Below are 82404 nucleotides of genomic sequence, written 5' to 3' on the forward strand. Positions count from 1 at the left end.
AACGAAAGCGGCGGCTGCGGTTCATGATCAAAGCCGAGATGGCGGAGGTGAAAGCGGTCAACTACGTGATCAAGCACATCCAGCTGATCCCGGTGGACCGTTCCCAGGGGGCCGAGGCGTACTCGGTGGCGGTGCAACGCCTGCGCGAGGGCGAACTCGTCGGGGTGCACCCCGAGGCGACCATCAGCCGCAGTTTCGAATTGCGGCCCTTCAAGACCGGGGCGGCGCGAATGGCGATGGAGGCCAACGTGCCCATCATCCCGATGATTGTCTGGGGCGCACACCGCATCTGGCCGAAGGACCACCCGAAAAAGCTGGTGCGCAGCAAGGTTCCGATCACCGCGGCAATCGGTCCGCCGTTGTGGCCGACGGGCACCGTCGACGAATACAACGCCACGCTGCGCCAGGCGATGGAGTCGATGCTCTATTGGGTGCAGGAGGAGTACCCGCACCCTGAAGGCGAGTACTGGGTGCCGCGCCGGCTGGGCGGCAGTGCGCCAACCCCGGACGAGTCCAAGGAGTTCCGGGTCGCCGAACTGGCCGAGCGAGCGCAAAAGCGTGCGCAACAGGGTGTGGACGCGAAGAAACGAAAGAAGGCGGACCGCGCTGACGACTCCGGCCGACCGTAACAACGCGTCCCCGCAACCGAATTCGCAACGGATTTCTTCGTCGACACCTCCCGCACTCATCGGATGCGACGTCGACGGCACGCTGTTCGACGAGGACGAGACCCTCACCCCGCGTACCCGCGCCGCCGTGCTGGCCGCCGTCGCCGGCGGCGCCCGCTTCGTGCTGGCCACCGGCCGCCCGCCGCGCTGGGTCAGGCCGGTCGTCGACGCCCTGGGCTTCGCACCGATGGCGGTCTGCGCCAACGGCGCCGTCATCTACGATCCCGAACACGACCGGGTCGTGTCGGCGCGCACGCTGTCGGTGGATGCGTTGGCCGCGCTGGCCGACATCACCCGACGGGTCCTGCCGGGGGCGGGACTGGCCGTCGAGCGGATCGGGGAACGCGCGCATGACACGGCCACCCCGCAGTTCGTCAGCTCACCGGGCTACGAGCATGCGTGGCTCAACCCCGACAACACCGAGGTGTCCATCGAGGATCTGCTGAGCGCGCCTGCGATCAAGCTGTTGATCCGCAAGGCCGGCGCACGCAGCGCGGACATGGCTGCGGCGCTCGCCGGGCAGATCGGCGACGAGGGCGACCTGACGTATTCGACCAACAACGGTCTGCTCGAGGTGGTGCCGCGCGGCATCAGCAAGGCCACCGGACTGCGCGAGGTCGCCGAACCGCTGGGAATCGACGTCGCGGACGCCGTCGCCTTCGGTGACATGCCCAACGACATCCCGATGCTGGTACGGGCCGGCCTGGGGGTCGCGATGGGTAACGCGCACCCGGAAGCGCTTGCCGCCGCCGACGAGGTCACGGCCCGCAACAGCGACGACGGCGTCGCCCGCGTGCTGGAGCGTTGGTGGTCTTGAGGATTATTTCCGGTCCGGTGTGGGAGACTGCCCGCGTGTTCGCGTTTCCGGGACCGGAGGGCAGCTAGTGGGGTCAGAACCAGACCCGCCGGACGGCGGTGAGCCCGAGGGCCGTGGGTCCGGAACCGGCGGGACCGACCAGCCCAAGCCGGAGACGCCTCCCAAGCTGCTACCGCACGGGAAGATCGAGTCGCGGGACCCGGCCAAACCTCCGATACCACCCAAGCTGTTGCCGAACACCCCACCGACTCCGCCGGTCCCGCCGAGCGGACCCCGCAAGAGCACGTTCGGAGCGAACCGTCCCGAACCGGGTAGGCCGCCGTCGCCCCGTCCGCCGGATGCCCCGTCCAAGCCGAAACCGTTGGGCAGCATCCAGTTTCAGGACGCCGCCACCACGAAGCCCCGCCCTCCGACCCCGGCCGAGTTGCGTGCCCGGCAGAAGTACGAGGACCAGCAACGCGAAGCCGAAGAGGCGCGGCTGGCGGCCGAAGCCAAGCGCAAGCGGCAGAAACGCATCCTGATGGGCTCCGCCGCCGCGGTCGGCGTGGTGGGGCTGGTGGCGGGAGTCGGGTACTGGTTGCTGACGCCGAGCCACGTGACCGCCCAGTGCGTTCGGGATGACCCGAACGGTCAGCCGGTGATCGTCCCCGACAGCTACTGCACGGGTCACACACCGGGCTTGAACGGCTTCTTCATCTGGGGCGGGCACTCCTACCGCTACTACTACGGCAGTTCGGGATCGGTCGGTCAACGGCCGTCCGGCGGCACCACCACCATCCCCAAGGGCGCGACGGTGACCACCAAGTCGGGCAGCACTATTCAGCGCGGCGGCATCGGCGGCAGCGGCGGCAAGGGCGGGAGCGGCGGCTCGTGAAACGCGGCAGGACACAGCCGCGGCCCAATTGGCAGTCGATCGTCGAATCGCAAGGACTCGTGTACGGCACACCGGCGCGTGACGCCAGCGGCGCCGACCGGCCCTACTGGGACGAGTCGGTGTACTACGAGTTCGAGATGGACGAGATCCTGGCGCTGGAAGCCGACGTCGAGTTGCTGCATTCGATGTGCCTGAACGCCGTCGAGCAGGTGGTGCTCATGGAGCGGTACGCCGATTTCGGTCTGCCGGAATGGAGTTGGCCGCACATCGCCGAGTCCTGGCGCCGCTCCGATCCACATGTCTACGGGCGCTTCGACTTACGCTACGACGGGCGACGGCCCGCGGTGTTGCTGGAGTACAACGCCGATACGCCGACCACCCTGCTGGAAGCCGCGATCGTGCAGTGGTATTGGCTGAAAGACAAGTTCGCGGAAGACGATCAGTGGAACTCACTGCACGAACAACTGGTGGACCGCTGGAAGGTGGTCCGTGACCTGTTGCCCAGCAACGAATTACACTTCGCGTGGTCCGGGGTCGAAGCGACTGGCGAGGATCAGATCACTACTACTTACATGCAGGAGACGGCGGCCGAGGCGGGATTTCACACCGTCGGGCTACTGATCGAGGACGTGGGCTGGGACTCCGCGCTGGAACGGTTCGTCGATCTGGAAGAGGACCCGATCCGGGCGATGTTCAAACTGCATCCGTGGGAATGGGTGCTCGAGGACCAGTTCGGCAAGCACGTGGCGGCCGGCCTGCCGCAGACGATGTGGATCGAACCGCTGTGGAAGACACTGCTGTCGAACAAGGCGATCCTGGCCGTGCTCTGGGAGATGTACCCCGGGCATCCGAACTTGCTGCCCGCCTACCTCGACGATCCGCATGAACTGACCGAATACGTGCGCAAGCCCAAGCTGGGCCGGGAGGGCGCCAACGTCACGATCGTCGGCGCCGGGATGGAAACCGCCACCGGCGGTTTCTACGGCGAAGAGGGCTTCGTCTACCAATTGTTGGACCCGCTACCGGAATTCGACGACATGCGGCCCGCTTTGGGCGCGTGGATAGTGGGCGACACGTCGGCGGGTCTTGGTATCCGGGAGACCGCCGGACTCATCACCGACGACGGCGCCGCCTTCGTCCCGCATCGCATCCCGCTGAAGTGAACGGAGAGAACCGATGACGAAAACCGTTGTGGCGCTGCCGCATTCGGACTATTGGAGCTGGCTGGGCAGTGGCGCTGCGGCAATCATCCTCTACTCGATCCTCGGCTTGGTGCTGATGGTCGTCGGGTTCTACGCCATCGACCTGACCACCCCGGGCCCGCTGCGCAAGATGGTCAACGCCGGCAAGCCGAACGCGATCATCGTGTCGGCGGCCGGCATGGTCAGCATGGCCTTCATCGTGGTGGTGGCCATCTACTCGTCGTCGGGGAATCTGGCGGGAGGGCTGCTGGCCTCGGCGGTCTTCGGGCTGATCGGTATCACGGCGCAGGTGGTGATGATGCGGATCGCCGCGCTGGTGATCGGCATCGACATGCATGCGTTGTTTTACGCCGACGAGTTCAGCTACGAGGCGCTCATGGTGGCCGCGGCGCAGTTCGCGCTGGGCATCGTGGTGTCGGTGGCGATTCTCTAGGTGGGCCTGATGGCCGCGGCGAGTTGCTGCGGTGCGTAGTTCACCAGGAGCGGGATCAGGCCGGAGAACGGCGTGCCCAGGATGGTGACGGGAATCGACTGTGGCGGAATCACCACGATGGCCGGCACATTGATGGCCGGCACATTGATGGTCGCGGTGACCGGATGCGGAGGAACGAGGAGCCCGTCGGACGGCAAGTGCAGCACGAGTCCGACATCGCCAACTACCGGCACCGGAAGGTTGATCGTCGTATCGATGGGGACATTGCCGTTGAGGAAGCCGTTCAACGCTACGGCGGGCGCATCGAACAGCGTGGCCGCCGCACCGAGATAGTTCCCCGTCGCCAGCGCTTGCCCGAAAGTCTCCGCGCTCTCGGCTATCGCATTGAGCGTTGCTAATGGAGCGCCCGCTGCCGCGTAGGTTGCGACCAAGGGCAGCCCGAAGAAGGTGCTCAGTGACGCGCTAACCGCAGGGGTAGGCAGAAGATGTGCGTCCAGTGTGGCGAATGCCGAAATGCTCGGAACAGTCAAGGTATCGATAACATTGGTGAAGTTCTGCGCAATCTGCCGGGGGATCGACGGCGGTATCAGATTGGTGAAGTACTGCGCCTCCTGTCCTGGAATGTTCATGATGGCGAAGAGGTCACCCAACGGACCTAACACCCTGGGATTCAAAGTGGCGGTCACGTTAATCGAAGGCGGCAAAGGAGTTACCCCAGTACCACCGAAGATCACAGTGCCGGGATCGATCCCAGTGACCAACAGCCCTAGGCCTGCCCGCCCGAAATCAGAGACCGCGCCGGTGTAGTTGCCGGTCAGCAAAGTCTGGAAAGCCGTCTGCAGACCCGTCGCGAAGGTCGGCAGCCCGGTCATCAACCCGACGGTTCCGTTGATCGCCGACGTCACAAACGTCTGGGCGAAGCCGGTCTGGACGGTGATGAACTGCTGCGCGAAGGCCGCGGGGTTGAAGGACAAGAACTGCTGAACGGCCGCTTCTATGGCGGCCGGCAACTGCGGCAGTGTGGCAGGGAAGTTGGCAACAGCCGTGGCGATCTGCAGCGCGTAACCCTGCTGGTTGGCAAGGAACTGCCGGGCGAACGGGAACGGATCAGCGGCCCATGCGCCGCCGAGGGCCTGCAAATTGGTGGCCGTATTGACCACCAGCTCGCCGTAGGCGCCGCCCGGAACGGCCGGGGCAGCGCTGGGGAGAGCGCTTGCCAAAGCCTGTCCGGCATTGGCGATCTCGGCGCTCACGTATGCCGCCGAACCGGCGCCGAGGAGGCGCACGAACTCGGCGTGGAATGCCGCGGCCTGGCTATTGACGCCTTGGAATTCTCGCCCGAAGACCCCGAACAGCTCCGAGATCGCGGCCGACACCTCGTCCGCGGCCGCCGCCGCGACTGTGGTGGTGGGGACGGCGGCGACGGCCGCCGCATCCTGCAGCGTCGAGCCGAGATTCGCCAGACTTCCGGCCGCCGTCGTTACCCAGTCCGGCGTGGTGACCACAAATGACACGGCGCTGACCTCCCCGCGACAAACTATGAATTCAATCTGAGCGTAAGTCGCGAGGCCCGCGCTCGTGGGAAATTCGGTGATTCAGTGCGTCGACGATGTGCGGACGGTGACCGAACGTCCGGCGCTATTGCGGGATGTCGACCGGTCGGGATCCGCATCAGCCCTTATCCACAGTTGAATGTTTGTGCACAGCTTGGTCTTTGGCTTCGCGTGCTTGTCGGTGCCGGTTCGTAAAATCAGCGGTATGCCAGCCAGCACGGACGCGGAGATCGAGGAGGTTCTCGGCGGGCTGGAGGCATTCGCCGATAGGGCGTGTGGGTTGAGTTTCGACCGGCTGGATACGGCCGGGTCGTTGGCGGTGCGGGAACGCCTGCAGCGGGTGGTGCGCAAATTGCGGGTGCCTGGTCATGTGATCGTCAATCAGCTCGTGGAGACCGCGACCAATGAGGAGTTGGGCGGCACGGTGGCAGTGGCGTTGGCCAACCGGTTGCGGATCAGTAAGTCCGAAGCTGACCGCTGTGTGGCCGAGGCCGCCGATCTGGGTCCGCGCCGCGCGTTGACCGGTGAGCCGCTGGAGCCGGTGCTGGCCCACACCGCCGCCGCTGAGCGCCAAGGGTTGATCGGCAGCGAACAGGTTTCGGTGATTCGCAAGTTCTTCAAGAAATTGCCCGAGGCCGTTGATGTGGCCACCCGCGCTGATGCCGAAGCCAAGCTGGTGTTGGTGGCCACCGGGTTTCGCCCCGATGAACTGGCCGAATATGCCCAGGTGCTCAAGGACTGTCTCAAGCCCGACGGCGACTTCGTGCCCGACGAAGCCGACGAGGCCGAGCGGGCCCGCAGCAGACGCGGCATCACCATCGGGCGCCAGCAGTCCGATGGCACGTCCAAGCTCACCGGTCTGATCTCCCCGCAGCTGCGGGCCACCCTGGAGCCGGTGCTGGCCAAACTGGGCGCCCCGGGCATGTGTAACCCCGCAGACGAACACCCGACCGTCGACGGACGCGCCCCGCAGGAAGCGGTGCAGCGCGATGCCCGCAGCGCCGAACAGCGCAACCACGACGGGCTGCTGGCCGCGCTGCGCGCGTTGTTGATGTCGAAGAAGCTGGGTCGCCATCACGGGTTGCCGACCTGCATCGTGATCACCACCACCCTGGCCGAACTCGAAGCCGGCGCCGGGCACGGGCTGACCGCGGGAGGCACCTTGTTGCCGATGGCCGATGTGATCGCCCAAGCCTCGCATGCCTACCAATATTTGGCGGTGTTCGACAAGGACAAAACCAAAGCTCTCTATCACGGCAAACGGATCGCTTCCCCCGAGCAGCGGCTGGTGCTGCTGTCCAAGGAGCGGGGTTGCACCTGCCCGGGTTGCACCGTCAAGGGCTACTGGACCCAGGTCCATCACGTGGAGTCTTGGCTGAAAACACGGCGCACCGTCATCGACGAACTCACTCTGGCCTGCGCACCGCACAACCGGATGGTCGAACGACGCAAATACACCACCCGCAAGACCCGCGGCCGCACCGAATGGATTCCACCCAAAAACCTCGACTATGGCCAACCCCGCATCAACTGCATGCACCACCCCGAAAAACCCGTCCAACCCGACGACGACGAAGAACCCTAGTGGCGCAACGACATCGGCGGAACGCTGCTAGCCGTCAGTGCGGCGGCATCGATGGTGCGGGGACGGTAGGCCAGCCCCGGGAGCCGTGCCGACATGAGCGCTACCGGGTCCTGCCCAACTGGTTGCGACAAGCCGGACAGAAACGCCCACTCGTGCTCGTCGCTACCGAAATACACTACGGTGTCGAACGTTTCGCCGAAGCGCCGCCACGAGGAGCGCAAGGTGTCGTTGCGCCACAGCGTCGGGCAACCCGCCTGACCGACCGCAACGCCGGCGATCTCACGGCACCGCTGCAGGAAGCCGATGTCGTACAGCCGGTTGTGCTGCGCCGGCGCGGTTCGTTCGTCGGGAAGGTCGACTACGACGATGTCGTACAGGTCGGAGGCCTGCTCTACGAAGTCCCAGCCGTCACCGTAGTGCATGGTGACCGCACCGAGTCCCCTTTCCGCTCTATGTAATTCGTCCATCGTGTAGCCGTACGGCAAGTGTTCGGCGCACAGCCGCACCGCTGTGCGGTCGATGTCGACGTGGTCGACGCGGGTGGCCCCGGCGGCCACGGCCAGTTGGCTCACCACGCCCTCACCGGAGCCGATGATCAGTACCCGCTCGACCTTGTCGGCCAGTAGCAACGCCGGGACCAGAAGCGCCTCGTGGTAGACCAGCTGGCTCAGCTCCGTGCTTTGCCGGTCACCGTCGCTGAATAGTGTTATGCCCTGGGCAGTTCGGCCGATAACGAGGTGCTGATAGTCGGTTCGGACGTCGCAGAGCACGTCGGACAATTCCCAATGCCGAGTCAGGCCAGGGCCTAGCGGCTCGACGATCGTCCGTCCGGTCTCCCCGCCCGGCGCGAAATACGTTGGCAGCGGATCGAACCCGTTGAAGCTCACCGACGCGTAGCTGGTCGTGTATGCGCCGGCGTCCTCGATGCGGACGGAATCACCGGGACGCAGCGTGACCGGCAGCGGATAATTTTGATAGAGCACGTCGTCGCCGTCGCAGGTCGGGCCGGCGAGCACGGCGTCCGCCACCGGGTCGCTGTCACGAGGCGTCCGCAGCCGGTAGCGGATGTATTCGTTCTCGGTTTCGGCGAGACCGCCGTAGCGACCGATGTCCAGATAAACCCAACGCCGTCCGTCGGTTCCGGTGCGCACCGACACCACTTCGCACGAGATGGTCCCAGCCGATCCCACGATCACCCGGCCCGGCTCCAGCACGAGATGTGGTGTGCGCGAGCCGAAATAGCTTCGGATGGCCACCGTGATGACATCTGCAATCTCAGAAAGTTCCGGTGCCGTCGCCGCGTACCCAATAGGAAACCCGCCACCCACGTTGATCGTCGTCAGTACGCCGACCGCATCGAAAATGGTTGCCGCACAGCGAATGCCCAACTCCCAGGCAGAAGGCTGGGGCTGCTGCGAACCGACGTGGAAACACACCCCCGCCGCTGTCAGCCCGAGCTCACCCGCACGACGCAGCAGACCGGGAGCCGCCTGTGGCGCACACCCGAACTTGTGGCCGAACGGTGTCACCGATGACGGAAACGCAGGCGCTATCCGGCATTCCACCTCTGCCCCGGGGGCGTGCTCGGCGATGACGGCCAGATCGTGTTCGGAGTCGAAGGCGAAACGCCGCACCCCGCCGGCATATGCGGAGGCCACCGTCGCCGGTTTCTTGACGGTGTTCCCGAACGCCAGCCGCGTGCCGTCGATACCGGCCGCAACACAGGCGTCGACCTCACCGACGGAGGCGACGTCGAACGCCGCGCCCTCGTCGGCCAGCACACGCAGGATGGGCCGAGCCGGGTTCGCCTTGACGGCATAGCGGATCTGGGCGGCGGGCAGTACGTTGCGCAGCGCGCAGAAGTTGCCCCGTACCCGGTCCAGATCGATCGTGAGGTACGGGGTTTCGGGCACCCGGCCAGACTAGTTGGGTGGATGCGCGGGCAGCGAGAAGTGTTCGTCCGGTACGTTCGGACCGCTCGGCGGTTGTGTCGACAGGGGCGTGGTGATCCCGTCGACGACTTCGGTGATGTCGCCGGTGAGCCGCTCGAAGTTGAGCGTTCCGTGCTGGAAGTTCTGGGTGATGCGCAGCGGTTCCTGAATCTCTGCGCTGGTGGGCAACCCGAGCTGGCCGCGTTCGTAACTCTGGGCCGCCCAGGCGTCGTAGATGGCGCCGGTGACCGGCTGCACGCCGGTCGCCTCGGACCAATACATCGCGCCCTTGGCGAACGTGACGAACCGCGATCCGGCGGCACCGTCGTCCTCTGGTGACGTCGGGGCACCCAGCACACTGTTCATGCCACCCATCGCCTGCCAGCGCTGATAGATCGCGCCGCCTTCCAGCGCCTTGATCAGCTCCTCCGGCGGATCGTTGAAATGCGCTGCGAGGTCGCGGATCTCGTCCATCAAGGCATACGCCGCGTTGCCCGGGCAATCGGTGTTGCCGACGTCGCGATGGGTGAAGATGGCCGGCAGCTTGGCCACCGCACCGGCCGGAAACACCGTGTAGGAACCGCCCTCTGACTCCAGTTCCACCGCGCCCTTCGGGTCGACGTCGGCCATCCCCAGCCGCCAGCCCAGCAGGCGGCCCGTGGTGCGCAACTGGATGGGGGTGGGCGCCACGTCGTCGAAGTTGCCGATCATCGCCACACCCCAGGTTTCGCGATTGAATCCGCCGGTGTGGAACCCTTCCACCGGCTTGGTCAGCCCGCCGGCGCTGCCTTCGAATACCTGCCCGTACTTGTCGACCAACGCGTTGTAGGCGATGTCGCACCAGCCCAAGGTCTTGGAGTGGTAGGTGTAGATCGCCTTGACGATGCCGGCCGATTCCAGTGGCGAGTAGTCGTTGCTGCCCGCGGTGTGGTGGACGACGCCGGCCCGGACCGCCCGGTCGTACTGCGGGCTGCCGCAACGCAACGATTCATCGGCGCCCCACTGTGCGCGGCTGATGATGGGCGGGGCCTGCCCCGGCATCGTCACCCCAGCCGGTGGGGTCGGGTGGATTTCGGCCGGGGCCTGCGGTGGCGAGATGAGGATCGCCGAGATGTTCTGCCCGAACGGTTGTTCCCTGCTGGCCGGTCGATAGCCCAATCCGCCCCGGTCGGCGGGTGCGGGCGGCGCCTGTGTCACCGGCGCATCCGTCGGTCTGGTGACCGCGATCTGCACGGCGGTCGTGGTGCCGACGAACACAGGATCGGTACTGCGCGGATCGTCGGGCGCCGCCGGGCCGTTCGGCGCCGCCGTTTGGTACTCCGTCTGATACCACGGTCCCCACGACCCGTCGGACCGCCGGGCGCGGACCCGGGTCGAGGTCCCGGCCAGGTCACCAGTGAAGGCGACCAGCGAGAACGGCGTGGTCTGGGAGAGTTCCCGGACGGTCACACCTCCCCCGAGACCCACCAGGGGCTGCTCGGCGAGCTGGGTGTCGCCGGTCGCCGGCGCCGGACGGGTGTCGTGCGGCTGGCCGATCAACAGCCACGACGCGATGACGACCGTCGCCGCGAACGCGGTGAGCAGCATCGTCGGAGCCCGACCGTGAGGCATCAGCCGATGTTACGTGTGTGTCTGGTGTTTCTTATGAGGCGACACGGCAGTTACGGCAGAAACATGTCGACGACACCGCAGAGGGGACTCTGCGGTGTCGTCAGGTGACAGGTTCTGCGGCGTGCTAGACGGGTGGCGCCTCGGGTACGGCGGCCGTGGCTGCCGCCGGGATGGCTGCGGCCGCGCCGGGTATTGCGGCTACCGCCCCAGGAACCGCGGCCGCCGCCCCGGGCAATGCGGCCGCCGCGCCGGGCAGGGCGGACACGGCACCCGGGACCGCCGCGGCTGCGGCGCCGGGCACGGTGGCAGCTGCGGCGGGGATGCCGGGAACCGCCGGCAGTGCCGGTGTGGCGCCGGCGCCCGCAGCTGCCGGTGCACCCGCGCCACCCTGGACGCCCTGCATGAGCGCCGGCATGATCAGGCCTTTGAGCAGGTCGATGGCCTGGCTGGCGCCCAGCTGGTTGGCCGCCTGCATCAGGTCACTGACCAGGCCGCCGCCTCCGCCGCTGCTTCCCGAGGCCACGGGACTGACCGGCGCCAGCCCGGTGCCGGCTCCGCCCAGGCCAGAGGTGTCACCCAGGATCGGATAGGTGCCGTCGGCGCCCGGGTCCAGACCGACCGGCGCCGAGATCGGAACTTCACCGGTGGCGGCACCGGCGGCCGGGCTCAGGCCGGTGGCCGGGCTGAGACCCGGCGCGACCCCGGTCGGGCTGGTCAGACCCGGGTTGCTCAGAGCCGGGTTGACGCCCGCGCCCCCGGTCGTCGGCGACACGGTGGTGCCAGGCAGTGCCAGCGACCCCGGCGTGCTCGGCGACAGGCCCGGCGTCAGGCTGGTCCCGCCGAGACCAGGACTGGCCAGGCCGGGACTGGTGCCCAGCCCGGCGGTGCCCAGGCCGGTGCTGGGGGAGCTGCTGCCGCCCAGCGCGGGCACCGGCGGCAAGTTGACACCGAACTGCGAAAGCCCCTGCGAGAGCGCGGATATCAGCTCGCCCGGCAGGTCGGCAACGTTAGCTGCCTGCTTGAACTCGTGGTGTTCCACCGGCTTGGTGTCGGCTGTCGATTCGTAGACCAGGAAGTACGCGCACGGACTTGCGACTGCCAGGGCGGCGACCGCGCTCATGGCTGTCGAGAACTTGCGTCGGCGACGGTTCGGCACGGAAGTCTCCTCAATATGTCTTGGCTGCAGGCAGTAAACCCGCACCACCGATGGTACGAGTGGGATTGGTGTGACTGGTGTGGCGATACCGAATCGTGAGGCGAGTGGTTCACAGGTGTGACGTTCGTCGGGCGGCCCGCCGCTTCGTGCTCGCGTACCTGGGAAAACCCGGCCCCGCGCGACCCGCCTAGTCGGGTTTCGGCGCGCAGGTCCGATACCCTAGGCAACCGATGTCCACGCGCTTCGACTCTTCCCCTCGCTATGACCTCTTCGTCGTCGGCTCCGGATTTTTCGGCCTGACGATCGCCGAGCGCGTGGCGACCCAACTCGACAAGCGGGTTCTCGTCGTCGAGCGCCGCCCGCACATCGGCGGCAACGCCTATTCCGAGCCCGAGCCGCAGACCGGGATCGAAGTGCACAAGTACGGGGCGCACCTGTTCCACACCTCGAACAAGAAGGTGTGGGACTACGTGCGGCAGTTCACCGACTTCACGAACTACCAGCACCGGGTGTTCGCGATGCACAACGGGCAGGCCTACCAGTTCCCGATGGGTCTGGGTCTGGTGTCGCAGTTCTTCGGCCGCTATTTCAGCCCGGAGGAAGCGCGGCAGCTGATCGCCGAGCAGGCATCGGAAATCGAGACCGCCGACGCGCAGAACCTGGAAGAGAAGGCCATCTCGCTGATCGGCCGTCCCCTCTACGAGGCCTTCGTGAAGGGCTACACCGCCAAGCAGTGGCAGACCGACCCCAAAGAACTGCCCGCGGCCAACATCACCCGGCTGCCGGTGCGCTACACCTTCGACAACCGCTACTTCAGCGACACCTACGAAGGCCTGCCCGTCGACGGTTACACCGCCTGGCTGCAGAACATGGCCGCCGACGACCGCATCGAGGTCCGGCTGGACACCGACTGGTTCGACGTCCGCGACGCACTACGCCGGGACAATCCCGAGGCGCCGGTGGTGTACACCGGTCCGCTGGACCGCTACTTCGACTACGCCGAGGGCCGACTGGGCTGGCGCACACTGGATTTCGAACTCGAAGTGCTGCCGATCGGGGATTTCCAGGGCACCCCGGTGATGAACTACAACGACCCCGACGTCCCCTACACCCGCATCCACGAGTTCCGCCATTTCCACACCGAGCGCACTTACCCGACGGACAAGACGGTGATCATGCGCGAGTACTCGAGGTTCGCCGAAGACGACGACGAGCCCTACTACCCGATCAACACCGAGGCCGACCGCGCCCTGTTGGCCGCCTATCGGGCCCGGGCGAAGTCGGAGACCGCGACATCGAAGGTGCTGTTCGGCGGGCGATTGGGCACCTACCAATATCTGGATATGCACATGGCCATAGCCAGCGCTCTGAGCATGTACGACAACGTCGTCGCGCCGCACCTTCGCGACGGCGCGCCGCTAATCGAGGAAACATCTGTATGACCGCCGTCAGTCTGCTGTCCCGCATCCTCCTGCCGCGTCCCGGTGAGCCCCTCGACGTGCGCAAGCTGTATCTGGAGGAATCGACCACCAACGCACGTCGCGCCCACGCCACCAGCCGCACGTCGTTGCAGATCGGCGCGGAGTCCGAGGTGTCGTTCGCGACCTATTTCAACGCGTTCCCGGCCAGCTACTGGCGGCGCTGGTCCATCTGTACCTCGGTGGTGCTGCGGGTCGAGCTGACCGGAGCCGGACGCGTCGACGTCTACCGGACCAAGGCCACCGGCGCACGCATCTACATCGAGGGCCACCCCTTCGGCGGCACCGAGGACGCCCCCGCGGTTTTGGAGATCGAGGTCGCGCTCAAGCCGTTCGAGGACGGCGGCTGGATCTGGTTCGACATCACCACCGACACCGCGGTCACGCTGCGCAGCGGTGGCTGGTACGCGGCCGTGCCCGCGCCGGGAACCGCCAACGTCGCGGTCGGGATCCCGACCTTCAACCGGCCCGCCGACTGCGCCAACGCGCTGCGCGACCTCACCGCCGACCCGTTGGTCGACGAGGTGATCGGCGCGGTGATCGTGCCCGACCAGGGCACCCGCAAGGTGCGTGACCACCCGGACTTCCCGGCCGCGGCCGAGCGGCTGGGCAACCGGCTGTCGATTCACGACCAGCCCAACCTCGGTGGCTCCGGCGGCTACAGCCGGGTGATGTACGAGGCGCTGAAAAACACCGACTGCCAACAGATCCTGTTCATGGACGACGACATCCGCATCGAGCCGGACTCGATCCTGCGGGTGCTGGCGATGAGCCGGTTCGCCAAGACCCCGATGCTGGTCGGCGGGCAGATGCTGAACTTGCAGGAGCCGTCGCACCTGCACATCATGGGCGAGGTCGTCGACCAGTCGAATTTCATGTGGACCGCCGCCCCGCACGCCGAATACGACCACGACTTCGCCGAGTACCCGCTCAACGACAGCGAGGACAAGAGCAAGCTGCTGCACCGGCGCATCGACGTCAACTACAACGGCTGGTGGACGTGCATGATCCCGCGCCAGGTCGCCGAGGACCTGGGCCAGCCGCTGCCGCTGTTCATCAAGTGGGACGACGCGGACTACGGGCTGCGTGCCGCCGAGCACGGCTACCCGACCGTCACGCTGCCCGGCGCGGCGATCTGGCACATGGCGTGGAGCGACAAGGACGACGCCATCGACTGGCAGGCCTACTTCCACCTGCGCAACCGGCTGGTGGTGGCGGCCATGCACTGGGACGGTGACGTCTCCGGCCTTGTCCGCAGCCACCTCAAGGCGACGCTCAAACACCTTGCCTGCCTTGAATATTCGACGGTGGCGATTCAGAACCGGGCGATCGACGACTTCCTGGCCGGCCCGGAGCACATCTTCTCCATCCTGGAATCCGCCCTGCCGGAGGTCCATCGGCTGCGCAAGGAGTACCCGGACGCGGTGGTGCTGCCGGCCGCCAGCGAGCTGCCCCCACCGGCACACCAGAGCAAAGCCATGAAGCCGCCGGTGAATCCGGTGACGATCAGCTACCGGCTGGCGCGCGGAATCCTGCACAACCTCAAGGCCGCCGATCCCGCGGCCCATCAGCGGCCCGAGTACAACGTGCCGACCCAGGACGCGCGCTGGTTCCGGTTGTGCACGGTCGACGGCGTCACGGTCACCACCGCCGACGGCTGTGGTGTGGTCTACCGGCAGCGCGACCGGGCCAAGATGTTCGCGCTGCTGGCGCAGTCGTTGCGCCGCCAGCGCCAGCTGGCACGCCGGTTCGACGAGATGCGCCGGCTGTACCGCGAGTCGCTGCCGGTGCTGTCCAGCAAGCAGAAGTGGGAGTCGGTGCTGCTACCGGCCGACGCGGCAGCGCGTCATGGCTGAAGCCGTCCCGTCGGGGGAGCCGCCGTCGGGGGAGATCGCGGCGATGGTGGCCGTCCAGTCCGCGCTGGCAGATCGGCCGGGTGCGCTGAGCGCGGCGCGTGCGCTGTCGCACTTCGGCGAGCACAGCATCGGCTGGCTGATCGTGTCGCTGGTGGGCGCGATCCTGTCGCCGGCCCGCCGCCGCGACTGGGTCGTGGCCGGGGCCGGCGCGTTCGCGGCGCACGCCGCGGCGGTCGTGGTCAAGCGGGTGGTGCGACGCACCCGTCCCAAACATCCCGCCGTCGCGGTCAACGTCGGCACCCCCAGCCGGCTCAGTTTCCCCTCCGCGCACGCCACGTCGACGACGGCCGCGGCGCTGCTGCTGCGCCGCGCTACCGGGCTGCCGCTGCCGGCGGCACTGATTCCGCCCATGGCGCTGTCCCGGATACTGCTGGGCGTGCACTATCCCAGCGACGTGGTGGCCGGTGTGGCTCTGGGCGCCGGGGTCGCCGCGGCAACCGTGCGGGTGGACAGCACGGTTCGACAAAGGTGGCTGCGATGAGCGAAGACCTGGCCGAGAAGACCGGACCGCCCGGCAACCTGGTCACCGGTGTGATCAAGGCGATCCGGCCGCGGCAGTGGGTGAAGAACGTATTGGTGCTGGCCGCGCCGTTGGCCGCCGCGGGCCGGGGTCAGCGTTACGACTGGCTGGACATGGCGACCAAGGTCGGCGTGGCCTTCGCGGTGTTCAGCCTGGCGGCCTCGGCGGTCTATCTGGTCAACGACGCGCGCGACGTCGAGGCCGACCGCGAACACCCGACCAAGCGGTTCCGGCCGATCGCGGCCGGGGTGGTGCCCGAATGGCTGGCCTACACCCTGGCGGTGGTCCTGGGTGTCGTCTCGCTCGGTATTTCGTACTGGCTGACGCCGAACCTGGCGGTCGTCATGGCGGTCTACCTCGTCATGCAGATGGGGTATTGCTTCGGCCTCAAGCACCAAGCGGTGATCGACGTCTGCATCGTGTCGTCGGCGTATCTGATCCGCGCCATCGCCGGCGGCGCGGCCACCGACACCCACCTGTCCCAATGGTTCCTGCTGACGGCCGCCTTCGGATCGCTGTTCATGGTGGCCGGCAAGCGCTACGCCGAGCTGCAGCTGGCCGAACGCACCGGGGCTCAGATCCGCAAGTCGCTGGAAAGCTACACCAGCACCTACCTGCGATTCGTCTGGACAATGTCGGCCACCGCGGTGGTGCTGTGCTACGGGCTGTGGGCGTTCGAGCGCGACGGCGCCAAAGGGTCGTGGTACGCGGTGTCGATGATCCCGTTCACCATCGCGATCCTGCGTTACGCCGTGGACGTCGACGGCGGGCTGGCCGGAGAGCCCGAGGACATCGCGCTGCGCGACCGGGTGCTGCAACTGCTGGCGCTGGCGTGGATCGCAACAGTGGGTGCTGCTGTTGCTTTCGGCTAGCGAACGGTTCCGCGCGCTCCAGCAGGCTGCGCTGGCTCGCCGGCCGGCGGTCCGGCGCGTCAAGTGGCCCGCCTTTCCCTACACCGTCATGGTCCGGGTCAGCCTGTGGATCAGCGTGGCGGTGGTCGCGGTGCTGTTCGGCTGGGGGGCCTGGCAACGACGCTGGATCGCCGACGACGGACTGATCGTGCTGCGCACGGTGCGGAATCTGTTGGCCGGCAACGGGCCGGTGTTCAACATGGGCGAACGCGTCGAGGCCAACACCTCGACGGTCTGGACCTATCTGCTGTACGTCATCAGCTGGCTGGGCGAGCCGGTCCGCCTGGAGTACGTCGCGCTGGCCGCGGCGCTGACGCTGTCGGTGCTCGGCGTCGTCCTGCTGATGTTGGGCACGGCGCGGTTGTATGCACCGAGCCTGCGGGGCCGGCGGGCGATCATGCTGCCCGCCGGGGCGCTCGTCTACATCGCGCTGCCGCCGGCCCGCGACTTCGCCACCTCGGGTCTGGAGAACGGGCTGGTACTGGCCTATCTGGGTTTGCTGTGGTGGATGATGGTCTGCTGGGCGCAGCCGCTGCGGGTCCGCCCCCAGGCCTGGGCCTTCATCCTCGCGCTGGCCTTCGTCGCCGGATGCAGCGTGCTGGTCCGGCCGGAATTGGCGCTGATCGGCGGGGTGGCGCTGATCATGTTGCTGATCGCGGCGCGCAATTGGCGCGACCGGGCGCTGATCGTGGCGGCGGGTGGTCTGCTGCCGGTCGGCTACCAGATCTTTCGGATGGGCTACTACGGATTGCTGGTGCCCAGTACCGCCCTGGCCAAGGACGCCGCCGGCGACAAGTTGTCCCAGGGCTTGATCTACCTGGCCAACTTCAACCAGCCCTATCTGCTCTGGCTTCCGCTGGTGCTGCTGGTCCCGCTGGGAGTCATCCTGATGCTGGCGCGGCGGCGGCGGTCGTTCATCCGGCCCGCGCTGGCGCCCGACTACGGCCGGATAGCCAGGTCGGTGCAGAGTCCGGCGGCCGTGGTGATCTTCATGGTCGTCAGCGGCCTGCTGCAGGGGTTCTACTGGATCCGCCAAGGCGGTGACTTCATGCACGCCCGGGTACTGCTGACACCGGTGTTCTGTTTGCTGGCACCCGTAGCGGTGATCCCGGTGATGATCCCCGACGGCAAGGATTTCAGCCGGGAGACCGGTTACTGGCTGGCCGGCGCGGTCAGCGCGCTGTGGCTGGGGGTGGCCGGATGGTCGCTGTGGGCGGCGAACTCCCCCGGAATGGGTGACGACGCCACCCACGTCACGTACTCCGGAATCGTCGACGAGCGGCGCTTCTACGCCCAGGCAACCGGGCGCGCGCATCCGCTGACCGCGGCCGACTACCTGGATTACCCGCGGATGGCCGCCGTGCTGGTCGCGCTCGACAACACCCCGGGAGGCGCGTTGCTGTTGCCGTCGGGCAACTACACCCGATGGGATCTGGTGCCGATGATCCCGCCGGGCAGCGCCCCTGGCATCCCGGCAGACCAAAAGCCGCAGCACGCGGTGTTTTTCACCAACCTCGGGATGCTGGGCATGAACGTCGGCCTGGACGTCCGGGTGATCGACCAGATCGGGCTGGCGAACCCGTTGGCCGCGCACACCGAACGGCTCAAGCACGGCCGGATCGGCCACGACAAGAATCTGTTCCCCGACTGGGTGGTGGCCGACGGGCCGTGGGTGAAGTGGCCGCCGGGCATCCCGGGCTACCTCGACCCCCAGTGGGTGGCTGAAGCCGAAGCGGCGCTGCGCTGCCCGGAGACCCAGGCTGTGCTGAACTCGGTACGTGCCCCGATGAGCGTGCGCCGCTTCGTGTCCAACGTGCTGCACGCCTACGAGTTCACCCAGTACCGCATCGACCGGATCCCGCGCAACGCGCTGATCAAGTGCGGACTCGAGGTGCCGCACGTACCGGCCGCGCCTCCTCGTGAGTGACGCGATCGCCAAGATTTTTTTCCCGATTTCCGTGCCGCGGGGCCCACGACCGCGGTTCCGACTCTGATAGCAAACTGTCATTTCAGCCGTCACCAGCGGCCACCCGATGACGGGCACATGCGGAAACGCCGATCTCGGATGCGTTTTCAACGTTGTCGATCACACCGAAACCGCGCCGATGGAGGCGCCCAGCGACTCCCTGGAGGAGAGCCGGTGCCGGAAGATGTGGTTGACTACAGAAGCACTGCAGCGCCGCGTGCGTGCAGTCTGACCCAATTCGGGACGCGCCCCCAAGCAAGACGATGCATTAAGGACGCGCACAAGGATGAGGATGAGGAAGCAAGGAATGAAGCTTGTTGACAGGTTTCGTGGCGCCGTGACGGGTATGCCGCGCCGACTCGCTGTGGGAGCCGTGGGTGCGGCCCTGCTCGCGAGCCTGGTCGGTTTCGTCGGCGGCTCGGCGACCGCGAGTGCGTTCTCGCGTCCGGGCCTCCCGGTGGAGTACCTGCAGGTGCCTTCGGCGGCAATGGGCCGCGAGATCAAGGTCCAGTTCCAGAGCGGTGGCGCCAACGCGCCGGCCCTGTACCTGCTCGACGGCATGCGCGCTCAGGAGGACTTCAACGGCTGGGACATCAACACCCCGGCATTCGAGTGGTACCTGCAGTCGGGTCTGGCTGTGGTCATGCCGGTCGGCGGGCAGTCCAGCTTTTACAGCGACTGGTACAAGCCGGCCTGCGGTAAGGCGGGCTGCACCACCTACAAGTGGGAGACCTTCCTGACCAACGAGCTGCCCGCGTACCTGGCCGCCAACAAGTCGGTCAAGCCGACCGGTAGCGCCGCGGTGGGTCTGTCGATGGCCGGCTCGTCCGCGCTGATCCTGGCCGCTTACCACCCCAGCCAGTTCATCTACGCCGGCTCGCTGTCGGCGCTGCTGGACCCGTCGCAGGGGATGGGCCCGTCGCTGATCGGTCTGGCCATGGGCGACGCCGGTGGCTACAAGAAGGACGACATGTGGGGTCCGACGAGCGACCCGGCGTGGGCCCGCAACGACCCGACGCTGCAGGTCGGCCAGCTGGTCGCCAACAACACCCGCATCTGGATCTACTGCGGTAACGGCAAGCCGTCCGAGCTGGGTGGCGACAACCTGCCCGCCAAGTTCCTCGAGGGCTTCGTTCGGGACAGCAACATCAAGTTCCAGAACGCCTACAACGCGGCCGGTGGCCACAACGCGGTGTTCAACTTCGACGCCAACGGCACGCACGACTGGCCGTACTGGGGTGCGCAGCTGAACGCGATGAAGGGTGACATCCAGTCCACGCTGGGTGCGACCCCCGGCGCCGGCCCGGCCACCGCGGCCACGGCTCCGACCGCGGGCACCTAAACCCGCGCCAGGCAACACGCAACTGACGGCGGCGACCTATGGGTCGCCGCCGTTGGTTGTTAGCGCCCCTTTATCCCGTCGATACCGGTGTGGTTAGCTACCTTCCGGTAGGTGGACACGGTGGAGGTGGACATGAGGGGTCTGTCGTTGCTGCTACGGCTGCTCGGCGTCGCGGTGCTGTCGATCACGTTCGGTGTGGTGGCGGGGACGTGTCCGGGTGCAGCGAAGGCAGCCCCGTACGAGACCCTGATGGTGCCGTCGGCGGCAATGGGCCGAGACATCCCGGTGGCCTTCCTGGCGGGTGGACCGCACGCGGTGTACCTGCTGGACGCGGCCGACGCCAACCCCGATGTCAGCAACTGGGTCACCGCCGGCAACGCGTTCAACACCCTGGCCGGCAAGGGCATCTCGGTGGCCGCCCCGGCCGGGGGCGCCTTCAGCATGTACACCAACTGGGAGCAGGACGGCAGCAAGCAGTGGGACACATTCCTTTCCAGTGAGCTGCCGGATTGGCTGGCCGCCAACAAAGGTCTGGCGCCGGGCGGACACGGCGTAGTCGGCGCCTCTCAGGGCGGGTACGGCGCGATGGCGCTGGCGACCTTCCATCCCGACAGGTTCGGTTTCGCCGGCTCGCTGTCCGGGTTCCTCTACCCGTCGGAAACCTTCAGCAACGGCGCAATTCTGGCCGGTTTGCAGCAGTTCGGCGGCGTGGACGGCAACGGCATGTGGGGAGCCCCACAGCTGGGTCGCTGGAAGTGGCATGACCCGTGGGTGCACGAGGCGCTGCTCGCCGCGAACAACACCCGCGTCTGGGTGTGGAGCCCGACCAGCGGCGGTGCCAGCAACCCCGCTGCGATGCTCGGCACTCCGGACACCGCAATGGGCAACAGCCGCTCGTTCTACCAGCACTACCGCGAAGTCGGCGGGCACAACGGGCACTTCGACTTCCCGGGCGGCGGCGACAACGGCTGGGGTTCGTGGGCGGCGCAGCTGGGCGCGATGTCCGGCGACATCGTCGGCGCGATTCGCTAGTAGCCGGGTGCAGCGGGTCGCCACGCTGGTGTGAGCGGCGTGGCCGGGTGCAGCGGGTCGCCACGATCTGACTGAGCCTGCGGGCCGGTACCGTGTAAAGGCGGGTGCGGGTAGGGCGCGACGGTGCGCATGCCCCGGACAGCACTCGCCCTCCCGTACCGGACTCTGTTAGCAGGAGAACATGGCCAACACTGCCCGCCAGCGCCGACACAAGCGCCTCGCCTGGTTGGCGGCCGCCTCCATGGCCCTGGTCGTGGCCATGGTCATCGCCGCCGGGGTGATGATGCTGCGCCATCGCGACGTGCCGCCCAGCGCGGTGCCCCCGGGCGTGCTGCCGACCGGGCCGACGACCTCGTCGCAGCACAAGAAGCCGCGTCCGGCTAGCCAGGACGCCTCCTGTCCCGACGTGCAGTTGGTGTCCGTGCCGGGCACCTGGGAGTCCTCGCCGACCGAGGACCCGTTCAACCCCACGTTGCACCCGCTGGCGTTGCTGCTCAAGGTGACCGGGCCGATCAGCCAGCAGTTCCCCGCGAGCCGGGTTCAGACCTACACCGTTCCGTACACGGCGGAGTTTCAACGACCGCTGTCCGGCGACACCCAGATGAAGTACGACGACAGCCGCGCCGAAGGCACCCGCGCCACGGTCAAGGCGATCACCGACATGAACAACCGGTGCCCGCTGACCAGCTACGTGATCATCGGCTTCTCGCAGGGCGCGGTGATCGCCGGTGACATCGCCAACAACATCGGCAACGGTCAGGGTCCCGTCGACGAGGACCTGGTTCTCGGTGTGACGTTGATCGCCGACGGTCGCCGACAAGGTGAGGTTGGTAACAACATTCCGCCCACGCCGCCGGGGGTGGGTGCTGAGGTCACCCTGCACGAGGTGCCGGTGCTGGCCACTCTGGGCTTGACGATGACCGGCCCACGGCCGGGCGGGTTCGGCGCGCTCAACGGTCGCACCAACGAGATCTGCGCCGAGGGCGACCTGATCTGCGCCGCGCCGAAGGAAGCGTTCAGCCCGGCCAACCTTCCGACCACGCTGAATACGCTGGCCGGGGGGGCGGGGCACCCCATCCACGCGCTGTACGCGACGACCGATTTCTGGAGTTCGGACGGGCAGTCGGCCACCCAGTGGACGTTGAACTGGGCGCAGGGCGTACTGGACAAGGCGCCGCATCCCAAGCACGGGTGAGCGGTGTGCCGACAAGGCAGTTAGACACACTCCGTAGCGCGGCGGTAGCGAGCGGGATCAGGCGTACCTTGTGATTTGGTGCGCCGCTACGCGCCCCTTAACATTAAGAGAAAACTAAGAGCATGTGGTTGACCCGGTTGGGTCGAGGTTGGCAGCGACAGACCCCGGCGGGGTGCGGGTCGCGGTCATATCGCGCGCAGATTTTCGACGTCGGCGCCCGCTAGCCCGTATTGGAGTACCCGCCGCAAAGCCGGTGACACAGAGAGTTCGTGACAGGAGAGCTTGAGAAAATGGCTTACCACAACCCGTTCGTCGTGAACGGCAAGATCAGGTTCCCGGCTAACACCAATCTGGTCAAACACGTCGAGAAGTGGGCGAAGGTGCGCGGCGACAAACTCGCGTACCGGTTCCTGGACTACTCCACCGAACGCGACGGTGTCGAACGCGACATCCTCTGGTCGGAGTTCAGCGCCCGCAACCGCGCCGTCGGTGCCCGGCTGCAACAGGTCACCCAACCCGGTGACCGCATCGCCATCCTGTGCCCGCAGAACTTGGACTACCTCGTTTCGTTCTTCGGTGCGCTGTACTCCGGGCGGATCGCGGTGCCGCTGTTCGACCCGGCCGAGCCCGGTCACGTCGGCCGGTTGCACGCCGTGCTCGACGACTGCACTCCGTCGACGATCCTGACCACCACCGAATCGGCCGAGGGGGTGCGCAAGTTCATCCGCGCCCGCGCGGCCAAGGAACGGCCACGTGTCATCGCCGTGGATGCGGTGCCGACCGAAGTCGGCGCGACCTGGCAGGAAACCGATGCCAACGAGGACACCATCGCCTATCTGCAGTACACCTCCGGCTCCACCCGCACCCCGACCGGTGTGCAGATCACCCACCTGAACCTGCCCACCAACGTGCTGCAGACGCTGGTTGCGCTGCAGGGCGAGGAAGGCGACCGCGGCCTGAGCTGGCTGCCGTTCTTCCACGACATGGGCCTGATCACCGCACTGTGCGCGCCGGTGCTGGGCCAGAGCTTCACGTTCATGACGCCGGCCGCGTTCGTGCGCCGTCCCGGGCGCTGGATCCGTGAGCTGGCCCGCAAACCCGGCGAGACCGGCGGGGTGTTCTCGGCCGCACCGAACTTCGCGTTCGAGCATGCCGCGGTGCGGGGAGTGCCCAAGGAGGGCGAGCCGCCGCTGGATCTGAGCAACGTCAAGGCAATTCTGAACGGCAGCGAACCGGTTTCACCGGCGTCGATGCGCAAGTTCTACGACGCGTTCCGTCCCTACGGTTTCCCGGAGACGGCGGTCAAACCCTCCTACGGGCTGGCCGAGGCGACCCTGTTCGTCTCTACCACCCCCCACGACGAGCCGCCGAGGATCATCCACGTCGACCGTGAGGAACTGAACAACCAGCGCTTCGTGGAGGTGGCCCCGGACGCGCCGAACGCCGTCGCCCAGGTCTCGGCGGGCAAGATCGGCGTCGACGAGTGGGCGGTCATCGTCGACGTGGACACGGCCAGCGAGCTGCCCGACGGGCAGGTCGGCGAGATCTGGTTGCACGGTCAGAACCTGGGCGTCGGCTACTGGAACAAGGAAGCCGAGACCACGGAGACCTTCAAGAACATCTTGAAGTCCCGCGTGCCCCAGTCGCACGCCGAGGGTGCCGCGGACGACGGGCTCTGGGTACGCACCGGCGACTACGGCACCTACCACGACGGGCATCTCTATATCGCGGGCCGGATCAAGGACCTGGTCATCATCGACGGCCGCAACCACTACCCGCAGGACCTCGAGTACTCGGCGCAGGAAGCCAGCAAGGCGTTACGGACCGGATATGTGGCGGCCTTCTCCGTCCCGGCCAACCAGTTGCCGCAGCAGGTTTTCGACGACCCGCACACCGGTCTGAGCGCCGACCCCGACGACACCTCCGAGCAACTGGTGATCGTCGCCGAGCGCGCAGCCGGTACGCACAAGCTCGAGTACCAACCGATCGCCGACGACATCCGGGCGGCCATCGCCGTGCGGCACGGCGTGACCGTGCGCGACCTGTTGCTGGTGTCGGCGGGGACGATTCCGCGTACTTCGAGTGGCAAGATCGGGCGCCGCGCGTGCCGGACGGCCTACCTGGACGGCAGCCTGCGCAGCGGCGTCGGGTCTCCGACGGCCTTCGCCACCAACGACTGAAACGAACCGAACAAGGTAAGCAATGTCTGACATCACCGAGTCTCCGTCGACCGGGGGCAAGACCGACCTGACCGTCCCCGAGATGCGCCGCTGGCTACGCGAATGGGTGGGCAATGCCGTCGGCAAGTCACCCGACGACATCGACGAGTCGGTGCCGATGGTCGAGTTGGGGCTGGCCTCGCGGGACGCGGTGGCCATGGCCGCCGACATCGAGGACCTCACCGGTGTCACGTTGTCGGTGGCGGTGGCGTTCCAGCACCCGACGATCGAGTCGCTGGCCACCCGCATCATCGAGGGCGAGCCGGAGCGGGAAGACGACGGCGCCGACAACTCCGACTGGACCCGCAACGGACCCGCCGAGCGGGTCGACATCGCGATCGTGGGCCTGTCCACCCGATTGCCCGGCGAGATGAACTCCCCGGACGAGACCTGGCAGGCGCTGCTGGAAGGCCGCGACGCCATCACGGACCTCCCGGAGGACCGCTGGACGGAGTTCCTGGCCGAGCCGCGGCTGGCCGAGCGGGTCGCCAAGGCCCGCACCCGCGGCGGCTACCTCAAAGACATCAAGGGCTTCGACTCCGAATTCTTCGCGGTGGCCAAGACCGAGGCCGACAACATCGACCCGCAGCAGCGGATGGCGCTGGAGTTGACCTGGGAGGCGCTCGAGCACGCCCGCATCCCGGCGTCCAGCCTGCGCGGCGAGGCGGTCGGCGTGTACGTCGGCGCCTCCACCAACGACTACAGCTTCCTGGCCGTGTCCGACCCGACCGTCGCCCACCCGTATGCGATCACCGGCACCGCCAGCTCGATCATCGCCAACCGGGTGTCCTACTTCTACGACTTCCGCGGTCCGTCGGTCACGCTGGACACCGCGTGCTCCAGTTCGCTGGTGGCGATCCACCAGGGCGTGCAGGCGCTGCGCAACGGCGAAGCGGACGTCGTCGTCGCCGGCGGGGTGAACGCGCTGATCACCCCGATGGTGACGCTGGGATTCGACGAGATCGGCGCGGTGCTGTCGCCGGACGGCCGGATCAAGTCCTTCTCGTCGGACGCCGACGGCTACACCCGCTCGGAGGGCGCCGGCATGTTGGTGCTCAAGCGGGTCGACGACGCCCGCCGCGACGGCGACCAGATCCTGGCGGTCATCGCCGGCAGCGCGGTCAACCATGACGGCCGGTCCAACGGTCTGATCGCCCCGAACCAGGACGCGCAGGCCGAGGTGCTGCGCCGGGCCTACAAGGACGCCGGCATCGACCCGCGCACCGTCGACTACATCGAGGCGCACGGCACCGGCACCATCCTGGGCGACCCGATCGAGGCCGAGGCGCTGGGCCGCGTCGTCGGCAAGGGACGCCCGGCGGACCGGCCGGCCCTGCTGGGCGCGGTGAAAACCAATGTGGGACACCTGGAGTCGGCCGCCGGCGCGGCCAGCATGGCCAAGGTGGTGCTGGCGTTGCAGCACGACAAGCTACCGCCGTCGATCAACTTCGCCGGTCCCAGCCCCTACATCGACTTCGACGCGATGCGGCTGAAAGTGGTCACCGAGCCGACCGACTGGCCGCGCTACAGCGGCTTCGCGCTGGCCGGGGTGTCCAGCTTCGGCTTCGGCGGCGCCAACGCGCACCTGGTGGTGCGCGAAGTCCTGCCCCGCGACGTGATCGAGCGGGAGCCCGAACCGGAGACCGCGCCGCAGGCCGCGGTGGTCTCGGCCGGCGGCGACCTGGCCGACGGGCAGGGTCATTCGCTGCGGTTCGACGAATACGGCGAGATCATCAGTGACGGGCCGGCGGCGGCCGAGGACGACGAACCGGAGCTGCCCGGCGTCACCGAAGAGGCGTTGGCGCTCAAGGCCGCCGCTCTGGAAGAGCTTGCGACACAAGAACTTCCACCGCCGGCGATCCCGCTGGTGGTGTCGGCGTTCCTGACCTCCCGCAAGAAGGTGGCCGCAGCCGAACTCGCCGACTGGATGGAAAGCCCCGAAGGTCAGGCGTCGTCGCTGGAGTCGATCGGGCGTTCGCTGTCCCGGCGCAACCACGGCCGGTCCCGCGCTGTGGTGCTGGCCCACGACCACGAAGAAGCCGTCAAGGGGCTGCGCGCGATCGCCGAGGGCAAGCAACGACCCAACGTGTTCAGCGTCGACGGCCCGGTCACCAACGGCCCGGTCTGGGTGCTGGCCGGCTTCGGTGCGCAGCACCGCAAGATGGGCAAGAGCCTGTATCTGCGCAACGAGGTCTTCGCGCAGTGGATCGAGAAGGTCGACGCGCTGGTCCAGGACGAGCTGGGCTACTCGGTGCTGGAGCTGATCCTGGATGACTCCCAGGACTACGGCATCGAGACCACTCAGGTCACCATCTTCGCGATCCAGATCGCGCTGGGCGAGTTGCTCAAGCACCACGGCGCCAAGCCGGCGGCGGTGGTCGGGCAGTCGCTGGGCGAGGCGGCGTCGGCGTACTTCGCCGGCGGTCTGTCGCTGCGCGACGCCACCCGCACCATCTGCTCGCGCTCGCACCTGATGGGCGAGGGCGAGGCGATGCTGTTCGGCGAGTACATCCGGCTGATGGCGCTGGTCGAGTACTCCGCCGACGAGATCAAGACGGTGTTCTCCGACTTCCCGGACCTGGAGGTGTGCGTCTACGCCGCGCCGACCCAGACCGTGATCGGCGGCCCGCCCGAGCAGGTCGACGCGATCATCGCGCGCGCCGAATCGGAGGGCAAGTTCGCCCGCAAGTTCCAGACCAAGGGCGCCAGCCACACCCAGCAGATGGACCCGCTGCTGGGCGAGCTGGCCGCCGAACTGCAGGGCATCAACGCGACGAGCCCGACGGCCGGGATCTACTCGACCGTGCACGAGGGCCGCTACATCAAGCCGGGCAGCGAGCCGATCCACGACGTGGACTACTGGAAGAAGGGCCTGCGGCACAGCGTCTACTTCACCCACGGCATCCGCAACGCCGTGGACAGCGGGCACACCACGTTCCTGGAGCTCGCCCCCAACCCGGTGGCTCTGATGCAGGTCGGGCTGACCACCGCGGACGCGGGTCTGCACGACGCGCAGCTGATCCCGACGCTGGCCCGCAAGCAGGACGAGGTCGAGTCGATCATCTCGACCATGGCGCAGCTCTTCGTACACGGCCACGACCTGGACGTGCGGACTCTGTTCACCCGGGCGGGCGGCCCCGAAGATTACGCGAACATCCCGCCGACCCGGTTCAAGCGCAAAGAGCACTGGCTCGACGCGCACTTCGCCGGCGACAGCTCGGTGCTGATGCCGGGCAACCACGTCGCGCTGCCGGACGGGCGGCACGTGTGGGAGTACGCGCCCCGGGACAAGACAGACCTGGCCGCGCTGGTCAAAGCCGCGGCGGGCGCGGTGCTGCCGGACGCGCAGCTGACCGCCGCGGAGCAACGCGCGGTGCCCGGTGAGGGCGCCCGGCTGGTGACTACGCTGACCAGGCACCCCAACGGCGCCTCGGTGCAGGTGCACGCCCGCATCGACGAGTCCTTCACGCTGGTCTACGACGCGCTGCTGACCCGCGGCGGCGCCGAATCCGTGCTGCCCGCCGCCGTCGGCGCCGGCACTTCGATCGCGAGTCCCGTCGCGGTCGAGGCGGCGCCCGTCGAAGAAGACGACGCCGAGACCCTCTCCGACAGCCTGACCAACCGCTACCTGCGGTCGGACGTCGGCCGATGGTCCCCGGAGTCCGGGGAGACCATCGCCGAGCGGTTGGGCACCATCGTCGGCGCGGCCATGGGCTACGAGCCCGAGGACCTGCCGTGGGAGGTGCCGCTGATCGAACTCGGCCTGGACTCGCTGATGGCGGTGCGGATCAAGAACCGCGTCGAGTACGACTTCGACCTGCCGCCGATCCAGTTGACCGCGGTGCGCGACGCCAACCTGTACAACGTCGAGAAGCTGATCGAGTACGCCGTCGAGCACCGCGACGAGGTCGAGGCGCTGCACGAGCAGCAGAAAACGCAGACCTCCGAGGAGATCGCCCGCGCGCAGGCCGAGTTGCTCAGCGGCGCAACGCCCGCCACGGCGGCGGCGCCGGCGCCCGACCCGCAGGCCGAGCCCGAGACCCAGCCCCCGCCGTCGGACGTGACCATTCCGCCGCCCCCGACCGACCCCTCGGGACCCGCGGGGACCAACCTCGCGGCGGCGGCCGACGCGCTCAGCCAGGAGGCTGTGGCCAAGGCGCTGAACTCCGACGTGCCGCCGCGCGACGCGGCCGAGCGCGTCGTCTTCGCCACCTGGGCGATCGTCACCGGCAAGTCCGCGGGCGGCATCTTCAACCCGCTGCCCAAGCTAGACGAGGACAAGGCCGCCAAGCTGGCCCAGCGGCTGTCCGAGCGCGCCGAAGGGCCGATCACCGTCGAGGACGTGCTGAGCTCGGAGAACATCGAGGCGCTGGCCGACAAGGTGCGCGAGTACCTGGAGGCCGGCGTGATCGACGGCTTCGTGCGCACCCTGCGGCCTCGTCCCGAGGGCAGCAACGCCGCGCCGGTGTTCGTGTTCCACCCGGCCGGCGGATCCACGGTGGTCTACGAGCCGCTGCTGAACCGGCTGCCGGCGGACACACCGATGTACGGCTTCGAACGGGTCGAGGGGTCGATCGAGGAGCGGGCCGCGCAGTACGTCCCGAAGCTGATCGAGATGCAGGGCGACGGGCCCTACATCCTGGTCGGCTGGTCGCTGGGCGGGGTGCTGGCCTACGCGTGTGCGATCGGGCTGAAGCAGCAGGGCAAGGATGTCCGGTTCGTGGGTCTGATCGACGCGGTACGCGCCGGCGAGGAGATCCCGCAGACCAAGGAGGAGATCCGCAAGCGCTGGGACCGGTACGCCAAGTTCGCCGAGAAGACGTTCAACGTCACCGTCCCGGCGATCCCGTACGAGCACCTCGAGCAGCTCGACGACGAGGGCCAGGTGCGGTTCGTGCTCGACGCGATCAGCCAGAGCGGCGTGCAGATCCCGGCCGGGATCATCGAGCACCAGCGCACGTCCTACCTGGACAACCGGGCGATCGACACCGCCGAGATCCAGCCGTTCGACGGCCACGTCACGCTCTACATGGCCGATCGATACCATGACGACGCGATCATGTTCGAGCCGCGGTATGCCGTCCGCCAGCCGGACGGCGGCTGGGGCGAGTATGTGTCCGACCTCGAAGTCGTGCAGATCGGTGGCGAGCACATCCAGGCCATCGACGAGCCGATCATCGCCAAGGTCGGCGAGCACATGAGCCGCGCCCTGAAAGAGATCTAGAGCTCCGACGACCGAGGCAGGCACGCAGTGACGGGAACAGAGCAGACACCGGTACTTCACACCACCGCCGAGAAGCTCGCCGAGCTGCGGGAACGTCTGGAACAGGCCAAAGAGCCCGGTGGGGAGAAGGCCGCGGCCAAGCGGGACAAGAAGGGCATCCCGAGTGCCCGCGCCCGCGTGCACGCGCTGGTCGACCCCGGCACCTTCTTCGAGATCGGGGCGCTGTGCAAGACGCCGGGTGATCCCAACGCCCTGTACGGCGACGGCGTCGTCACCGGGCACGCGCTGATCGACGGCCGCCCGGTCGGGGTGTTCTCCCACGACCAGACGGTGTTCCAGGGCACCGTCGGGGAGATGTTCGGCCGCAAGGTCGCCCGGCTGATGGAGTGGTGCGCGATGGTCGGCTGCCCGATCGTCGGTATCCAGGACTCCGGCGGCGCCCGCATCCAGGACGCGGTGACCTCGCTGGCCTGGTACGCCGAACTGGGCCAGCGTCACGAGGCGCTGTCCGGGGTGGTGCCGCAGATCTCGCTGATCTTCGGCAAGTGCGCCGGCGGTGCGGTCTATTCGCCGATCCAGGACGACCTGCTGGTCTCGGTGCGCGACCAGGGCTACTTCTTCGTCACCGGTCCCGACGTGATCCGCGAGGTCACCGGCGAGGACGTCACCCTCGACGAACTCGGCGGGTCCGACGCACAGGCCCGCTACGGCAACATCCACCAGGTCGTCAACTCCGAGGCCGAGGCCTTCCAGTACGTGCGGGAGTTCCTGTCGTTCCTGCCGTCGAACTGCTTCGGCAAGCCGCCGGTCATCAATCCCGGACTGGAACCGGAGGTCACCCCGACGGACCTCGAGCTGGACTCGATCGTCCCGGACTCCGACAACGCGGCCTACGACATGCACGAGATCCTGCTGCGCATCTTCGACGACGGCGACTTCCTGGACGTCGCCGCGCAGCACGGACCGGCCATCATCACCGGGTTCGCCCGCATCGACGGGCGCCCGGTCGGCGTCATCGCCAACCAGCCCATGTACCTGTCCGGGGCCATCGACAACGAAGCCTCGGACAAGGCGGCGCGGTTCATCAGGTTCTGCGATTCCTTCCAGCTGCCGCTGGTGTTCGTGGTGGACACCCCCGGGTTCCTGCCGGGCGCCGAGGAGGAGAAGCGCGGCATCATCAAGCGCGGCGGCCGGTTCCTGTACTCCGTCGTGGAGGCGGACGTGCCGAAGGTGACGATCACCATCCGCAAGTCCTACGGCGGCGCGTATGCGGTAATGGGTTCGCGGCAGCTGACCGCGGACTTCAACTTCGCCTGGCCCACCGCGCGGATCGCCGTGATCGGCGCCGAAGGGGCCGCGCAGCTGCTGATGAAGCGCTTCCCGGACCCGACCACGCCCGAGGCCCAGCAGATCAAGAAGGACTTCATCGAGGGCTACAACCTCAACATGGCGATCCCGTGGATCGCCGCCGAACGCGGGTTCATCGACGCGGTGGTCGACCCGCACGAGACCCGGTTGCTGCTGCGCAGGTCGATGCACCTGTTGCGGGACAAGCAGAACTGGGCCCGGCTGGCCCGCAAGCACGGCCTGATCCCGGTCTAGCCCAAGGTTGCGCGAGCAGACGTAAAAGCCCCTAATTCGTGCCGAATTTGGGGGCTTTTACGTCTGCTCGCGGGGGAGTCGCAACGTCCCGTCGGCGAGTTCGTCGAAGCGGTCCAGCGCCTCGTCGGAATCGGCGTCGATCCCGCGCAGCGGCCCGCGATCGGCGAGGTAGCGCCGCACATACAACCGCGCTACCAGCGCCTTGCGGCCGCCGCCACGCGCCTCCCGCTCCCACGCCGCCTGCTCGGTGAGCAACGCACCGGCGTACACGTCGCCGATGAACTGGGCCAGCGGGAACAGGCGCGCTTCGGCCAGGTCGCCGTCCAGCTTCTCCCACGCGGTGATCGCCGCGTCGAGGTCGTCGATCCGGTCGGCCACCAGCGCGGTCGTCGGGTCGTCGTCGGACACCGACACCGCATCGCGCATCCTGGTCAGCAGCGACTCGTGCGCGCGGGTCTGCACGATGCCGCGCCGCACGTCCAGGCACAGGATGTTGTCCGGGCCCTCCCAGATGGTGTTCACCTGCGCGTCGCGTAAAAGCCTTGCCACCGGCCAGGTTTCGATGTAGCCGTTGCCGCCGTGGATCTCGATCGCGTCGGAGGCGGCGGTGATGCCCAGCCGGCACACCTTGAGTTTGGTGACCGGCACCGCGATGCGCTGCCGGATGCGGCGCGGCTGACGGTGGTTGGCTGCGCCCAGGCCGTCGAACACCAGCGCCTGCGCGGCTTCCACGTCGACGATCATCTCGGCCAATTTGCGCCGCATCAACGGCTTGTCGATCAGCGCCGCGCCGAACGCCCGCCGCTGCCGCGCATAACACAGCGATTCGACCAGCGCGCGGCGCGCGTTACCGAGTGCGAACAACGCAATGCCCAGCCGCGCCGCGTTGGTCAGCTCCATCATCCGGCCCAGGCCCTTGCCGTCGGACGGCCCGGCTTCACCCGACGGCTCACCCGAGAGCAGGAAAGCCTCGGCGTCGACGAACTCCACCTCGCCCGAGGCCACCGAACGGGTGCCGAGCTTGTCCTTGAGTCGCCGTACCCGGACCCCGTTACGGGAACCGTCGCGGCGGGTGCGCAGCACCAGGAAGTTGGCCACCCCGCGGCTGGAGTCGGGCGCATCTTCGGGCTTGGCGAGCACCACGAACGCCTCGCCGGCGCAGTTCGACGCGAACCATTTGAAGCCGTTGAGCAGCCACGCGTCACCGGAGCGTCGCGCCGTGGTCTCCAGCGCGCCCAGATCCGAACCGCCGGTGCGCTCGGTGAGCAGCTGCGCGGTCTCCCCGGCCCACTCCCCGGAGTCGAACTTGGCCAGCACGTGGTCGCGCACGTCGGGCGGGGCGTAGGCCGCCACCAACGACTGCACCATCCCGCCGCCGGTGCCCAGCGCGCAACCCATGCCGATGTCGGCCTGGTCGAGCAGGTAGTTCGCCGTGAACATCGGCAGCGACGAACTGAATCCGGCGCCGCGGGCGGCCTGGCGCAACGCCTGCTGGCCTTCCAGGACAACACGTTTGGACTGGATGAACGATTCGGGCATCACGACCCGGCTGATGTCGTGACCCCACCGGTCGTAGCGTTCCAAGCGCGGCGGGTTGCGGTCGGTCTCGTCGGCCCAGCGCGTCACCGGCCCACCCATCAGGGCGCCGATGTCTACCAGGTGGGGCTCGACGACGGCGAGCTCGTCGGGGGTGAGGTAGTAGGCCGTGATGAACTGCAGCGTGGGGTCGGTCAGATACCAGTTGAGACCGGTCGCCCCGCCGTATCGCTCGGTTTGATACCGCTGCGATTTCTCCGGTGTCGAGAACGGCAGCCGATCCACGGCCTCCGACCCGTATGGCGAGTCGTACTGGGTCATGCCGCGACGGTATTACAGATCGGAACTAGACGGGCGCGAGAAATTCCGTGGTGTAGAACTCGCCCGGAATCTGGCTGTTCGGGTTCGGCGACTCGACGATCACCCACACCCCCGTGGTGCCCTGCCGCAGCGGCGCGGTAATGGTCACGTGCCCGACCCCGGCGGCGTCGGTGTCCAAGCCGGCGAACGTGGTGCCCGGATCCCCGGGCCCGCAGGTAGCCGACGACGGCCGGGGCACCTGGATCACCCCGACGTCGTAGTGTCCGCCCCCGTTGTTGGCGATCACCATGTCGACGTCGGCGACGACCGTCGACCCGGAGACACGGAAGTCGGCCGTGCCGCGCCCGAGGATCGTCTTCGGCCGGATCAGCGCGGTCTTGACAAGGCTGTAGTCGCAGTTGCGCAGGTCTGGATTCATCGGCACCCGTGAGGTTGCGGACGCCGCTCCGGTCCCGAGCGTCATCCCGGAGGCGGCCATGACCGTCAGTGTCACTACGGACGTTGCCAACCGTTTCAACGAGCGCATTTGCCTACCATTTCGTGTTGAATGAGCCCGATCCCGAACTGTCTATTGACCGGATTTGCGTTTTTCAACCATCGAGATTCGAAGGCAGACTTGAGGCGGTGGCGATGTTAATCGCCATTCTTGTAAACCAAATGTCTAAGCGCTTCGAAACCAGCTGTTCTGGCCGTTGACCAGCGGATTGTGACACCTCGGCGCGAGGTTGCTTTACCAAACTAACAAAAACCCGGCGACCAATTGGCCGCGCCGTCAATTATTGGTTTTCGGTCAAGACCAGATAGTCGGTAAGCGCATTTCCGACCGCAACGGCGCCCAGCGCGGTGGGGTGCAACGGCACCGCCCGATTGCGCGTCACATACCCCTCGACATAGCGGTCGGCGGGCGGGGCGCACATGTCGTGGCCCCGCGACAGCGGACGGGTGTCGAAGTACTCGATGCCCTTGGCGGCGGCGAGTTGTCGCTGCCGGTCGCCAAGTTCGTCGATCTTGGCCTGCAGATAGTTCGCATCGTGGGGCAGGATGGGCTGCTCGGGATAGCAGCCGCCCGGGCGTATCAGCAACCCGTATCCCACGAAGATGATCCGGGCGCGCGGCGCCCTGGCCCGGACCTCGTCGACCATCGTCGACCACACCGGCACCTGCGCGTCGATCAGGCCGGAAATCCGGTCGACGTCACCCACGACGAACTTGCCGGTGCACGGACGCGGATTCGACGCCTCGACTTCGCAGGATTCGGCGTCACCGGCGAGTCCGACGTCGTTGGCGCCGATGGTGATGGTGATCAGTTCGGTGGTCGTGCTGAGCGCCTCGAGTTGGCGCGGCATCAGGCCGTCCCCGGTCTGCTGGGCCCGGCTGTAGATGTCGTCGGTCGTCGCGCCACTACAGGTGACGTCGCGGAAAGACGCAGCGTCGAGTCGTCGGGCCAGCACGGTGGGATAGTTGTTGGTCGACTTGTGACAGCCCTGGGGTTCGGCCGGTTCCGGCACGCCCGGCGCGGCTGCGAAGGAGTCGCCCAGCGCGACGTAGTGGGACCGCGCGGCCGAACCGGGACCGCCTGGTTGCGGCGCCGCACAGCCGACGCCCAGGCACCCCACCAGCGTGGCGATGCCCAGACGCGTCCACCACCACATGCATCCCAGTGTTTCATCCGGATCCGATGTGCACCCCTGGTGTAATAACCGGGTGCCGGCCGGGATGACGAGGCGACAGTTCGGCGCCGCGGCTGGCGTGGTGGTAGCCGGCGGCGCGGCGGCGTGCGCTACGCAAAACGACCGGTTGGCCGCTGCGCCGTCGGCACCCCCGCCGCCTCCGCCGGGAGGGATCGAGGTCTCGGCGAGGTCCTTGGGCTACACCGTCAACGTCGACAACCCCGGTGGTTCCCCCGGCCACATTTTCTTCGTCTCCGGCACCACTGCCGCCAACCCGGGCAGCGGTGCCCCACACACTTCGATACTCGTCGTCGCCGACCGGCGCGGGAGAGTGGTTTGGCACAGCGAACTGCCGCCCGGGCAGACCGGCGGCAACCTGCGGGTGCAAACTCTGCAGGGCCGGCCCGTGCTGACCTGGTGGCAAGGATTGAAGGTGGGCAGCCACGGCGTCGGCGTCGCTTGTATCGCCGACGAGCATTACAACCTGATCGCCACCGTCACCCCCGGTGGCGATCTGTCGTCGGACATCCATGAATTCCGGCTCACGCCGGACGGGCACGCGTTGATCACCGCCTATCAAGAGGTGACGACGGACCTCACGGCTATCGGCGGACCCAGAGACGGCCGCATCTACAACTGCATCGCCACGGTGGTCGACGTCGCGGCGAAGAAGACGTTGTTCCGATGGGACGCGCTCAGCCATGTGCCGGTCGCCGACTCCCCGGCCAGGTACACCGCGGGGCAGGTGCTCGACCCGTACCACATGAACTCGATCGCGCTGGATCCCGCCGGCAACCTGCTGATCAGCATGCGCGCGCTGTCCACCGTGCTCAATGTGGATGCGCGCAGCGGTGCGATCAACTGGCAACTCGGTGGCAGACACTCGACCTTCGAGTTGGGCGACGGTGTCGAGTTCGCCTTCCAGCACGACGCCGCGATGCCGGCCGCCGACACGCTGACATTGTTCGACAACCACTTCGAAGGCAGCCGCGCCCAGCCCGGCGGCGGAACGGTGCCCAGCAGCCTGAAATGGATCCACCTGGACTTCGCCGCGCGCAGAGCCACTCTCGTCCGCGCGCAGCCACACCCCGGCAACCTCAGCGCCGGCGCCATGGGGAACCTGCAACCGCTTCCCGGCGGGCACACGTTCGTTGGCTGGGGCACCGCGGGTCGCATTTCTGAGTTCGGCGCCGACGGCGAACTGGTCTACGACGCGACGTTGGCCGACGGCACCTACCGCGCGTTTCTCGACGTCTGGACCGGCGATCCCGTCGTGCCCCCGCAACTGGTGCTGACCGGCGACACCGCCCGCGCGATCTGGAACGGTGCCACCGCCGTGCGCCGCTGGCGGTTGCTGCACGGCCCGGACAGCACCACCATGACGCCGTTGACCACGGTTGACTGGGCGGGTTACGACACCCCGATACCACTGCAGGGCAGCGGCGGCGGCTACTACCAGCTGCAGGCGCTGGACGCGGGCGGTGCCGTCATCAACCAGTCGCCGCCGCTGCCCCGCTAAGGCTTGTACCGGATGTGTCCCGGCGACCACAACCCGCTGCGGGTGGCCTCGCCCAGGTCCAGCCGCGCGGGCGGCGCGTCTACCAGCGTGTCGAACTTGCGCAGCGACCCCCAGTCGCGAGCCCAGTCCCGGGACAGATACGTCGCCATCACGTGCGCACGCAGCAGCAGGTCGGTGATGCCCAGCAGGCCGCCGTTGACGCCGTCCTCCCAGGTGTCGGTGTCCAGCTTCTTGGCCGAATAGTCCGGGGTGATGCGGAACCGCGGAATCTCGGTGACGCCGTTGGTGTGCAGCATCGGCTGCTGGCAGGGGAAAGCCAACCCGACCGCCCAGTCCAGCAGCACCGGCTGCGTGGACCCGACATACTCCTGCAGCGACCGCAGCTCGGGCACCCGCGGCGGGGTCACCGCGAGCCAGTCCTCCGGCGTCAGCGACAGGTCCTCGGCAACCACGCGCACGGCGACCGCGTCGGCCGGCATCTTCTCCCGCGCGAACCGCAGGTTGCGCCACGCCTTGGGCTGCTCGCCGTACAGGTCGTCGGGCACCATCCGCCCGGCCGGCACCAACGGCCCGGCGCCTTGGCGGGCGTATTCCAGCACCACGGTCTGCCCGGTCGTGTAGTGATGCAGCACGGAGTTGCCGGTGATCTTGCCCGCGGCGGTGATCACCACCAGCGGATGAGCGTCGTCGAGCTTAGGCAACTGATACCACGCCGAAGTCAGCCTGCTCTGTTGCTGCGCGCCGGTGGTGTAGGTGCCCGCCAGCGGCACCCGGGCGGGGTCGAGCTGGTAGGGCAACGGCACCGTCGAGCCGTTGACGCCGGGCGTCTTCAGCTTGGTCGGGGCGTCCCAGTCGTAGTCGGTGCCGGGCTGGTTGGGCTTCATCACCACCGCCTCGGCGACGGTGTGTTCGGGCACCCCGTTCGGGGAGAAGCCGATGGGACCGGAGCCGCCCAACGGACCCAGCGGACCGTATTCGCCGGGTAGCGGCGTCATGAACCCGTTGTTGGGGTCAGGCTCGACGAGCACGTCGTCGGCCAACCCGCAGCCGCCGGCGAAGGCACGCACGTTCGACCATCCGTTGGAGTAGGTGGGGTACTGGCGCACGATCCCGATGCCCATCGAGGCCACGAACGTCAGCACCATGAAGCCGGCCGCCAGCGCCACCGGGGCGCTGGTCAGCGACCGGGCCAGCCTGCCCTCCCCGCTGCCGCGCGGCGCGAAGTGCAGCCAGGCCGCGTACACCGCGGCAAGCACGAACAGAACGAAAAACATTGTGCTGACCGTGATTCCGGCGATTTTCGGCATCGAGCTGTTGAACGGCACACCGTAGCTGGACACGTACCACCAGCCGTTGGTGGTGGCGAAACACAACGCCAGCAGGAAGAACACCGCCGCCAGGAACGCCATCCGGTTGCGCGACCAGCGCAACACTGCCGGCGACACCAGCACCGTCGTCAGCGCGGCCATCGCCGCGCCCACCGCCGCGAACAACCCGAAGTGGTGCACCCACTTGGTCGGGGTGAACATCAGGAAGAACATGGTGCCGAAGATGACGCCCATCAGCCGCCACGCCGGCCCGCGCGCCACGCCGGGAACCCGCTTGCGGCGCAACATGATGAACACGGCGGTGAACAGGCACAGCGCGGTGATCAGGAAACCGAAGCGGCGCGAGAGCGAGCCATCGACGGTCGGCAGGATCAGGTAGTAGTAGCGCAGGTTCTCGGTGTACCAGGCCTGGCTGGGCCCGATCTTGCCGCGGACCCGGGTGGCCTCCCACACCGTCGACAACGTCTGGTCGGCGAACACCACGGTCAGGATGATGGTGCCGGCGGCCAGCATCGGCGCGAGCAACGGCAACGTCCCGCCGACCATGCGGCGGCGTTTGGCCAGGATCCGCAGGATCGGGCGGCCGCCGGCCACCAGCGCGGCCACCGCGATCAGCCCGGTCGGCTGCACGCCGAGGGTGAACGCCGCGGTGATGACGGCCAGCGCCGCGGGCGTCAGGCGGCTGTAGCGCATCGACCGTTCGATCAGCACATAGGTGACCAGCGAGCCGAGCGCGATGATGCCCTCGGGGCGCAGGCCGTTGTTGAACGGCATCCAGGCGGTCAGCAGCACCATCGCCGCGGCCCAGTTGGCGGGTTTGCTGGCGGCCACCGCCGGGCCGAGTCGGGGCAGCACCTCCCGGGACAGCAGCAGCCAGCACACCAGGCCGGCGAACAGGTCGGGCAGCCGCATCCAGATGCTGGCGTCGCTGACGTGGGTCATCAGGGCCAGCAGGTTGTAGTACCAGCCGAACGGGTCCTCCGGGCTGCCGAACCAGCGGAAATAGTTCGACATGTAGCCGGCTTGGTCGGCGACCCGTGCCATGCCCAGGATGTAGCCGTCGTCGGACGAGTTGGCCCCGATCACGTGCCAGAGCAGGAACGCGAAGATCACCACGCCGTCGAGCAGGGTGAACTTGCGCCAGTTCGCCGGTATCCAGCGGCGCATCCGGTGCCCGTCGAGTTGGTCGAGGCGCCACAACGCGAGGAGCGCGACCAGGGTGGCCACGATCGCGCCGACGATGGCCAGCAGTTTCAGGGTGGTCGGGGTGGTGGAGAAGCGGGTGTCGACGGTGGCCGAGAGCTTCAGCTGCGGCGGCGCCGGTCCGCTGAGGTCGGTGAACACCCCGACGATCTGCGGACGCAGGTTCGGGTCGGGGAAGCCGCTGCGCAGCGGTGCGCCGCCGGGGTCTTTGAGCCCGACGAAATGGGCGAAGGTGCCGGCGTGCGTCGAGGAGATGTCGATGCGCTCGCAGTCCGGTGAGCGCATCAGGTCGCGCGGCACGGACAGGATCACCACGTTGCGGTCGGTGACGTCGACGCGTTTGGCGCTGACGACGACGAACAGCGCCTGCAGGTTGGCGTCCTTGCCCTGCTTGGGTGCCGTGCCCAGGATGACGCCGCCGTCGGCGGGCATGTCGCGTTCAATGCTGCACGGCACCGAGGCTTTGAAGTCGACCGGCGTCAGCGAGATCAGCGGCGACGTCACGCTGTTCAGTTGGCCGTTCTGTGGCCAGTTCAGCATCGCGGTGGTCTGCACGACCGGCAGCAGCGGCGTGGCGACCGACAGCACGAAGCCGATCAGTCCGGCGACGGTGGCCACCCACTTCGTTGCGCGAGCTGGGGGCACCTCCCGCTTCGTTGCGCGAGCAGACGCAAAAGCCCCCGAATCCGCCCGATTTTGGGGGCTTTTGCGTCTGCTCGCGCCAGGCCCGCTCGCGCCGAGGGTCATGGCAGCGCCCTGATCGGTCCGCGCCGGCTCCAGCCCGACACCGTGATCACGCCCTGCTCGACGGCAGCGTCCGGCGCCTCATCGGACGGCACCAGCCGGTGATACTGCTCCACCGAGCCCCAGTCGCGATACCAGTCACCGTCGAGATACGTCGAGATCGTCGACGTCCACAGCAGTGCCTGAGTGAACATGAACGGTCCGCCGGTCGAGGCTGACTGCCACAGGTTCGACGACACCGCGGTCTGCTTGTGGTCGGGCAGGATGCGGTACTCGGGCAGTTCGGCGATGCCCAGATGCTCGGAGAACGGCCGCTGGCACGGGAAGTTAGCGGCGGTGGCGATGTCCATCAGCACCGGGTCCTGCGATCCGATCAGCCGCTGCAATGGCTCCAGCTCCGGCACCCGGGGCGGGGTGAATGCGAACCACTGCTCGGAGCTCAGGTTCGGGTCGTAGGCGACGATGCGGGCGGTGTTGGCTTCCGGCGGTGCCCAGGCGAACGGGAAGCGCAGGTTGCGCCACGCCGGTTGTGGCCCGAGGTCGATCGGGAACACCTCACCGAGCGGCGTGGTGCTGCCATCGGGCTTGGTCACGCCCCACTGCAGCTTCAGGGACTGCCCGTACATGAAGTCGCCGTCCTCCTTGTAGGACCAGATGGCGCCGGCGGCCGAGACCACCACCAGCGGCCGGTCCGGGCGGCGGGCGGGCAGCTGGTACCAGGCCGAGGTGGCGCGGGCGGCCAGGTTGTTCTCGCCGTAGCTGCCCATCACCGGGGTGCGCGCAGGGTCCAGCCCGAACGGCAGCGCCGCGTGCGAGCCGTTGACGCCGACGGGACCCTTGCCGCCGGCGGTGCCCGCCGAGTCGGTGATGGCGGCGTTGGGTTTGTTGGGGGAGGCGTCGGAATTGACCACCCCGGGTTTGCTGACCACCGGGTCGGACTTCAGGTCCTCGCCCACCCCCTCGGGCTTGAAACCGACCGGATTGACCCCGCCCAACGGTCCGTCCGGCCCGAACTGCTGACCCGGAACCGGTTGCAGCATCCCGGCATTGGAGTCGGGCTCGGCCAGCACGTCGTCGGCCATGGCGCAACTGTCGGGCTTGGTGAGCGCGGCCAGGTTCGCCTTGGCGGTGGTGTAGAGCGGATAGCGGAACACCGCGCCCTTGGCCATCGACCCGACCTCGCCCAGCACCATGATCACCGCCACCACCAGCAGCGGAGTGGACGCCAGCACCCGGTTGCGCCGGTTGTTCTTGACCTCGGTGTGACCCGCGTAATCCATCCGGAAGTGGTACCAAGCAGCCAGCAGTCCGGTGCCGATCGACAAGAACAAGAAGATGTACGTCACCGGGAAACTGGCCACCACGGGCTGGATGTCGTACCACGGGACGCCGTAGTTGCCGACGTAGAACCAGCCGTTGATACCCGAGGTCGCCCAGGCCAGCACGAACAGCAGCGCGGTGACGTACAACGCCAGGTTGCGTCGGCTGTGCAGCCCGATCCGCGCCACGCTGAACGCGGTGACCGCGCCCAACGCCCCGGTGAGCCCGGCGAAGACGCCGAACTGAATCGCCCACTTGGTGGGGGTGAACGTGAGCAGCAGCAAACCGATGGCCGTGGTGCCGAGTAAGCGCCAAGCCGGGCCGGTGGCCAGCCCGGGCACCCGGCCGCGGCGCAGCAGCACGAACAGCATCCCGAACAGGCACAGCAGCAGGATCAACCCGGCGAACCGGCGTGCCATCGAGCCGTCGGCGTTGCTTTCCACGGTCAGGAAGTAGTAGCGCAGAAAGTCCTGATACCAGGCGATGGTCGGCCCGACGGTGTACTTGATGCGGGCGGACTCGGCGACCGTGGCCAGCGTCTGGCTGCGGAACACCACGACGGTAATCAGCGACAACGTCGCCGCCAGCACGATCAGCGGGGCCAGCAGTCCGTCGGTGTCGCGCCGGCGCCTGATGGTCTGCGCGACGGCACGGGCACCGGTCAGCAACGCGGCGACCGCAATCAGCCCTTGCGGTGCCAGCGTCGCGGTGAGCGCGGCGATGATGATCGCGACGGCGGCGGCCGCCAGGCGTGCCAGCGCGATCGAACGTTCCACCATCATCCAGGTGGCCAGTACGCCCAGCGCGATTATCGGCTCGGGTCGCAGCGCGTTGTTGAACGGCAGCCAGGCGGCGATGAACACCGCGCCGGCGGTCCACACCGCGACCGGGTTGGCGGCCAGTCCGTTGCTGCCCGGTCCCAGTCGGCGCAGCACACAGCGGCTGATGATCAGCCAGCACGCGATGCCGGCCAGGGTGGCGGGTAGCCGCATCCACACGCCGGCCGTGCTGACAGTGGCCATCTTCGAGAGCAGGCTCAGATACCAGTCGAACGGCGCATCTGTAGTGCCGAAGTAGCGGTAGTAGTTGGCGACGTAACCGGCCTTCGGCGCGACCCGGGCGATGGTGAGGTTGTAGCCGTCGTCGGAGGAGATGGCGCCGATGACGTGCCATCCCAGCAGCGTTCCGATGACCCCGGCGTCGGCCAGCCAGGTCGCCAGGCCGACCCGCCAGATCCGGGACCGGTGCAACCGGGGACGGTACCGGCTCAACCATGCGATGGACGAACGCCAGTGGCGCACCGTGTCGCCGCGGCTGAGCCGGTCCAGCGCTCCCAGCGCACCGATGGCGATCAGCACGGCCAGCACACCCGCAGCCATCGCGAGGGCCTTCAGCGTGGTGGGCGCGAGGATGAACCGGGTGTCGACGTCCACCCGCGCCGACAGGCCGGGCTGCGCGGGCACTTTGAGGTCCGTGAATATCCCGCCGACCTGCGGTTTCTTCTCCGGAGGGAGCTTTCCGGCCGCGCCGGGGATGCCGACGAAGTCCGCCCCGGCGCCGCCTGCGTCGGCCCAGATGTGCAGTATCGAGCACCCGCCGGCGGCGATCGCCGCGCGGGGGGCGACGGTGGCCACCGTGTCCCGGAACGCGACGACGACGGTGTCCTTGTTGGCCCGCACGAACAACCCGTGCTTGCCGGTCTGGAAGCCGTCGGCCGGCAGCGTGGACAGGACCAGGCCGCCGTCGGCCGGCAGGGTGGCGATCGCCGAGCACGGGACGGAGATGTCGATCGCCCGCGGTGCACCCGACACCAGCGGTGCCGTGATCTGGCTGACATCGCCTGTTGCCCGACCGTCCGTGGTGCCTTGCGGCCACAGGATTGTCGTGGTGGTTTGCCGCACCGGCAGCAGCGGAACCAGCAGGCACAACAGCAGGCCGGCGAACCCGGCGACGACGGCTGTCAAACGGGCGATCCGGTGAGATCGCTCAGTACCGTCGGGGGACACGAGGCTCGATCGTAGGCGACGCTGCTGAGCGCTTTTCGGATGCAGGGCCGCGCACGAGTCACTCTCCAGGCCGCGAAGGTGCGCAGATGTTCACCGACACGCCGGTCGGGCCGTACATTTGTGCACGCTCGTGCGCAGTCGCATCGGTCGCCGGCGTCGCATAATTCGTCACAACAGGTATGACCGGAAGGCTGGCAGCGCGATGACGAACTCGGCACTCGGGTTTGGGGCACTGGGTCCGCTGCAGCTGCTCGTCGACGACGTCCCCGTGCCGGTGGGTCCGGCCAAACAACGTGCGGTGCTGGCCATGCTGCTGGTCAATCGCAATCGGCCGGTGTCGGTCGACTCGTTGACCGACGCGGTGTGGGACGGCTCTCCGGTGCCGGCCGCCGCGCACCAGCATCCAGTCCCACATCTCCAACCTGCGCCGACTGCTGCGTACCACCGGCGTGGACCCCAACTCGGTGCTGCCCAGCGCGCCGCCGGGTTACCAACTCACTGTCGCCGACGCCGATTGCGACCTGGGACGGTTTGCCGTCGCGAAAGCCGCGGGCGTCCAGGCCGCCGCGGCCGGACGGTTCGAAGAGGCCAGCGGTCATCTCTCGGCGGCGCTGGCCGAGTGGCGCGGCCCGGTGCTCGACGACCTGCGGGACTTCGAGTTCGTCACGGTGGTCGCGGCCAAGCTGGTGGAGGACAAGGTGGCCGCGCACAGCGCCCGGGCCGAAGCCGAGATCGCCTGCGGCCGGGCCGATGCGGTGATCGGTGAGCTCGAAGCGCTGACCGCCGAGCATCCTTACCGGGAACCGCTGTGGGCTCAGCTGATCACCGCCTACTACGTCACCGAACGTCAGTCCGATGCGCTGGGTGCCTATCGCCAGTTGAAGACCGCATTGGCCGAGGGCCTCGGCATCGACCCGGGGCCGACCGTCAGCGCGCTCTACGAGCGAATCCTGCGTCAGGAACCGCTACCCACCAAACGGGGTGCGGTGAACACCCGCAAGCGCGGTGCTTACCGGACCGAAACCCACACGACGTTCGCGCCTCCGACGGCCGGGCTGCGCGACAGCGCCGGACGACGACACCCGCTGGCCGGCCCGGCCACCCGCATCGGCCGCTTTCCCGACAACGACCTCGTGCTCGACGACACCGACGTCAGCCGTCATCACGCCGTAATCAGCGACACCGGAACGGGTTTCGTGATCACCGATCTGCGGTCGACGAACGGTGTCGAGGTGCAGGGGCAGTTGATCCGGGGCAGCGCCGGACTTTCCCATGGCGACCACATCTGCATCGGCGGCGTGGAGTTCGTCTTCGAGGTCGACCTCAGCCAATAACGGCGCGGGCTAACACCCGAGAATCGCCTGCGCCGCCACCGCTTCAGGTGCCGTGCAGTTGGCTGGGAGGCGACCCAGCGCCTCGGTGAGGACGTCTCGCGCATCGTCACCGCGGAGCTCGAAATCGTCTAGCGCGGAACGCAATTCGAACAGGGGCGCATCCTGTCGGCGGGCCAGTGCCATGGCCGCAACGAGATCCGCGGCCGTGCTGTCCGGATCGGTGTGGGTGCGCGCCCGGACTCGGAGCAGTTCAGCATCCCACAAATGCATTTCGGTGTCGTCGGCGATTTGTAGGGCGAGATCGATTCGCGCGCGGGCCTCGTGGCGCCGGTCCGCGGCGATCAGCAGCTGCCCGATAACGCAGTCATAGCGCGTCTGGTACGCGTACAACCCCAGCGAACGCCACAAGTCGGTCAGCTGCGTTGTGGTCTCGATCTGAGCGGTCAGCGCATCCGCATCGGGATCAGCTGAGCGCAACAGGGTTTCGGCCTCGACTTTTGCTCGCACGGCAAGTCCGAACAACTGCCAGAAGACGAACCCGTACCGCTCGGCCTTGGCCAGCATGTCGGTCACCAGCTCGGCGGCGCGATCCAAGTTGCCGGCATCGGTTTGTATCCAGATTTCGATGTCGATCGCATACACGTGGTTGTAGGGCCCGAGCGGAAATCCGAGAGTGTCGGCCCGCTGCATCGCTCTTGCGATGGAGGCTTCGGCCGCAGCGAGGTCACCGTGCAGCAGGTGGTAAACCCCGAGATGCTCGTGGGCCAAGGCGACGGTGTCGTGCGGAATGAACCAGGACTCGTCCATGTTGCGCTGCTCGTCATCGGCCAAGCCGACTGTGGCCTGCTCGAACAGGCAACGGGCGCCGGCATATTCCCCCCGCATGAAGGCGACCATTCCGTGGATGCAGTCGACGGCGGGACTCCACCACTGCTTGGCGCCTTGGGCGTTGCTGCGCAACGCATCCGCGGTCTGGCTCGCCCGCCGCATGTCCCCCCGGCTGATGTAGTAGCTGCTGACCGCAAACAGAACCCCGAACAGCTGATCCTCGGCAAGGTCTTTGCCGACGAGTTGCAGGCAGCGCTCCACATCGTCGGTGACCTCGGGGCTTTGATACCCCTCCGCCGTGGCGGTGAGCAACCACCGTTCCAGACGCGGTCCTATCTCCCAACGGTCCCGGTCTGCGCTTGGCGGACAATGCCCGAGTTGGTTCAGGGCGTGCGTCAGATAACTGCGCGCCTCGGCCAGAGCTCCGCGGCGCCTTGCATCGGCGGAGGCCTGCTCATACGCGGAGGCGGCCTCGGCGTGCCGTTCGGCCTGTTCGTAATGCGCTGCAACCTGCGGCCAGTCCGGGGTTCCGACGGCTGCCTGGGTCATCGCGTCGGCGACTTTGGCGTGCAATTCCCGGCGAACGCCGGGCGGCGCGATCTCGGCCGCCGCCTCCCGGAATAACTCATGGCGAAAGCGCCAGGCGTCCGGGCCTTGCGGTTCCAGGATTTTGGCGTCCTCGAGCTCATCGATGATGTCGTCCACTTCATCCGCGCTCGACGCAGCCACCGCGACGAGGAGATTCCGCTCGACCTGCCGCCCGATGATGGCGGCCGCGGAGACGACGGGTACCACGTTGGGAGTGGCCAACAGCCGCGCGAACAACGGCTCATACAACCGGTCGGGTAACGCGGCGCGGGTCCCTTCGTTCGCAGCATCCATCCCACTGACGACCTGCTCGATGAAGAACGGGACACCACCACACCGGGCACGCACCGCCGCGCAATCTTCGGGACTCACCGTGGGATCAAGAGTCAGGGCGAGCTGGTCCGATTCGGCCTCGGTCAACGGCGCCAGATCAAACACCTTGGCCTGCCAGTGATTCGGTGTCCAATCGTCACCTCGGCCGGTGATCACGACGAGCAGGCGGCCGCCGGTTTCGTCCAGCACCTCGCCTAGCAGGCCGAGGGTGGAGGGGTCGAACCAGTGAGCGTCTTCGGCCACGAGTAATCCGGGGCCGCCGTGAAAGCAGGCAAGCAGATAGCGCTTCAGCGCTGCGGCGATCAAGTCCTGCAGTTTCTGCGCTGCGGCCGGCACTGGTTCGTAGCCGTGGACGGCGTCGATGCCGATCACGGGTGCCAGCAACGGAAGTAGGCCGTCTGGGTCCAGCCGTTGCGCTTCGATCTCCACCCGCAAAAGGTGCAGCCGCTGTTCGGGTCCGGTGAGACGAGTGATGGCACATCGACGTTCCAGCAGCACCCGCATCGGGTGCAGACCCACGTCAGGATGCAAAGGCGAACCGACCAACTCGACGACTTGGCCTGAGTCCCGCCGCACAACATCGATAGCCGCCGCCGCGAGCCTGCTCTTTCCGATTCCGGCTTCGCCGCGGAACACCATTGCGGGGATGGTCAGTGTGCCCGCCTGTGCCCGCGACCAACTCTTGTGCAGCCGGGCGAGTTCGCGCTGGCGGCCGACGAGCGGACCCCGCGGGAGTGGGGCGGGGTCGACCCGCTCGCCGATCACCTGAAACAACTGGACGACCTCGGCGACGCTGAACGACGCCCCGGGCAACTCCGCCAGTTCGAACGTGTCGCGGATCAGGGGCGCAACCGACTGTGTGACGGCGACGCCGCCCGTCGGCGCCTGCGCCGAAACTTCCACCGCCAGACTGGCGGTGAGCCCGTACAGGTCGTCTTCAGTGTCGTCCAGGTGCACCGCGCCGCGGTGAATACCCACCCGGACATCCACGTTGGCGTCGAACTTGCTTTTCGCTTGCCGGCTCAGGCTTTCCAGCTCGCGGGCGATCTCCAAGCCCGCATATACCGCTCGGTGAACATCGTCGTCGTGCGCGCGAGGATAGCCGAAGACGACCATCAGCCCGTCCGCCGTCGCGGACGCGAGATGTCCCTCATACCGAACCGAGATTTGGCGGACCTTGTCGCGGTAGCGACGGATGATCACGCGCTGGGTCTCCGGGTCGACCCGCGCGGCCAGTCGGGTTGCACCGACCAGTTCGGCGGAAAGGATTGTCAGGCGCCGGATTTCGCCGCTGCCGGTGCTTTCGTTCCACAGATCGTCGGCGTCGTCGGGTCCGGCGTCGGGTCTGGCGTCGACCGGGTCTTGCGGCACCGCAGCAGACTTGGACGTCGCATATGGCCCGCTGACCGCCGCTACAGCTCGCTCCAGCAGATCGTCGATGGCTGCACCTGATCTCACGGACCGGCGATCGAACGACGAGTACTTTTCGGCGGGGGATCGGGCAGGGCCCGCAGCCACCGCGATGTCGTCCGAGATCGTTTCCGGCGCTTCGGAAGTGGTGGTCGACATGACGGGTGCATGGGCTTGCTTCGGCGGCAATCCGCCCGCATCCACATTGGTGTTCAGGGCCAGGCGAGCCGCCTCGCTCAATTGGAGCGCGGTCTGGTAACGCGCGTCAGGGTTCTTCGCCATTCCCTTGCCGACGACAGCATCGAACTCTTCAGGGACGGCCCGGGTGATCTGAGACGGTCGCGGCGGGGGCGCGGTCAGGTGCGCCATCATCTGCTGTTCGGGATCCTCACCGGGGAAAGGCGGGACTCCCGTGACGCATTGCACCAGCACGCACGCCAACGCATAGACATCGGCGCGCATATCACCCTTGTTGTCGCGGAACCGCTCCGGAGCCATGTACTGCATCGAGCCGATGATGTTGCCGGCTCCGGTCAGCCCGGTTTCCCGAGCGGCGCGGGCGATGCCGAAGTCGATCAGGTACGCGAAGTCGTATCGAGTGATCAGAATGTTCGAGGGTTTGACGTCGCGATGTACCAGACCGGTGCGGTGGACGGCGTCCAACGCCATGGCGACCTGCTCGATTATTGCCACCGCCCGGGCCGGGGCGAGCGGGCCGTCCTTGAGCAGGGTCTGTAGGTCCTGACCCTCGATGAGGCGCATCTCGACATAGAGCCGACCGTCGACTTCGCCGTAATGGTGAATGGGGACGATGTGCGGCTCGTTGAGACTGGCCGCGGCGTGTGCTTCCCGGCGAAAGCGCTGGCGGAATACGTCATCCTGCGCCCACTGGGTCGGCAACAACTTCAGCGCCACATCGCGGTCGGTCTGCGTATCGTGCGCCCGCCACACTTCTCCCATGCCGCCGCGGCCCAGCAACCCCTCCAGCCGGTACCGACCGAACGCAGTTTCTTTCATCGGCCCGCCCCTTGACGATCCAGCCAGCCAGGTTCCAACGATGGCAGTCGTCTCACCATATGCCAAGGTGTCGACAGCGCCGCCGCATATTCCCAGCTACGGTCCGGCCTGCGGCGTCAAGGGATCCGGTACGCCAAACACCGGTCAGCTCTTGCGCAGCGGCGCCGGATCCCACAACCCGCTGCGGGTCACCGTGCCCAGTTCCAGGCGGGCCGGCACGGCGTCGGGATAGAAGGGGGTCAAACGCTGCAACGCGCCCCAGTCCCGGAACCAGTCGTCCTTGAGGTAGCTGGCCACCGTGGTCGCATGCGCCAACAGTTCGGTGATGCCCAGCGGGCCGCCGCCCAGGTTGTCCATCACCGGCGAGTTGGCTTCGGCGCCGAACCGGTCCGGCAGGATGCGCCACTTGGGTGCCTCGACGACGCCGTTCTGGTGGCCGAACGGTCGCTGGCAGGGGAACGCCAGCCCCACCAGCCAGTCCAGGAACACCGGATCGTTGGATCCCACCACGTCCTGCAGCGTGCGCAGTTTCGGAATCCGCGGCGGCGTCAGTCCGATCCAGTGCTGCGGCGCCAGGTCGTCGTCGTCGGCCACCAGGCGGATCTGGGTGGCGGAATCGGGGATCGCCGACAGCGGCGCGCGCAGATTGCGCCAGGCGGGTACCGCACCGACGTCGGCGAATTCCATTGATCCGCCGTGCTTTCCGGCGGCAGCCTGGTCGTCGGTGGCCCACTGCACCTGGATCTCACGCGAGTCGAACCGGCCGGCCGCCGTCACCACCAGCAGCGGTGTCTTGCCGCGTTGATCCTTCGGCGGCAGCCGATACCAGCCCGACCGCAGCATGGCGGGCACCTGGATGCCGGAGCGCCAACTGCCCAGCACCGGCACGCGGGCCGGATCCAGGTTGAACGGCAAGCGCGCGCGGGAGCCGTTGATGCCGGGTGCGGCGGTGGTGCCGCCCTCGGTGCCCGGGTCGCTGCCGGTGACCACTGCGTCGTCGCTGGCGAAATTGCGGTCGCCCGGGCGTTCCATCACCGGGTCCGCGGTGACATCGGCGGGAATCCCATTGGGCGAGAAGGCTTCTGAAAGACCGGCGCCCAGGGCGTCGGCCACCGGTGCCGAAACCGGCTCGAGCATCCCGGCGCCGGGATCCAGCTCCACCAGGACGTCCTCGGCCAGTCCGCAGGTTTTGCCGGTCAGTGCTTGCAGGTTCGACCGGCCCACCGTCCAGGCCGGGTACTGCGAGATCATCGCCGAGGTCAGCGAGGTCACCTCCAGCAGCACCAACAGCCACGCCGCAATTGCCAACGGGGACTGCAGGATTCGCGACAGTCTCGCACCGTAGCGGGTCTTCGGCGGCGCGTCGTCGTCGGTGGAGCTGAAATGGAACCAGGCGGCTATCAGCAGCACGATCACCGTGAGCTCGAGCAGCGCGGTGGTCAGCGACCAGCGCCACTTCGGGAACGAATTCGACCACGGCACACCGAAATTCGATACGTACCACCAGCCGTTGACACTGGCGAAAGACAGCGCCATCACAAAGATCACCACCGCCGCGAACACAGTGCGGTTGCGGCGGGATCGCATGGCCGAGCCGGTCACCGCCACCGCGGCCAGCGCCCCCAGCGAACCGGCCAGCCCGGCGAACACCCCGAAGTGGTGCGTCCATTTGGTCGGGGTGAACATCATCGCCAGGAACGAGATGATGGTGATGCCGATGATGCGCCGGCTCGGCCCGGCAGCGGTGCCCGGAATCCGTCCTTTGCGCAACGACACCGCCACCGCGATGGCCAGCGCGAGCAGCAACGCCAGCACCGCGAAGCGGCGTGCCACCGAACCGTCGGGGCTGGGCATGAACAGCCGCTCGTAGCGGATGTGCTCGTCGAACCATTTCAGGCTGGGGCCCACCGCCTGCTTGAGCAGGGTGGCCTGCGCTTCGCCGGCCAACGTCTGATCGCGGAAGATCAGGATCGCCGTGACCGTGGTCGCGGCCAGGATCGGCGTCACCAACGGCAGCAGGCCGAACTGCTTGGATCGGCGGTGCAGGATGGTGCGCAACGGGCCGATCGCGACCAGCAGCGCACCGATGGACGCAATACCGGTGGGTCCGGAGAACAGTGTCAGCGCGCCGATGACGCAGGCCATCGCTACCGGCAACAACCGGCTGGTGGCCACCGCCCGCTCCACCGAACACCAGGTCAGCAGGATGCCCAGCGCGATGATCGGCTCCGGTCGCAGCCCGTTGTCCAGCGGCAGCCACACGGCCAGGAACATGCCGGCCGCCGTCCACGCCGCGGCCCGGCTCTTCTTGACGGCGTATCCCAGCCGCGGGATGACCTCCCGGCTGATCACCCACCAGCAGGTCAGCGCCATCGCCAGGACCGGCAGCCGCATCCAGATGCTGGCCGTGGAGACGTGCGCCCATACCGCCAGCAGGTCGTAGTACCAGCCGAACGGCGCCTCGGGTGTGCCGAACCAGCGGTAGTAGTTCGCCATGTATCCCGCGTGCTCGGACACCCGGGCCATGGTCAGGATGTAGCCGTCGTCGGAGGTGTTGGCGCCGACGAAGTGCCACCACACCAGCACCGCGATCACCAGCGCGTCCAGGCCCCCGATCGACCACCAGCGGGACGGCAGGAACCGCCGGTGCCGGGTGCCGTCGGCGGTGTCCAGGACGTGCAGCGCGATCAGGGATGCCGCGGTCATCAGCACGCCGAGGATCATCGCGGCCATCTTCAGCACGGTCGGGCTGCTGCTGTAGCGGGTGTCGACGGTCGCGGAGAAACTCAATCCCGGCGGCGCCGGCCCGGACAGGTCGGTGAACACACCCACGATCTGCGGGCGGAAGTCGTAGCCGCTCTTCTCCCCGCGCAGCGGTTGGCCGGGGTGCTCGGTTGTCGGGCCTTGGCGCAGGCCGACGAATTCGCCGATCACCCGGTCGGGGTGCGCGGTGAATGTCAGGCGCTGGCAGGACGGCCCGAGCACCTCGCTCATCGGCGCCGCCACCACCGGCACGTTGCGCACGATCAGCACCAGGTCCTCGTTGACCCGCTGCAACAGCAGCCCCCGGTCGACCGCTTTGGGGGCTTGTTTGGGCACTGTCGAGAGCAGCACGGTCTTGCCGGCGTTCTGCGGACCCGCCAGCCCCGCGGCGGCCTGGCAGGGAACGCTGATGTCGAGGTCGGTGGCCACGTAACTGAACAACGGCGCGTCGACGCTGCCGAAGGTGCCGTTCTGCGGCCAGTTGAGCTGGGCGGTGGTCTGTTCGACCGGTAGCAGCGGGGTCGCCAGCGCAAGAACGGTGCCCAGCAGGCCCGCGACGACGGCGACGAGCCGAGCGATCCGGTAGTTTGCGCCCGCATCGCCCACGGAGGTAGATGCTAATTGCTCGGCGTTCTGCGGTGAGGTTTCGGTGGCCATCAGTCGCCCGGCTTTCGGATGGCCACCACGAACGGACCGATGGTCTCGACGGCGAAACGCGGATCGGCGAACAGCGCGGCCTTGAGGTCCACGGTGTACCGGCGCACGTTGGGCTGGTTGGGGTAGACGTCCTCGGCCAGGCGCAGGGTGTAGGTGTTGCCGGCGCCGCGGCGCATCACGAAGACGGTCGGCGGCGGCCAGGGCAGTTTGTCCAGCGCCTGGACGAGTTCGTCAGCCGTCTTGAGCTTGGACCAGGACTGGATTTCCGCGGCCCGCTTGTCGAACTGTGCCAGCGGGTTGGCGTAGTGCGACGTCAGTCCTTGGAAACCCCAGTAGGGGTAGAAGGACAGGAAGCTGTAGTCGGCGGTGAGCACCACCGTCTCATCGCGCGGTTTGCCGGTGACCTTCTGTATGGCGGCGTCGACGGCCGGGTAATACTTCTCCGCGCCGGGCGGCCGACGGTCCCCGCGCTGGCCGTCGCCGTCGGTGTCGGTGTAGGCGATGGTCAGGTCGGACCGCAACACGTCGGGGATGTCCTGGCTGAACGCGATGGCGCCGGTCAGCCCGATCGCCGCGGCCGCAGGCAGCACCACGCGGCTGCGGCCGGCCAACGCGGTGACGGCCTCGACGAACCCGAAAACCCCGGCCGCCACCAGCAGCACGGTCAACGCCGGCTGCAGCCGGAACGACAGCAGGGTCGTGCGCGCCAGCGTGGTCAGCATCGACAGCAGCGACCACAGGTACACCGCCAGCACCCCGAGCGCCAGGCCGCCGGCCCGCACCGACGTGCGCGCCCGGATCACCAGCCACAGTGTGCCCAGCATGCAGATCGCGCCCAGCAGCGAGAACTGCAGCATCGGGAAGGTCAGCTGGGCGCCGTCGGCCGGCAGGTAATGCTGGGCGCTGCCGGTGTTGCTGACCGGGTCGCGCAGCGCGCGCAGCAGGAACGGCAACCAGGTGATGGATCCGATGGCGGCGGCGATGACGCCCATAACGAGCAACCGGTACAGCGGTTGCAGGGCCGCCGCCCGGTCGGTTCGCCAGCGCGACGCGGCCAGCAGCAGCGCCATCAGGGTCACCGTGAACGCGGTGTAGCCGAACAGCAGCGTGTACCAGGTGGCGGTGTAGCCCAGGAACAGGCCAGCGCCGACGATCGCGGCCCACCCGCCGCGCGAATTTTCGCCGAGCGTCACGCCAGCGTGACCGTCGGTGTCGGATGCCACGCTGGCGTGACGCTCGGGGGGGAGGCGAGCGCCGGCGCGCAGGCCCGACCAGGTCAGCACCAGCACCGGTGGCAGCAGCACGGTGATCATCGCGGCGTAGGGCTCGGGCGAACTGTAGGCCAGGGTGACCGCCGTCGTCGCGACGGTGACCAGCAGCGCGTACTCGAACCGGATCATCCGCCACCACAGCACCAGCGCCACCGCGACCGCGACGGCGATCGAGGTGATCGCCCACGGCTTGAACATCTCCCAGGCCGGGGTCCCCGTCAGCGCCGCCACCCGTCCGCCGATCCAGAACCAGCCCGGCGGGTAGAACGGCGGCAGCCCCAGGTAGGTCATGTCGCGCAGCCCGGGGTCGTCGGCCAGCCGGGTCAGATACTCGGTGCGGAATTGTTGGTCGACGGAGATGCCGAACAGGTAGAGCTTGGTGGCTCCCAGCGGCATGCCGAGCGTCACGACGGTGAACGCAGAGACGAACACCAGCGCGCCCAACTGGGCCAGGCGGCGGAAACGCCCACGCCGCCAGACCGTTCCGGCGACCAGCAACCCGGCCAGACAGCCGACCTGACCGACGGTGGTCAACGCGTGCAGCTGGTTGGACGACGGGAAAGCCGGCCACTGCACTCGGGAGATGGCCAGCAGCGAAACGACGGACACCACGACGGCAACCAGGGCCGCCAGGACCATCTGGCCGGCGGTGGCCAGCACCTTCCCCGCGCCAGCCGGGGGCACGTTCCCCGCGCGAGCCGGGGGCACCTTCCCCCCGCGAGCTGGGGGCACCTCCCGCTTGCGGGGGAACGCAAAAGCCCCCGATTCGTGCCCGATTTGGGGGCTTTTGCGTCTGCTCGGCATTCTCAGATGGGCAGCTTGCGGAAGATCTTCCGCGGGACGTGCCGCAACACCATCATCACGTAGCGGAATGCTGCTGGCGCCCAAACCAAATCCTTACCTTTTGCGGCCGCGGTCACCGCGAGGTTGGCGACGTACTCCTTGTCGACGGTCAACGGGGCTTCCTTGATGTGGGCACTCATCCGGGTGCGTACCTGGCCGGGCCGGATCACCAGCACCCGAACGCCGTACTCGCGCAACGCCTCACCGAGCCCGAGGTAGAAACCGTCCAGGCCGGCCTTGGTGGACCCGTAGACGAAGTTGGACCGGCGCACCCGTTCTCCGGCGACGGTGCTCATCGCGATGATCTGACCGAAACCCTGGGCGCGCATCTTCTCGCCGAGCAGCACGCCCACCGAAATTGCTGCGGTGTAGTTGATTTCGGCGATCTGCACGGCCTTGCGCTGGTTCTGCCACAACTCCTCGGCGTCACCGAGCAGGCCGAACGCGACGATGGCGACATCGATGTCGCCGCCGGCGAAGCACTGCTCGATCACCTTCGGGTGGGTGTCGGTCTCCACCGCGTCGAAATCGACGACCTCCACCGACTTCGCGCCCGCGGCCTTCAACTGTGCGACCGCGTCGTCGCGGCCGGGGTCTTCCGGCATGCAGGCCAACACGATTCGCGCGGCCGCGTTGCGCAGATACCGTTCGCAGATGGCCAGCCCGATCTCGGACGTGCCTCCGAGCAGCAGGATGGTCTGCGGATTGCCTACGGCGTCAAGCACCATCTAGAGCAGCTCCAAACGTCGGGCCATGTCGGAGGCGAACACCCCCGACGGGTCAACCTTGCGGCGCACCGCGATCCACTCGTCGATGCGCGGGTACATGGCGTGGAAGGTCTCGGCACTCACCCGGGAGTCCTTGGCGGTGTAGACCCGGCCGCCGAATTCCAGTACCCGGCGGTCGAGTTCGTTGAGGAATTCGTTGAGTCCCGGCTTGATCGGGAAGTCCACGCACACGTTCCAGCCGGAGATCGGAAAACTCAGCGGTGCCCGGTTCCCCGGGCCGAACAGCTTGAACACGTTCAGAAACGAGTAGTGCCCGGACTTCTGGATGTCGCCGATGATCCGTTTGAACTCGTCGACGGCGGTGGTGGGCACGACGAATTGGTACTGGCCGAAGCCGGCCGGACCGTAGGCCCGGTTCCATTCCCCGAACATGTCCAGCGGGTGGTAGAACTGCGTCAGGTTCTGCACCTTGCCGCGGTAGGTTCCGGATTTGCGGTACCACAGCTCGCCGATCGGCATGAAGGTGTACTTGGCGGCCAGCCCGTTGGGGAAGATGTCGGGCAGCGTAAGCAGTTGCGGCGCATCGAATTTCAGTGGGTCGCGCTGCAATTTGGCCGGCAGCTGGTCCAGGGTGGCCAGCGAGCCGCGGGAGATCGCGGCACGGCCCAGCTTGGGCGGTGCGCTGATCGCGTCGAACCACGCGCTGGAGTAGGTGTAGTTGGCCTCGCTGCCGTCACTGTGGAAGGCGATGGTTTCCTCGAGGCTCGCGGTGACGTCGCCGTCGGCGATGAAGTACGCGGTCTCGGTGGGTGTCATCTCGATGGTGGCGCGCAGGATGATCCCGGTCAGGCCGTTGCCGCCGACGGTGGCCCAGAACAGCTCGGCTTCCTCGCCGTCGGGCGTCAGGTGTCGGATCTGCCCGTCGGCGGTCAGCAATTCCATGGACCGCACGTGGTCGCCGAAGCTGCCGGCGCTGTGGTGGTTCTTGCCGTGGATGTCGCAGCCGATCGCCCCGCCGATGGTGACCTGCCGGGTGCCGGGCAGCACCGGAACCCACAACCCCAGCGGCAGCGCCGCCTTCATCAGCTGGTCCAGGTTCACCCCGGCGTCGACATCGGCCAGTCTGGTGTCGGCGCTCAGCGAATGGATCCTGTTCAGCGCGGTCATGTCGATGACCAGCCCGCCGCCGTTCTGCGCGTTGTCGCCGTAGGACCGGCCCAGCCCTCTGGCCAGGACGCCCCGGGGCCCGGCCTGCGCGACCGCGCGGACGATGACCTCGGGGTCGGGGGTGCGCAGGACCTCGGCTACCGAGGGTGCCGTTCGTCCCCAACCGGTGAGCCGGGTGGTCGTGGTGGACAGATCGCTGCTCGACATCGTCAAAGAGGGTACCGCGAGCCCAACGAGGCTCAGCGGACGCGGAAGATCACGGTTCGTTGCACGACGAAGTTGATGACCGTCGCGACCCCCTGTGCGATCACGAACGCCACCGGGATCGCCCAGCTGCGGTAGTGCAGCAGCGCCAGACACAGATGGTTCAGACCGATCTGGACTGCGAAGGTGACCCCGTACAACGCCATGACGGCGGCAAACCGCGCACGGCTGGGCGCCGCCTGAAACGTCCAACGCCGGTTGATCAGGTAAGCGGTGATCGTGCCGATCACGACGCTGATGAATTTCGACAAGTCGACCTGCAGGCCCAGGCCTTTGTAGAGCGCCACGTAGACGCTGAAGTCGACGATGGCCGCGAAGACACCGGTGATGATGAAGCGCAGCGCCTGGGTGGTCAGATGCAGGTGCGTGTGCTGGTCCTGGGCGACCGGCACGGCATCGGGCTCTGGCGGGATCATCGGGTCGAAGTCTAGGAGGGCAGCTTCACCGAAATCAGTTCGACCTGGGTCGGGCCCTGCGGGGTGGAGTAGGTGATCGTGTCGCCGGCCTGGTGGCCTGCCAGCGCCTGGCCCAGCGGGCTGCGCGCGGTCAGCGTCTCGGCCTCGTGCCCGACCGGGGTTTCCTCCACGATCGAGATCACGTGCATCGTGACCACTTCGCCGTCGGCGAACCGTAGCGTCACCTCGGTGCCACCGGGCAGCGTGTCCGACGGGTCCGTCGTGGATGGTCCCGCCTTGAGTCGGCGGTCGAGTTCGTGGATCCGGTCACCGAGGATGGCGAGTTCGTCGGCGCGCTGGATGGCTTCGGCCGCGTCGCCATGGTCGCCGACCATGCCGCGGTCGTTCTTGACCTCGACTTCCAGCCGGTCGCGGCGCTGCCTGAGCCGGTCGAGTTCGGCGGCGAGGTTCTCGCGTGCCGCTGCCGCCAGGTCCGTTGACTGGGCTTCCTCGCTCACCTGCGGCGACCTTTCGTCCGGATTTGTGGCTTTTCAGTGATACACCACAACCAACCTGGTCGTCACTGGTATTCCGTACGCGTTTACCCGGGCGTAAAACCTTCTAAGCCCTCAGTCCTTGGCCGGTAGCGCCGTCATGGTGATCACCTTGCTGCCGCTCTCGTGGGCGGCGATGCGGGACACCCAGACACGGCCGCCCGTTGCCTGTGTGACGATCCGTTCCGCCGCGTCGAAGACCCACGCCGCCGAGGCCTCCATTGCCGCGCTGTCCACGATCCGGATGTCGACCACCCCACGCTCGGCCAGCAGTTCGAACAATTCGCGTTGCGGATCGTTGGCGGCGATCAGGGTGGTGCCCTCGAACTGCCGGCGCACTGCTGCGTGGATGTCCTGCAGTAGCCGGCTCCCGAGCACCTCACCGGTGCCGGCATCGGTTTCGGCACAGGCGAATTCGACTTCGAACGTCAGCTGGTGACCGTGCAGGTGCAGTCCCTTGCCGTCGTCGGACCACGATCGGCGGCAGCAACGCAGTTCCCCGAACCGTCTGCGCAGATGCGACTGCGCCGTTCGGCCGATCGGGGCATCGTCACGATGCATCGTGGCGGTATGGACTCTGTTGGCGAAAACGAGATCGGTCATGGTCATTCGGCGCCTAGTTTGACGAGTTCTTGTGTGGTGCGGGTGATGAAGTCACGTTGCTCCTCGGCGCTGTGGCGCAGCGAGCCGTAGAACGCCAGAGTGGTGGAGTCGGTGTGTGTCGCCGCGCAGGCGTAGGCGCCTTCGACGAGCACGCCCACCCCGTGCGGGGCGAGCTCGTGGTGCAGCCACAGACCCATCCGGGTCGTCATGCGTTGCTGGATCTGGATGCCGCCCGAGCATGCTTCGACGATTCGGGTGAACTTGGCCTGCCGCAACGGTTTTCCGCTGTGCATGTAGCCGATGTGCACCGCGCCGTAGAACGGCAGCAGGTGCTCCTCGCAGAGGGCTTGGAACGGGATCGGCCGCACCAACTCGAGCTCGGCCGGCGGTTCGGTGTCGCGGCCGACCGGGAATTGCAGCAGTGCTCCGACGGTGAGCGCGGATCCGTTGTCATGACGCAGCATGCGGCATAGCCTCTGGCCGCATCCTTGGCGGATTCTCAAAGGATTCTTGGAACGATCCTCAACGCGGCTCCCGGGAGCCGGGTGCACGGGCTCCGCGTCAGCCGAATTCGACCAGGGTGTAGGCCCCTCGGAACGGCTTGAGCGGCGGGAACTGCCAGATCGCGGGGTAGAGGGTGCCGAAGAACACACCCCGGCCCTTCGGGATCGGCACATCGTGCACCGCGCGGATCCCGGGCACGGTGCCGGCCAGGTCTGCCAGTCGACGCGCCGAGAGGCTGAACGGCATCGGTGGTACCCGGTAATGCTTGGACGAACGGATTCCCTTGGGGGCCAGCTTCTTCAGGATGGTTGGCGGCAGGTCGAAGAACATCTGGCCGCCGGCGAAATGACCGGCGCAGGCAGCGATGAGTCCGAGCGCTTGGTGCGGTTGCAGGTACATCAGCAGTCCCTCGGCGGTGATGAACACACCGTCGCTCGTGTCGATCTTCTCCATCCAGCTGTAGTCCAGAGCGGACTGGGCCAGTTCGGTGATCCGGGGCGATCGGGGCAGGAGTCGCTGCCGCAGCTCGATCACCGGCGCCAGATCGATCGACACCCAGCGAAACCGCGCATCCGGCAGGGCGCTGCTCAGCCGCCAGAAGCTGGTCTGGAAGCCCTCTGCGAGTGCGACCACGGTGGCGCGGGGGTGCTTGGTGAGGTAGGCGAGCGCGCACCTGTCGACCGCCAGCGAGCGCAACGCCATCTCCTGACCCTTGCGGCGACCGAACTTCTCGAAGTCGAAGTCGATGGAGTCGACGAGTTCGATGGCCATCGGGTCGTCGATGATCGCGTCCGGGCGGCCCGCCTGATAGGCCCTGCCGCGCAGGGTCAACAGCGCCGTCTCCGAGACGCCGGTGAGCAGGCCGGCATCGGTTTTTCTGACTCCCCCGGCTTTCCCGGTGCCGGGATCACTCATCACCGTCCTAAACCCAATACGGCACGCGCGCCCGGTATTGGCGCATGGCGACCGCGGCCAGCGCCCACCCGACCACCGTCAGCACCACGACCACCGCCCAGTGCCGCAACTCCTGGGGGGCGCCGAGCAGCGGCGCGCGCACGATGTCGAGGTAGTGCAGAAGGGGGTTGAGTTCGACGATCTTCGACCACCGGCCGGCGCCCTGCTGGCGCAGACTCTCGTCGTTCCAGATGATCGGAGTCATGAAGAACAGCAGCTGCACAACGGAATTCAGCAACGGGCCGATGTCGCGGTAGCGCGTCGCCAGGATGCCGAAGCACAACGACACCCACACGCAGTTGAGCATGATCAGCGCCAGCGCCGGGATGACCGACAGGTCCGCCCAGGACCATGGCTTGGGAAAGATGACGGCGACGACGAGATAGATGACGATGTTGTGCGCGAACAGGATCAGTTGCCGCCACACCAGCCGGTACACGTGCACGCTCAGCGGCGTCGGCAGTTGCTTGATCAACCCCTCGTTCGCGACGAAGACGTCGGCGCCCTCCAGGATCGCGGCGTTGATCAGGTTCCAGATGATCAGGCCGAGGGTGACATACGGCAGATGCACCGACAGGTCGAGGTGGAACAGCTTGGAGTACAGCCCGCCCATCGCCACCGCGGTGGTACCGGTGGCGATGGTGATCCAGAACGGGCCCAGCACCGAACGGCGGTACCGCTGCTTGATGTCCTGCCAGCCCAGGTGCAGCCACAGCTCGCGGCGATGGAAGCCGGTGACCAGATCGCCGCGGGCGCGGGCGAACGTCTTGGACTGAGCGGCCGCGTCAACGAACGTCATGTCGAACCTCCTGGCCGTTCGAATCGCTCTCGTCGTCCCAGCCGACGCAACCGAATCCACTCCAGCAGGCCGGCAGGGTCGCGGCGGGTCACCAGGAAAAACCAGGCAAACCGAACCCATTCCTGCAGAAGCAGTTTGCGCAGCCCCGGCTGGGACAACACGTAGCCGCGGTTGCGGTAGGTGAAGAACCTCTTGCTCGGATCGTCAGGATACTGGGTGTGCATGCGGCCGCCGAGGATCGGTTTGAATTCGGCTGAGCCGCACGGGTGCAGGTACACCGCGTCCAGGCAGGTGCCGAACGGCAGACCGGAACGGACCAGGCGGCGGTGCATCTCGACCTCGTCGCCGCGGATGAACAGACGCAGATCCGGCACGCCGATCGCCTCCAAGGTGGCCGCCCGGAACAGTGCGCCGTTGAACAGCGACGCGATGCCGGGCAGCAGGTCCTGAGCAGGATCGGTGCGTAATTCGCTGGTGCGCCTGCGCCATTCGAGGCCACGCCGTAGCGGAAAGGCCAACAACTCCGGGTCGTCGATGTTGCACACCATCGGTGATACCTCGGCCAGGCCGTACTTGTCCGCGCACGCCAGCAGGGTGGCCAGCACTTCGGTGCCGTGCGCGTATCCGTCGTCGTCGGCCAGCCAGATCCAGTCCGCACCGTGTGCCAACGCCAGCAACATGCCCAGCGCGAACCCGCCGGCGCCGCCGAGGTTTCGGCGGGACGGCAGATAGATAGCTGGGACTCGTTGTCCCGCAACGAGATCGCGCACCCGGTTGTCCCCGGAATCGTCGTTGTCGACGACGATCAGTTTGTCCGGTACCCGGGTCTGGCGGCACAGCATGTCGAGCGAGCGTGCGAGTTCCTCGGGGCGCCGGTGGGTGACCACGACGGCGAACACGGATTCAGTCACGCGCGTTCTCGGCGAGGACTTCACGCACGTGCCGGGCCGCGTCCTCGCCCTCGTAGGCGCGCACCACGTCTTCGATTGCGCCGCGTTGTTTGATGACGCCGTGGTCTATCCACATTGCGGTCTTGCACAGCCGGGCCAGGAATTCGTTGGAATGGCTTGCGAATACCAGGATTCCGGACCGCTCCACCAGGCTCTGCAGACGTGACTGCGCCTTCTTGAGGAACTCGGCGTCCACCGCCCCGATGCCCTCGTCGAGCAGCAGAATCTCCGGGTCGATGCTGGTCACCACACCCATCGCCAATCGGACTCGCATACCGGTGGAGTAGGTACGCAGCGGCATGGACAGGTAGTCGCCGAGTTCGGTGAACTCGGCGATCTCGTCGACCTTGGCCAGCATCTGCTTGCGGGTCTGCCCGAGGAACAGGCCACGGATGATGATGTTCTCGTAACCGGAGATCTCCGGGTCCATGCCGATGCCCAGATCGAACACCGGCGCGACCCGGCCGGTCACCTTCGCCCAGCCCCGCGTCGGTTCGTAGATGCCCGAAAGTAGGCGCAGCAGAGTCGATTTCCCGGCGCCGTTGTGCCCGACCAGGCCGACGCGGTCGCCGAGTTCGAGCGACATGGTGATGTCCCGCAACGCCTCGATGACCACCACGTTGGAGGCGTTGCGCCCGATGGCACCGCCCGCCTTGCCCAGGAATGCCTTCTTCAACGAGCGCGACTTGGCATCGAAGATGGGGAACTCCACCCACGCGTCGCGGGTCTCGATGTGCGGGCCGCTCGACACGGTTCTACAGGTACTGGCCGGTGCCGTGCGCGCCGCCGCCTTGGCTCGGCTTTCCGATCCCCGGCGGCAAGGCGCCCTGGCGCATCTGTTCCAGCTGCGCGCGGGCGGCCATCTGCTGGGCGAACAGCGCGGTTTGGATGCCGTGGAACAGGCCCTCCAGCCAGCCGACCAACTGGGCCTGAGCGATGCGCAGTTCGGCGTCCGAAGGCGGTGTGTCCTCGTTGAACGGCAGCGTCAGCCGTTCCAGCTCTTCGCGCAGCTCCGGCGCCAAGCCGTCCTCGAGTTCCCGGATGCTGGTGGCGTGGATGTCGCGCAGCCGCGTGCGGCTGGCGTCGTCGAGCGGCGCGGCCCGCACCTCTTCGAGCAGCTGCTTGATCATGGTGCCGATGCGCATCACCTTGGCCGGCTGCTCGACGAGGTCGGTCAGCGAGCGTTCGTCGGAGTCGTCTTCTGCAGGCTGCATCGCCATCAGGCGCGGATCGACGCCGCCGATGATTTCGATGCCGTCGTCATCGTCGTTGCCCGTACTCAACCCATTCACCGTCCTCGTGCGTGCCTGGTCAGCGGTGTGTCGCCGCGTAGTCGTGCCATTCGTAGATCTGGGCGCCGCCGTTGTCGTAGATCATGGTCCAGTACGGCGACTTGTCCAGTGAGATTAGCCCGTCGGGAATCTTGAACCCGCGCACTGTCGGACCGCTGGCCAGGACGTACCGGATGTTGAGCGCTTTGATCGCCTCGGGGACCCGCTTGTCGGAATCGCCTTTTCTGGCGTAGGCCCAGAAGATGTAGCGGTTGGGTCCCGGGCCCATCTGAACCGGATAGTCGTAGTGCGTCCACAGCGGGTCCAGCCCGGCAACGGCGTACATCCAGGCGGTGCCGTCGACGTTGGAGTTGCCGATCCTGGTGTCGCGCGCGCCGGGCAGATTCGCCAGATAGGCCATGGCGTCCAGGTCCTGCTGATTGACCATGATCTGGTCGTACTTGTCGCCGAACAGGAAACGGTGTCGCGGGAAGTAATGCACCGCGCTGCCCAGCGTGACGGCGAGGATCAGCGCCGCAGTGGCCGTTGTCCAGGCCCGCGGCGACACCTCCCGCTTGACCAGTCGCTTGGCTAGACCCACCACCGCCACTGCGATCGCGACCAGGGCGACGGCCGCCATCAGGTTGAACAATGGCGTCGTGGCCGCCGCGATTCGACGCGGATCCTTGTAGAAGAACTCGCCGAGTAATCCGGCCACCCTCCCGAACGGACCCCACAGCGGCGTGCCTGCGTCGACGTTGATCACGATGAAGAGCAGCCAGACCGCCAGCGGCCACCAGATCTTCTTGACCAGCATGATGAACCCGCCGACGGCGCACAGGAGGCTCAGCCCCCACTGGTAGGGGAAGTCGTTCAGATGCCTGGAGTGCATGAACACGGCATCGAACAGGCCATGCCGCATGCTCAGGTAGGTCAGAAACGAGTGACCGGCGATGATGTCTTCCTGCTTGGTGACGCTCAAGAACTGCGGCAGCAGGATCAGCCCGGCTGCGGCGCCGACGCCGGCCAGGGTCAGCAGATCAACCAGCCGGCTCTTCGCGGGGTGCCACAGGCATTCGAACAGCCACCACGCGCCCACCAGCAGCACGGTGATGATGCCGCCGGTGATGTGCACCGAGAAGACGCCGACCAGGGCCAGCACCGCCACCGGGATGCGGTCCCAGTGCCGGACCGTGGAGGTGATCAGCGCCATGGCCGGGATGGCCACCCCGTAGGCCGCCAGATTCGGCATGGCGGCGGTGTCGAACTCCACATAGGGCACCGCGGTGAACGACGCCGACAACGCCGCCGCCGTCGCCGCGGTCGCGGCGGTCACCCATTGGCTGGCGCGCAGCCGCAGCGCCTTCCACGTGAGCACCGCCGCGCTGACCGGAAACAGCCAGATCGCGGCCCCAAGCGAGGTCAGCGTGTAGCCGGTGGCGGCCGCCGCGCCGGACAGCTGGCACAGCACCGCGGTCAGCGCGTGGAACACCGACGGGTAGTACAGCAACGCGTGGGTCTCGACGTTGCGCAGCTCGCCCATGTGCGTGGGCGACGCCTGGCCGGTCTCGAGGATCCAGCGCACTTCGTTGGCGTGCCAGACCGCATCCCAGGTGCTGGGGATCGACTGCCAGTGCGGTATGCCGGCGAAGGCCGCCCAGCCGATCAGCACCACCCCCAACACCACCCCGGCCGCGACCAGCAGGCCGGGGCCGAAGCTCACCTCGCCGGCCTCGGCCACCCCGTCGCGGAAGCGGGCCAGCAGCAGGGTCGCGACCGTCGCCAAGACGCAGACGACGGCCAGCGCGGCCAGCGCCGTCCAGCCGTTCCAGGGGATGCCGAGGGCACCGTACGGGACGATCGCCAGGGCCACCACGCCGTAGGTCAGCGGCGGGCCGACCGCAATCGCGACAGGCCAGTTCAGCTGCGCGATACGTGCGACGATGGCACCCGGTGCGATCAGCAGGATCAGTGCGATCAGCGTTCCGAACCACAAGCTCACTCGACTAGTATGGCTGGCCGGGTGCACCCGCTCGGGAGGCCGTAACGGCCGGAACGTCTCTGGCGCACCCGCTACCGACCATTCGTTCGCAAAATGGCGAATGCATCCGAGAGCCCTAAGGTGGCTGGCATGGCCTACGACGTCGCCCGGGTGCGTGGACTGCACCCGTCGCTCGGTGACGGGTGGGTCCACTTCGATGCGCCGACCGGCATGCTGATTCCCGACTCGGTCGCCACCACCGTGTCGACGGCTTTCCGCCGGGCAGGCGCCAGCACGGTCGGGGCGCACCCGTCGGCCCGGCGCAGCGCCGCGATCCTGGAAGCGGCCCGGGAGGCGGTGGCCGACCTGGTGAATGCCGATCCGGGTGGCGTGGTGCTGGGCTGTGACCGCGCGGTGTTGCTGTCGGCACTGGCCGATGCGTCGTCCGCGCGCTCCGGGCTGGGTTATGAGGTGGTCGTCAGCCGGCTGGACGACGAGGCGAACATCGCTCCTTGGCTGCGCGCGGCGCACCGGTACGGCGCCAAAGTCAAGTGGGCCGAGGTCGACATCGAGACCGGTGAACTGCCGACCTGGCAGTGGGAGAGTTTGGTCGGCAAGTCGACCCGGCTGGTTGCCGTGACGTCGGCGTCGGGCTCGCTGGGCACCGTCACCGACCTGCGCGCGATGACCAAGCTGGTGCACGACGTCGGCGGCCTGGTGGTGGTCGATCACTCCGCCGCCGCGCCGTACCGGTTGTTCGATATCAAGGAAACCGACGCCGATGTGGTGACGGTGAACGCGGTGGGCTGGGGCGGACCGCCCATCGGGGCGATGGTGTTCCGCGACCCGGCCCTGATCAACACCTTCGGTTCGGTGTCCACCGACTCCTACGCCAGCGGTCCGGCACGACTGGAGGTCGGCGTGCACCAGTTCGGCCTGCTGGCCGGAGTGGTGGCCAGCGTCGAATATCTGGCCTCACTGGACGAGTCGGCTCGGGGCAGCCGACGGGAACGGCTGTCGGTGTCGATGCACTCCGCGTCGGCATATCTGAATCGGATCTACGACTATCTGATGACGTCGCTGCGGTCGCTGCCGCTGGTGATCCCGCTCGGCCGTCCCGAGGCGCGGATACCGGTGGTCAGCTTCGTCGTCAACGAAGTGCCGGCCGACCGGGTGGTCCAGCGGTTGGCGGACAACGGCATTCTGGCGATCGCCAACGCCGGGTCCCGGGTGCTCGACGTGTTGGGTGCCGACGACATCGGCGGTGCTGTCACGGTCGGACTGGCGCACTACTCGACGATGGCCGAGGTCGACCAGTTGGTGCGGGCGCTGGCGTCGCTGGGCTGAGCCCGGGCTAGACGGTCAGCAGGATCTTGCCAAAAGTCTTGCCCGACACCATCAATTGATGAGCCTCCGCCGCCTGCTCGATGGGCATCCGGGTGCCGATCACCGGCCGGACCGCGCCGCTGGCGAACATCGGCCACACCGATGCCGTCACCGCCTCGACGACGGCACTCTTGCTGTTCGGCCCGCTGACCGGACGAGCCCGCAACGTGGTGCCGACGACCCGCGCGCGCTTGGTCAGCAGCTTGCCCAGGTTCAGTTCGGCTTTCACCCCGCCCTGCATGCCGATCACGATCAGCTGCCCGTCGGTGGCCAAGGCGTCGATGTTGCGGTCCAGGTAGGCCGCACCCATGATGTCGAGGATCACGTTCGCACCTCCCTGCTCCTGCAACCGCGCCACGAAGTCGTCGTCTTTGTAGGAAATGGTGATCTCGGCGCCCAGCTCTCGGCAGAGTTCCAGTTTCTCCGGTGACCCGGCGGTGACCGCGACCCGCGCTTCCAGCGCGCGCGCCACCTGAATGGCGTGGGTCCCGATGCCGCTGGCACCGCCGTGCAGCAGCACGAGCTGGCCGGGACCGAGGCGGGCGGTCATGACCAGGTTCGACCACACCGTGCACGCCACTTCCGGTATCCCGGCGGCGTCGATGAGGTCGACGCGTTCGGGAACCGGCATCACCTGTCCCGCCGGCACCGCGACGTATTCGGCATAGCCGCCGCCGGCGAGCAATGCGCAAACCTCTTGCCCGACAGACCAATTGGCAACATCGGAGCCGACTTCGACGACCGTGCCGCTGACCTCCATGCCGATGATCTCGCTGGCACCCTTCGGCGGCGGATACTTGCCGGCGGCCTGCAGCACGTCGGCGCGGTTGACGCCGGCCGCGGCGACCTTGATCAGTACCTCGCCCGGGCCGGCAGCCGCATCGGGGACGTCCTGCCAGGCCAGCTGCTCTGCGGATTCGGCGACGATGGCACGCATGTCGTCACGCTAGTCTTGTCGGCGGTGGCGTGGCAGAGCGGCCTAATGCACTCGCCTTGAAAGCGAGAGACGGCTAAAACCGTCCGGGGGTTCAAATCCCTCCGCCACCGCTTTTTCCGACGCCGATCAGTGCAGCGTCGGCGCGTACCGCAGCACCGCGGCGATCCCGTCCGCAGGATCGATCCGCTCGTCAGTGCGGACCAGCGCAGCGCCTGTCGAGATGGCGAGCAACGGCAGGGCTTCGTCGGCGCGCAGCGTTTTCTCCGGTGCCGCGCCCTGCTCGGACAGCACGTTGGCGTCCGGTGCCACGGTGGTCATGTCCGCATCGGCAACCACGGTCGCGTCGCCGATGTCTCCTACGATCAGCGTCTCGACGGCACCTTGGCGCAGCGCGGAGCACACGGCACCCAGACCTTCGGCCGCACGACCGGATTCCCGGCCGATCTCGGCGGCGAACCGTTCCGCGGCGTCGTCGATCATCCTGAGCCGCCGCTTTACGAACCAGGCTTCGATCTGGCCCTGGACCTCGGCGGAGTCGTGCCCGCTGTTTCGTGCTCCCACTTCGAGCGCCAGCGCGCGCTCGCCGACCCGTTCCGGGAACGCGGCAAGCAGGTCCGAACGTGAGCGCACTTCGCCGACCACGAACACGGTGTCGGCCGACATCTCGTCCACCCATTCGGTGACGCGGTCGGCCACCGCGCGGATGTTCTTGCGGGCAGCTTCCTCGGTGCGCTGTTGCGGGTCGCCGTAGCCGGCGTTCTCGGCACCGGACGCCTTGTGCACCGGATAGCCGCCGCCGTCGACGGTCTCGGTTTCGAAGACACCGTCGACGTGGGTGGTGATGTCGGCACCGGTGTGATCCACCTCGACCAACACATACGCCGGGGTCTCAAAGCCGTGCTCGACGATCGGCACGATATAAGGCAGGTCGGAGACACGGATCAGAGTCGTGGCGGTCGGGCGCAGCAGGTGTTCGTTGATCACCACCCCGTCGGTGCCGGCGACCAGCGCGCGACCGCTCCAGCCGATCGGCGGGCGCAGATCCATCACCGCTTTCTCGAGGTCGCCGATCACCGATTCGACGACGTCGCGGGCCTCCAGTTCCTCACGGACGGCCCGCCACCGGAGCTCGAGCTGCGCCTCGGCGTCGTGCGTGTTGTGTGTGTCTTCGAAGTACACCGACACGAATGGGCCGGAGGTGTCCAGCAGGGGACGAAAGCGTTCGGAATCCATCCCCTCTAGATGCCCGCGCACATCCCGAACAAACGCAGTTCAAATCTGCGGGATCGAATCGGCGATGGTGTCCATCAGCGCGGTGTAGCGCTTGATCTCCGGGTCCTTGCCGGGTTTTCCGCTGCTGATCACCCCGGCGGCCAGGCCGCGCGCCGGGTCCGCCCAGATCGCGATGTTGGCCAGCCCGAGGTTGCCGAACGCCGTCGCGGCGTTGCGGCCGAACGGTCCGAACCGGTCGGTGCCCAGCATGAAGCCGGTTCCCCACCGGGCGGGCTGCAGGCCCACCGCGAAGTCGGGCCGCAGCCGCCGCGCCTCCTGCACGGCGCCGTACATGCGTTCCGGGCTGATGACGCGCACGCCGTCGAGTTCCCCGCCCCGTCGCCAGATCTCGGCGAACCGCGACAATTCGTCCGCGGTGGAGACGGTGTTGGAGGACGGCACCACGGTCGTCAGGAACGCCCGCGTGTTGGTGTACGGGATGATCTCGTGCACCGTTCCGCCGACCGCCTTGCGGAAGATCGCCGCGATCACCGGCGGCAACGGTTTGCCGGTCGGGTGACTCGGGGCGACCAGCGGCACGTCCTGCGGGGCGACGCCGAAGTTGGTCCAGCGGAAGCCCAGCGGCTCGAGGATCTCACTGGCCAGGACATCGCGGATGTCTTTGCCGGTGGCCGCGTAGACGATTTCGCGCATGAGCGGTCCCCAGGTCAGCGCGTGGTAGATGTGCACGCGTCCCGGCCGGTACAGCGGGCGCAGTTTGCCCAGCTGCTCCTGGGCGTATTCGTGGTCGTCGGCGCGTTTGAGGTCCGGCCGGGGCCCGGTGGGGAAGGGGACGCCCGCGCTGTGGTTCAGCACGTGCCGGATGGTGGTCCGGTCCTTACCGTGGCTGGTGTAGCTGGGGATGTATTGACACACCCGGTCGTCCAGGGTGAAGACTCCGCGTTCGACGAGCATGTGCACGACGGTCGCGGTAATGCCTTTGGACGCCGAGTAGACGCAGAACGGTGTGTCGGTGCTGACGGGGACTTTCTCGGCGTCGGGTGCGTCGGTCGGGGCGTTTCCCCAGCCGTGGCCGATGGCACGGTTGAGCACCACCCGGCCGTTGCGCCGGATGCACAGCTGGATGGCCGGGTGCATGCCGGCCCGATACCAGTGCCTGGCCGCCTGCCAGATCCGGTCGATGCCAGCCCTGTCGATCTCGGAGTGGTCCTCGTCGCCGATCGCCGTCACGGCGTCCAGGTCGGACGGGACCCGAATTCTGCCGTCTGGTGTCGGGCTCATGTGGCCACAGCCTAGCTTTGAGCCCATGCTCACGCGCGCACGCTATGTCGAGGTGATCCTGCTGGTGTTCGGCTTCTACTCCGTTGGCCTGGGACTGTTCATGGCGGTGGCGCCGGGAACCTTCTTCCACACCCTCGGGGCGTTCGGGGTACGCAACACCCACTACATCTTCGACAACGCCTCGTTCGAGTTCCCGCTGGGCTTATTGCTGCTCGGCGCGCTGCGCTGGCCGTCCTGGCGGGTGCCTGCGCTGGCCTTCGCCACCGCGCACTGGGCGCTGCACGCGGTCAGCCACCTGGTGGACACCAAGCATCACGCCGGGGCAGCCGTGGGCTGGCTGGAGTTCGCCGGGTTGGTAATCGCCACCGGTTGGCTCGCTGTTGCCCTGCGCCTGAGTCTTATTCGCCGGTGAACTGCGGCGGGCGCTTGGCGAACGTGGCCGAGATGCCCTCGGTCAGGTCTTTGGACGGCAGGAACGCCGCGTTCCAGGTGGCGACGTAGCGCAGGCTCTCCGATACCGCCGCGATGCGCTGCTGGTCCAGGACGTCCTTGATGCCGTGCACGGTCAGCGGCGGGTTGGCGGCGATCTCGGCGGCGGTGGCGTGCGCGGCGACCAGCGTGGCGTCGGCGTCGGCGTACACGTCGTTGACCAGGCCGATCTTCTCGGCGCGGGCGGCGTCGATGTCTTTGCCGGTCAGCGCGAGCTCGCGCAGGTGCCCGTCGTTGAGGATCAGCGGCAGCCGGGCCAGGCTGCCCACGTCGGCGACGATCGCCAGCTTGACCTCACGCACCGAGAACTTCGCGTCGGCGCTGGCGTAGCGGATGTCCACTGCCGAAATCAGGTCGACGCCGCCGCCGATGCACCAGCCGTGAACCGCGGCGATGGTGGGCGTCCGGCAGTCGGCGACGGCGGTGATCGCGCCCTGCATCCGCTTGATCTCCCGGTGGAACACCGCGCGCGGACCGGCCAGCGCGTCGCCGGACAGCAGCGGCGTGAACGACCCGCCCATCGCCGGCACGTCCAGGCCGTAGCTGAAGTTGCGGCCCGAGCCGGTCAGCACGATCGCCCGCACTTCGGGGTCGGCGTCCAGCGCCGGGAACAGCTCGGGCAACTCCGACCAGAACGCGGGTCCCATCGCGTTGCCTTTGCCCGGGCCGATCAGCGTCACCTGCGCGACCTGGTCTTTGATCTCGACGGTGACGGATTCGTATGTATCGGCCATAGCCGAGACCGTAGCGTGACGGGTATGCCCTCAGACTTGCGACCCGGCCCGGATTCTCCGCCTACCGACGAGCTGGCCAGCGCCGAAGCAACCCTCGCGGTGCTCCAGCAGGTGCTGCACCCGATCAGCCGCGAGGACAGCGCCAAGCAGACGCCGTGCGCGGAGTTCGACGTCAAGCAGCTGACCCGGCACCTGCTCAATTCGATCGTGTCGCTGGGCGGCATGGTCGGGGCGGACATCTCGGTGCCGCAGGACACCGACTCGGTGGAGGCGCTGGTGGTCAGCGCGTCCCGTCCGGCCCTGGACGCCTGGCACAAGCACGGTCTGGACGGCGAGGTGCGGTTGGGCACGAACCCGATGCCGGCCCGGGTCGCGGTCGCGGTGTTCTCGATCGAATTCCTGGTGCACGGTTGGGATTACGCGGTGGCGGTGGGTCACGACGTGCACGCCCCGGACTCGCTGTCGGAGTACGTGCTCGGGCTGGCGCAGCAGATAATCCGCCCGGAACAGCGCGGTGCAGCCGGTTTCGATCAGCCCGTCCCGGTGCCGGCGGATGCGTCGCCGTTGGACCGGCTGGTCGCTTTCACCGGACGCGACCCGGGTTGGTCCGCGCCGAGCGTGTAACTACTGCGAAAAACTTGCCGTTTTTTCGCAGTGGCGGCACGCTCGGCGACGAACGCCGAAGCGGCTAGACCCGTTCCAGGTAGAAGTAGTAGTACCGACCGCCGTCCAGGACGCCTTTGCCGTTCATGATGCCCATCACCGCGTCGTCGTCGATCTTCTTGAAGTGGTCGTGGACGGGAGCGCCGTCGTAGACCATCGTGGCGGTCACCTCGCCGCGGAATTCCTCCAGCCACAGGCTGGCCTCGCCGTTCATCCGCTCGACGTTGGAGTATTTGTTCCCCTCGGCGTCCAGGCAGACCAACGGCTGCACGTCGGTGACCGACTTGAAGGTCTTGCCGAACCAGTTGATCTTGGCCAGGGACCCGACGGCGCGGTGGGCGGTGACGAATTCGCCGCCCTCCCATTCACCGAGCATGCCGTCGACGGTCGCGGGCTCGAGTGTCGCCCAGAAATCGTCGAGTTCGGCGTCCGGGATGACGCCGTCGCGTTCCTTGAATTCGGTGAACTGCTTGCGGGCAACACTCATCGTGCGTCTCCTCCAATCCAGCCGCGGGCGAACCGCAGCAGGGCGTCGTTCTCGGATGGGTCGGCGGTCACCGTGACCCGGACACCGTCGGTGCCGTAGGGGCGGACCACGATCAGCGCGTTGGCGGCCTGCTGTACGAAGTCGCGGGTGCGGGGGCCCAGTGGCAGCCAGACGAAGTTGGCCTGCGACGACGGCAGCGTGAAGCCGGCGTCCCGCAACTCCGCGCTGACCCGTCGACGTTCGGCGACGACGGCGTCGGTGCGGGCCAGCAGTTCGTCGGAGGCGTCCAGCGAGGCGATCGCCGCGGCCTGCGAGACGCTCGTCGCGGTGAACGGCACGTAGACCTGGTCGAGTGCGGTGATCACGTCGGGGTGGCCGATCGCGTAACCCACCCGCAGCCCCGCCAGCCCGTAGGCCTTGGAGAAGGTGCGCAGCACGACGACGTTGTCGTGCGCGCGCACGAGTCCCAGGCTGTCCGGCGCCATGCCGTCGCGGATGTACTCGACATAGGCCTCGTCGATGACGATCAGGATGTCCGACGGCACGGCCTCGACGAACCGGCTCAGCGCGTCCGGGTCGACGACGGTGGACGTCGGATTGTTGGGGTTGCAGACGAAGATCAGCCGGGTGCGCTCGGTGACCGCGGCCCGCATCGCGTCCAGGTCGAAGGTGTGGTCGGTCAGCGGGATCTGGACCGGTATGGCGCCGGCGACCTGGACCTGCGGCGGGTACAGCTCGAAGCTGCGCCACCCGAAGATCACCTCGTCGCCCACCGACGCGGTGATCTGCACCAACTGCTGGCACAGGCTGACCGAACCGCAGCCGACGGCGACGTGCTCGGGTGCGAAGTCGGGACCGATATGACGGGCCAGCGCGGCCTTGAGCTGTACGCATCCGTTGTCCGGGTACCGGTTGATCAGCTCGGTGGCGTTCCCGATGGCGGCGCGGACGCTGGGCAGCGGGCCGAACACCGTTTCGTTGCTGGCCAGTTTGATCGCGCCCGGCACGGTCTTGCCGGGAACGTAAACTGGCAGCCCGGCCAGCGCGGGCCGCAGGCGGGCGGTCACTTCGACAGCATATGACGCGGCTGTGTACGCTATGCCTCCGGCGGCTCCGGGTTCCGGGGTCGGGTACCCTTTGGAAGGCCATGGAGGCGTGCCAGAGCGGCCGAATGGGGCTCACTGCTAATGAGTTGTTCCCCTCAAAGGGAACCGGAGGTTCAAATCCTCTCGCCTCCGCCACGCAACACCCGCTGTACAACTAAAGACCGGCGCCCGTAGCTCAACGGATAGAGCATCTGACTACGGATCAGAAGGTTAGGGGTTCGAATCCCTTCGGGCGCGCTGCATTTCGTCCTCGACGTAAAACCATCGCCCGGCCCGCCGCTCGAACCGGCTGCGTTCGCGCATCTCGTCAACCCGCCCGTCGAACTCGAAGCTGGCAACGAACTCCACTACCTCGTCGCCGACATCGGTCACCCGTAGCCGCGTCCACCTGATCCGGGGATCGATAGCGACGTCCGGAGGCCGCGTCCGCGGATGCCAGGTCCGGAACACATAGTCGGCGTCGCCGCGGGCATATGCCGAGTACCTCGACCGCATCAATTCCTCCGCCGTGCGGGCCTGCCGATCGCCGTGATGCAACGGTCCGCAACACGCCGGATAGCCGGCGCCGCTGCCGCACGGACACTCGGGCCCGAGCAGTTCGGTCATTCGGCCAACTTAGTCGGTTGATAAAGACTGGCTGAATCGATAGCTCTGACCCCTGTACGACACCTAAAATCCGACTGGTGTTCACTGACCACGCGCGACGACCGCAGTTGCGTGCCCGGTCGGCGCCGAGCTGGGTCACGGTCGTCGTCGTGGCGGGTACGGCGCTGCTGGTGGGTCTGCAGATCGTCGCCAGCTGCTGGGGTTTCCAGGGTCCGCTACACAGCCTGATCAGCGACTACATCGCCACCCCGAAGTCGACAACGGTCTCGTGGGTCGGGCTGGCCGTGGGCATCGTGGGTGTGTCCACCCGATGCCGGATCTGGGCGTTGTCGCTAGCCGTGGCGCTCGACGTCGTCTTTGCTGCGGAGCGCTGGCTGCGCGGTGCGGCGTTGACGTTCGGCAACGGACCGATGATCGTGCTGACCGGGCTGGTCTTCGTGGCATGGTGGCGCTGGACGGGCGTCCGGCGCGCGACCGCCCTGCACGGGATCGCCCTCGGCTTCCTGGTGATCATGGCGACCAAGGTCGGCGACACCTGGTTGCGCATCACCGCTGTCGTCCGGCCGACGGTTCTCGACGAATACGCCTTCCTTGCCGACCACGCGCTCGGGCAACCGTCGTGGTTGGTCGGTCGGCTGTTCGAGGCGGGCGGCCCGGTTCTCACCGCCGTGCTGCACTGGGTGTACATCGAGTTGCCTCTCGCCGCCATGGTCGTCGTGGTCTATCAACTGCGCCACGTCAACTCCGCCGGCTGGCCGCGCCACTTCCTGGTGCGGACGTTTCTGATACTCGGCCTGGTCGGACCGTTGATCTATGTGGTGTTTCCGGTGGTCGGCCCGGAGTTCGCCTTCGGCCCCGCCGGCAGCGGCTTCCAGGTCGGCGACTTCTGGCCCCACACCCTGCCGCGGATCCTGTCGCCGCAGGCAATAGCGTTCGACGAGCTGACGGCGCGTAACTGCATGCCGTCGATGCACACCGCCTGGGCGCTGGCCGTGTTCCTGCATTCCCGCGGCGGTCCGCGCTGGCTGCGGTGGGGAGGCGCGTTCTGGCTGGTGGGAACCGTCGTGGCGACGCTTGGTTTCGGCTATCACTACGGCGTGGATCTGATCGCGGGTGCGGTGTTGTGCCTGACGTTGGAGTCGGCCTTGCGCGAGCCGGTGCGAGGCAACAAATGGTCGCGCCCGGCGTTGGTCGGCTCCGGTGTGGCTTTTCTGGCGGTCCTGCTGGCGTGCTGCCGGTTCCTGGCACCGGCGATGGCGCGCCATCCGGCGTTCTCCGGCGCCCTCCTGGTCGCGGCGATGGTGCTCTTCAGCCTCGGTTTCTACGCCGTTTTCCTCGGCGCCGGGAACGCAGTCCTGTCAGGCCCGGGTCTCGATCATGCCGAGGGCACGCTCGAACAGGTGCACCGTGGCGGCGTGCAGCATGTCGCCGACCGCCTTCTCGGCCTTGCCGGCACACGCGCGCGCCAGCGTGCCTTCGATCACGATGCCGAGCTTGAAGCAGGCCAGCACGGTGTACCAGGTGATGTTCGACAGGTCCCGGGTGGTGTTCGCGGCGTAGCGCTGCACGAGGTCGTCGGTGCTGGCCAATCCGTCGGTCCCGCCCAGGGCGTGGCTGAAGACCGCTGACCCGTCGTCCTGCCGCCAGGTCGCCAGCAGCCAACCGAGATCCAGCAGCGGGTCGCCGATGGTGGACATCTCCCAGTCGCAGATAGCCACCACCTCCGGGCCGGTGCGGGAGAACATCACGTTGGCCGCGTGGTAGTCGCCGTGCATGATGCCGGGTTTCCAGCTCGTCGGTCGGTTGCTCTCCAGCCAGCCCGCGATCTCGTCGATGCCCGGGATGTCCGGGCCGGGGTAGCCCTCGTACTCCTGGTAGGACTCCAGCTCCGAAAGCCACCGCGGCACTTGACGTTCCAGGAATCCCTCCGGCTTACCGAAGTCGGCGAGCCCGGCGGCGACGTGGTCGACCGCGCCGAGCTTGGCCAGCGCGTCGGCCATCGACAGACCCATGCCGAACCGCACCGCGGCGTCACCGGCATGCAGCGGCGGCAAACCCTCGCCGGCGTTGAAACCGTCGATGGGTTCCATCAGGTAGAAGACCGCGTCGCCGAGCACGGCGGTGTCGGCGCACGTGGCGATCAAGCGCGGATGTGGCACGTCGGTGCCCGCCAGCCCGGCGAGCACCTTGGTTTCCCGCAGTATCACGCTGTTGGTGCGGGCGCGCAGGTGCTGAGGACCCCGACGCAGCACATAGGACCGGCCCGACCTGGCGAAGCGCAACATCACGTTCTGCGTCCCGCCGGTGATGGGGGCGACGTCTTGCAACGGCCCTTCGCCCAGGCCCTGCTCGGACATCCACCGGGCTACCGCATCCAAATCGACGGCGGTCATTTGGTGCGCGGGGTGTGTCGGGCCGGACCGTCGGCGTCGGGCAGATCGTCGAGACCCTCGACGAACACCGCGCGGATCTCCTGCTTGCCGCGCGCCTGGCCATGATCGGCGAACACTTCCTGCGGCGTACGAGCCATGCTGCTCCTTTGCAACTTGTCGACCGTCTGCCAAAAGCGTAGGGGACCCTTGCCGAACCTCCGCACGCGCCGATCCGGCTTTAGGCGCCGCCGGCCGCCTGCCGATGATCAACGCGGCCTTAAGATGTTGTGTCCGAATGGGTTTCGTGCGCGCTATGTCGAGGACGGGAGTTTTTCCACTGTTTTCTTGATCTCAGCGATCGCATCCACCGGCGTGAGGTCCTGGCCCGCATCGTTCTTCCCGAGCTGCGGCCAGCCGGCACCCTCGGGTCCGCGTAGCTGATCCCAGATCTCGCGCACCTTGGTCAACAGTTCGCGTTGTTCCTCGTCACTGAGCGCCATCAACGGTCCTCCGTTCGTCGCGATGCCGCATGCGGCGGCAAATTGTTGCGGTGTCAGTCCATTCGCGGAGTTCATGTCGCACCTGCCGAATGGTGGCGCACCTTGGGGCAGATTCGGGCTGTACCCCTGGCCGTCGGTGTATTGGTGGGCGACCTGACCGGGCAGATTCGGATTGGACCCGTAACCGGCTGCCACCACCCGCAGACCCGGCGGTCGCACCGGCCACATGTTGAAGAAGTCGTAGGCGTTGGCGTATCCAATAATTCGCGCCGCCGATCCCGCGTATTCGGCCAGATTCCAGTACAACTGGTTGATCCAGCCCGACCCGTCGCCCGGCGGATTGCCGCCTGACTCGACGTCGAGCATCAACGACACCCGCGGATGCAACCCGCCTTGGGCGTCGATCATCGAGCATACGGTGTTGGCGTTGGCCAGCCAGTTCGGCCGGACGTAGGTGTAGACGATGCCGAAAGTCATTAGGCCGCTGTCCAATGCGGTGCGCATCCACGCGTAGTTGCGCGCGAAGTTGTGGTCCCGATAGGTGCCGTCGCAGACGCGAATCGACAGCACCTGATACGGATACGAGTCATCCACCGGCACTTGATATTCCGAGACGTCCGCGAACAGCGTGTCGGGCACGGCGCCGCTAACCTCCTTGGCTGCAAGGGTTGTCGCATCATGCTACCGATCCCGATCACGGGTGCCGGCGACTATCCTGGTCGCTATGGCCGATCGACCGGCGCGGGTTGCTGACGTACACGAATTGGCCGCGTCGATGCCTCATGTCAAGCGCATCGAGGGCCCGAAGGGCAACTCCATTTACCAGGTGGGCGGCAAGTCGTTCGTGTTCTTCCGCACCCCTCAGCCCGACTGCGCCGATCCGCAGACCGGCGCACGCTATGCCGACGTGATCATGCTGTGGGTGGACTCTGAGAGCGACAAGCTCGCGCTGGTACAGGATCCCGGGTCGCCGTTTTTCACCACTCCCCGCTTCGACGGGCATCCGTCGGTGTTGGTTCGGGGCAGTCGGTTGAGTGAAATCGGCGTCGCCGAATTGCGCGAGTTGGTGGCCGACGCGTGGTTGTCGCGCGCATCGAAAAGACGCGCCCAGATCTGGCTCGCCGATCGACTCGGTTAGTGCGCCGCCGGACCCCATTCATGTTTAGACACAGGTCCGACGGGCAACGCTCATCACACGTCAAATTGGTTTCGGGATCAATGGAGGTAACTATGGTGCGCGGTCGCGGAATACTCGGTGCAATTGTGCTGGTGTGGCTGCTCATCGGAGTCCTCGCGACCTGGCAGCGCGGATACTTCAAAGGCGAGGCCACCAGTTGTGCTTCAGCGGGAACCGTTGCGGTAACGGTGATTGCAGGCCCGCTGAATTACATGGGCGTAAATCCAAAAGTGACGAATTGCCATACGCCACGTTTGCCGGAACCCAGTGCGATGCAATCAATCGATCACATCCCTGCTCTGTAAAGGAAATGTCATGATTCTCGTCGGCGCAATCTTGCTCATCTTAGGATTTGTCTTCAGCGTGAAAGTGCTGACGGTCCTCGGAGTCGTCTTGCTGGTCATCGGCGCGGTGATGTGGGCCTTGGGCTCGGTCGGTCGTCCGGTGGCCGGACGGCGTAACTGGTACTGACTTCTTCGTCGATAGAACGGTCGCGTGATCGCAGCAGCGGTCGCGCGACCTTTCTAGTTTCGCCGCGTCGTTTCACAGCTGACACACAGTGACGCCATAGCTTCGCCCTATCGGCCTGAGCGGATACTGGAACGCGTGGCGTCTCCCAGAACCTCCGTCGAGCGGGTCGTCATGTGCCGCACCGACGGTCAACCGGTCACCGTGCTCGTGGTCGACGACGAACCCGTGCTCGCCGAGATGGTCTCGATGGCCCTGCGGTACGAGGGCTGGAATATCGCAACCGCCGGCGATGGTTCGTCGGCCATCGCAACCGCTCGCGCCGAACGACCCGACGTCGTGGTCCTCGACGTGATGCTGCCGGACATGAGCGGCCTGGACGTCCTGCGGAAGTTGCGGCAAGACAATCCGCGCCTTCCGGTGCTGTTGCTCACGGCCAAGGACGCGGTGGAGGACCGCATCGCCGGATTGACCGCCGGCGGAGACGATTACGTCACCAAACCGTTCAGCATCGAAGAGGTGGTGCTGCGGTTGCGTGCCCTCTTGCGACGCACCGGGGTAACCACCGTCGACAGCGGCGCGCAACTCGTCGTCGGGGATCTCGTGCTCGACGAAGACAGCCACGAAGTCTCGCGCGCCGGCGAACCGATTACGTTGACCTCCACCGAGTTCGAGCTGCTGCGGTTCATGATGCGAAACGCCAAGCGGGTGCTGAGCAAGGCGCAGATCCTGGACCGGGTATGGAGTTACGACTTCGGCGGCCGGTCCAACATCGTCGAGCTCTACATCTCCTACCTGCGCAAGAAGATCGACAGTGGTCGCGAACCGATGATCCACACGCTGCGCGGCGCGGGGTATGTCCTCAAGCCGGCGCGCTAGGCCGCCGCGCGAGTGGTCGCTGCGACTGCGGCTGCTGGTGGGTCAGGTCGCCGTGCTGGCCATCGTCTGTGTCGGGATCACGGTGGCCACCGAACTCGCGCTGCGACATCATCTGCTGGCGCAACTCGACAGCCAACTCAGCGGCACCTCGTACCGCTCGTCGCTGATGTACCCCGAGTCGCGCCGCCACGAACCCCGCTATGTCAAGACCGGTCCTGGTCCTAGGTTCCTCGATGCCCCGGGACAACCGGCGGGCATGGTCGCCGCCGTTGTCAGCGACGGCGAAACGGTGGACGCGGGATATCTGACCGGCAGTGGTGCCCGGGACGCCCTGACTCCGACGGCCAAGGCGCAGCTGGAGCAGATCGCCGGTAGCCGTACGCCGGTGACGTTGAATCTCGACGGCCTGGGTCGTTACCGGGTGGTGGCGGCCCCGAGCCGCAATCGGGCCGACGTGATCGTCACCGGCCTGTCCATGTCCAATATCGACGCCACCGAACTTCGGATGCTGGTCATCTTCGGCATTGTCACCGTCGTGGCGCTGGTGGCCGCGACCACCGCCGGCGCGGTGATCATCCGGCGGGCATTGGCGCCGCTGCGGCGGGTGGCACAAACCGCGACCGAAGTCGTCGATCTGCCGCTGGACCGCGGTGAAGTCGAACTTCCGGTGCGGGTGCCCGAATCCGATGCCAACCCCGAAACCGAAGTGGGCCAGCTCGGTTCGGCGCTCAACCGGATGCTCGACCACATCGCCGCAGCGTTGTCGACGCGGCAGGCCAGCGAGACCCGGGTGCGCCAATTCGTCGCCGACGCCAGCCACGAACTGCGCACCCCGCTGGCCGCGATCCGCGGCTACACCGAACTCGCCCAGCGCATGGGTGACGACCACGCAGCCGTGGAGCACGCCATGAGCCGGGTCGCCTCCGAGACCGAGCGGATCACCCGCCTGGTCGAGGACCTGCTGTTGCTGGCCCGGCTCGACTCGGGCCGGCCGCTGGAGCGCGAACCGGTGGATCTGTCGCGTCTGGCGGTCGACGCTGTCAGTGATGCGCACGTCGCCGGACCGGATCACCAGTGGGAACTCGACTTGCCCCCCGAACCGGTGGTGGTGGTGGGTGACGACGCACGGTTGCACCAGGTGCTGGCCAATCTGCTTGCCAACGCCCGCGTCCACACCAGCGCCGGCACCGTTGTCACCACCCGGTTGAGCACCGAGCCGAATCACGTCCTGCTGCAGGTCATCGACGACGGCCCCGGGATCCCGGCGGCGCAGCAGACGGAGGTGTTCGAGCGATTCGTGCGCGGCGACAGCTCGCGCTCACGTAAAGCCGGCAGCACCGGGCTGGGTCTGGCGATCGTCTCCGCCGTCGTCCGAGCCCACAACGGCAGGATCACGGTGAACAGCTCACCCGGTCATACCGAGTTCGCGGTGCGGTTGCCCGGCAATGTCTCTTAGCGGCCGGCAACCGCCCGCGCCCTCGCCTCAGATCGTCAGCCCGAGCAGGTGACGTTGATCTCGAACGACTTCTTGACCGGCTGCATGGGGTTGGCCATGTCCACGCCGGTGGCGGTGCCGCTGATCTTGTAGGAGTTGCCGTTCTTGGTCGCCTCTGCCTTGGCGTCAGGTGTACCGGGCGCGTAGCCGAGGGAAACCCCGTTGACGTTGCCGAGCGCGACCGACTTCACCTCGGGAGGGTTGGCGTCGGAAAGCACCGCGCCGATACCGGTGGCCGAGCCGCCGATCGCGATGTTGACGGTGCCGCCAGAATTGGTGCATACCGTCGTCCCGGTCACGTTCTGGTCCTGGCCGTCGATGAGGACCTTGGTGCCGGAGGCGCCGCCGCCTCCGCTGGCTGCCGACGAACAACTGCTGCTGCTCGACTTTGGCTTGTCACTCGAACAGCCCGAAACACCCGCGACCAGAATGGCCGCTCCGGCCACCGCGACCGTCAGTCCACGCTTCACCTGTGCTCCTTTGCCCAATGAAACGGCCCGTCTTCAGTGCGGTCCGCCACGGCAGTATGCGCGGAAAGTGGACTGAATTGCTAGGCAGAACGAAAAAGATTTTCCTCTTTCTGGCGCCCCGCGAGGGTGGAAAGGTAGGACCGATGGACCACAAGCCTCCTACCGCAGTCATCGAGTCGGCGCACGACAAGCACTCGCTACCGCTGCACGACACAAGGGATTTCGACGACGCCGACCGTGGTTTCATAGCCGCGCTGTCCCCGTGCGTGATCAAGACTGCCGACGGCCGGGTGGTGTGGGACAACGACGCTTACGCCTTCCTGGACGGTCCGGCGCCCACGTCGGTGCACCCCAGCCTGTGGCGGCAGTCCACATTGGCGGCCAAGCAGGGCTTGTACGAAGTGGTGCCTGGCATCTACCAGGTTCGCGGACTCGACCTGTCCAACATCAGCTTCGTCGAGGGCGACACCGGGGTCATCGTGATCGACCCGTTGGTGTCCACCGAGACAGCCGCGGCCGCGCTGGAGTTGTACCGGACCCATCGCGGTGGTGAGCGTCCCGTCGTGGCGGTGATCTACACCCACAGTCACGCCGACCATTTCGGCGGCGTGCTGGGCGTGACGTCGCAGGCCGACGTGGACGCCGGCAAGGTCGCCGTGCTGGCGCCGGAAGGTTTCACAGAGCACGCGGTGCAGGAGAACGTGTACGCCGGCCCAGCCATGACGCGCCGTGCGACCTATATGTACGGCGCGTTGCTGGACCGTGGACCGCGGGGGCAGGTGGGTTGTGGACTCGGTCAGACTCCGTCGACCGGCGAGGTGGCGCTGATCGTCCCGACTATCGACATCACCACGACGGGTGAGACGCACACCATCGACGGTGTGGAGATCGAGTTCCAGATGGCGCCGGGCACCGAGGCGCCCGCCGAAATGCACTTCTACTTCCCGCAATTCCGCGCGCTGTGCATGGCCGAGAACGCCACCCACAACCTGCACAACCTGCTGACCCTGCGCGGTGCGCTGGTCCGCGACCCCCGTGCCTGGTCGGGCTACCTCACCGAGGCGATCGACAGTTTCGCCGATCGCGCCGACGTGGTGTTCGCCTCCCACCACTGGCCGACCTGGGGGCACGACCGGATCGTCGAATTCCTGTCGCTGCAGCGAGACCTCTACGCGTATCTGCACGACCAGACGCTGCGGTTGCTGAATCAGGGCTATACCGGGGTGGAGATCGCCGAAATGTTCCAGCTGCCACCGGCATTGGACCAGGCTTGGCATGCCCGCGGGTACTACGGGTCGGTCAGTCACAATGTGAAAGCGGTCTACCAGCGCTACATGGGCTGGTTCGACGGCAACCCGGGCCGGTTGTGGCCGCACCCGCCCGAAGCCCTCGGTCCGCGCTATGTGGAGGCCATCGGCGGCATCGACCGAGTCGTCGAGCTTGCCCGGGCCGCGTTCGATTCCGGCGACTTCCGTTGGGCTGCAACATTACTCGATCATGCCATGTTCACCGACGAGCACCACGCGGCGGCGCGGGAGCTGTATGCGGACACATTGGAGCAGTTGGGTTATGGCGCCGAGAACGCGACGTGGCGAAACTTCTTCGTCAGTGGCGCCACCGAACTGCGGGTGGGCACTTTCGGCACGGCGACGCAGACCACCTCGCCGTCCATGCTGTCGCAGTTGACCCCTGAGCAGGTGTTCGACAGCCTGGCCATTCGGGTGAACGGCCCCCGCAGCTGGGATCTCGACCTCTCCGTCGACGTCACCTTCATGGACGCGGATGTCAACTACCGGCTGGCGCTGCGCAACGGCGTGCTCGTGCATCGTCGCATACCGGCAGATCCCGACACCGCGACCGTTACGATCAAGCTGGCCAACAAGACTCGGCTGCTGCTGGTGGCGATCGGCGACTTCACCTCACCCGGCCTGGAGTTGTCCGGCGATCAGGCGGCGCTGCAGTCGTTGATCGGGGCGCTCGACGATCCGGACCCGAACTTCAACATCGTCACCCCTTGAGGGCGAG

61 protein-coding genes, 3 tRNA genes and 3 pseudogenes (1 of these 67 cut by a window edge) are annotated in these 82404 nt (G+C 67.3%); 32 read left to right on the forward strand and 35 right to left on the reverse strand.

What is annotated here, in order from left to right:
• From AC5Y46_RS09865 to AC5Y46_RS09885, 5 genes are all read left to right on the forward strand, one after another.
• Positions 1-629, forward strand: partial view of a lysophospholipid acyltransferase family protein gene (locus tag AC5Y46_RS09865; RefSeq protein ID WP_499943092.1) — the 3' portion only. Its footprint begins 175 nt before the window's first position; the window shows 629 of its 804 coding nt (coding positions 176-804); the start codon falls outside the window, past its left edge; its stop codon occupies positions 627-629.
• Between the two features lie 31 nt (positions 630-660).
• A complete protein-coding gene (locus AC5Y46_RS09870; protein WP_499943172.1) occupies positions 661-1485 on the forward strand; it encodes an HAD family hydrolase in 825 nt (274 codons plus the stop codon).
• A 67-nt stretch (positions 1486-1552) separates the two neighbouring features.
• Positions 1553-2359 (forward strand): hypothetical protein, encoded by an 807-nt coding sequence (locus AC5Y46_RS09875; RefSeq protein ID WP_499943093.1) that lies wholly within the window; start codon positions 1553-1555, stop codon positions 2357-2359.
• Positions 2356-3522 carry a glutathionylspermidine synthase family protein gene (locus AC5Y46_RS09880; RefSeq protein WP_499943094.1) on the forward strand — a complete coding sequence of 389 codons (1167 nt, stop codon included), beginning with the start codon at positions 2356-2358 and terminating at the stop codon, positions 3520-3522. Before AC5Y46_RS09875 ends, AC5Y46_RS09880 begins: the two co-directional genes overlap by 4 nt.
• A gap of 13 nt (positions 3523-3535) precedes the next feature.
• Entirely contained in the window at positions 3536-3994 is a 459-nt protein-coding gene (locus AC5Y46_RS09885; protein WP_499943095.1) for a DUF350 domain-containing protein, read from the forward strand.
• Here AC5Y46_RS09885 and AC5Y46_RS09890 read toward each other — a convergent pair.
• Positions 3991-5508 (reverse strand): PE family protein, encoded by a 1518-nt coding sequence (locus tag AC5Y46_RS09890; RefSeq protein WP_499943096.1) that lies wholly within the window; start codon positions 5506-5508, stop codon positions 3991-3993. The genes AC5Y46_RS09885 and AC5Y46_RS09890 overlap by 4 nt on opposite strands.
• Before the next feature lie 244 nt (positions 5509-5752).
• On the opposite strand from AC5Y46_RS09890, the gene AC5Y46_RS09895 reads away from it, so the two are divergent.
• Positions 5753-7132: an HNH endonuclease signature motif containing protein gene (locus tag AC5Y46_RS09895; protein ID WP_499990909.1), complete on the forward strand. Its 1380-nt coding sequence runs from the start codon at positions 5753-5755 to the stop codon at positions 7130-7132.
• Here AC5Y46_RS09895 and AC5Y46_RS09900 read toward each other — a convergent pair.
• From AC5Y46_RS09900 to AC5Y46_RS09910, 3 genes are all read right to left on the reverse strand, one after another.
• Complete coding sequence (locus AC5Y46_RS09900) at positions 7129-9045, reverse strand: spermine/spermidine synthase domain-containing protein (protein WP_499943098.1); 1917 nt, start codon at positions 9043-9045, stop codon at positions 7129-7131. The two genes, AC5Y46_RS09895 and AC5Y46_RS09900, sit on opposite strands and share 4 nt — an antisense overlap.
• Before the next feature lie 9 nt (positions 9046-9054).
• Positions 9055-10674 (reverse strand): N-acetylmuramoyl-L-alanine amidase, encoded by a 1620-nt coding sequence (locus AC5Y46_RS09905; protein ID WP_499943099.1) that lies wholly within the window; start codon positions 10672-10674, stop codon positions 9055-9057.
• A 124-nt stretch (positions 10675-10798) separates the two neighbouring features.
• Positions 10799-11830 carry a hypothetical protein gene (locus tag AC5Y46_RS09910; RefSeq protein ID WP_499943100.1) on the reverse strand — a complete coding sequence of 344 codons (1032 nt, stop codon included), beginning with the start codon at positions 11828-11830 and terminating at the stop codon, positions 10799-10801.
• A 230-nt stretch (positions 11831-12060) separates the two neighbouring features.
• On the opposite strand from AC5Y46_RS09910, the gene glf reads away from it, so the two are divergent.
• The 11 genes from glf (at position 12061) to AC5Y46_RS09965 (ending at position 31235) form a co-directional block, all read left to right on the forward strand.
• Complete coding sequence (glf, locus tag AC5Y46_RS09915; RefSeq protein ID WP_499990910.1) at positions 12061-13272, forward strand: UDP-galactopyranose mutase; 1212 nt, start codon at positions 12061-12063, stop codon at positions 13270-13272.
• A complete protein-coding gene (locus AC5Y46_RS09920; RefSeq protein ID WP_499943102.1) occupies positions 13269-15164 on the forward strand; it encodes a glycosyltransferase in 1896 nt (631 codons plus the stop codon). The genes glf and AC5Y46_RS09920 overlap by 4 nt, the downstream gene beginning before the upstream one ends.
• Complete coding sequence (locus AC5Y46_RS09925) at positions 15157-15705, forward strand: phosphatase PAP2 family protein (RefSeq protein WP_499943103.1); 549 nt, start codon at positions 15157-15159, stop codon at positions 15703-15705. Before AC5Y46_RS09920 ends, AC5Y46_RS09925 begins: the two co-directional genes overlap by 8 nt.
• Positions 15702-16616, forward strand: coding sequence for a decaprenyl-phosphate phosphoribosyltransferase (locus AC5Y46_RS09930; RefSeq protein ID WP_499943104.1), 915 nt, complete (start codon positions 15702-15704; stop codon positions 16614-16616). Before AC5Y46_RS09925 ends, AC5Y46_RS09930 begins: the two co-directional genes overlap by 4 nt.
• Entirely contained in the window at positions 16603-18582 is a 1980-nt protein-coding gene (gene aftB, locus AC5Y46_RS09935) for a terminal beta-(1->2)-arabinofuranosyltransferase (protein ID WP_499943105.1), read from the forward strand. Before AC5Y46_RS09930 ends, aftB begins: the two co-directional genes overlap by 14 nt.
• A gap of 346 nt (positions 18583-18928) precedes the next feature.
• A complete protein-coding gene (locus tag AC5Y46_RS09940) occupies positions 18929-19963 on the forward strand; it encodes an esterase family protein (protein ID WP_499943106.1) in 1035 nt (344 codons plus the stop codon).
• Positions 19964-20095: 132 nt separating this feature from the next.
• A complete protein-coding gene (locus AC5Y46_RS09945; protein ID WP_499943173.1) occupies positions 20096-20995 on the forward strand; it encodes an esterase family protein in 900 nt (299 codons plus the stop codon).
• 181 nt (positions 20996-21176) lie between these two features.
• Positions 21177-22190, forward strand: a complete 1014-nt coding sequence (gene culp6, locus AC5Y46_RS09950; protein ID WP_499943107.1) for a carboxylesterase Culp6 — start codon at positions 21177-21179, stop codon at positions 22188-22190.
• Positions 22191-22480: 290 nt separating this feature from the next.
• A complete protein-coding gene (fadD32, locus tag AC5Y46_RS09955; RefSeq protein ID WP_499943108.1) occupies positions 22481-24370 on the forward strand; it encodes a long-chain-fatty-acid--AMP ligase FadD32 in 1890 nt (629 codons plus the stop codon).
• Positions 24371-24392: 22 nt separating this feature from the next.
• Positions 24393-29633 (forward strand): polyketide synthase Pks13, encoded by a 5241-nt coding sequence (pks13, locus tag AC5Y46_RS09960; protein WP_499943109.1) that lies wholly within the window; start codon positions 24393-24395, stop codon positions 29631-29633.
• A 27-nt stretch (positions 29634-29660) separates the two neighbouring features.
• Positions 29661-31235 (forward strand): acyl-CoA carboxylase subunit beta, encoded by a 1575-nt coding sequence (locus AC5Y46_RS09965; protein ID WP_499943110.1) that lies wholly within the window; start codon positions 29661-29663, stop codon positions 31233-31235.
• A 57-nt stretch (positions 31236-31292) separates the two neighbouring features.
• Here the strand turns inward: AC5Y46_RS09965 and AC5Y46_RS09970 are convergent, their stop codons facing one another.
• The 3 genes from AC5Y46_RS09970 to AC5Y46_RS09980 all read right to left on the reverse strand — a co-directional run bounded on the left by AC5Y46_RS09970 (position 31293) and on the right by AC5Y46_RS09980 (position 34744).
• Positions 31293-33092 carry an acyl-CoA dehydrogenase family protein gene (locus AC5Y46_RS09970; protein ID WP_499943111.1) on the reverse strand — a complete coding sequence of 600 codons (1800 nt, stop codon included), beginning with the start codon at positions 33090-33092 and terminating at the stop codon, positions 31293-31295.
• 25 nt (positions 33093-33117) lie between these two features.
• A complete protein-coding gene (locus tag AC5Y46_RS09975) occupies positions 33118-33570 on the reverse strand; it encodes a hypothetical protein (RefSeq protein ID WP_499943112.1) in 453 nt (150 codons plus the stop codon).
• A 298-nt stretch (positions 33571-33868) separates the two neighbouring features.
• Positions 33869-34744, reverse strand: a complete 876-nt coding sequence (locus tag AC5Y46_RS09980; protein WP_499943113.1) for an SGNH/GDSL hydrolase family protein — start codon at positions 34742-34744, stop codon at positions 33869-33871.
• A gap of 64 nt (positions 34745-34808) precedes the next feature.
• On the opposite strand from AC5Y46_RS09980, the gene AC5Y46_RS09985 reads away from it, so the two are divergent.
• Positions 34809-36281 (forward strand): arylsulfotransferase family protein, encoded by a 1473-nt coding sequence (locus AC5Y46_RS09985; RefSeq protein ID WP_499943114.1) that lies wholly within the window; start codon positions 34809-34811, stop codon positions 36279-36281.
• Here the strand turns inward: AC5Y46_RS09985 and embB are convergent.
• Together embB and AC5Y46_RS09995 are read right to left on the reverse strand one after the other, a co-directional pair.
• A complete protein-coding gene (embB, locus tag AC5Y46_RS09990; RefSeq protein ID WP_499943115.1) occupies positions 36278-39559 on the reverse strand; it encodes an arabinosyltransferase EmbB in 3282 nt (1093 codons plus the stop codon). The two genes, AC5Y46_RS09985 and embB, sit on opposite strands and share 4 nt — an antisense overlap.
• Positions 39556-42882, reverse strand: a complete 3327-nt coding sequence (locus tag AC5Y46_RS09995) for an arabinosyltransferase domain-containing protein (RefSeq protein ID WP_499943116.1) — start codon at positions 42880-42882, stop codon at positions 39556-39558. Before AC5Y46_RS09995 ends, embB begins: the two co-directional genes overlap by 4 nt.
• Positions 42883-43084: 202 nt before the next feature.
• On the opposite strand from AC5Y46_RS09995, the pseudogene AC5Y46_RS10000 reads away from it, so the two are divergent.
• Positions 43085-44216, forward strand: a pseudogene (locus AC5Y46_RS10000) (BTAD domain-containing putative transcriptional regulator).
• Between the two features lie 9 nt (positions 44217-44225).
• Here AC5Y46_RS10000 and AC5Y46_RS10005 read toward each other — a convergent pair.
• The 15 genes from AC5Y46_RS10005 to AC5Y46_RS10075 all read right to left on the reverse strand — a co-directional run bounded on the left by AC5Y46_RS10005 (position 44226) and on the right by AC5Y46_RS10075 (position 64117).
• Positions 44226-48392, reverse strand: coding sequence for a serine/threonine-protein kinase (locus AC5Y46_RS10005; protein ID WP_499943117.1), 4167 nt, complete (start codon positions 48390-48392; stop codon positions 44226-44228).
• A 144-nt stretch (positions 48393-48536) separates the two neighbouring features.
• A complete protein-coding gene (locus AC5Y46_RS10010) occupies positions 48537-51812 on the reverse strand; it encodes an arabinosyltransferase domain-containing protein (RefSeq protein ID WP_499943118.1) in 3276 nt (1091 codons plus the stop codon).
• On the reverse strand, positions 51812-53887 hold the full coding sequence (locus tag AC5Y46_RS10015; RefSeq protein WP_499990912.1) for a galactan 5-O-arabinofuranosyltransferase: 2076 nt from the start codon (positions 53885-53887) through the stop codon (positions 51812-51814). The genes AC5Y46_RS10010 and AC5Y46_RS10015 overlap by 1 nt, the downstream gene beginning before the upstream one ends.
• A gap of 2 nt (positions 53888-53889) precedes the next feature.
• Entirely contained in the window at positions 53890-54654 is a 765-nt protein-coding gene (gene dprE2 / locus AC5Y46_RS10020; protein ID WP_499943120.1) for a decaprenylphospho-beta-D-erythro-pentofuranosid-2-ulose 2-reductase, read from the reverse strand.
• Positions 54655-56028 (reverse strand): decaprenylphosphoryl-beta-D-ribose oxidase, encoded by a 1374-nt coding sequence (gene dprE1 / locus AC5Y46_RS10025; RefSeq protein ID WP_499943121.1) that lies wholly within the window; start codon positions 56026-56028, stop codon positions 54655-54657.
• A gap of 32 nt (positions 56029-56060) precedes the next feature.
• A complete protein-coding gene (locus tag AC5Y46_RS10030; RefSeq protein WP_499943174.1) occupies positions 56061-56426 on the reverse strand; it encodes a GtrA family protein in 366 nt (121 codons plus the stop codon).
• An 86-nt stretch (positions 56427-56512) separates the two neighbouring features.
• Positions 56513-56998, reverse strand: coding sequence for a GreA/GreB family elongation factor (locus AC5Y46_RS10035; RefSeq protein WP_499943122.1), 486 nt, complete (start codon positions 56996-56998; stop codon positions 56513-56515).
• Between the two features lie 111 nt (positions 56999-57109).
• Positions 57110-57637 (reverse strand): 6-carboxytetrahydropterin synthase, encoded by a 528-nt coding sequence (locus tag AC5Y46_RS10040; protein WP_499943123.1) that lies wholly within the window; start codon positions 57635-57637, stop codon positions 57110-57112.
• Between the two features lie 2 nt (positions 57638-57639).
• Complete coding sequence (locus AC5Y46_RS10045) at positions 57640-58101, reverse strand: GTP cyclohydrolase I (protein ID WP_499943124.1); 462 nt, start codon at positions 58099-58101, stop codon at positions 57640-57642.
• 97 nt (positions 58102-58198) lie between these two features.
• A complete protein-coding gene (locus tag AC5Y46_RS10050; RefSeq protein WP_499943125.1) occupies positions 58199-59056 on the reverse strand; it encodes a class I SAM-dependent methyltransferase in 858 nt (285 codons plus the stop codon).
• A gap of 7 nt (positions 59057-59063) precedes the next feature.
• A complete protein-coding gene (wzm, locus tag AC5Y46_RS10055) occupies positions 59064-59894 on the reverse strand; it encodes a galactan export ABC transporter permease subunit Wzm/RfbD (RefSeq protein ID WP_499943126.1) in 831 nt (276 codons plus the stop codon).
• On the reverse strand, positions 59891-60805 hold the full coding sequence (glfT1, locus tag AC5Y46_RS10060) for a galactofuranosyltransferase GlfT1 (protein WP_499943127.1): 915 nt from the start codon (positions 60803-60805) through the stop codon (positions 59891-59893). Before glfT1 ends, wzm begins: the two co-directional genes overlap by 4 nt.
• Positions 60798-61595: a galactan export ABC transporter ATP-binding subunit Wzt/RfbE gene (wzt, locus tag AC5Y46_RS10065; protein WP_499943128.1), complete on the reverse strand. Its 798-nt coding sequence runs from the start codon at positions 61593-61595 to the stop codon at positions 60798-60800. Before wzt ends, glfT1 begins: the two co-directional genes overlap by 8 nt.
• Before the next feature lie 4 nt (positions 61596-61599).
• Complete coding sequence (locus tag AC5Y46_RS10070; RefSeq protein ID WP_499943129.1) at positions 61600-62127, reverse strand: bacterial proteasome activator family protein; 528 nt, start codon at positions 62125-62127, stop codon at positions 61600-61602.
• Positions 62128-62155: 28 nt separating this feature from the next.
• On the reverse strand, positions 62156-64117 hold the full coding sequence (locus AC5Y46_RS10075) for a DUF6541 family protein (RefSeq protein ID WP_499943130.1): 1962 nt from the start codon (positions 64115-64117) through the stop codon (positions 62156-62158).
• Positions 64118-64246: 129 nt separating this feature from the next.
• On the opposite strand from AC5Y46_RS10075, the gene AC5Y46_RS10080 reads away from it, so the two are divergent.
• Positions 64247-65443 (forward strand): cysteine desulfurase-like protein, encoded by a 1197-nt coding sequence (locus tag AC5Y46_RS10080; protein WP_499943131.1) that lies wholly within the window; start codon positions 64247-64249, stop codon positions 65441-65443.
• A gap of 7 nt (positions 65444-65450) precedes the next feature.
• Here AC5Y46_RS10080 and AC5Y46_RS10085 read toward each other — a convergent pair whose 3' ends face one another.
• Entirely contained in the window at positions 65451-66419 is a 969-nt protein-coding gene (locus tag AC5Y46_RS10085; RefSeq protein WP_499943132.1) for an NAD(P)H-quinone oxidoreductase, read from the reverse strand.
• Between the two features lie 23 nt (positions 66420-66442).
• On the opposite strand from AC5Y46_RS10085, the gene AC5Y46_RS10090 reads away from it, so the two are divergent.
• Positions 66443-66529 (forward strand) — tRNA-Ser (locus AC5Y46_RS10090).
• Positions 66530-66545: 16 nt separating this feature from the next.
• Here AC5Y46_RS10090 and AC5Y46_RS10095 read toward each other — a convergent pair.
• Both AC5Y46_RS10095 and lipE read right to left on the reverse strand, forming a co-directional pair.
• A complete protein-coding gene (locus AC5Y46_RS10095) occupies positions 66546-67652 on the reverse strand; it encodes an Rv2629 family ribosome hibernation factor (protein WP_499943133.1) in 1107 nt (368 codons plus the stop codon).
• A 39-nt stretch (positions 67653-67691) separates the two neighbouring features.
• Positions 67692-68933 (reverse strand): lipase LipE, encoded by a 1242-nt coding sequence (gene lipE, locus AC5Y46_RS10100; protein ID WP_499943134.1) that lies wholly within the window; start codon positions 68931-68933, stop codon positions 67692-67694.
• A gap of 25 nt (positions 68934-68958) precedes the next feature.
• On the opposite strand from lipE, the gene AC5Y46_RS10105 reads away from it, so the two are divergent.
• On the forward strand, positions 68959-69345 hold the full coding sequence (locus AC5Y46_RS10105) for a hypothetical protein (protein ID WP_499943135.1): 387 nt from the start codon (positions 68959-68961) through the stop codon (positions 69343-69345).
• Here AC5Y46_RS10105 and AC5Y46_RS10110 read toward each other — a convergent pair.
• Positions 69332-70156, reverse strand: coding sequence for a crotonase/enoyl-CoA hydratase family protein (locus tag AC5Y46_RS10110; RefSeq protein ID WP_499943136.1), 825 nt, complete (start codon positions 70154-70156; stop codon positions 69332-69334). The two genes, AC5Y46_RS10105 and AC5Y46_RS10110, sit on opposite strands and share 14 nt — an antisense overlap.
• A 24-nt stretch (positions 70157-70180) precedes the next feature.
• Between AC5Y46_RS10110 and AC5Y46_RS10115 the strand changes: the two genes are divergently transcribed.
• On the forward strand, positions 70181-70780 hold the full coding sequence (locus tag AC5Y46_RS10115; RefSeq protein ID WP_499990914.1) for a TIGR03086 family metal-binding protein: 600 nt from the start codon (positions 70181-70183) through the stop codon (positions 70778-70780).
• Between the two features lie 64 nt (positions 70781-70844).
• Here the strand turns inward: AC5Y46_RS10115 and AC5Y46_RS10120 are convergent, their stop codons facing one another.
• The gene (locus AC5Y46_RS10120; protein WP_499943138.1) at positions 70845-71306 is read right to left on the reverse strand and encodes a DUF4334 domain-containing protein; all 462 of its coding nucleotides are present in this window, start codon (positions 71304-71306) and stop codon (positions 70845-70847) included.
• The gene (locus tag AC5Y46_RS10125; protein WP_499943139.1) at positions 71303-72373 is read right to left on the reverse strand and encodes an aromatic amino acid aminotransferase; all 1071 of its coding nucleotides are present in this window, start codon (positions 72371-72373) and stop codon (positions 71303-71305) included. Before AC5Y46_RS10125 ends, AC5Y46_RS10120 begins: the two co-directional genes overlap by 4 nt.
• A gap of 82 nt (positions 72374-72455) precedes the next feature.
• On the opposite strand from AC5Y46_RS10125, the gene AC5Y46_RS10130 reads away from it, so the two are divergent.
• Together AC5Y46_RS10130 and AC5Y46_RS10135 are read left to right on the forward strand one after the other, a co-directional pair.
• A tRNA-Ser gene (locus tag AC5Y46_RS10130) sits at positions 72456-72547 on the forward strand.
• Positions 72548-72576: 29 nt separating this feature from the next.
• Positions 72577-72649: transfer RNA gene (locus AC5Y46_RS10135), tRNA-Arg, on the forward strand.
• Here the strand turns inward: AC5Y46_RS10135 and AC5Y46_RS10140 are convergent.
• The gene (locus tag AC5Y46_RS10140; protein WP_499943140.1) at positions 72623-73018 is read right to left on the reverse strand and encodes a YchJ family protein; all 396 of its coding nucleotides are present in this window, start codon (positions 73016-73018) and stop codon (positions 72623-72625) included. The two genes, AC5Y46_RS10135 and AC5Y46_RS10140, sit on opposite strands and share 27 nt — an antisense overlap.
• 77 nt (positions 73019-73095) lie before the next feature.
• Between AC5Y46_RS10140 and AC5Y46_RS10145 the strand changes: the two are divergent.
• Positions 73096-74136: pseudogene (locus AC5Y46_RS10145) on the forward strand (phosphatase PAP2 family protein); the annotation flags it as partial.
• 240 nt (positions 74137-74376) lie between these two features.
• Here the strand turns inward: AC5Y46_RS10145 and AC5Y46_RS10150 are convergent.
• The 3 genes and pseudogenes from AC5Y46_RS10150 to AC5Y46_RS10160 all read right to left on the reverse strand — a co-directional run bounded on the left by AC5Y46_RS10150 (position 74377) and on the right by AC5Y46_RS10160 (position 76529).
• Positions 74377-75411 carry a phosphotransferase family protein gene (locus tag AC5Y46_RS10150; protein ID WP_499943141.1) on the reverse strand — a complete coding sequence of 345 codons (1035 nt, stop codon included), beginning with the start codon at positions 75409-75411 and terminating at the stop codon, positions 74377-74379.
• 32 nt (positions 75412-75443) lie between these two features.
• Positions 75444-75548, reverse strand: a pseudogene (locus tag AC5Y46_RS10155) (nuclear transport factor 2 family protein); the annotation flags it as partial.
• A gap of 153 nt (positions 75549-75701) precedes the next feature.
• Positions 75702-76529 carry a hypothetical protein gene (locus tag AC5Y46_RS10160; RefSeq protein ID WP_499943142.1) on the reverse strand — a complete coding sequence of 276 codons (828 nt, stop codon included), beginning with the start codon at positions 76527-76529 and terminating at the stop codon, positions 75702-75704.
• A gap of 85 nt (positions 76530-76614) precedes the next feature.
• Between AC5Y46_RS10160 and AC5Y46_RS10165 the strand changes: the two genes are divergently transcribed.
• From AC5Y46_RS10165 to AC5Y46_RS10185, 5 genes are all read left to right on the forward strand, one after another.
• Complete coding sequence (locus AC5Y46_RS10165) at positions 76615-77028, forward strand: MmcQ/YjbR family DNA-binding protein (protein ID WP_499943143.1); 414 nt, start codon at positions 76615-76617, stop codon at positions 77026-77028.
• A gap of 80 nt (positions 77029-77108) precedes the next feature.
• Complete coding sequence (locus AC5Y46_RS10170; protein WP_499943144.1) at positions 77109-77372, forward strand: hypothetical protein; 264 nt, start codon at positions 77109-77111, stop codon at positions 77370-77372.
• Positions 77373-77382: 10 nt separating this feature from the next.
• Positions 77383-77538, forward strand: coding sequence for a hypothetical protein (locus AC5Y46_RS10175; RefSeq protein WP_499943145.1), 156 nt, complete (start codon positions 77383-77385; stop codon positions 77536-77538).
• Between the two features lie 171 nt (positions 77539-77709).
• A complete protein-coding gene (locus AC5Y46_RS10180) occupies positions 77710-78414 on the forward strand; it encodes a response regulator transcription factor (RefSeq protein ID WP_499943175.1) in 705 nt (234 codons plus the stop codon).
• Positions 78392-79870, forward strand: coding sequence for a sensor histidine kinase (locus tag AC5Y46_RS10185; RefSeq protein ID WP_499990917.1), 1479 nt, complete (start codon positions 78392-78394; stop codon positions 79868-79870). The genes AC5Y46_RS10180 and AC5Y46_RS10185 overlap by 23 nt, the downstream gene beginning before the upstream one ends.
• A gap of 35 nt (positions 79871-79905) precedes the next feature.
• Here AC5Y46_RS10185 and AC5Y46_RS10190 read toward each other — a convergent pair whose 3' ends face one another.
• Positions 79906-80379, reverse strand: coding sequence for a lipoprotein LpqH (locus AC5Y46_RS10190; protein WP_499990919.1), 474 nt, complete (start codon positions 80377-80379; stop codon positions 79906-79908).
• Positions 80380-80522: 143 nt separating this feature from the next.
• Here AC5Y46_RS10190 and AC5Y46_RS10195 point away from each other — a divergent pair, with 143 nt between their 5' ends.
• A complete protein-coding gene (locus AC5Y46_RS10195; RefSeq protein WP_499990921.1) occupies positions 80523-82397 on the forward strand; it encodes an alkyl/aryl-sulfatase in 1875 nt (624 codons plus the stop codon).
• Positions 82398-82404: the final 7 nt, after the last annotated feature.

Source organism: Mycobacterium sp. NGS59 (assembly GCF_059812345.1).

Coding starts and splice junctions, on each gene's coding strand:
- AC5Y46_RS09885 (WP_499943095.1), top strand. CDS start 3,536: ATGACGAAAACCGTTGTGGCGCTGCCGCATTCGGACTATTGGAGCTGG.
- AC5Y46_RS09895 (WP_499990909.1), top strand. CDS start 5,753: ATGCCAGCCAGCACGGACGCGGAGATCGAGGAGGTTCTCGGCGGGCTG.
- AC5Y46_RS09905 (WP_499943099.1), bottom strand. CDS start 10,674: ATGCCTCACGGTCGGGCTCCGACGATGCTGCTCACCGCGTTCGCGGCG.
- glf (WP_499990910.1), top strand. CDS start 12,061: ATGTCCACGCGCTTCGACTCTTCCCCTCGCTATGACCTCTTCGTCGTC.
- AC5Y46_RS09920 (WP_499943102.1), top strand. CDS start 13,269: ATGACCGCCGTCAGTCTGCTGTCCCGCATCCTCCTGCCGCGTCCCGGT.
- AC5Y46_RS09925 (WP_499943103.1), top strand. CDS start 15,157: ATGGCTGAAGCCGTCCCGTCGGGGGAGCCGCCGTCGGGGGAGATCGCG.
- AC5Y46_RS09930 (WP_499943104.1), top strand. CDS start 15,702: ATGAGCGAAGACCTGGCCGAGAAGACCGGACCGCCCGGCAACCTGGTC.
- AC5Y46_RS09940 (WP_499943106.1), top strand. CDS start 18,929: ATGAAGCTTGTTGACAGGTTTCGTGGCGCCGTGACGGGTATGCCGCGC.
- AC5Y46_RS09945 (WP_499943173.1), top strand. CDS start 20,096: ATGAGGGGTCTGTCGTTGCTGCTACGGCTGCTCGGCGTCGCGGTGCTG.
- culp6 (WP_499943107.1), top strand. CDS start 21,177: ATGGCCAACACTGCCCGCCAGCGCCGACACAAGCGCCTCGCCTGGTTG.
- fadD32 (WP_499943108.1), top strand. CDS start 22,481: ATGGCTTACCACAACCCGTTCGTCGTGAACGGCAAGATCAGGTTCCCG.
- pks13 (WP_499943109.1), top strand. CDS start 24,393: ATGTCTGACATCACCGAGTCTCCGTCGACCGGGGGCAAGACCGACCTG.
- AC5Y46_RS09970 (WP_499943111.1), bottom strand. CDS start 33,092: ATGACCCAGTACGACTCGCCATACGGGTCGGAGGCCGTGGATCGGCTG.
- AC5Y46_RS09975 (WP_499943112.1), bottom strand. CDS start 33,570: ATGGCCGCCTCCGGGATGACGCTCGGGACCGGAGCGGCGTCCGCAACC.
- AC5Y46_RS09980 (WP_499943113.1), bottom strand. CDS start 34,744: ATGTGGTGGTGGACGCGTCTGGGCATCGCCACGCTGGTGGGGTGCCTG.
- AC5Y46_RS09985 (WP_499943114.1), top strand. CDS start 34,809: ATGACGAGGCGACAGTTCGGCGCCGCGGCTGGCGTGGTGGTAGCCGGC.
- embB (WP_499943115.1), bottom strand. CDS start 39,559: ATGACCCTCGGCGCGAGCGGGCCTGGCGCGAGCAGACGCAAAAGCCCC.
- AC5Y46_RS10005 (WP_499943117.1), bottom strand. CDS start 48,392: ATGAAAGAAACTGCGTTCGGTCGGTACCGGCTGGAGGGGTTGCTGGGC.
- AC5Y46_RS10010 (WP_499943118.1), bottom strand. CDS start 51,812: ATGGCCACCGAAACCTCACCGCAGAACGCCGAGCAATTAGCATCTACC.
- AC5Y46_RS10015 (WP_499990912.1), bottom strand. CDS start 53,887: ATGCCGAGCAGACGCAAAAGCCCCCAAATCGGGCACGAATCGGGGGCT.
- dprE2 (WP_499943120.1), bottom strand. CDS start 54,654: ATGGTGCTTGACGCCGTAGGCAATCCGCAGACCATCCTGCTGCTCGGA.
- dprE1 (WP_499943121.1), bottom strand. CDS start 56,028: ATGTCGAGCAGCGATCTGTCCACCACGACCACCCGGCTCACCGGTTGG.
- AC5Y46_RS10040 (WP_499943123.1), bottom strand. CDS start 57,637: ATGACCGATCTCGTTTTCGCCAACAGAGTCCATACCGCCACGATGCAT.
- AC5Y46_RS10045 (WP_499943124.1), bottom strand. CDS start 58,101: ATGCTGCGTCATGACAACGGATCCGCGCTCACCGTCGGAGCACTGCTG.
- AC5Y46_RS10050 (WP_499943125.1), bottom strand. CDS start 59,056: ATGAGTGATCCCGGCACCGGGAAAGCCGGGGGAGTCAGAAAAACCGAT.
- wzm (WP_499943126.1), bottom strand. CDS start 59,894: ATGACGTTCGTTGACGCGGCCGCTCAGTCCAAGACGTTCGCCCGCGCC.
- AC5Y46_RS10080 (WP_499943131.1), top strand. CDS start 64,247: ATGGCCTACGACGTCGCCCGGGTGCGTGGACTGCACCCGTCGCTCGGT.
- AC5Y46_RS10085 (WP_499943132.1), bottom strand. CDS start 66,419: ATGCGTGCCATCGTCGCCGAATCCGCAGAGCAGCTGGCCTGGCAGGAC.
- AC5Y46_RS10095 (WP_499943133.1), bottom strand. CDS start 67,652: ATGGATTCCGAACGCTTTCGTCCCCTGCTGGACACCTCCGGCCCATTC.
- lipE (WP_499943134.1), bottom strand. CDS start 68,933: ATGAGCCCGACACCAGACGGCAGAATTCGGGTCCCGTCCGACCTGGAC.
- AC5Y46_RS10105 (WP_499943135.1), top strand. CDS start 68,959: ATGCTCACGCGCGCACGCTATGTCGAGGTGATCCTGCTGGTGTTCGGC.
- AC5Y46_RS10110 (WP_499943136.1), bottom strand. CDS start 70,156: ATGGCCGATACATACGAATCCGTCACCGTCGAGATCAAAGACCAGGTC.
- AC5Y46_RS10115 (WP_499990914.1), top strand. CDS start 70,181: ATGCCCTCAGACTTGCGACCCGGCCCGGATTCTCCGCCTACCGACGAG.
- AC5Y46_RS10120 (WP_499943138.1), bottom strand. CDS start 71,306: ATGAGTGTTGCCCGCAAGCAGTTCACCGAATTCAAGGAACGCGACGGC.
- AC5Y46_RS10140 (WP_499943140.1), bottom strand. CDS start 73,018: ATGACCGAACTGCTCGGGCCCGAGTGTCCGTGCGGCAGCGGCGCCGGC.
- AC5Y46_RS10150 (WP_499943141.1), bottom strand. CDS start 75,411: ATGACCGCCGTCGATTTGGATGCGGTAGCCCGGTGGATGTCCGAGCAG.
- AC5Y46_RS10165 (WP_499943143.1), top strand. CDS start 76,615: ATGGCCGATCGACCGGCGCGGGTTGCTGACGTACACGAATTGGCCGCG.
- AC5Y46_RS10170 (WP_499943144.1), top strand. CDS start 77,109: ATGGAGGTAACTATGGTGCGCGGTCGCGGAATACTCGGTGCAATTGTG.
- AC5Y46_RS10175 (WP_499943145.1), top strand. CDS start 77,383: ATGATTCTCGTCGGCGCAATCTTGCTCATCTTAGGATTTGTCTTCAGC.
- AC5Y46_RS10180 (WP_499943175.1), top strand. CDS start 77,710: ATGTGCCGCACCGACGGTCAACCGGTCACCGTGCTCGTGGTCGACGAC.
- AC5Y46_RS10185 (WP_499990917.1), top strand. CDS start 78,392: ATGTCCTCAAGCCGGCGCGCTAGGCCGCCGCGCGAGTGGTCGCTGCGA.
- AC5Y46_RS10195 (WP_499990921.1), top strand. CDS start 80,523: ATGGACCACAAGCCTCCTACCGCAGTCATCGAGTCGGCGCACGACAAG.